Source organism: Fictibacillus sp. FJAT-27399 (genome assembly GCF_001510655.1).
In the GTDB taxonomy this organism is placed as follows: Bacteria; Bacillota; Bacilli; order Bacillales; family Fictibacillaceae; genus Fictibacillus_C; species Fictibacillus_C marinisediminis.
In genome coordinates this window covers 919,392-1,011,761 of the sequence record NZ_LMVC01000001.1, presented here as the reverse complement: position 1 = coordinate 1,011,761, position 92,370 = coordinate 919,392, and the positions used below count along the sequence as shown (strand labels likewise).

70 protein-coding genes and 4 pseudogenes (1 of these 74 cut by a window edge) are annotated in these 92,370 nt (G+C 41.9%); 59 read left to right on the top strand and 15 right to left on the bottom strand.

Annotation, left to right across the window (positions count from 1 at the left end):
- The first annotated feature begins 460 nt into the window (after nucleotides 1–460).
- From AR335_RS05000 to AR335_RS04975, 6 genes are read left to right on the top strand one after another with little or no spacing between them, the layout of a single operon-like run.
- On the top strand, nucleotides 461–1,351 hold the full coding sequence (locus tag AR335_RS05000) for a nitrilase-related carbon-nitrogen hydrolase (protein WP_062232482.1): 891 nt from the start codon (nucleotides 461–463) through the stop codon (nucleotides 1,349–1,351).
- A 27-nt stretch (nucleotides 1,352–1,378) separates the two neighbouring features.
- Nucleotides 1,379–2,752 carry an NAD(P)-dependent oxidoreductase gene (locus AR335_RS04995; protein WP_062232480.1) on the top strand — a complete coding sequence of 458 codons (1,374 nt, stop codon included), beginning with the start codon at nucleotides 1,379–1,381 and terminating at the stop codon, nucleotides 2,750–2,752.
- 40 nt (nucleotides 2,753–2,792) lie between these two features.
- On the top strand, nucleotides 2,793–4,079 hold the full coding sequence (gene preA, locus AR335_RS04990) for an NAD-dependent dihydropyrimidine dehydrogenase subunit PreA (protein ID WP_062232477.1): 1,287 nt from the start codon (nucleotides 2,793–2,795) through the stop codon (nucleotides 4,077–4,079).
- Complete coding sequence (gene hydA / locus AR335_RS04985) at nucleotides 4,076–5,491, top strand: dihydropyrimidinase (RefSeq protein ID WP_062232476.1); 1,416 nt, start codon at nucleotides 4,076–4,078, stop codon at nucleotides 5,489–5,491. Before preA ends, hydA begins: the two co-directional genes overlap by 4 nt.
- A gap of 34 nt (nucleotides 5,492–5,525) precedes the next feature.
- A complete protein-coding gene (locus AR335_RS04980; RefSeq protein ID WP_062232475.1) occupies nucleotides 5,526–5,759 on the top strand; it encodes a hypothetical protein in 234 nt (77 codons plus the stop codon).
- Between the two features lie 58 nt (nucleotides 5,760–5,817).
- The gene (locus AR335_RS04975; protein ID WP_062232474.1) at nucleotides 5,818–7,077 is read left to right on the top strand and encodes a M20 family metallo-hydrolase; all 1,260 of its coding nucleotides are present in this window, start codon (nucleotides 5,818–5,820) and stop codon (nucleotides 7,075–7,077) included.
- A 105-nt stretch (nucleotides 7,078–7,182) separates the two neighbouring features.
- On the opposite strand, the gene AR335_RS04970 is transcribed toward AR335_RS04975, so the two are convergent.
- A complete protein-coding gene (locus tag AR335_RS04970) occupies nucleotides 7,183–7,914 on the bottom strand; it encodes a GntR family transcriptional regulator (RefSeq protein WP_062232473.1) in 732 nt (243 codons plus the stop codon).
- A 296-nt stretch (nucleotides 7,915–8,210) separates the two neighbouring features.
- Between AR335_RS04970 and AR335_RS04965 the strand changes: the two genes are divergently transcribed.
- The 13 genes from AR335_RS04965 (at nucleotide 8,211) to AR335_RS04905 (ending at nucleotide 23,020) form a co-directional block, all read left to right on the top strand.
- On the top strand, nucleotides 8,211–9,122 hold the full coding sequence (locus AR335_RS04965) for a carbohydrate kinase family protein (RefSeq protein WP_062232472.1): 912 nt from the start codon (nucleotides 8,211–8,213) through the stop codon (nucleotides 9,120–9,122).
- Nucleotides 9,123–9,139: 17 nt separating this feature from the next.
- Complete coding sequence (locus tag AR335_RS04960; protein ID WP_062232471.1) at nucleotides 9,140–10,534, top strand: 6-phospho-beta-glucosidase; 1,395 nt, start codon at nucleotides 9,140–9,142, stop codon at nucleotides 10,532–10,534.
- Nucleotides 10,535–10,558: 24 nt separating this feature from the next.
- Nucleotides 10,559–11,545: an SIS domain-containing protein gene (locus AR335_RS04955; protein WP_234293202.1), complete on the top strand. Its 987-nt coding sequence runs from the start codon at nucleotides 10,559–10,561 to the stop codon at nucleotides 11,543–11,545.
- Nucleotides 11,546–11,611: 66 nt separating this feature from the next.
- Nucleotides 11,612–12,904, top strand: coding sequence for an extracellular solute-binding protein (locus AR335_RS04950; RefSeq protein WP_199805050.1), 1,293 nt, complete (start codon nucleotides 11,612–11,614; stop codon nucleotides 12,902–12,904).
- Between the two features lie 53 nt (nucleotides 12,905–12,957).
- Nucleotides 12,958–13,881 (top strand): carbohydrate ABC transporter permease, encoded by a 924-nt coding sequence (locus AR335_RS04945; RefSeq protein ID WP_053358213.1) that lies wholly within the window; start codon nucleotides 12,958–12,960, stop codon nucleotides 13,879–13,881.
- A gap of 14 nt (nucleotides 13,882–13,895) precedes the next feature.
- The gene (locus AR335_RS04940) at nucleotides 13,896–14,861 is read left to right on the top strand and encodes a carbohydrate ABC transporter permease (protein WP_062232466.1); all 966 of its coding nucleotides are present in this window, start codon (nucleotides 13,896–13,898) and stop codon (nucleotides 14,859–14,861) included.
- Nucleotides 14,861–15,856, top strand: a complete 996-nt coding sequence (locus tag AR335_RS04935; protein WP_062232463.1) for an N-acetylglucosamine kinase — start codon at nucleotides 14,861–14,863, stop codon at nucleotides 15,854–15,856. Before AR335_RS04940 ends, AR335_RS04935 begins: the two co-directional genes overlap by 1 nt.
- Nucleotides 15,840–17,168, top strand: a complete 1,329-nt coding sequence (locus tag AR335_RS04930; protein WP_199805049.1) for a 6-phospho-beta-glucosidase — start codon at nucleotides 15,840–15,842, stop codon at nucleotides 17,166–17,168. The genes AR335_RS04935 and AR335_RS04930 overlap by 17 nt, the downstream gene beginning before the upstream one ends.
- A gap of 64 nt (nucleotides 17,169–17,232) precedes the next feature.
- A complete protein-coding gene (iolB, locus tag AR335_RS04925) occupies nucleotides 17,233–18,048 on the top strand; it encodes a 5-deoxy-glucuronate isomerase (protein ID WP_062232459.1) in 816 nt (271 codons plus the stop codon).
- 22 nt (nucleotides 18,049–18,070) lie between these two features.
- On the top strand, nucleotides 18,071–19,081 hold the full coding sequence (iolC, locus tag AR335_RS04920; RefSeq protein ID WP_062232458.1) for a 5-dehydro-2-deoxygluconokinase: 1,011 nt from the start codon (nucleotides 18,071–18,073) through the stop codon (nucleotides 19,079–19,081).
- A 6-nt stretch (nucleotides 19,082–19,087) separates the two neighbouring features.
- Nucleotides 19,088–20,998, top strand: coding sequence for a 3D-(3,5/4)-trihydroxycyclohexane-1,2-dione acylhydrolase (decyclizing) (gene iolD, locus AR335_RS04915; protein ID WP_062232456.1), 1,911 nt, complete (start codon nucleotides 19,088–19,090; stop codon nucleotides 20,996–20,998).
- 15 nt (nucleotides 20,999–21,013) lie between these two features.
- Entirely contained in the window at nucleotides 21,014–21,922 is a 909-nt protein-coding gene (gene iolE, locus AR335_RS04910) for a myo-inosose-2 dehydratase (RefSeq protein WP_062232454.1), read from the top strand.
- A 54-nt stretch (nucleotides 21,923–21,976) separates the two neighbouring features.
- Nucleotides 21,977–23,020 carry a Gfo/Idh/MocA family protein gene (locus tag AR335_RS04905; protein WP_062232452.1) on the top strand — a complete coding sequence of 348 codons (1,044 nt, stop codon included), beginning with the start codon at nucleotides 21,977–21,979 and terminating at the stop codon, nucleotides 23,018–23,020.
- A 97-nt stretch (nucleotides 23,021–23,117) separates the two neighbouring features.
- On the opposite strand, the gene AR335_RS04900 is transcribed toward AR335_RS04905, so the two are convergent.
- The 7 genes from AR335_RS04900 to AR335_RS04870 form a co-directional block, all read right to left on the bottom strand.
- Nucleotides 23,118–24,266: an Ig-like domain-containing protein gene (locus tag AR335_RS04900; RefSeq protein WP_062232450.1), complete on the bottom strand. Its 1,149-nt coding sequence runs from the start codon at nucleotides 24,264–24,266 to the stop codon at nucleotides 23,118–23,120.
- Between the two features lie 238 nt (nucleotides 24,267–24,504).
- Nucleotides 24,505–24,975 (bottom strand): DinB family protein, encoded by a 471-nt coding sequence (locus AR335_RS04895; RefSeq protein ID WP_062232448.1) that lies wholly within the window; start codon nucleotides 24,973–24,975, stop codon nucleotides 24,505–24,507.
- A 171-nt stretch (nucleotides 24,976–25,146) separates the two neighbouring features.
- On the bottom strand, nucleotides 25,147–26,472 hold the full coding sequence (locus AR335_RS04890; RefSeq protein WP_062232446.1) for an alpha-glucosidase/alpha-galactosidase: 1,326 nt from the start codon (nucleotides 26,470–26,472) through the stop codon (nucleotides 25,147–25,149).
- Nucleotides 26,473–26,495: 23 nt separating this feature from the next.
- Complete coding sequence (locus tag AR335_RS04885; RefSeq protein WP_062232444.1) at nucleotides 26,496–27,326, bottom strand: carbohydrate ABC transporter permease; 831 nt, start codon at nucleotides 27,324–27,326, stop codon at nucleotides 26,496–26,498.
- Nucleotides 27,326–28,249 (bottom strand): carbohydrate ABC transporter permease, encoded by a 924-nt coding sequence (locus AR335_RS04880; protein ID WP_369795794.1) that lies wholly within the window; start codon nucleotides 28,247–28,249, stop codon nucleotides 27,326–27,328. The genes AR335_RS04885 and AR335_RS04880 overlap by 1 nt, the downstream gene beginning before the upstream one ends.
- A 59-nt stretch (nucleotides 28,250–28,308) precedes the next feature.
- Entirely contained in the window at nucleotides 28,309–29,571 is a 1,263-nt protein-coding gene (locus AR335_RS04875; RefSeq protein ID WP_062232440.1) for an ABC transporter substrate-binding protein, read from the bottom strand.
- Nucleotides 29,572–29,826: 255 nt separating this feature from the next.
- Nucleotides 29,827–30,855, bottom strand: coding sequence for a LacI family DNA-binding transcriptional regulator (locus tag AR335_RS04870; RefSeq protein ID WP_062232595.1), 1,029 nt, complete (start codon nucleotides 30,853–30,855; stop codon nucleotides 29,827–29,829).
- Nucleotides 30,856–31,209: 354 nt separating this feature from the next.
- On the opposite strand from AR335_RS04870, the pseudogene AR335_RS04865 reads away from it, so the two are divergent.
- Nucleotides 31,210–31,611, top strand: a pseudogene (locus AR335_RS04865) (YybH family protein).
- On the opposite strand, the gene AR335_RS23625 reads toward AR335_RS04865, so the two are convergent.
- Nucleotides 31,526–31,891, bottom strand: a complete 366-nt coding sequence (locus AR335_RS23625; RefSeq protein ID WP_156418846.1) for a hypothetical protein — start codon at nucleotides 31,889–31,891, stop codon at nucleotides 31,526–31,528. The pseudogene AR335_RS04865 and the gene AR335_RS23625 overlap by 86 nt on opposite strands.
- Nucleotides 31,892–32,250: 359 nt before the next feature.
- Here AR335_RS23625 and AR335_RS04860 point away from each other — a divergent pair, with 359 nt between their 5' ends.
- From AR335_RS04860 to AR335_RS24830, 4 genes and pseudogenes are all read left to right on the top strand, one after another.
- Nucleotides 32,251–35,340 carry an efflux RND transporter permease subunit gene (locus AR335_RS04860; RefSeq protein WP_234293189.1) on the top strand — a complete coding sequence of 1,030 codons (3,090 nt, stop codon included), beginning with the start codon at nucleotides 32,251–32,253 and terminating at the stop codon, nucleotides 35,338–35,340.
- A 189-nt stretch (nucleotides 35,341–35,529) separates the two neighbouring features.
- On the top strand, nucleotides 35,530–38,283 hold the full coding sequence (locus tag AR335_RS04855) for an alkaline phosphatase family protein (RefSeq protein WP_062232438.1): 2,754 nt from the start codon (nucleotides 35,530–35,532) through the stop codon (nucleotides 38,281–38,283).
- Nucleotides 38,284–38,564: 281 nt separating this feature from the next.
- Nucleotides 38,565–40,259 (top strand): WG repeat-containing protein, encoded by a 1,695-nt coding sequence (locus tag AR335_RS04850; RefSeq protein ID WP_062232436.1) that lies wholly within the window; start codon nucleotides 38,565–38,567, stop codon nucleotides 40,257–40,259.
- 17 nt (nucleotides 40,260–40,276) lie between these two features.
- A pseudogene (locus tag AR335_RS24830) lies at nucleotides 40,277–40,405 on the top strand (sugar ABC transporter substrate-binding protein); the annotation flags it as partial.
- Between the two features lie 290 nt (nucleotides 40,406–40,695).
- On the opposite strand, the pseudogene AR335_RS25105 reads toward AR335_RS24830, so the two are convergent.
- Nucleotides 40,696–40,878, bottom strand: a pseudogene (locus AR335_RS25105) (GrpB family protein); the annotation flags it as partial.
- 99 nt (nucleotides 40,879–40,977) lie between these two features.
- On the opposite strand from AR335_RS25105, the gene AR335_RS04835 reads away from it, so the two are divergent.
- Nucleotides 40,978–42,303: an esterase-like activity of phytase family protein gene (locus AR335_RS04835; protein WP_062232430.1), complete on the top strand. Its 1,326-nt coding sequence runs from the start codon at nucleotides 40,978–40,980 to the stop codon at nucleotides 42,301–42,303.
- Nucleotides 42,304–43,105: 802 nt separating this feature from the next.
- Here AR335_RS04835 and AR335_RS04830 read toward each other — a convergent pair.
- Entirely contained in the window at nucleotides 43,106–43,708 is a 603-nt protein-coding gene (locus AR335_RS04830; RefSeq protein ID WP_062232428.1) for a hypothetical protein, read from the bottom strand.
- Between the two features lie 288 nt (nucleotides 43,709–43,996).
- Between AR335_RS04830 and AR335_RS04825 the strand changes: the two genes are divergently transcribed.
- The 6 genes from AR335_RS04825 to AR335_RS04800 are packed head-to-tail and all read left to right on the top strand — an operon-like array spanning nucleotide 43,997 to nucleotide 50,130.
- Nucleotides 43,997–45,316: a neutral/alkaline non-lysosomal ceramidase N-terminal domain-containing protein gene (locus AR335_RS04825; protein WP_062232426.1), complete on the top strand. Its 1,320-nt coding sequence runs from the start codon at nucleotides 43,997–43,999 to the stop codon at nucleotides 45,314–45,316.
- The gene (locus tag AR335_RS04820) at nucleotides 45,291–46,061 is read left to right on the top strand and encodes a glucosamine-6-phosphate deaminase (RefSeq protein WP_062232424.1); all 771 of its coding nucleotides are present in this window, start codon (nucleotides 45,291–45,293) and stop codon (nucleotides 46,059–46,061) included. The genes AR335_RS04825 and AR335_RS04820 overlap by 26 nt, the downstream gene beginning before the upstream one ends.
- Nucleotides 46,062–47,246 (top strand): N-acetylglucosamine-6-phosphate deacetylase, encoded by a 1,185-nt coding sequence (locus tag AR335_RS04815; RefSeq protein WP_062232422.1) that lies wholly within the window; start codon nucleotides 46,062–46,064, stop codon nucleotides 47,244–47,246. It abuts the gene before it with no gap.
- The gene (locus tag AR335_RS04810; protein WP_062232420.1) at nucleotides 47,224–47,982 is read left to right on the top strand and encodes a sugar isomerase domain-containing protein; all 759 of its coding nucleotides are present in this window, start codon (nucleotides 47,224–47,226) and stop codon (nucleotides 47,980–47,982) included. The genes AR335_RS04815 and AR335_RS04810 overlap by 23 nt, the downstream gene beginning before the upstream one ends.
- Complete coding sequence (locus AR335_RS04805; protein WP_062232417.1) at nucleotides 47,936–49,135, top strand: ROK family transcriptional regulator; 1,200 nt, start codon at nucleotides 47,936–47,938, stop codon at nucleotides 49,133–49,135. The genes AR335_RS04810 and AR335_RS04805 overlap by 47 nt, the downstream gene beginning before the upstream one ends.
- Nucleotides 49,136–49,179: 44 nt before the next feature.
- Entirely contained in the window at nucleotides 49,180–50,130 is a 951-nt protein-coding gene (locus AR335_RS04800) for an acetylxylan esterase (protein WP_062232414.1), read from the top strand.
- Nucleotides 50,131–50,167: 37 nt separating this feature from the next.
- Here the strand turns inward: AR335_RS04800 and AR335_RS04795 are convergent, their stop codons facing one another.
- Nucleotides 50,168–51,835, bottom strand: coding sequence for a hypothetical protein (locus AR335_RS04795; protein WP_062232412.1), 1,668 nt, complete (start codon nucleotides 51,833–51,835; stop codon nucleotides 50,168–50,170).
- Nucleotides 51,836–51,979: 144 nt separating this feature from the next.
- On the opposite strand from AR335_RS04795, the gene AR335_RS04790 reads away from it, so the two are divergent.
- Entirely contained in the window at nucleotides 51,980–53,101 is a 1,122-nt protein-coding gene (locus AR335_RS04790) for a mandelate racemase/muconate lactonizing enzyme family protein (protein WP_062232588.1), read from the top strand.
- A 3-nt stretch (nucleotides 53,102–53,104) separates the two neighbouring features.
- Here the strand turns inward: AR335_RS04790 and AR335_RS04785 are convergent, their stop codons facing one another.
- The gene (locus AR335_RS04785; RefSeq protein ID WP_062232410.1) at nucleotides 53,105–54,472 is read right to left on the bottom strand and encodes a GTP cyclohydrolase IIa; all 1,368 of its coding nucleotides are present in this window, start codon (nucleotides 54,470–54,472) and stop codon (nucleotides 53,105–53,107) included.
- 159 nt (nucleotides 54,473–54,631) lie between these two features.
- On the opposite strand from AR335_RS04785, the gene AR335_RS04780 reads away from it, so the two are divergent.
- From AR335_RS04780 to AR335_RS04700, 17 genes and pseudogenes are all read left to right on the top strand, one after another.
- Nucleotides 54,632–55,543 carry a Gfo/Idh/MocA family protein gene (locus AR335_RS04780; protein WP_062232408.1) on the top strand — a complete coding sequence of 304 codons (912 nt, stop codon included), beginning with the start codon at nucleotides 54,632–54,634 and terminating at the stop codon, nucleotides 55,541–55,543.
- Nucleotides 55,540–57,240 carry a hypothetical protein gene (locus tag AR335_RS04775; RefSeq protein WP_062232406.1) on the top strand — a complete coding sequence of 567 codons (1,701 nt, stop codon included), beginning with the start codon at nucleotides 55,540–55,542 and terminating at the stop codon, nucleotides 57,238–57,240. Before AR335_RS04780 ends, AR335_RS04775 begins: the two co-directional genes overlap by 4 nt.
- Nucleotides 57,233–58,507 (top strand): DegT/DnrJ/EryC1/StrS family aminotransferase, encoded by a 1,275-nt coding sequence (locus AR335_RS04770; RefSeq protein ID WP_062232404.1) that lies wholly within the window; start codon nucleotides 57,233–57,235, stop codon nucleotides 58,505–58,507. Before AR335_RS04775 ends, AR335_RS04770 begins: the two co-directional genes overlap by 8 nt.
- Entirely contained in the window at nucleotides 58,500–59,732 is a 1,233-nt protein-coding gene (locus AR335_RS04765) for a DegT/DnrJ/EryC1/StrS family aminotransferase (RefSeq protein ID WP_062232402.1), read from the top strand. The genes AR335_RS04770 and AR335_RS04765 overlap by 8 nt, the downstream gene beginning before the upstream one ends.
- 2 nt (nucleotides 59,733–59,734) lie before the next feature.
- Entirely contained in the window at nucleotides 59,735–61,621 is a 1,887-nt protein-coding gene (locus AR335_RS04760; RefSeq protein ID WP_062232400.1) for a beta-N-acetylhexosaminidase, read from the top strand.
- A gap of 149 nt (nucleotides 61,622–61,770) precedes the next feature.
- Nucleotides 61,771–63,066 carry an ABC transporter substrate-binding protein gene (locus AR335_RS04755; protein ID WP_062232397.1) on the top strand — a complete coding sequence of 432 codons (1,296 nt, stop codon included), beginning with the start codon at nucleotides 61,771–61,773 and terminating at the stop codon, nucleotides 63,064–63,066.
- Between the two features lie 72 nt (nucleotides 63,067–63,138).
- Nucleotides 63,139–64,074 (top strand): carbohydrate ABC transporter permease, encoded by a 936-nt coding sequence (locus tag AR335_RS04750; RefSeq protein ID WP_062232395.1) that lies wholly within the window; start codon nucleotides 63,139–63,141, stop codon nucleotides 64,072–64,074.
- Nucleotides 64,071–64,916, top strand: a complete 846-nt coding sequence (locus tag AR335_RS04745) for a carbohydrate ABC transporter permease (protein ID WP_199805048.1) — start codon at nucleotides 64,071–64,073, stop codon at nucleotides 64,914–64,916. The genes AR335_RS04750 and AR335_RS04745 overlap by 4 nt, the downstream gene beginning before the upstream one ends.
- A gap of 16 nt (nucleotides 64,917–64,932) precedes the next feature.
- The gene (locus AR335_RS04740) at nucleotides 64,933–67,038 is read left to right on the top strand and encodes a beta-galactosidase trimerization domain-containing protein (protein ID WP_062232393.1); all 2,106 of its coding nucleotides are present in this window, start codon (nucleotides 64,933–64,935) and stop codon (nucleotides 67,036–67,038) included.
- Nucleotides 67,039–67,104: 66 nt separating this feature from the next.
- Nucleotides 67,105–68,121 carry an NAD-dependent epimerase/dehydratase family protein gene (locus AR335_RS04735; RefSeq protein WP_062232391.1) on the top strand — a complete coding sequence of 339 codons (1,017 nt, stop codon included), beginning with the start codon at nucleotides 67,105–67,107 and terminating at the stop codon, nucleotides 68,119–68,121.
- Nucleotides 68,122–69,222, top strand: a complete 1,101-nt coding sequence (locus AR335_RS04730) for a dihydrodipicolinate synthase family protein (protein ID WP_062232388.1) — start codon at nucleotides 68,122–68,124, stop codon at nucleotides 69,220–69,222.
- The gene (locus AR335_RS04725) at nucleotides 69,209–70,060 is read left to right on the top strand and encodes a class II fructose-bisphosphate aldolase (protein WP_062232387.1); all 852 of its coding nucleotides are present in this window, start codon (nucleotides 69,209–69,211) and stop codon (nucleotides 70,058–70,060) included. Before AR335_RS04730 ends, AR335_RS04725 begins: the two co-directional genes overlap by 14 nt.
- The gene (locus tag AR335_RS04720; RefSeq protein WP_062232386.1) at nucleotides 70,057–71,016 is read left to right on the top strand and encodes a 1-phosphofructokinase family hexose kinase; all 960 of its coding nucleotides are present in this window, start codon (nucleotides 70,057–70,059) and stop codon (nucleotides 71,014–71,016) included. Before AR335_RS04725 ends, AR335_RS04720 begins: the two co-directional genes overlap by 4 nt.
- A complete protein-coding gene (locus AR335_RS04715) occupies nucleotides 71,016–72,050 on the top strand; it encodes an SIS domain-containing protein (protein WP_062232385.1) in 1,035 nt (344 codons plus the stop codon). Before AR335_RS04720 ends, AR335_RS04715 begins: the two co-directional genes overlap by 1 nt.
- An 11-nt stretch (nucleotides 72,051–72,061) precedes the next feature.
- Complete coding sequence (locus tag AR335_RS04710; protein WP_062232383.1) at nucleotides 72,062–72,958, top strand: ROK family protein; 897 nt, start codon at nucleotides 72,062–72,064, stop codon at nucleotides 72,956–72,958.
- Between the two features lie 53 nt (nucleotides 72,959–73,011).
- A pseudogene (locus tag AR335_RS04705) lies at nucleotides 73,012–73,332 on the top strand (mannonate dehydratase); the annotation flags it as partial.
- A gap of 20 nt (nucleotides 73,333–73,352) precedes the next feature.
- On the top strand, nucleotides 73,353–74,189 hold the full coding sequence (locus tag AR335_RS04700) for an SDR family oxidoreductase (RefSeq protein WP_062232379.1): 837 nt from the start codon (nucleotides 73,353–73,355) through the stop codon (nucleotides 74,187–74,189).
- Nucleotides 74,190–74,395: 206 nt separating this feature from the next.
- On the opposite strand, the gene AR335_RS04695 is transcribed toward AR335_RS04700, so the two are convergent.
- Together AR335_RS04695 and AR335_RS04690 are read right to left on the bottom strand one after the other, a co-directional pair.
- Nucleotides 74,396–76,123 (bottom strand): acyl-CoA dehydrogenase family protein, encoded by a 1,728-nt coding sequence (locus tag AR335_RS04695; protein WP_062232377.1) that lies wholly within the window; start codon nucleotides 76,121–76,123, stop codon nucleotides 74,396–74,398.
- A gap of 3 nt (nucleotides 76,124–76,126) precedes the next feature.
- A complete protein-coding gene (locus AR335_RS04690) occupies nucleotides 76,127–77,611 on the bottom strand; it encodes a class I adenylate-forming enzyme family protein (protein ID WP_062232375.1) in 1,485 nt (494 codons plus the stop codon).
- Between the two features lie 243 nt (nucleotides 77,612–77,854).
- Here AR335_RS04690 and AR335_RS04685 point away from each other — a divergent pair, with 243 nt between their 5' ends.
- The 10 genes from AR335_RS04685 to AR335_RS04640 form a co-directional block, all read left to right on the top strand.
- A complete protein-coding gene (locus AR335_RS04685; RefSeq protein WP_062232373.1) occupies nucleotides 77,855–79,783 on the top strand; it encodes an alpha-galactosidase in 1,929 nt (642 codons plus the stop codon).
- Between the two features lie 87 nt (nucleotides 79,784–79,870).
- Nucleotides 79,871–80,884, top strand: a complete 1,014-nt coding sequence (locus AR335_RS04680) for a LacI family DNA-binding transcriptional regulator (RefSeq protein WP_062232371.1) — start codon at nucleotides 79,871–79,873, stop codon at nucleotides 80,882–80,884.
- A 152-nt stretch (nucleotides 80,885–81,036) separates the two neighbouring features.
- Nucleotides 81,037–82,326, top strand: a complete 1,290-nt coding sequence (locus AR335_RS04675) for an ABC transporter substrate-binding protein (protein WP_062232369.1) — start codon at nucleotides 81,037–81,039, stop codon at nucleotides 82,324–82,326.
- A gap of 74 nt (nucleotides 82,327–82,400) precedes the next feature.
- Nucleotides 82,401–83,363 carry a carbohydrate ABC transporter permease gene (locus tag AR335_RS04670; protein ID WP_082683360.1) on the top strand — a complete coding sequence of 321 codons (963 nt, stop codon included), beginning with the start codon at nucleotides 82,401–82,403 and terminating at the stop codon, nucleotides 83,361–83,363.
- A gap of 5 nt (nucleotides 83,364–83,368) precedes the next feature.
- On the top strand, nucleotides 83,369–84,250 hold the full coding sequence (locus AR335_RS04665; RefSeq protein WP_062232366.1) for a carbohydrate ABC transporter permease: 882 nt from the start codon (nucleotides 83,369–83,371) through the stop codon (nucleotides 84,248–84,250).
- A 21-nt stretch (nucleotides 84,251–84,271) separates the two neighbouring features.
- The gene (locus AR335_RS04660; RefSeq protein WP_062232364.1) at nucleotides 84,272–86,584 is read left to right on the top strand and encodes a hypothetical protein; all 2,313 of its coding nucleotides are present in this window, start codon (nucleotides 84,272–84,274) and stop codon (nucleotides 86,582–86,584) included.
- Between the two features lie 35 nt (nucleotides 86,585–86,619).
- Nucleotides 86,620–87,273: a YesL family protein gene (locus AR335_RS04655; RefSeq protein WP_062232362.1), complete on the top strand. Its 654-nt coding sequence runs from the start codon at nucleotides 86,620–86,622 to the stop codon at nucleotides 87,271–87,273.
- Between the two features lie 278 nt (nucleotides 87,274–87,551).
- Complete coding sequence (locus AR335_RS04650; protein ID WP_062232578.1) at nucleotides 87,552–89,309, top strand: ABC transporter ATP-binding protein; 1,758 nt, start codon at nucleotides 87,552–87,554, stop codon at nucleotides 89,307–89,309.
- 2 nt (nucleotides 89,310–89,311) lie between these two features.
- Nucleotides 89,312–91,117, top strand: coding sequence for an ABC transporter ATP-binding protein (locus AR335_RS04645; RefSeq protein ID WP_062232360.1), 1,806 nt, complete (start codon nucleotides 89,312–89,314; stop codon nucleotides 91,115–91,117).
- 282 nt (nucleotides 91,118–91,399) lie between these two features.
- Nucleotides 91,400–92,370 carry the 5' portion of a sigma-54 interaction domain-containing protein gene (locus AR335_RS04640; RefSeq protein WP_082683343.1) on the top strand. The gene runs 865 nt beyond the window's last position, so the window shows 971 of its 1,836 coding nt (coding positions 1–971); it begins with the start codon at nucleotides 91,400–91,402; its stop codon lies off the right edge, out of view.

Sequence of the window (92,370 nt, the reverse complement as noted above, 5' to 3'; positions counted from 1 at the left end):
CGCAGGACAAGGAAGGCTTCGGCAGCGTTATATCGCACGAAGAAAATGTGAAATTCATTTTCGAGGAGTCTCGCACCTTCCACTCCAATCAACTTGTCACTGAAGCTCTTTACAAAAATGTTCCCAAAGCAACAATCTTTTAGAAATGAGCCTTAAATTTTCATCATGGCTCCCAGCTAAAGGAGCCATGGTGTTTCCTTCAAAGGTGAATTTAACATAGTGTAACGAAAAGCAGCTCCAACATTTGACGGAATGTATAATGAAAATTTGTTTGAAAGCATGTATAGTAAAAATATTCAGAATTTTAGAATGATTACATAGTGTTCATGGAGAATGTTATTACGTAAGACCATTGTACCCTTCCGCTAACATGAAAATCTGTTTCATGCCTCATTGTTGTTCAACATCCATCTTATTGTTTTTTAGATACTTTAACCAATTAAATAAAAGGGGAGATATGATGTCAAACATGGTTAAGATTGGTCTCATTCAAGCTTCCAATGAAGCAGATGGCAATGAATCCGTGTCGGTTCACAAGGAACAGGCGATTGAAAAGCATATCAAACTCGTAAGGGAAGCAGCAGAAAAAGGAGCTCAAATCATCTGTTTACAGGAGATTTTTTATGGTCCTTATTTTTGTACGGAACAAAATGCCAAATGGTATGATGCGGCGGAAGAAATTCCGAACGGCCCGACTACCAGCAGATTTCAGGCATTGGCCCGTGAATTGGGCACCGTGATTGTGCTTCCAATCTATGAAAGAGAAGGGATTGCAACCTATTACAATACAGCTGCAGTGATTGATGCAGACGGCTCCTACCTTGGCAAGTACCGAAAACATCATATTCCACAAGTGAACGTTGGCCATGAAGGCAACGGTTTCTGGGAGAAATATTACTTTAAGCCCGGTAATCTGGGATACCCGGTTTTTGACACGGCGTTTGCCAAGGTAGGGGTTTATATATGCTACGACCGCCATTTTCCGGAGGGAGCTAGACTTCTAGGGTTAAACGGTGCTGAAATCGTGTTTAACCCTTCTGCCACGGTCGCTGGCCTTTCGGAATACTTATGGAAGCTCGAACAGCCGGCTCATGCGGTTGCCAACGGATATTATATCGGAGCGATCAACCGTGTAGGAACGGAAGGTCCATGGAACCTTGGGGAGTTTTACGGTCAATCATACCTTTGCGATCCGCGTGGGAATTTTGTAGCCATGGGCAGCCGTGATCAGGATGAAGTGGTCATTGGTGAGATGGACAAGGAATTGATCCGCGAAGTAAGAAATACCTGGCAGTTCTTTAGAGACCGACGTCCTGAAACCTATCAGGAAATGACCACGCTTTTGCCTTAATTCCAAAGAATAGAGGGGGCATACAAAATGAGTAACGGAAGCCAAGCGTTTATTTCACTGCAAGAACTTCAGCGAAACTTTGACGAGGTAAGGTCAGGATTGACTCAAGCGGAAGCCAGGGACGAATCAAACAGGTGCCTGTATTGTTATGATGCTCCATGCATTCAAGCCTGTCCGACCGGGATCAACATCCCGTCATTTATTAAAAAGATCGCATCTGGGAACTTAAAGGGTTCAGCAAGGATCATCATGGAATCGAACCCTGTAGGAGCAAGCTGTGCAAGGGTTTGTCCGACCGAGGAGCTCTGTGAAGGAGCATGTGTACTCAACGACTCCACTAAACCCATCATGATCGGTGATCTTCAGCGCTATGCCACAGATTGGGCGATCAAGAACGAACAGACATTGTTTAAGGCTGGTGAGAAAAACGGCTTAAAAGTTGCTGTGATCGGCGGCGGGCCTGCAGGTTTGTCATCAGCCCGAGAGCTTGCTCTGCTCGGCTATGAAGTCACTATTTTTGAAGCAAAAGAACAGGCTGGAGGGTTAAATACGTATGGCATCGTCTCGTTCCGCCTGCCGCAAAAAGTTTCATTATGGGAAGTACAGCAAGTTGAAAAACTCGGTGTAGAAATAAAAACGAATACGATGATCGGAAGAGATGTTCAGGCAGCAGATGTTCTTACTGAATATGATGCTGTAGTACTTGCTGTGGGAATGTCGAAGGTACCGATGCTCCGAATTGAAGGAGAAAATCTTGACGGTGTCCACGATGCTATTCAGTTTGTGGAAGACACTAAAACAAAAGAACTTTCTGAAGCTTACATCGGCAAAAGGATAGCCGTCATCGGGGCAGGCAACACAGCTATTGATGCGGCAACGTGTTCCATTCGCTTGGGAGCGGAGAATGTAAAAATCCTTTACCGCCGGACTCAGGAGGAAATGACCGCATACGATTTTGAGTTTGAATTCGCAAAACAGGATAATGTGGAATTTCGGTGGCTGACCGCTCCAAAACGAATCATTGGAGATGAAAAAGGCAAGGTGAAGCAGCTGGAATGCATCCGCATGCAGCTTGGCGAGCCAGGAACAGACGGGCGAAGAAGGCCGGTTCCGGTCGAAGGATCTGAATTTATTCTGGAGGTGGACGCAGTCATTAAGGCGATCGGGCAGACAAGGTATACCAATCTGATTGAATCCTTTGGGCTCGAACATCAGTGGGGAACGGTTAAGGTCAACCTTGAAACCTATCAAACTTCCAATGAAAAAGTGTTTGCTGCTGGTGATGTTATTTTTGGTGACGGGCAGGGAGAAGCGATGGTCGTTACAGCCGCACAGCAAGGGAAAAGAGCAGCTTATGCGATTCATCAGACGTTAAAGAATTCCATAATTGAGACCGCGTAACCATTTGTTTTTCAATCAAATCACTTAGGAGGGTCTTTATATGGCAGATTTGCGTATTAACCTTGCAGGAATTGAATCACCAAATCCATTTTGGCTGGCCTCTGCACCGCCAACCAATTCGGGGTATCAGGTTCAGCGTGCTTTTGAAGCTGGCTGGGGAGGAGCAGTATGGAAAACGCTGGGTGAACCAATCATCAATACAACCGCCCGTTTTGCAGCTGTTAGTTTTAACGGGAAAAAAGTAGCAGGATTCAATAATATAGAACTGATCACAGACCGCCCCCTCGAAGTAAACCTTAAGGAAATCTATGAAACGAAGAAAAGGTTTCCGAACCATGCCATTATCGCCTCTTTAATGGTAGAACCGAAAAGGGAAAAATGGCACGAAATCGTCAAGCGGGTAGAGGATGTGGGCGTTGATGGACTGGAACTGAATTTCGGCTGTCCTCATGGTATGGCTGAACGTGGAATGGGTGCAGCTTCAGGACAGCAGCCTGATCTGGTCCAGGCACAGACGATGTGGGCGAAGGAAGCTGCGAGAACGCCTGTCATTGTGAAACTGACACCAAACATCACGGATATTACGGTTACCGCTAAAGCAGCCGTTCAAGGCGGAGCGGACGCAATCAGTATGATCAATACGATCAACAGTTTAGCCGGTGTAGACATCGACACCTGGAATACGATTCCTCATGTTGCAGGCAAGGGAGCACATGGAGGCTATTGCGGACCTGCGGTTAAACCGATCGCCTTGAACATGGTGGCCGAATGTGCAAGAAATCCTTTCATCAATGTGCCGATCTCAGGAATCGGCGGGATATCAACATGGCGGGATGCAGTGGAATTTATGCTGATGGGGGCAGGAGGCGTACAAGTCTGTACAGCAGCCATGCATCACGGCTTCAGCATTGTAGAGGATATGATTGATGGCTTAAGCAACTACTTAGATGACAAAGGAATCTCATCGGTTCAGGAGATTATCGGAAAATCAGTGGAACGTTATTCTGACTGGGGCAACCTGGATCTAAACTACAGGATTGTCGCCCGCATCAACAATGATGTCTGCATCAATTGCAACAAATGCCATATTGCATGTGAAGATACTTCTCATCAATGCATTGATATGCTTACAGATCCTAACGGGCAAAAATATTTGGAAGTCCGAGAAGATGACTGTGTAGGCTGTAACCTCTGTTCGATTGTATGTCCTGAAGAAGGTGCGATCGACATGATTGAACTTCCTCATGAGCAGCCTCCGATGACTTGGAACGAACGCCAGACGGTTTTGGCTGGATACAAAGATAATGAACGGGAGGCAGCAAAATGAAAAAAGTGATAAAAAACGGTACAATCGTAACCGCATCTGATACGTTTGTGGCAGATGTTGTCGTTGAAAACGGGAAGATAGCAATGATCGCAAAGAACCTTCCAAGTGAAGGCATGGAGGTGATCGATGCTGAAGGATGCTATATCTTTCCGGGAGGCATCGATCCCCATACCCATCTGGAGATGCCGTTTGGCGGTACGGTAAGCAGAGATGATTTTGAGACCGGTACGATTGCTGCAGCCTTCGGAGGAACGACGACGGTTATCGATTTCTGCTTAACTGACAAAGGGGTTTCACTGAAGAATTCCATCGAAATGTGGCATAACAAATCAAAGGATAAAGCCGTCATCGATTATTCGTTCCACCTTATGATTGGGGAAATAAACGAAGAGGTAATGAAGGAGATTCCGCAGGTAATAGAGGAAGAAGGCATCACTTCATTTAAAGTATTTATGGCGTATAAGAACGTGCTTCAGGCAGATGATGAAACCTTGTTTAAGACGCTGGTTATGGCAAAAGAACAGGGAGCCCTTGTTATGGTACATGCTGAAAACGGGGATGTCATTGATTTTCTGACTAAAAAAGCGCTCGAAGAAGGGAAGACGGATCCCATCTATCATGGATTGACGAGGCCACCGGAACTGGAAGGGGAAGCAACTGGCCGTGCCTGCATGATGACAGGGCTGGCTGATTCTCAGCTGTACGTGGTTCATGTATCCTGTCAGGAAGCAGCCGAAAAAATTGCAGAAGCAAGAAGCAAAGGCTACCAGGTTTATGGAGAAACATGCCCTCAATACCTAGTGCTTGATCAATCCGAAATGGAAAGGCCTGATTTTGAAGGAGCCAAATATGTCTGGTCCCCGCCGCTTCGGGAAAAGAAACATCAGGAACCGTTATGGAATGCTTTAAAAAGCGGCCAGCTTCAGACGCTGGGTTCGGATCAATGTTCGTTTGATTTTAACGGACAGAAAGATCTTGGCAAGGGAGATTTCACCAAGATACCTAACGGCGGTCCGTTCATCGAAGACCGGTTTTCTGTCCTTTTTTCAGAGGGAGTAAAAAAAGGCCGAATCACACTCAACCAGTTTGTTGACATTGTTTCTACCCGATCAGCAAAACTGTTTGGTTTGTTTCCTGAAAAAGGAACGATCGCTGTTGGCAGTGATGCAGACCTTGTTATCTTTGATCCGGCAAAGGAACGAACTATTTCTGCGCAAACGCATCACATGGCCGTTGACTATAACGCGTTTGAAGGAATGAAGATCACTGGTGAGCCGGTATCTGTTTTATCCAGAGGCGAGTTTGTTATTAAAGATAAAACGTTTGTCGGCGAATTGGGAAAAGGCCGTTATATTAAAAGAAAACGGTTCAATGCCGAAGGGCAGAAACAGCTGGCGGCGCTTTCCAAATAATCGGTAGTCACACTCTTGAAAAGGAGGATGGGGTATGTCAGCATCACAGGAATATTTCGAGGAAAAGGAAAAAATAGATTTTCTCCTGTATCAGGGATATCAGATTACGAGAGTGTCAGAGAATCTTGATGGTGCCGCAGTAGAGTTTGAACGTGTAGGTACTACGAATCAAGAAAGGGAAGTTCTTCTTATTCAAACGGCAGATGCCAGAAAGTATTTTTCGTCTATCATGTTTCATCAGCAAAAAAATCTTACACCGGCAGAATAATAGACAAAGAGGTTGTTGAGTTATTGCAGCAGCCTTTTTGTACGTTGAAAAAGGAGGAATGACTTTGAAAGTTGAACAGATTCAGATCAATAGTGAACGGCTGAATGCCAATTTGCAAGAGTTGGCCGAGATCGGAAAGATCGGGGAAACAGGTGTATGCAGGCCGGCCCTTTCACCTTTGGAAAAGGAAGCCTTTAAACTTGTAAGTACTTGGATGGAAGAAGCAGGGATGTCTGTCAGGATTGATCATTTTGGAAACTTGATCGGCAGAATCGAAGGCAAGGATAGGAAGGCTCCGGTGCTCATGATAGGTTCACATCTGGATTCTCAGCCTTACGGAGGCCGTTTTGACGGGCCTGCTGGGGTTCTTGCCGGCATTGAAGCTGTAGCCACCTTAAAGGAACAGGGGATTACACCAGACCGGCCGATCGAAGTCGTATCGTTTTGTGATGAAGAAGGATGGAGGTTTAACCGAGGCTTGTTTGGGTCCAGGGGTATACTAGGTAAGCTGGATGAAGGAGATTTAATGCGTAAGGACCAGGATGGAGTTACAAGAGAACAGGCTTTGCGTGATTTCGGCTGTGATCCGGCCAAGTTTCATGAATCACAATATCAGCCGGGAAGCATCCATGCTTTCTTGGAGCTTCATATTGAGCAAGGCCCGGTGCTGGATAAGTCTAATCTTCCTATTGGAGTTGTAACTGGCATCTCTGGCCCTTTATGGTGGACGGTCAAGCTGAAGGGATTTGCCGGGCATGCGGGTTCCGTTCCTATGGGGATGCGGCAGGACGCTATGCTGGGAGCTTCAGAAATCGCACTCGCTCTCAACCGGATCGTCCAGCAGGAACCGGGAGCACCAACGGTTGGAACGGTCGGCCATGTACAGGTCTTTCCGAATTCAAGAAACATCATTGCTGAAGAAGTAACGTTTACCGTCGACCTGCGGGACATTGACCAAAACCGCCGTGACCGATATGAGAAACAGCTGCGGCAGGAAATTGAGGAGATCTGTCAAAAGTATCAGCTGAACTACGAGATTCAGGAAGATACGAACAGTGAGCCGCGTTATTGTGCCGACTGGATCAAGGAGATTATGCACGACGAAAGCAAACAGATGGGACTGGAAACACCAGAGCTCATGAGCGGGCCTTTCCATGATGCATTGATGCTCTCTTATGCGTGTGATTACGGAATGATTTTTGTCCGCTGCAAAGACGGCATCAGCCATAATCCTGCGGAATTTTCTGCACCGGAGGATCTTGCGAAGGGGACGGAGCTGCTATATCGGACGATGAGAAGAATGATGTTAGTTAAATAAGAAAAGGCATGCAGGCGTTTAATATCGTCTGCATGCCTTTTGTATCTTTCAGTGTGAGTAAAATTATTAAGAAATCCTTAATCACTATTAAAAATATACTTTTGGTTACTTTTCATAATACCTTTCCATCACAAACTTTGAACGATCTCCACGGACAATGCTAGAGGAGAGTTCGATGGGGGATTGTTTGGTTGAATATGTTATGGACTCCAATAAAAACGAAGGGGATCCTACAGGAATGTTTAGTAATTCACTCATTGTTTGATTGGTTAAGATAGGCTCAATTGATTCCATAGATCGGTAGATATCAACCTCAAATTTGGTTCTCAACAATTGGAATAATGAACCTGAACAATCTTCCTGGATCAGGCTAGGAGCAATCTTCCAAGGGATGAACGATGTGGAATGCTGAAGAGGTTCTGTTCCCCCATATCGCAAGCGTACCAGCTTGATGACAGGGTCATCTTCTTTAATCTCAAGAGCTTGAGCCAGAGAGAAATATGCCGGAATGACATCTAAGGTCAGCACTTTTGAATAAGAAACGAGTCCGGCGTCTTTCATTTGTTCGGAAAAGCTCTTAATGCTCTGGGAGAGAGCCTCATTTATCTTAGGCTTGGATACAAAGGTCCCTTTTCCTTGGACCCGATGAATTTTACCGTCAATCTCAAGCTGCTGCAAAGCCAGCCTGATGGTTGTTCGGCTAACATCAAACATCTGGCATAATTCGGATTCCGTGGGCAGCTGACTGCCTACCGGATAGGTTTCATTTTTAATAAGCTCTAAGAGTTTCTCTTTGATCACGTAATACAAGGCAGTTCCAGGGTTTTTATTTATCATATTCTCACTCCGATTAATCTCATACAAAATAGATGTATACATATGTTACAACAAATTTATTGCCATTTACAAATTTATTTAATAGTTAAAATAATTTACAGGGGTATTTTGGGGCCAAATATGACCACACCAAAGAATACTATATGGCTTAGTTCTTATCAAAAATGAGCAAAACCAGTATATTCAGACACCTTTTTATATAATCTAAAAATTTAGAATATTCAATTGACAAGAATCATGAAATGAAATAGATTTGTAGTAACAACATAACAAATAAAAGGAAGGGGGTTATTTTTATGACCTATGATGTTCTGGTTCAAGGAATTATTTCAACCGATATCATTTTTTCATCCATTCCTAAACTCCCAAAACCAGGAGAGGAAGTATATTGCGGGTCTTTTGAATTTACGTGTGGAGCTGCTTACAACACAGCGGTTGCACTATCAAGATTAGGAATGAAAGTAGCTGTTATCTCTCCTATCGGTAATGATTTTTTAAGCCGTTTTATGAAAGAAAGTTTAGAGGCTGAGGGTGTATCTACTTCACTAATGCTAGAAGTAGATCAGCCGTTGCGTTGTTTATCGGTGGCCATTAATTATGGGGGAGACCGGTCGTTTCTTTCCTATCAGGATAACGTGGAGAAATTGAACCTGGCAGATTACGCGAAGATGGTGATTCAAAAGACTGACTCGAAAGTATTACATACCGGCGCGGTAAGTGAGAATATATCCGTCATTGAGACTGCTAAGAAAAAAGGCATGTATATCTCTTTGGATGTCGGTTGGGATGAGGAATGGCTTACGAACCCTCAATTAGACGAACTAATTAAAATGGCAGATATCTTTACCCCCAATCAAAAAGAGGCAGAAACGATAACGGGTTTATTGAATCCTCTAGAGGCGATTGAGAAATTAAACAAATATGCTGCCCCTGTAGTCATTAAATTGGGGGAAGAGGGGGCAATTGTAAGACATAAAAACGCCACGAAAAAGATTTTAGGATATAAATGCAGTGCAGTTGATACAACAGGCGCAGGCGATGTTTTCTCTGCAGGACTGTTAACTGGAATTCTAAAGGGATGGTCATTAGATGATTCAGTAAAGCTAGGTAATTACTGTGGCAGCTGTTCGGTGCAAAGTCTAGGAGGAACGACCGGTAGCCCGACCTGGCAACAAGTACAGCAGGATTTTTTTGAACCCAGTAAATAATATAGGAGGAATGAATAATGAAACTGACCATTTTAGGCGGTGCCGGTATGAGAACACCTTTATTGATTGAAGGGTTGTTTAACCATACAGACCTTGCGTTTAAAGAAGTGACCCTCTTTGATGTCGATGAAGAGCGGCTTTCGATCATGGGGAACATTTCTCGACATTTGGTAGAGAAACATCAGGGTACTTTTAAATTATCGTTTACAACGGATATCCGTAAAGCGGTACAAGGGGCAGATTTCATCTTTTCTGCCATCCGTGTGGGGCAAGAGGAAGGAAGGGTTCTTGATGAACAAATTGCCCTTAAATATGGTGTTTTAGGGCAGGAAACGACGGGACCTGGCGGATTTGCCATGGGATTACGGACGATCCCGGTAATGCTGGAATATTCCAAGATTATCAGTGAGGAAGCACCAGATGCCTGGCTGCTGAACTTTACCAATCCTGCAGGATTAATGGCACAGGCACTTACTACATATGGAGCTCACAAAAAAGTGATAGGAATTTGCGATGCGCATGCTGGAATTAAAAACTCACTATGTAAATTTTTGAAGGTGCCGCACACCGACCTTCAAGTCAACTACTTTGGATTAAACCATCTCGGATGGGTACCTTCTGTTTATGACAAGGGAGTGGATCGTCTCCCAGAGATCCTTGACAATTATGATCACCTTTCCCGCATTTCACATACCTTCCGCTTTTTCGAACCCGCATTAATTCAAAACATGGGGATGCTTCCGAACGAATACCTGTATTACTTTTACTACTCTGATCAGGCAGTGAACAATATTAAGCAATCCAATCAGACAAGGGGACAGCAAATCGTACAGTTAAATCGTCCTCTCCTCCAGAGAATTTCAGAACTCGTCCATCAAGGACGAATGGAAGAAGCTTGGAGTGATTATCAACAAACTTTAGATGCACGGGGTAGCACCTACATGTCCAGTGAGACAACAGGACAAGTTCACGATGTTCACGAGCAAGAGGAAACCGTTGAACTTTCCTTTGAAGAAGAAGGATATGAAGGTCTGGCATTAAACATTATCCGAAGTATTGCCAATAACAAGCAGCAAGTCTTAACGTTAAATGTCCCCAACAATGGTACCATTGCTCAGCTTCATAAAGATGATGTAGTAGAGGTTCCATGTCTTGTTAATAAAAATGGTTATTTCCCATTAAGTATTGGGGAGGTACCGGACTTTGCTCTTTCCTTGATTCATCCGGTGAAAACGTATGAACGGTTAGCCGTTGAATCAGCCGTGAAGGGGGATTATCAAGCGGGTGTTAATGCTTTAACTGTTCATCCTCTTGTTCCATCGTTCACATCAGCCAAGGCGATGATGGATGACTACCTTGAAGCCCATAAAGAACACCTCCCACAATTTAGGGGCAAAAATATAACGGTTTAATGGCAGGAGGAGAAATCATTGAATGTGTTTATAAAAGAGGTAGCTGAACAGCCTCAATCTTTAAAAGATACCCTAGAAGCCAACAGGGGCAATCATTTGTCCCTGGATCTCAATCGCCCGTTGCTTTTTACGGGCATGGGCAGCTCATTAGCAGCTGGCCAGTTGGCAGCCCTTTATTTGAACGCAAAGGGTTATCCTGCAGCAGCAGTGGACACCTCTGAGCTCCTTCACTATCAAATACCAATGCTGAAACACTATCAACCCATCATTGTTTCACAAAGCGGAGCATCGTATGAGGCCTGCCGGTTAGCCGCTCAACTTTCAGAATATACCGCGATTACGAACACACCACAAAGTACCCTGGCTCAAGGTGCGTCTCAAGTTTTTTATACCGCAGCAGGAAAGGAAGAATCAATCACTGCGACAAAAACATTCACCTCAACAGCTGGTTTATTGCTTCAATTGTGCTCTCAGTGGGTGAATGCACCGTTAGAACAAGCGTTATTCCAAGCGGTTTCTAAATTAGAGACAGCCATTAAAGAAGAGGAGATTAGCAGCCGAATAGGAAATTTTCTATCCGAAGACCGACCACTGTTTTTGCTTGGCCGTGGTCCGAGTGTCATCACCTCTGATCTAGGTGCCCTTTTATTAAAAGAAGCGGCTAGAATGCAAACTGAGTCATTATCGCTAGGACAATTTCGCCACGGACCGTTTGAATTGCTGGCGGATTCTTTTCAATGCATCCTGTTTAATCCAAAAGGAACTACAGAGTCGCTAAATCATAATTTTGCGATTGAAATTGCTGAGTTAGGGGGCAAGGTAGTTTACGTTTCAGATCAGGCATTGACTCATCCAAATGTGCTGTCGATCCAACTGAATTCAATTGATGATTTTGTGAGCCCTTTGATTTATGCCTATGTGGTTCAAATGGCAACCGCAGCCCTAAGCCAGAAGAAAGGTTTGTTTCTCGGCCAAGCCACACTTTTATCAAAAGTGACTACGAAAGAGTAAGGATTAAACATTTACTTAAAGGGAGGGTCTATGTTGAAAAGAGGCAAAGTTCTTTTTCTTTTATCATTGATTTTTATCTTGCTGACCGGATGTAATGCAGCACCACCAACGAGTGGAGAGAAAGGTGGAGCGAAAGATGAAAAGCTGAGCTGGAACAACAAGAAAGACCTAAAGGGGGAAGAGATCACCTTATTATGGGTGAATACTGACGGTGAAAATGGTCCTCGAGGAAAAATATTGAAAGAATTTACAAAAGACACAGGTATCAAAGTTAAAGAGATTGCGGTTGATTATAATTCACTTTATAACAAAATTACAACAGCGGTACTTTCCAACTCTGCAGATATAGATTTAGCTGAGATGGATACCATTTGGGCAGGTCAATTTATGGAAGGTAAGATAGCGTATGATTTAGCCGATTCGGTACCAAAAGATGTTCAAAAGAAATACACTCAATCGTCTTTAAGTTCTGTCATGTATAAAGATCAACTTGCCGCTGTACCGTTTTTTTCAAGTACCAAACACTTCTATTGGAACAAAGAGCTTCTTGCGAAAGCAGGATATAATGCGCCTCCTAAAACATGGGATGAATTTAGAGAAATGTCTAAAAAACTCACAAAGAATGGGGTTTATGGTTCCGCATGGTCTTGGAAACAAGCAGAAGGATTGAATTGTGACTTTGTCAGCTTAGTATATGGCTTTGGCGGTAAGTTCTTTGATGAGAATGGAACCCCCGTTTTTAATAAAAGCGGAGGATTGAAAGCGCTTCAATTTATGGTTGACCTTGTTCAAAAAGATAAAACGGTGGATCCTGCGAGTATGCAGTGGAGTGAAGATGATGTGAAAAACGCGTTTGCTGCTGGAAAAGTTGCTATGATGACGAACTGGGAAGGAATGTATCCGGATTTGAATGATCCATCCAAATCCAAAGTGATGAATAAAACGGATGTAGGGCTAATGCCAGGAAACGGAGACGTAGAGTCAGCCGCAGTAACGGGATCGGAAGGAATCTCATTAATGAGAGATAGTAAACATAAACAAGCAGCGCTTCAATTCTTAAAATGGATGAGTACAAAACAATTCCAACTTCCGATGTTTGAGCAAGATGGGATGTATCCAACATTAGAAGGGTTGTATGACGATCCCGATCTCAAAGCAGCAGACAAAACCAAAACAGTGGATAAGATTATGAAGCAATATCAATATGGGCAAAATCGTCCGAACGCTCCGGGTTACGTGGAATGGGCTGACATTTTATCCGCAGAAATCCATGAAGCTCTCTTAGGCAAAAAATCACCAGAAGATGCTTTAAACACCGCAGCAAAAAATATCGAAAAAGCCATTGAAGATGCAAAATAAAAAACGAGAAGCGGTTAGATACTAACCGCTTCTTCTTTCGCAGGAGGCTGGCGATGGGAAAATCGACTGGAAAGTTAGTGAATCCGAGGTTAATGGGCAGGAAACAGAGAAAAGAAATACTTTTTGCTTTTGTCTTATTGTTTCCAACCTTCTACATACTCTTTAAGACCTTTTTATTCCCCATTTACCAATCGCTTGTCTGGAGTATGTACAAGTATCATATGCTGGATGGTTCTGACGTTGTATTTGTGGGATTTGGTAATTTTATTGCGCTATTTAAAAATCATGATTTTTGGACCGCGACGTATTTTACCGGTTACTTTACGGTGATTTCAACCGTTGCCGAATTAGTATTGGGCTTATTTAGTGCTTTATTGTTAAATCAAATGTTCAGGGGAAGAGTATTTTTTCGAATGATAATTATTATTCCTTGGGCGATGCTGACTTTAGTTAACGGCTTGCTATGGAAATGGATTTTCCAGCCAGGGAACGGGTCGTTTACGATTATTCTTAAAAAAATACATGTGCTGAGTGCGAGTGAAAATCCACTCTGGCTGGCAGATGCTCATAATATTATCAATTCCGTTGTAGTAGCTGACGTTTGGAAAATGACACCCTTTATGACGTTATTATTATTGGCAGGTTTACAAGCAATTCCATCATCTCTGTATGAAGCAGCGATGATGGATGGAGCGGGTTTTTGGAAAAAGCTTTGGTATGTGACCATTCCTCAGTTGTTTCCGATATTGATGATTGCGGTAGTCCTTCGTACGATAGCTGCTTTTCGGGTGTACGATATTTTAACGGTTTTTACAGGCGATCCGACTACGTCGATCTCGTACCTGACGTTCAATAAAGCCTTCCGTTATTTTTACCTTGGAGAAGCTTCCGCCATGGCTTGGGTCTCTACAGCGATCATCTTAGTATTTATTGTTTGGTATATTCGATTGTTAAAGAAAAATTCTCATGAGTTTTAAAAGGAGGGGCTACGATGTTCGAACCAACGATAGAACAAAGCACAGTCAGGAATGAAGTGAAACCAGCCGTCAAAGTTAAGTCTAAGTTATTTAAGACAAAAAGCACCGACCTTATTCCTCCCTTCTATTTGTGGAGTGGCTTAATCTTGCTGGCTATTTTCACATTGGCGCCTTTTATTTATCTTTTTACGTCTTCAATCAGTAAAACCGAAGAGCTCCTTAGCGGACATTTAATTCCTCATTCTCCGACATTAGAAAACTATTACAAACTTTTTACGGGGAATGGGGCGGGCGAATTTATAGCTGCCATGAAAAACAGTGTGATCGTTTCATTAGGTACAACTATGCTAACCTTGTTTTTGGCCATCTTTGCGTCATTTGCTTTTTCCAAGGTCAAGTTTCCGTTTCGGAATTCAGCTTTGTTTACTGTACTTGCTATGCAGCTTTTACCTTCAATCTCTATCATTGCGCCTCTCTATGTCATGATGAGAAACGGTATATCCATTACTATTCCTTTTACTAGTTTTATATTGTTTCAAACGCCACCGCTACTGGATACCGTGTGGGCTTTAATTATTTCCTACACTACCTTTTCCCTTCCGTTTGCCATTTGGATCATGACAGGTTACTTCCAAACCATTCCGAAAGCCTTGGAGGAAGCCGCAATTATTGATGGGTGTTCTCGTATCGGTACTTTGTTTAGAATTATCGTCCCTTTAGCGATGCCAGGAATAGCCGCAACGGCAATCTTTACGTTGTTATTAGCATGGGATGAGTTCATGTTCGCAAGTGCCTTCACACAAACCTTTGCATCGAAGACGCTTCCGATCGCCATCCGAGAATTTATCGGTAAGCACAGCATTGATTGGGGACTAATGACGGCTGGCGGTTTTATTGCCTCCTTACCTCCGGTTTTGGTCTCGGTATTCCTCTACAAATACATTGTTGGAGGCCTTGCTGGTGGGGGTGTGAAAGAATAATGGGTACGATTGTGATGGGTGTTGATGGGGGTGGAAGCAAAACCCAGGCCGTCATCGTGGATCAGCATGGACAAATCATTGGGAATGGGTATTCTGGTTGTTCCAATTATCAAGTCAATGGAATCAAAAAAGCGTTAACTAATGTGCAAGAAGCGATTTCACAAGCGATGGAGGAAGCTGAAATCAGTTATAGTGACATCTCTTTTGTACAGTATGGATTGGCCGGGGCAGACCGTGAAAAAGATATTCAATTGCTTGAATCAGCACTCGCTACATTTCCCTTTGCTAGATGGGACTTGGTGTGCGACACGATGGAAGGATTACGGCTAGGAAGCTCTTCGAATACAGGAGTGGTTCTGGTGTGTGGGAGTGGCACCAACGCATCTGGCCGAAATCAACAAGGAAAAGTTGTCCAAACCGGTGGTTTTGGATATCTCTATGGAGATGGAGCTGGAGCAGGTGGAAACGCGCTCGCAATTGAAGCCTTTCGATCGGCCATCCGTTCCTGGGAACTCCGAGAAATACCGACTATTCTAACACATCGAGTTCCACGTTATTTTGGCTTTAGCAGCATGGAAGAGATGTGGAATCAATTTTTAGATGATGGTGTGACCAAAGTAACCGGCGATTTGGCTATTGTACTTCATGAAGCCGCAATGGACGGAGATCAGCTCTCGAAAAGGATATTAAAACAGATGGGAAAAGAATTAGGATTAGCCGCAAGTTCCGTCATTAAAAGACTGGGCAGTTTACCTGCACCCATTCCCATCATTTTGACCGGCAGTGTGCTGCAAAAGGGGAAAAACCTTTATGTATTGGATTCTTTAAAACAGACCATCGAGAGTGAAGGGCATTCCATTCAGCTCGTTATACCCGAAATGGATCCGGTATTTGGAGCTGTTCTACTCGCAAGGGATCAATTAGGATTACCGACATCAACTGATGTTTTAAACCAATTGGAGAAAGGGTGGAAATATCATGAAGAGCGGGCTTAAAGTAGCAGTAATTGGAGGGGGATCGTCGTATACGCCCGAACTGATTGAAGGATGTATCGAGCGGTATGAGGAGTTTCCAATTCAAGATCTTTATTTAGTGGATATTAAAGAGGGGCAGGGAAAATTAGAGATTGTTGGAAACCTTGCTAGAAGAATGATTGAAAAGGCGGGTGTACCCATCAATCTTGAGTTAACACTCAATCGAGAGGAAGCCATAACCAATGCCGATTTCGTCATTACTCAACTTCGAGTGGGAATGTTAGAAGCGAGATCCAGAGATGAAAGGATTCCTTTGCGATATCAGTGTATCGGCCAAGAAACTACAGGTGCAGGCGGGTTTGCCAAAGCACTTCGCACCATACCGGTTATCCTCGATATCTGTAAAGATATCGAAAAATTCTCTCCAGAAGCGTTTCTCATTAACTTTACAAATCCCGCCGGCATGGTAACGGAAGCGGTCAATAAATATGCCAACGTTAAAACGATTGGGCTTTGCAACCTCCCGATTAACACAAGAAAGCAGTTCGCTGCATTTTTTGATGTCGATGCATCTGAGGTGGAAATTGAGATGGCTGGCATCAATCACTTGAATTGGACCACTAAAATTATGGTAAGAAACAAAGATGTGACACAATCTTTTCTAGAAGAGATACCTGGTAAGCAGGGGTTTACCATGAAAAATATCCCCGACATAGAGTGGGGCCGTGATTTTCTACTATCCTTAGGGTCCTTTCCTTGTGGGTATCACCGTTACTATTATAAAAAAGACGAGATTCTTCAGCAGCAAATTCAGCAATTAAAGGATGAAGGTACTAGAGCGGATGAGGTGAAAAAGGTGGAGGCAGCCTTATTTGAAAGGTATAAAGATCCTAACCTTTCCATCAAGCCGCCTGAACTTGCTCAAAGAGGCGGCGCGTATTACTCAGAGGCTGCGGTAAATATCATGTCTTCCATCTACAACAATAAAAAGGACATTCAAACGGTCAATGTCCAGAACAATGGCATCCTCGCCTGTCTTCCTTCTACGGCCTCCATTGAAGTAAATTGTGTGATTGATCACCAAGGAGCCCATCCTATTCAGCTTTCAACGGAGATTGATGCAAGGATACGCGGCTTGCTTCAGGTGGTAAAAGCCTACGAAGAATTGGCTATTGAGGCTGCTGTTCATGGGGATTACTCTTCGGCACTGATGGCCCTGACCACCCATCCACTGGTTAAGAGTGCTTCGGTTGCTGAAAAGATCCTTCGAGATATTTTGGAAGAAAACAAAGACTACTTACCTCTATTTTTCTCAGAAAGTAAAACGATTTAAGTTATCTATTTAATCCAGCTGCTAAAGAAGTGATAGTGCAAAACAACTAAAGGAGGAGGTACATATGACGCAATTGTTATGCAAACCAGAAAAAAGGGAGATCGCTTCAGGAGTGACCATTGTTCATGAAGTGAAAAATGAGGTTTCTCCTTTGCAGTATGTTGAACTTAAAATTATAGAATTAGCGCCAGGTGCTAAATATACTGAAACCTTAAACGATAAAGAATGCTGCATCGTTGCTTTGAAAGGGACCATTAATGTTAAGGATCAGAAGAATACATTCACTAAACTTGGTACCCGTGAGAGTGTCTTTGACAAGATTCCTACGGACAGTGTGTATATATCCAATCAGCAGCGGTTAGAAGTAGAAGGAGTGAAGCCTGCGCGCGTGGCTTTATGTTATTCGCCTACGGATAAGATTCTACCTGCAAAATTAATTAAAGCTGAGGAAAATGAAGTAGAGAATCGAGGCAGCCGTAATAATCAGCGTTTGGTTCATAATATATTACCTGATTCCAACTCAGCAGCTCATCGTTTGTTGGTAGTCGAGGTTTATACAGAGAGCGGCAATTGGTCAAGTTATCCTCCTCATAAACATGATCAAGATAACCTGCCAGAGGAATCTCTATTAGAAGAAACGTATTATCACGAAATTAATCCACCTCAAGGCTTCGTGTTTCAGCGTGTTTACACTGATGATCGTTCGCTCGATGAAACCATGACCGTTGAAAACGGCGATGTTGTTTTGGTGCCGGAAGGGTATCATCCAGTAGGGGTTCCCGAGGGATATACCTCTTATTATTTAAATGTTATGGCAGGACCAAACCGTATTTGGAAATTTCATAATGATCCGAACCACGAATGGATATTAGAACGCTAGATAGCTAGAAAGGAGTGGGAAAATGAACGTTGAGTTTAGTAAAAACAGAGAATTTGATATTATCGCCATTGGCCGAGCCTGCATTGATCTAAATGCTACGGAGTACAACCGCCCGATGGAAGAAACCATGACCTTTACGAAATATGTAGGGGGATCGCCTGCTAATATTGCCATTGGCAGCTCGAAATTAGGCCTGAACGCTGGTTTTATTGGTAAAATTTCAGATGATCAGCATGGACGCTTCATTCTGCAATACATGAACCGAATGGACGTGGATACATCCAATCTGATCATTGATAAAGAAGGACATAAAACAGGTCTGGCTTTTACAGAGATTAAAAGTCCGGAAGAGTGCAGCATCCTCATGTATCGTGAGGATGTAGCCGATTTATACTTAACACCCTCTGAAATTAGTGAAAGTTACTTAAAACGATCAAGTATTCTTTTGGTCTCAGGAACCGCTCTATCAAAAAGCCCTTCAAGAGAAGCCGTATTAAACGCCATTCAATTAGCAAAAAGAAATCATGTTTTGGTTATTTTTGAATTGGATTATCGGCCATACACTTGGAAATCACGTGAAGAGACATCCGTATATTACTCATTGGTGGCTGAACAGTCCGATGTAATTCTTGGTACAAGAGATGAGTACAACATACTTGAAAACAAGCCAAACGGCAAAAATGAAGACACGATCCACTATCTATTTCAACACTCGCCTAGATTAATTGTGATTAAGCAAGGGGTTGAGGGATCGTTTGCTTATACCAGAGAAGGAGAAACCTATGAGGGGAAAGCTTATCCAACCGAAGTGTTAAAAACATTTGGTGCAGGGGATTCTTATGCTTCCGCTTTCTTATATGCTCTCATCAAAGGCAAAGGAATTGAAAGCGCTTTAAAATATGGAAGTGCCTCTGCTTCCATTGTAGTTAGCAAACACAGTTCTTCAGAGGCCATGCCAACCGTACAAGAAATCGAACAGTTCATTAGAGAAAAGGAAAGTCCCTTAAATGAATCAATCCATGTAAAGGGGTGAATGAAAATGAGAACCATAAGGTTAACAACAGCACAAGCACTAATAAAATTCTTAAATCAACAGTATCTCCATGTGGATGGCAAGGAATTTCATTTTGTTGAAGGAATTTTTAGTGTATTTGGCCATGGAAATGTCCTTGGGATTGGGCAAGCTTTAGAACAAGACGCAGGACACTTAAAAGTGATTCAAGGTAAAAATGAACAAGGAATGGCACATGCAGCAATTGCCTACAGCAAAGAAATGTTAAGACAGAAAATCTATGCTGTTACCACTTCCGTCGGGCCTGGATCCGCCAATTTGGTGGCTGCAGCAGGAACGGCACTATCCAATAATATTCCGGTGCTTTTCCTGCCTGCTGATACGTTTGCCACCCGTCAACCCGATCCTGTTCTTCAGCAGGTTGAACAAGAGTACAGCGCAGCAGTCACTACCAATGATGCCCTCAAGCCGGTCTCAAGATATTGGGATCGAATTACCCGTCCTGAACAATTAATGAGTAGTTTACTCCGAGCATTTGAAGTGATGACAGACCCTGGTAAGGCAGGTCCAGCCACCATTTGTATCTCTCAAGATGTTGAAGGAGAGGCTTATGACTTTCAAGAAGCTTTTTTTGAAAAACGAATCCACTACCTCGACCGCCAGTTACCGACTGAACGTGAGCTGACAGGTGCGGCAGAGTTAATTAAGATGAGCGAAAAACCCCTAATCATTGTAGGTGGAGGGGCTAAATATTCTCAAGCCCGTGATGTCTTAATCGCTCTTTCTGAAAAACATGCCATTCCCCTGGTGGAAACCCAAGCTGGAAAATCGACTGTAGAATCCACCTTTGTCAACAACCTCGGTGGAATGGGCGTTACCGGTACCTTGTCGGCGAATAAAGCGGCACAACAGGCGGATCTCATAATTGGGATAGGGACACGATATACCGATTTTGTGACGTCTTCCAAAACGGCGTTCAGTTTTGATCAAACGAAGTTCCTTAACATTAATGTGAACCGTTTTCAAGCATATAAACTAGATGCATTTCAGGTGGTGGCTGATGCGAAAACAACGTTAGGGCAGTTGATGCCTATGTTAGAAGGTTACCGTAGTAATTTTGGTAAGGACATCCCCTGCCTAAAAGAAGAATGGCTGGCAGAACGTCAACGCTTAAGCCAAGTAAGTTTCAATCGAACAGAATTTGATCCGGAAATTAAAAATCATTTCTCTCAAGAGATACTTAACGAATATGCGGCTGAGCTTGAAACGGAGTTTGCTCAAACGACTGCATTAGTAACCATCAATGACACCATTGATCCTGCCAGTTATGTTATTGGTTCTGCAGGCTCCCTCCCAGGAGATTTGCAACGCCTATGGCGATCGGAGGTCCCCAATACTTATCATCTGGAATATGGTTATTCATGTATGGGATACGAAGTATCTGGTGCGCTCGGCATCAAGTTGGCACATCCCGATCAAGAAGTCTATGCCATGGTTGGGGATGGGAGTTTTTTAATGCTCCACTCTGAATTAATTACAGCTATTCAATACAATCAAAAAATTAATCTGCTTCTCTTTGATAACTCTGGGTTTGGCTGTATTAACAATCTACAGATGGAAAACGGGGGCGGAAGTTACTTTTGCGAATTTAGAACGTCAGACAACCAGATCTTAAACATTAATTACGCGAAAGTCGCGGAAGGATATGGTGCGAAAGCCTATCAGGTGAACAATAAAGAGGATCTAATCCATGCCCTTGAAGATGCTAAGCATCAAACCTGTTCGACGCTGATTGAAATTAAAGTATTGCCGAAAACCATGACTGCTGGATATGGGGCCTGGTGGAATGTAGGAGTTGCTGAGGTATCCAATAAAGAAAGTGTGCAACAAGTCTATGATGCAAAACAGAAGAAGCTGCAGGAGGCAAAACAATACTAAAAAAGGAGACCCAAGATGGAGAATCAAGGTATCTTTTGGGGGATTGCCCCTATAGGCTGGCGGAATGATGATCTGCCGGAAATTGGTGAAGAAAACACCTTGCAGCACCTGCTGAGCGACATTGTTGTAGCAGGATTTGAAGGAACAGAGGTCGGAGGTTTTTTTCCTGAACAGGAAGTATTAAATAAAGAACTTGCACTTCGTAATTTAAAGATAGCAGGGAAGTGGTTTAGTAGTTATATCATTCGTGATGGTTTGAAAAGTGTTATTCCTGCGTTCCATGAACACTGCCAATATCTGCAGGAGGTTCATGCGGATGTGGCGGTTGTATCGGAGCAAACCTACAGCGTTCAAGGAGAAGATACAAATATCTTTTTGAATAAGCCAGCTTTTACGGATCAAGAATGGAACGTATTATGTGAGGGACTTAATATTCTAGGGGAGATAGCGACAACGTATGGATTACGCCTGGCTTACCATCATCACATGGGTACCGGAGTACAAACTTTAGCTGATATTGACCGACTTTTAGAACATACAGATCCACATTTTGTACATTTACTATACGACTCCGGCCATATCTTTGTTTCCGATGGAGATTACCTCACATTGCTTCACAAACATATTGACCGGATAAAACATGTTCATTTTAAAGATGTAAGAAAAGATACTTTACAGGAATGCAAGGAACGAGGGAAGTCATTCCAACAGTCGTTTTTACATGGTCTGTTTACGGTACCTGGCGATGGATGCATTGATTTTATAGAACCCTATCAGACGCTAGTAGAACATGGTTATCAAGGGTGGATTGTCATTGAGGCTGAACAAGACCCTTCCATTGCTCATCCATTGGAGTATGCCTTAATAAGTCGTAAGTACATTGATGAAAAGCTTCTATTCAAAAAGGAAGAAAAGATGGTATGAACCTAAAAGGTATAACAAGATTCTAAATGAACTTGGATTCAAGGAGGGTTAATCATGACGTTGAAATTTGGCGTAATTGGGACCGGTGCAATTGGCAGGGAACATATCAATCGAATCACCAATACATTATCTGGCGGTAAGATTGTGGCAGTAACTGATGTGAATTCGGAAGCCGTAAAAAGTGTTATAGACGAGTTTCAATTGGATGCCGCCATCTTTCCAGATGATCATTCATTGATCAATGATCCTAATGTAGATGCAGTGCTTGTAACAAGCTGGGGACCGGCTCATGAGCAAAGTGTATTGGCGGCTATTGAGGCAGGAAAGTACGTCTTTTGTGAAAAGCCATTAGCTACGACAGCCGAAGGGTGTCGTAGAATTATAGAAGCAGAAATGAAACAAGGGAAACGATTGGTTCAAGTAGGCTTTATGCGCCGTTATGATTCAGGGTACGTACAATTAAAGCGTGTACTGGACAGCCATGATATTGGGGAGCCATTAATGATTCGCTGTGTGCATCGTAATGCAAGTTCAAATGAAAATTACACCTCAGATATGGCAGTATCAGACACTCTCATCCATGAAATAGATGTTCTTCACTGGCTGGTCAATGATGAATATCAATCGGTTCAAGTGTTCTTTCCCAAAAAGACCAAACATGCTTTAGGGCATTTAATTGACCCACAGATTTTTATACTGGAAACTAAAGCTGGAATTGTCATTCAGGCAGAGGTTTTTGTAAATTGCAATTATGGTTACGATATTCAGTGTGAAGTAATTGGGGAAGACGGAGTCGCATATCTTCCGGACGTATCGAGTGTTGTTACACGAAAAGAAGGTAAAAGAAGCACAGAAATATTAGTAGATTGGAAACTTCGTTTTCAAGATGCGTATGATAAAGAGCTTCAAGACTTTATGGATTCTATCAGAAAAACAGGAAAACCCAACGGTCCTTCATCATGGGATGGTTACATTGCTGCTATAACCTCGGACGCCTGTTTAAAAGCTCAGCAAACTGGTGAGAAGGAACTGATTCAACCTGTTGAAAAACCTGTTTTTTACCTAAATACACCACGATTCTCTTTTAAACAATACTAAATCCTAAGGTTGAAAGATGAGAAGAATGATGAATAAATAAAATGAAATCAAAAGGAACTGACAAAATTTATTGCCAGTCCCTTTACAGATTTATAGACTAATGCTTAACTACTTTTTTGACCGCATTGGAACTTTTGTTGCCTGCTTTATCTGTAGCGTAAACATAAACATTTGTACCCGCTTTTTGCGGTTTAATGATGACACTGTAATTACCTTTACTGTCCGCTTTTTTGGACCCCAGTGTTTTGCTGTTTGCGCGTACTGTTACGGTAGAGTTGGCTTCAGCTTTTCCTTTTACCACTTTATCATTGTCATCAATCTTATTAATGGTAGGCTTAGTCGGCGGGATGACATCAGCTACGATAACGGTGGCTGGTGAACTGATATTCCCGCTTTTATCTTTTGCTGTGACTGTTAATTTGGTATTCGCTTTTTGAACACTTATTTTGACTGAGAAAGTCCCTTTTGACGTTGTTTTTCCGGTACCCAACGTTTTTGAACCATTTTTGATCGAAATCGTAGAATTGGCTTCTGCCTTTCCTGTTACTGCCTTATCATTGTTATCTACTTTATTAATGACAGGTTTTGATGGAGCTACATCATCAACAAATACAGGGATTACCGCGTAAAGGTCATCTTCTGTATTGTTATCAATGTCGTCTTGATTGTCATAGTCAATGGCATTTATGTAATAAGTGCCGGGTTTGTTCACTCGAAATGCCTCTACAAAAACCTCCGGATCAGAATCATCGTACCCTAAATAAACCAGGTTGTTGTTTTCTGCATAATCCTTCTGAAACAGCCCGAACAACAGCTGTATGGCAGTAGAGTTGGTTGTGCCGCCGATTAAAACGACACCTTTTTCGGGAACTGTCAGTTTAAACATATCAACATCATATAGAGGCAGCAATTGGCCGACCATGGCTTTTTCAAATTTTGCTGTATTGGCTGCATCAAAATCATCATTGTATTCCATCTCATATAAAGGATCTTCATCATTAGTAGTCTTTAGATTGCCGAAACTCTCCGGGTGAAGGGGTATATCCTTTAGTCTTTGCTCCAATGGGCTTCTTTGAATGGAATATTTGTTAAAGTTTTTATCATACAACGAGTTAAGATTGTACTCCTGTTTAATCACCTTGGTCGCCTTTTCAAACTGAATGGGTGCAGCATAGGCCGTTTGTGCAGCACAAGTTGAGGCAATGATACTTGCACAAAGCAATGAATACAAACCCTTCCTTTTCACCAGCATCTCCCCTTAAAATAAGACTTTCCTACTGAACCTATTTTAATGGTCCAATCCATTTAATTCCATGAAAAGTGTTCACCAAATATGTCTAAAATCAGCTATTAATTGCAACAAAAAGTGATAATTTGCTGATGAAGGGAAGGAAGAGTAAATAGGGAATAAACTGCCTGAGAGGGGACAATTGGGAAGAATGGAGGGGCTTATATAAGGAAGATCATTTACTATTGGTCCTCACCTAATTTTCTATTAAGCATTCATACACTTTTTTTATATCCAAGATGGTTTGCAGATGCATGCCCTCGTGAAAAGTCGTCCAAAGAAGGACTTGCTCAAGGGTATCCATCCCCTGCGTTGGTTCAAATACTTCTTCTAATCGATCACCATATGTTCCCTTAATATTAGCAATTTGTTCTTTAAGTAACTGCTTCAATTCTTCGAGTGAAGGAGTTTCAGCGGTAAAGTCATCTGGAGATGTGCCCCAACCAAACCATTCGTTGAAATGTTTAGGGAAATCAACTTCTTCCTTGGTTAAATTCTCAATCCATGCACATTGTTCCACGAAAACATGGCCGAGGTTCCACCGGATATTATTTTTAAAACCTTTAGGTACAATCTGCGCTTCCTCCTCAGTGACATTTGCCACTTTCAGCAGGTAGTTTCTCATGCCTTCTAATTGTTTGAAAAAAACCTCGTGACGCTGTTTCATTCACATTTCCTCTTTAATTGATATAGCGTATTAGTAGAATTCTTTGAGTATAGTACAAATTACAAATGGCCAGCCTTGTTCCAACGAGTTTACTACTTATCAATTATCCGGCAAATTAAGTAATATGATTTAATAAAAAAGCTAAGGACGAGGATCCTTAGCTTTTTACATTTATAAGGTTACTGCTTTGCCCTGATAGGTTAAGTGCCTCCCTTTAGTAAATGCAGGCAAGTAATCTGCATGAGCATCCAATAGTTCCTTCGTCATGTTCCACATTTGGTCCAGTGATAGAACAGAAGACGTGTGGGGGTCGAGCATGACTGCCTGATACACATAATCCACATTGCTTGTAAGTACAGCTTCAACGACAAGTTGCTGAACATTGATATTGGTCATGTTCATCGCAGCCAAATGAGGTGGGAGATCGCCTACATGAATAGGCTGAATCCCTCGTTTATTGACCAAGCAAGGAACTTCCACGCAGGAATTATTCGGCAGATTCGTAATAAGTTGTGTATTTAACACATTTCCCCAAATCTCTCGGTTGATCCCCGTTTCTAGAGAATGAATGATAGGGGCTCCAAATTCATGGCTTTTTTCCATTGGAAAGGCCTTCCCTTGGTCTATCATCTTTTGTGTTTCGGCAAATTGCTTTAAATTGTCTTCGCTTCTTCTCACATATTCATCAATTGGAATATCAAAGTCCTGAATTAACTGATCCCGTTTAATAAAATACGGTGTGTATTCGGACATATGTTCACTGGATTCTGTGATAAAGAAATTCAATCTTTTCATCATTTCAAACCGTACTTTATCTTTGGCATAAATGTCTGGGTCTTTCATAGCTTCAAAGAGAGAAGGATAAAGATCCTGACCATTTCTTTTTAACTCCAAGAACCAGGCCATATGATTGATCCCCGCAACTTTGTACTCCAGTTCTTCCACGGGAATGTTTAAGTAAGAGGACAATTCATCCGCAGTGTTTTGAACACTATGGCACAATCCGACTGATTTTATAGAAGATGCTTTCTGAATGGCCAGCATGAGCATGGCCATCGGATTTGTATAATTAAGCAAATACGCCTCTGGACAAACTTCTTCCATATCTCTGCAGATGTCGAGGAGAACCGGTATGGTCCGTAATGCACGGAATACGCCTCCAACACCTAGTGTGTCGGCAATGGTTTGTTTTAACCCATACCGTTTTGGAATTTCAAAATCAACTAAAGTTGCTTCATGCATTCCCACTTGGATTAAGTTAAGTACATAATCAGCATTGGCCAAAGCCTGCTTTCGATCGATGTGCGCTTCTACCTGAGCATTGTTTCCGAACTGAGCGATGATAGATTTTGTCATTTTTTCTGCGGTTTGCAGCCGTTCCGCATGAATATCGGTTAAAGAAAAGGTAGTATCCCGCAACTCTGGAAAACTTAAAATGTCTGTAATTAAACGCTTGGCAAAAACTACACTTCCTGCTCCAATAATTGTAACCTTCATCGTTAACCCTCCACTTGTTTTTTTTATCCTTTTACAGAACCTGAAGCCAGACCTTCTATAAAGTGCTTTTGCAAGAACAAGAATAAGATGATCATAGGAGCTACTGCCATGATGGCCGCTGCCGCTACGAGGTTCAAATTGTTCGTATTTTGTCCAAAGAAGCTGGACAGTGCAACAGTAATGGTTTTTACTTCTTCAGCTTGCAGGAAGAAGATCGCAAATTGATAATCATTCCAAATATACACACAAGAAATGATAAGGATAGATGCGGTAACCGGTTTTAAAAGCGGAAACACGACTTTAAAAAAGATTGAAAGTGTGCTGGCTCCATCCATTTTAGCTGCTTCTTCCAATTCCTTTGGGATGGTGGAACGGATAAATCCTGCATACAAAAAGATAGTAAGCGGCATATAAGCTGCTACGTTATTTAAAACGGCAATGGTACGGGTATTCATCATTCCGATATCCACGACCAACTGATATAAAGGCACCAGAGCGGTCAATGGGGGAATGACCATAATCGCAATAAAAAAGACATACACAAACTTGTTCAATCTGGTATCTCTTCTTGCCAGTGGGTAAGCGGCCAGCGAACCAAAAAAGATGAGAAGCAGAGCTGAAAAGAACGTGATAATCACCGTATTCAATAAGGATTGTCCTAAGTTCGCCATTTCCCAGGCTTCTCTAAAATTATCCAATGAAAATTGATGGGGGAAGATCCATTTCGAACTGAAGTCGCCCTTCGCTTTGAAAGCAGTGGTAAGCAAGATATAAAAGGGAACCAGATGATAGAGCGCTATCAACAAAGCAACAATCGTCAGCAGCGTTTTATGTTTTCGATTCAAGATTCCCATCACGCTTCTACCTCCTTGCGTTTAAAGAAAAGCAGGGCAGAGAGACTGATTATGAGTATAATGACGGCCATTAACACACCTTCCGTGGCGGCATATCCGGCATCTTGCCGATTAAAATATAAGTCATACATGAAAGTGGACATGGATTGAGAAGCATTTCCAGGTCCGCCTCCTGTTAATGAGACAATCACATCAAACAGTTTTAGGCCGCCGATGACATTCAGGACAATGTTGATGGTAATGGAGGGCATCAAAAGAGGCAGCGTTATATTTTTAAACTGATTAAAAGGGGAGGCTCCATCGAGCTGAGCAGCCTCATAATAATCTTTTGAGATGCTTTGAAGTCCGGCGAGATAAATGATCATGGCAATTCCAACGAACTGATAGGTGTTTACAAAAACAATAATCCAGGTATTCATACTTGGGTTGGCCAATGCATTGATCTTATCAAATCCCATAAGAATCAATACATCATTCAGTGCACCGCCTTGGTAAGCAAAGAAAAAATACCAAATGTAACCCATGATGAGGGGACTGATGATGACAGGCAAGTAGATGATCGTCCGTGTAAGGCCCCGAACTTTAATACTTTGATTCAGCAGCAGAGCATACAGTAAGCCGATAATATTTTGAAACAACGTACTTCCCAGTCCGTAAAGCAACGTATTTTTAACAACAAGCCATGTGTCAGGATCTTTTAGTAAGCGGCTATATTGATGAAAGCCAATATAATCATAGATTTGAGAAAAACCATTCCAGTTCGTAAGTGAGATTTTCAAGCCGTTGAGAAACGGGTATAAAATGAAAAAGCAGACAGCGGCTAGTGCGGGTAAATACATCCACCATAGTGAGGACTGAGTGGAATGTTTCGGAGGTTTTCTTTCTTTAGCAAGCACCGCTTTTTCATTTTTAACACCAATCATGGTATTCATGAATTTCAACTCCTTTGCGGTTATGGATTCATGGATTAAACAAGCGTGCTTTATTTTTTAGGTTTATAAAGGCGTTTATATTCTGCTCCCATTTTCTTGGACACTCGTTCTGGTGTCATGGATTTGGACAGTAGTTCCTGGCCAGAGGCACCGAGAACATCCCACATTCCGCTAGGGAGGTAGACACGATCAAAGTAAGGTTCGACCTTCACATCTTTGTATTTTTCATAGTCTTTAGCGAAGTAGTTATCAGCTTCAGTGTTGGTTAGACCAGCAGGCAAAGAAGTTGCTTCTGCAATCTTTTTAACCATTTCGGGCTGTGAAATAAAATCAATAAACTTTTTCGCTTCTTTTTTATGTTCTGAATCCTTCCAGACGGCAAGCGTGTGACGTTCTCCGCCAATCCAGCTTGGCTGGTCGCCTTTATGGATGACAGGCATCGGAATAACGCCTAATTGGACCTTGGGATTTAGTTCCTTTACAGCTGGGCCAAGCAACCCTCCGCCAATAATGAACCCTATTTTGTTTTGTGCCATCAAGTCCGTCATTTGCTGGTTTTGTGCTGTTAATACGTCTTTGTTCAAGTATCCTTTCTTCTGCATTTCTTGCAGTTTTTCAGGAAGGAAGGTAAATTTCGACCAGTCAAACGTTCCTGATAAGAGCTCTTTTTTAAAGTCATGTTTGGTATCGGTTACAAGTAAAGGAGTGGCGAACTGATCAAAATATTGTCCAAACGAGCTTTTATCTGATCCTGCAAACCAAAGAGGAGTGACCTCACCTTTGCTCTTCTTTTTAATGGTTTCCATGGCGCTCATCCATTCATCAAACGTAGCAGGCGGTTGGATTCCGTATTTTTTTAATAGGGTAGCGTTATATGTAATACCGTCTTTCGCCTGATTTAAAGGGTAAGCATAAACTTTGCCTGCTTTGTCTTTAAGAATGTCATTCATCGCCGGATCCAAGTCTTTTACCCAATTCATTTTTTGTAAATTTTCCACATATTCACCGTATCGGTCTTTTGACCAACCGTGGGTGTCAAACAAGTCGGGCATATCATTAGCTGCCATTTTTACCCGAAGCATTCCTTCATATTTATCAGCGGGAAAGTTTTCTTTAATATCAATCTTTGGATTTTTCTTTTCAAATTCTTTAATGGCATCAGCTAAAGCAGCCTTGTCCGATTCGTTGGTTACGGTAGAGAATAAGGTTAATTGTACGGTGCCTCCGCTTCCAGAGCTGGACTGTTTATTACAGCCCGTCAAAGCTAAAGCAATGGCTGATGTTATTAGTAATGTTTTACCTAGCTTTTTCAACGTAATTCCCCCTAGTAATTAATGGTTTTAAAACCAAAACAAACGATCCTAAGAATGTTTGCACAATGACCGGGGCTCCTATATAATTTATAGTTGCTCCTTGGTAAATGGGAGTTCTGGGTTATTCGCTAGAAACTAGTGATTGGCAGTCACTCATACCAATGGGCTAGATTGGTAGGTTTCTGGGCGAATAAGCCTTTTTTATTTTAAATCTCCTCTTAATCTATTGAATCACCTCCTTGAAAGGTTGCTTTGTTATAGATGATATCCGCAGCTTTGGCGAATGACCAAAGAGGTTGGAATCGTAACCTTAACAGGGAGCTTCCTTCCATTCATTCGATCCATTAATAGCTTGACCCCGGTTTGTCCCATCTCCTTGGTATAAACTTTCACCGTCGAAAGGGGGGGACTGCTAAATCTTGCAGCTTCAATGTCGTCAAACGCGATAAGGGCAACATCTGAGGGAACGGACAGTCCAGCTTCCTGTAAAGCACGTAAAGCCCCTATTGCCATGGGATCACTCGCAACAAAAAATGCTTTTGGAACATTCTTCTTCTTGATAGCTTTCTTCATTAGTTCATAGCCATGAGACATCGTATATTCACCAATGTATATATCCTCTGAACCTTCAAACTCTCCATTTTTTATCATGTTTTCAAATGTTGTAAGCCGTTTATCTTCTGAAATCACTTTCTGTTGCTTAAGATGTTCTCGTTCAACCCCTCCGATGTAACCGATTCGTTTATAACCCAAACCAATGAAATGCTGTAGGGCTTTTTTTGTGGATTTTTCAAAATCAATCGTCACTGAATCGTAAAGCTCCTCATCAGGAACATAATTGATATAGACGATATTCATAATGTGTTTGGTTACTTGTTTTAAAACGTCTTCACCCAAACGGCCAATGATCAGAAGACCGTCCATTTTGAGGAGGTCATGGGGGACCGTCAGCATGTCATTCAAGCGGTAGCTCCCAACCTTATTAATCCCTTGTTTATTAAGTTCTTCTTCAATTCCTTGACGTATTGATATGAAGTAGGGATCATTTAATTCTTCCTCCACCGTCTGACATGAAATAATACCAATGCCAGGATTATTTTTTTGGGATTCTGATTGCTGCTTTCGTCTCTGGTGGATGGTTTGATAACCTAGCTCTTTTGCAGCTAGAAGTATGCGCTGGCGTGTTTCTTCTAAGACGGTTATGGAGTCGTCGTTATTGAGCACTCGTGATACAGTTGCTGTTGAGACATTAGATTTTTTTGCTATATCCTTAATGGTTGCCATCATGAAAAACCTCTCAACTTTTAGTTATATTATTTTATAAAATTTACTATAAATTACTAAATATTTTACTGGTTGATTGAATAATACCATCAAGTGGAAAGGCTTTCAATAGTTAATTTTTAATTATTCTGATTATTTTTGTTGATTCATTTGAACAGGTTAAAAAATTACTAAATATTTCTTTCGAAGTGCCTCTTATGCATAAAAAAGCATACAGTCGAAAGGTTTGCCTGCATGCTCTTTTATCTTGTGAAGTATATTGTATTTATTGGAAATTGAAATAAAATATATAACGGGTTTATTTAATGGAATTAAGAATTTATTGTGTTTGTTAAAATTCTGGAGTGAAATGGGATGGAACACGAATTAAATGAAGTAATCAAAAAGTGTGACCTGGCAATCAAACAGGAGGATTTTGATACGCTGCTGAACTGTTATACAGATGATGCCATTCTGATTGTAAAGCCAGGAATGATTGCGAGGGGGAAAGAGGAGATAAAAAAAGCCTTCATTAAAATCGCAGCATACTTCAACAACAGTATCGTACCAACTCAAGGGGAAATGGTGATATGAGAAGCTGGAGATACGGCGCTAGTTATTTCACAAACGAAGATTTCGGCGGATAAAAAAGATTCTCAATATTCTATGGAACGAAGGGCAACCTATGTGTTCAAGAAAAATTCCAAGGTCGAATGGCTTTGTTCCATCGATAACTCCTACGGTACGGACTTGAATCCTGCTGTTGTTGCAGACTAAAAAGGGGCTGTCCTGAAAGTCGAAAATTGACCTTCAGGCAGCTCCTTTGACGTGAAAAATCTTCAATGAAAAGTTGATTGGAGTGCAAGGTGCGAGACTCCTCGAAAATGAACTTCACATTTTCTTCGTGCGATAAAAAGCTGCCGGAGCCTTCCTTGTCCTGCGGGACTAGCGTGACAGGTGAGACTCCCGCAGGCGTTTGCGCCAAAAAGTAGGCGTTCACGCCGGTAAGGCTCACCGCACGCCCCGCGGAAAGCGAGCAGCCTGGAGCGGAGATCAACAGCTACCAGACTTCTTGGACAGCCCCTTTTTTATTATTTCCTCCCTGTGAAAATGTAAACTAATAAAGAAGAGAGTACAAAGCTTGACTCAGAAAAGGTGTCCGGTATTCACAATTTCACGTACCGTATTTATTAATTAAACCAATTTTCCAAAAGAGTACTGTCCTTAGGATACCTGAAAAATAGCGAAACCAGTACTAAATTAAAAGGGGTACTTTAAAACCCCTGATGTAAATTATCTACAATTCTATAATTCTTTTACGCTTCATTAATCGAATTTTTACAACTGTCCATTATATTAAAATAATCATCTTGTTTGATGAACAGAATGTATAAAGTTTGGAGGCGTAAAAGAAAAATGATGAAATCACTCATTGACGCATCGATGAAACGGGCCGTTCTTATTATCACTCTGATAATACTGATTATTGCTTGGGGGGCGATGGCTGCCCGGCAAATTCAACGAGATTATTTGCCTGAAATCAATAATTCAACTCTTACTGTGTCTGCACAGTCTGAAAATTATCAAGCAGATCAAATGAAACTGAACGTTACAAAACCGATTGAACAAGCTGTTCGGGTAGTGGATGGCCTTCAGGATATCGAAACCAACTCCTCAAATGGCAACACTCTTTTACGTCTCAACTTTCCTATGAGCTACGATATGGAAAAAGCTGAGGCGGAGGTCAACCATGCCATTGATACGATTTCCCTGCCAGCTAGTGTGAAAAAACCTGTTGTGACACGCCTTAGTACAAATTCGTTTCCGATTATGAGCATCAATTTAACCAGTGCCTCTCCAAATGTAACCGAGAACACCTTACGAACGATGGTCCAAGAAGATATCGTAAGTGGGTTGAAAACTGTTCCAGGGGTAAAGGAAATCAATGTAACGGGTGGTGGAACGGCTGGATATGCTTTGACCATTGATAAGGAAAAACTAAAAAAGGCTGGATTAACCGTAAACGATCTTCAAAATTCAATGGAGAAAAAATATACAACAGAACTGCAGGGCAATGTCTCAAGTAATCAAGCTTCTATTCCTGTCCAGGTCTCCGGTTGGTCATTAAATAAGCAGGAGTTATTAAACTTGCCTGTTCAAAGGCAGGATGGCCGATCAATTCCTCTCTCTAAGGTAGCTGACATTTCAAATTCAGTGGTCAATCTTCAAACGATCTCCCGGACCGATGGGCTGCCGAGTGTTCGGCTTGATGTGTTAAAAACATCCACTTCAAATATTACAGATGTAGGAGAAAAAATAAGAAGCAAGCTGAAAACCATACCTGCGCTAAAAAATAATGATGTGAAATCGTCCATTCTGTTTGATCAAAGTGAACAAGTGAATTCATCTTTAAAAGGACTAGTTAAAGAAGGGTTGTTAGGGTGTCTTTTCGCCATGATCTGTACGTTCTTGTTTTTCCGTCAAGTTCGTTCCACCTTATTGATTGTTCTGTCGCTTCCCATATGTCTTTTAGCAACCATCGGTGTACTTAAAACGTTGGGAATCAGCTTGAACATACTGACGGTTTCAGGTTTGATTGTGGCCATGGGACGAGTGGTCGATGACTCCATTGTTATTTTGGATAATTTAAACCGGAAAGTGCAGGAAAGGGAGGGGAAAATAACACTTCATCAGTTATCACACTCGGTCTCAGAAATGATCCCTGCCATTGTTTCTTCAACAGCAACGACGATTGTGGTGTATGTTCCCATTGCCCTGATCGGCGGCATCGTAAGTTCTGCTTTCTCAGGGTTTGCCTGGTCGGTAGTTATTGCGCTTTTCGTTTCCTTATTGGTTGCCATGCTGGTGGTGCCGACTCTCTACAACCTGTTTTCGAAGGGAAAACCCCTAAGTATTCATGATCCGTTAGAACCTCTCATGCATAAAGCTTTTAAGCGGATGTTGCACAAGGAGAAAAAAATCATCGCCTTTACGCTTCTATTGTTTCTTATTACGGGTATTGGAGCAGCATTTTTACCAGTGAACTTTTTACCCATAAGTTATAAAAAAGGACAAGCCGGTGTTCGGATCGAACTTCCTCAGTCTGCATCGTTAAGAGAAATGGATGCAGAAGTTAAAAGAGTAGAAGGGCTTATTAAAAAGGATCAACATGTGGGTACATATTCTTCAGTCCTTGGGTCGTCTTTTACTGCTCAATCGGATGATGTTTTTGATGCAGGCGGCGGTTGGATTCAAAAACCGAATGTTGCCAACTTATTTGTTGCGGTTAACCCAGATACAAACCTTGCTTCTTTTATAGAAAATTTTCAAAAACAGCTTGATTCCATAAAGGGACAAGCCGTATACACGGTTACGGATCAGCGGATTGCGGGAGATGACTCCCAATTAAAGATTAACTTCACTGGATCGGATCATGAAACGCTGGAATCCATGGCACATACAATTGGGCAAAAGCTTACGAGAGTTCCCGGGCTGGCAGTAGAGGATATAGCTGACGATGAGGCCGGTACGAAAAAGTATCATATCCATCTTGATCAAAAAGCCATTGAAAGAAATGGTATTAAAGTGGAGGACCTTTTAAATCGGATTCAATTTTATACAGCGGAAGGTACAAAGGGGCAAATATCCATTAATCAACATGCTTTTCCGGTCGTGTTGAAAAGCAAAGACAATCCTCCAGATGTTTTTTCTGCCCTGGGGTCAGAAACATTTAAGAATGACCAGGGACAGAATGTAAGATTAGATGAGCTTGCCACACTGGAAGCCGATGCCGATTCATCAGAAATTCAGGAAAAGGACGGACAGCCATTCGCCGAGGTTACGGCCAATATCACTTCATCAGATATTGGCGGGGTGACTAAACAAGTAAAATCGATTTTAGAGAAACTTCCGTTGCCGCAGAATATCAGCTACTCCTTTGCTGGAATACCAGAACAAGTAAATGAAATGATTTATGAGATGGCAATTGCTTTTTCTTTCTCTTTATTGCTCGTTCTCTTCATCATAGGTACAGTCTTTAGAGGTTGGAAAGCACCATTATCCGTATTCATCTGTATCCCTTTAGCGTTTATTGGATCAGTGGCGGCTATGTTTATCTTTCGATTGGAATGGAATCTAGCAGCCCTGGTCGGTCTATTAATGCTCACAGGCATTGTAGTTACAAATGGCATTGTTCTTGTTGATAAGATCGAGAGAAAACGAGCCGAGGGTCTTATGTTAAATGAAGCGATTGTTCTTGGAACGTCCACTCGAGTGCGTCCGATATTAACGACAGCTTTAACGACTGTTTTAACCGTACTTCCGTTAGCTCTATCCTCCCGCACCGATTCTGTAATCTCACAAACTCTTGGCATTGTCGTAATAGGCGGTTTGATCAGTTCAACGTTTATCAGTTTAATTGTCATTCCCATTGTCTATAAATGGTTGCATAAAGGTTCACCAAACATTTCTCAAAAAAATATCCCTGAAGAAAAAATATATGCATAATACCCAAACCATCGTGAGCAGCCTGGGCAAAGGCTGCTTTTTCTTTTTATTAAGATACTAATTGTGAAGAGAAGAGATTGAATATTTTACATAGTTAAACAATTAACTTTACCTTGATGTAAACAAACGTTAAAAATATAGCAGTATCCTAATCTAGTAAAACATACCAATTAGAATGGAGAGAGGAAAGTGAAAAAGATCATTCACAAGAAGAAACTGATTGCTGGTATTGCAATAAGTACAGCGCTTCTTGGTTCGGCAAGTGTATACGCATCCATTAATGATCCCTTTGGCACCAAGTTTGTGGGCCGCCAGCAAGACGGTTCGGTGTTAACGCCTGTAAATCAGCTCGTCACTCCAGCCGGTAAACAAATTGAGTTTGGGGGCAATCCTATTTCCATTGCGGTTCACCCAAATGGTAAAACAGCGGCCGTGTTGAATGGAAGAACAGATTATGGCGGAAACGGTCTAAACATCGTCGATCTCAAAACCGGAAAATTAATGGCAACAAGCTTTAAATTAAAACTCTCACATATGTGGGGCGTTGCTTATTCACAGGACGGCAAAGAATTGTATGCTACAGGATCAGCAGGTAAAACTGGAAAAGTAGTTGTAATGACGATTGCCAACGACGGCACGCCAACCCTCAAAACGACATATGACCTCCCAGAAGCGAGTGTTGGAGGAAACATCAACCCGCTGGATATTAAAGTCGGGCCTCAAGGGCAGTTGCTCGTCGCACTGAACAGGGATAACAGCCTTGCCGTCATCGATCCGAAGACGGGTACTGTATCGAGCAAGGTTCCAGTTGAAAATGCCCCAACCAGTATGTTAGTGGATGGAGATAAAGCATATGTCACCAACCAAGGCGGCAGAAAACCACAGTCTGGTGACACAACCGTTGATTCTTCCGGTACGCAGGTGGTTGTTAATCCGAAGACTGGTGCCACTTCGACTGGAACGGTCTCTGTGGTTGACCTTAAAACCAATAAGGTTACAAAAACGATTCCAGTTGGTGTCCAGCCAGAACGCATGACTCAATCCGGCCAGTATATTTTTGTTGCGAACACAAACAGTGATACGGTTTCTGTTATTGATTCTAAAACAGATAAAGTAGTCCAAACCATCGACATTAAACCATATTCTAAGTCTAAAAAAGGTGCTGCACCCAATGCGGTCAGGATGCTGGACAATAACCGATTGCTAGTCAGTTTAGGACGAGTTAACGCAGTAGCTGTATATGACTGGAAAGGTCCGAAGAAGACACCAGAACTTTTAGGGCTTATGCCTACAGCATGGTTCCCTGTAGACATGGCTATGGATGCTGAAAATAAACGCTTGCTTGTGGCAAACGCTGATGGTGTAGGCTCACTTGGACCTGCACGTACATCAACCATTCAAGGAGTGACTGTTTCAGGACATTCCTCTTATGCGCAAGTTGGCTCTTTGTCCATGATTCCTTTCCCAACTGCAGATGATTTAATGGAAGGAACAAAAAAGGTTTACGCCAATAATAACTGGTTTGGTCTAAAGAACCAGAATGCGGAACCTCGCCGCGACATAAAGCCGGTTGCCATGCCAGAGCGGGTTGGCGAGCCATCAACCATCAAACATGTTTTCTATATCATTAAAGAGAACAGAACCTATGACCAAGTTCTTGGCGATTTAGGCAAAGGAAATGGCGAACCGGCTATCACACAATTTGGTAAAGAGGTAACACCAAACTTCCATAAGCTTGCCAATACCTACCCGCTGTTGGATAATTTCTATGTTTCAGGGATCCAATCTGCAAGCGGCCACCAATGGGTCATGCAAGGGACCAATACAGATTATGAAGATAAAGAAACCGACACAGCCAACGTCCGAAGCTATCCAGGAGGAGCCGGAGATCCGATGGCTTATGCCCCAACGGGACATCTTTGGGACCAAGCCCTCAAATACGATGTTTCTGTGGAAAACTTCGGAGAAGATACGACTGGATTTACAGGTCCTGAGAAATTCGGCACTTGGACAGACTGGTACAATGATTACTTGAAACTGTCCGGAAAACAAAAAGGTGATCTTCACGTTCCGGTGGGTCATTATCAGGCAACCTATGACATTCCGTCTCTTGGGCCGATTACTCACAAACCGTATCCTACCTTCGATATGAACATTCCAGATCAATACCGATTTGAGATTTTCAAAAGGCAGTTTGAAAAGCATGTAAAAAATAAGGACTTGCCGCAATTAAATACACTGTGGGTAACCAATGACCATACGGCAGGAACCGCTTCAGGTAATCCAACTCCTCAGGCCATGGTTGCGGACAATGACCTTGCTGTAGGTAAAATTGTGGATTTAATCTCCCATAGTCCTTACTGGAAAGACTCTGTCATTTTTATTACCGAAGATGATGCTCAAAATGGGTTGGACCATGTGGACGGGCACCGTGAGCCAGCCTATGTGATCAGTCCTTGGGTGAAAAAAGAAGTAACCAATAGCCGCTACTGGACAGTGATCAATATGGTTCGCAGTATTGAACAAATCCTCGGTCTGACTGCCATGAACCAAAATGATGCAGCCGCACAGCCGATGAGCGAAATCTTTACGAATAAGCCGGATTTCACACCATATGAGGCTGAAGCGAACCGAATCCCGCTTGACACATTAAACGGCCAGCCAAAGGCGAATACAGCTGCACTTGCGAATACACAAGAGAATACCTCAGAGTCCAAGGCTTTGGCACAGCAATGGACGGAATGGTCCAACAAAAACAAGCCATTCATCTCGGGTAAAAATGCATCACCTGACGAAGTTAATGCAAACATGCTGAATCACGCGGTCTGGTACGCGACAAAAGGTTTTGATACACCGTATCCTGGTGACAAAAAACCGCTTACTCCAAATGCTGTGGCCCAACAGCCGGAAAGCAAGGCTCCATCGCCGGCAGACAATGATTAATAGTTTAGAGTGAAGCTTGTAGAAGACCGTTCAGTATGAAACTGAACGGTCTTTTTTATTTATTTATTTCGGATACATCAATCATTGCAGCCAGTGGACCTGCTGACCGACAAGATGAAAATATGGATCCCCTAAGACATAAGTTTGTAACTTCCTAATATACATTTCGTCTAAATTATAAAGGAGGAATGGTGTAGGAAATAATGAAAAAGTAAAGAAGTTCAAGCGATAATTCAGATTGTGAAAAAATGTCATCATTCAAGAACAAGGAGGGAGATTTTATGAAGAATCATTTGAAGATTTGGGTATTCGTGTTTTTATTAATGAGCTTGTTACTAGGTACAACTCAGTCCACAACACATGCAGCAACAAGTAAAAAAGTTCTAGGTACTCAATTTACAAATGGGCTCGTTTCATTCGTGCAAAATGGGAAATATGGAATGATGGACAAAAAAGGAAGAGTTGTCATTAAGCCGCTGTATGAAGAGATTACCCAATCAAAGCGAACTAACTTATTGAGAGTCAAACAGAATAATAAATATGGGTTCATCAACCAAAAGGGCATAGTAATTGTGTCACCTAAATACCAGTATGCAGCGGATGGTTATAAGAGCCCAATTCTAGTAGAAAAGGACAACAAATACGGACTCATCAATACATGCGGAAAAACAATTGTTTCACCCAAGTATGAAAAAATCGGTGATTTTCACAACGGAGTCGCTTTTTACAAGAGTAAGGGAAAGTACGGGCTTATCAATACAAGTGGAAAAACAATCGTGTCACCCAAGTATGAAAAAATCGATGATTTTCACAACGGAGTTGCATTTTACAAGAGTAAGGGAGAATACGGACTTATAAACACAAGCGGAAAAATCGTTTTAGTCCCCACATATGATGAAATTACAATGAACACAAATGGTGTATTCACTGCCATTCTTAACAAAAAGTTCGGCCTTATCGATAAGCAAGGAAACGTCATCGTTGCCCCAACTTTTGATAGCATCGGTTCAATTCAAAATGGCTTGGCAAAGATTCGAAACGCAGGAAAATATGGACTGATGAGCTTAAGTGGGAAAATCATGGTTGAACCTAAATATGATCAGATTTGGCCATTTAACAAGGGATTTGCTCAAACAAAATTGGGTGGAAAGTACGGTTTCGTTAGTTCAAAAGGAAAAGTAATTGTTGAGCCAATTTCTGACGAAACGAGTCATTTCTCAGAAGGCCTGGCTTCCGTTGTTATTGATGGAAAGATTGGATTCATCGATACAACTGGATCGATGGTGATTAAACCACAGTTTGAGAAAGCAGAAGACGGTGATGAAACCGCACTTTATGTATTTCGCAAAGATGCAGCGGTGGCCTCAAAGGACGGCAAGTATGGGGTCATTAATCGAAAAGGCGAAGTCGTTCTCGATTTCAGCTATGATTCAATTAGTTACTTTAACCAGATTGGGTTAGCTATTATCCGGCAGAATAATAAATACGGTTTTATTAACGAAACAGGCAAAGTGATAGTTGAGCCAACCTATGACTATTTAAGGATGGCAACCTATGGCGAAGGCTTAATAAATCGTGATTATTTGATTTTTAAGCAAAAAAACAAAGAAGGTGCTATAAACAGCAAAGGAAAAGTGATCATCACACCTAAATATGACCGGATTGATCCAATGGAAGGTAAAGGGTTAATAAGAGTGAGGATGGGTTCAAAATACGGAATCGTAACCGAAACAGGGAAAATGCTAGTCGAACCCAAATATAGTGAAATTAACTCCTTTTCCAATCAATATGATTATTTCTATATCGACTACAAAGGGAAATATGGATTCATCGATAAAACTGGAAAGGTCGTGATTTCTCCTCAATACGACGAATTAGGTGACTTCCATGAAGGCCTGCTCTATGTAAAAAAGAACGGAAAAGCAGGGTTCATCGACAAAAATGGGAAAGTCATCATCAAATTAATATATTATTAAACTAGTAGGTGATCACTAATAAATTGGTTACAGAAAATAAGGACGATCAGTCAAATGAAGTGGTGATAGCCTTTGGTAGTCTATCGAATGAAATAGCAGCTTCTTTCGAAAAAACTCAAGTATTTGGTTTGGTAGATGGGAAAAACCATCTACATATGATGCAAGGCAAAATTGGGTTACGGTTGAAAAGTTTCATGACTTTATTGAGGATCTTGTTCAAAAGTTGGAAGAAAAAGAAAAAGAAAAACAAAAATAAGACTGGCATACGCCGGTCTTTTTTATTTTGCAAAAAGGAGAGTTCTACTTAAATAAAAAAGGCTAAAAGGAGATTATCACTATATTTGTGTCCCAATTGGCCAGTTCTATTGGGGGTTGCCTTTTTTATGTTTCTTGAAGCGGATTTACAAAGTTGTCGTTCAATGGATATCATTGCTTAATTATATTGATCAACCCCATCGATATCTTGAACTCCGGTTAAGATATCGATTATGGGTTTTGCTACTAGACCTGGAATCGATGTACTTCCAATATGATGAATAGAATTTGAATAATCTCTGATTGAAATATTTCGTACAGCAGCTTCTTTTCTTCTGTTTATTTGGCGCAAACTCTTCTTCATATTTATTTTACGTTCCTTTTTTAATTTCTTCATATTTGAATGATATACTTCCGTTGTGTGATTAAACTTTTTTACAATTACGGGGGGATCATAGACGACATGAACAAAAAAATAGTTTTAACAGGTATTTTGACTTTTAGCTTTCTTTCAGCCGCATTCGCATATACTCACGATGCAGTGACCGAGGCAGCGACTTCTTCCACTCAGGTAAGCAATTCAAATCCCGTTGTCAAAGAACGGTTTTTAGTAAAAAATCCTCCTGATGTAGGAAATGGGATAAAAGCAGGCATGGGTTCTTCACTCACTCATCTTCCAGGGGATCCCGATACTATTTTTTATACGACAGCTGACCGGGGGCCAAATGGTGAAGTGGTCGTAAATGGTGAAAAAAGACGCACCTTCCCCGTGCCGACGTATACACCCAGGATTTATAAAATCAAAGTATCCAACGGTGAAGTGGAAATCCTTAAAACGATCAAGCTAAAATTGCCAAAAGGCACAGACGAGATTACCGGTAATAACTACATTTCCGGTGTATCCAATCTGCCGGGACTTGATGAAACGCCCTATGATGAAAAAGGAGAAAAACAATTGCCTTATGACCCTTATGGCCTGGACACAGAAGGACTCGCATACAGTCCGAAAGATGATACATTTTGGCTCAGCGACGAATATCGTCCGAGTCTTGTACAAGTAAAGCGGGACGGTACGATTTTACAGCGACTTCTTCCATCAGGCATGTCCGAGCAATATGAAAATGCTCCGAACATTCCAGTAAAGGATAGTTTACCTGCTGTATTTTCTAAACGAATTTCTAATAAAGGGTTTGAGGGAGTTACCATTTCCCCTGATGGAAAATGGATGTTCGCTCTTACGCAAAGACCGCTTGGAAATCCTGATGAAGATACCAGTAACCGTTCGCGGGCACTCAGGATTCTTAAAATCAACCTGGAAACATTAAAAGTGGCTGGAGAATATGTTTATTTAACAGATGACGAAAAACAATATAATGATTTGAAACAATCGAACATTTATGTTTCTGATCTATATGCGAAGGATGACCATACTCTCCTTGTCGATAAAAGGGACAGCTTTGGAGGAAGTGAATCTCAAGTAAAAAAAATTTATCAAATCGATCTTTCGGAAGCTACAAATATACAAGGTAAATATAATAGCCCGACCGGAACAACAAAAAGCTTAGAACAAATGACGGTGGATGAAATGGAGAAAGCCGGTATCGCTTTTCCAAAACAAAGTTTAGTGGTTGATATGCTAAAACTAGGCTATCCGTTTGAAAAACTTGAAGGTTTAACCATGACCAACGACCATTCCTTAGCTGTGATGAATGATAATGACTTTAGCATCACCAATACTTCCCAAAACGGAACTCCAACTGAACTATGGAAGATTGGAATCAGTAATTAAACCAACTGCTTTGCTTCTTAAGACAGATGTATCATGTACCAATAACAATAAAAAACTCGTAACTCATATAATGTTTGATTTTTATTGAAATTCTAATATTAAAAAGCCCAATTTCAACATTAAGATTGAGAACTTGGGCTTTTTTCGTTACTCCATAAACTGGACCTATTCAAAAGGACCCTTTTTATTTGTAAAGAAGACGCTTTCTTACTTAAGAAGCGCACCATTTAGCGAAGAAGGGATATGAACAGAACGCAGGGTTTAATATATCCTGGTCATTTCAACTTTACAATACTTAGGGAAAGGCGGGGAACTTCGGAATGTCGTTAAATAAATTAAGAATACTAAATGAACAAATTGATGGGAGCACCGTCCTTTGTGTAGCTGAATGAAGTGTAGTTTCATATTTGTTAAGATGTTTAATATTTTGGCGTGTATCGTATTCAAAATGAACATTAGAAACAATAAAATCAAGAACTTCGTCTACATATCTTAAATAACGGACTTCACTTTCTTGATACTGGTTTAAGGAATTGTTATGCTTGCAATTAGGACAAATTCTACCTTCATAAGTGAGGTTTACCACAAAAAACACATTCGAAATCTGTCATAGCACAATTATTAAGTTTACGGGCAGGATAATTGGGCTCATTAATGTAAATGGAGAATGTTATTTGAATGAAAGAAAAAAAGCTTGAAAACGAAAAACAGAAGGGTTCGTAAGAACGCCTTCTGTTGACCTTGACAAAGGGATAACTTTTTATATTGGTTATCAATATATAAAGAATTGCAAAAGTGGGTATTATACAATGAAGTATTTATCGACTTTCTTCCGGTAACTTTGTATCCATTTATGTTGTCTTTTAACTACTTCATTTACTTTGACTTCATTGATGAACTTTTCAAACTGGGGCCTATCGTATCTATCTGTGTATCGTTCTTTTAGATATTCCACGGTTCCAGCATTAAATTTTATAGTATCAAACACGCCCTCGAAGTCTTCATCCTCTTTTGGAACACCTACTATCTTTTTATGGATAGAGAACAATGGTGCCGTTGACTCTACCACTACCAAAATCGCATTTTCAAAATCAATTTTGGCCGTTTTCTTTTGACCCTTTCCATCTTGGAATTCTGGTTTTAATACATTTAATCCGTTTAGGTCAAATTCATGATGTAGGGGCACCTTTAAACAGAAGTCATATTTTATGTCTGATAGTTCTGTTCCTTTTACATGAGCAGACCTTTTAATGTCGAAAATTAGAAAGTGCTGCTTGTTAAACTCAACAATGTTCACCCAACGATTTTTTAAAACGCTAAGAATATTAATAAGTTCTAATTTCGTTAGTTCTAAATTGAGACTTGTAGAGTCTTTCTTTATTTCTTCCTTTTTTTGAAATAACATATCCCACACCTCCGTGTGCACATTGTATCATTCCTAACCCCTATTTAAAGGAGTAATATATATCTATATTCCCAGTTACCGGTTATTCTTCAAGATGAAGGTTTAGAGAAAAATTTGTTTTGAAATTTATTATCGCAAATTAAAGTGTCATATACTTAAAGACTACAAGCAACTTATAATTAAAATTTTCAAAATATTAATTGACTTTCATTGATTAAGGTGGTATTTTTTAGATGAATATTTAGTCATAGACTATGATTAATTATGAACAAAAAGGGCGGAAAATAAATGAGTATATGGTTAGGAACGTCCAAACAGGATATTACTCCTTTTCAGCCAGTTCATTTGGCTGGTTTTGCACATCGTAAAGACCCTTTCACAGGAATTAAATCGAAGCTGTATGTCCGTGTTTTTTGTTTCTTTGAAGAAACAAATAAGAACCCTTCGTTGTTAATTATTGCTGATTTAATTTGGTGGGGGTCAGATCTAGTTTCTAAACTTGAAAAGAAAATCGCTGAACAATTTTCTATCCCCGCAGAGTCCATTATTTTTCACGCGACACACAATCATTCCGGTCCGCAAACAAGCAGATTGTTTACTTCCTATCTGGGGATTTACAGTAACTCCTATATTGATTTTTTGGAGAAACAACTTCTTCTTGCGATTGAGTCTGCAAAACAAAATGCGGAAGAAGTGACGGTAAAAAAAGGAGCTACTTCCTCTGATATAGGGATTAACCGCAGAAAGGCAGTAAACGGTGAGATCATCATGGCCCCTAATCCTGATGGTTTAGTGGACAATGAAGTCATACTCGTTCGCTTTGAAACCCACTGCCAAAAGACGAAAGCTTTGTTGATTCATTATGCATGCCATCCGACTACAACCGGAAATAACCATGTATCTTCCGAATTTCCTGGAACTGCGCTTGAGATTGTAGAAATGAAAATAGGCAATGGATGTATAGCTGGTTATTTACAGGGGTGCTGCGGTGACATCCGGCCGGCCCTTATTAAAGGTGATGCCTTTTACAGGGGAGAAGAAGAGGATGTAAAACGACTTGGTTCACGATTAGCAAGCTCAGTATTGGATTGCTTTAATGAAAGGCATTGGAAGGACGTAATATCTGCAAAAGTACATACTTCAACCACCGTTTTGTCCTTGGACTTTGAGCAATTACTTTCTGACGAGCATTATGAACCAGCAGCTTATCCTAAAGACCTTTTGATGATGGAATGGTGCACCATTATGAAAGAGCGTGTTTCGGACTTTGAGGCGGGGGTACCTTTAAAGCTCCGTTTGATGACGTTTTGTGAAGATCTGTCCTTTCTATCCATGAACGCCGAAATGGTTACAGAATATGGTCTGAAGTTGAAAGAAAAGTATGGAGGACGAATCATACCCCTTCCGTACAGCAATGGAATGATTGGTTATGTTTCAACAGCAGCCCAACTGAGTGAAGGAGGCTATGAAGCCAAGGACTCTATTTATTATTTTGCGCTTCCATCCCCGTTTTCACGAACGGTTGAAAACAGAATATTAGAAGCAATTGATAACCTTATCCAGAAGAAAGAGAGGGAGGAATATGACGGTTTATCCATTAACGAGTAGATCAGATCGTTTAAATGTAAAGGTATTTGAAACGAGAAAAGAGATGGGACAGCAAGCAGCAAGTGATGTTAGCAGCAAGATTAAGGAACTTCTCTCGATTCAGGAAAATCTACGGATGGTTTTTGCATCGGCTCCTTCTCAAAACGAATTGCTGGATAATCTTGCAGCAGATAACAGCATTGACTGGAGCCGGATTACAGTTTTCCATATGGATGAATATATGGACTTGCCATCCGGATCTTCTAAAAGCTTTGGTTCCTTTTTAAAAGATAAGTTATATGATCGAGTTCATCCAAGAGAAGTCCATCTTATTCAAACGACGAATGGAGCAGAAGAAGAATGTGATCGTTACACAAAACTAATCAAAGAAAAACCTGTTGATATTGTTTGTTTGGGTATCGGTGAGAACGGCCATATTGCCTTCAACGATCCTCCAGTTGCAGATTTTCATGATCCAAAAACAATGAAAGTGGTGACATTAGACGAGGCATCCCGGCGACAGCAAGTGAATGATGCCTGTTTCTCTTCTCTCGATGAGGTGCCAAAAGAGGCGCTTACATTAACGATACCTGCATTGGTTTCAGCTGAATTCCTGTACTGTGTGGTGCCAGGCAAGACAAAAGCACATGCTGTACAATCGGTGCTTCATGGAACAATTACACAAGATTGTCCTGCTTCCGTTCTTCGAAAACACAAAAATTGTACATTATATCTAGATCAAGATTCATTTGGCGGTGGCTGTTAAGTGAAACAAGTTTCTGCGATTCACTATAAAACTGGCAAAGCAGTAAAAGTGAGTTTTGAAGATGGAGTGTTTCTTTCTATTGAAGAGGATGAACAGCGAAAAGAACTACCGATCATAGCACCGGGTTTTGTTGATCTACAAGTCAATGGGTATAGAGGAATTGATTATAATGACGCAACGCTCACACCTGCTTCTATCGAATCTACCGTTCGACATTTATGGAGCCAGGGAGTAACTACATTTTATCCTACGATCATCACCAATCACCCGGAAAACATAATAAACTCGTTGTCCGTATTCCAAAAAGCAGCAGGAACAAACAAAACGGTCAATCAAGCCATTCCGGGCATTCATTTAGAGGGGCCTTACTTATCTCCCCAGGATGGACCTCGGGGAGCTCATGCTGAACAATTCGTTAAAGCTCCTGACTGGACTGAATTTCAGATGTGGCAAGAAGCTTCTGGGGGACGGATTTCCATCCTCACCGTATCACCCGAATGGCCTGGGTCCGCATCGTTTATAAAAAAATGTACAAATCATGGTGTTCTCGTTTCCATAGGCCATACATCTGCCACCCCTGAAAACATCCAAAACGCGATTGAGGCGGGAGCGAAGATGTCTACCCATTTAGGAAATGGTGCTCATGTCATGTTAAAGAGGCATCCTAACTACCTTTGGGAACAGCTGGCAAGCGATGAGCTTGCCGCCTGCATGATTGCTGATGGATTTCATCTCCCCGATTCAGTCATAAAGGTCATCCTGAGGATGAAAGGGAAGCTGGCCATTCTGGTCAGTGATTGTGTCTCATTAGCCGGAATGCCTGAAGGTTCTTATCATCTTCATATTGGCGGTGATGTTGTACTGGATAAGAGCGGAAGGCTATATATGAATGATAATGCCGATCTTTTGGCAGGGTCAGCTCAAACGCAGTCATGGGGGATTAACCATTTGATCAGGCGGGGACTGTGCAGCTTATCTCTTGCTGTGGACCTGGCCTCAATCCATCCTTCCACGGTGATGAATTTGCCGCAACAGAAAGGCATCTGTGAAGGTGCACCAGCAGATTTTCTATTGCTTCACCAATCAGAAAAGAATGAATTAACCATAACCGAAACGTACAAAAATGGAGTTTCTGTATATATGAATAGGGAGGCTTATTTTCATGAAAACACCGTTAATGACTGAATATTTGCAGGGGATTATCCGTCACTTGGAAAAAATACACAAAGAAGAGCAGCATGCTATTACAGAGGCTGCGAAGTTGGTGGCACAACAAGTGAAGCAGGATAAACTTGTTTTCGCTTATGGTCCTGGCGGCCACTCCAATTTAGGTTCACAGGAGCTGTTTTTTCGTGCCGGTGGTCTTATGCACATCAGTGCTATGCTGGATGAAGGAACGCTTCTAAGTGGAGGAGCTCTTCGTTCGATGGCGATCGAGCGGACACCGGGTTATGGGAAAATTGTGATCGAAGACTATGGACTTGTGAAAGACGATCTTCTGATCATTGTTAATGCTTATGGCATTAATGCAGCGACCATCGATGCGGCCTTGGAAGCCAAACGGCGAGGTGTAAAAACAATTGGTGTAACCTCTGTGGAGCATGCATCAAGTACTCCTGCTGACCACCCTGCCCGTCACCCTTCCAAGCAAAACTTGCATGAATTGGTGGATGTCGTTTTGGACAGCAAGGTTGGAGTAGGCGATGCGATATTGCAAATCAGCGGATTGGAGCAAAAAGTAGCCGCTATTTCTACATTTGCGAATGCCTATCTGTTGAATGCCATGACAGCTGAAGCGATCGCTTTGCTTGTGGCTGAAGGCATTCAGCCGCCCATTTGGATGAGTGGAAACGCCTCAGGAGGGGATGAATGGAATGCCCAATTTATCGATCGGTTTAAAGGAAAGATTAAAAAGCTATAAAGAAGTACGGAAAAGGACAGGAGAATATAGAATGCCGGTAAAAGGTACTGCTCTGTTACGGGAAATCAATCAAAAAAATATTTTGGACTATATTCGGACACATGAACCATGTTCAAGAAAGGAGATCGCCCAAGCGTTAAAGGTAAGCAAAAATACAGTGTCTCTTATCGTTGAACAATTGCTGAAACAAAACATGATTGCTGAGTCGGGAATAAAAGAACCGATTGGAGCAGGAAGACCAAAAGTTTTGCTGCGCTTAAGGCCAGATGCGTTTCAAACCATTGGGTTAATGGTTCAGCAAGACAACATCTCATATATCGTATTGGATTTTCAATTAAATGAACTAGAGGAGGGGTCAGTATCCATAAAAAGCCAATCCGTCTTGGATGAAGTGATCAACCTCTCAAAAAACTTAGCAAGCAGATTTCATAAGGCAAAAGGGATTGGGATTGCCATACCTGGCATTGTTGACCCGACAAGAGGGTATGTATACCAATCGGCAAATTTGAATTGGAAGGATGTGGATTTAAAAAAAATTCTTAGCACCGAGGTTAATGTGCCTGTCGAGGTTTTTAACAATGTGAAAATTGCAGCGGAAAGAGGTAAAGAAACGGTCAAACCAAAATTGCGATCTAGTTTCTTTTATATAAGGATTGGCGAGGGGATCGGAGGAGCCTATGTGGCAGACAATCAAGTAATGAATGGCAACAGCTGGACAGCCGGTGAAATTGGCCATCTATCTGTGGCTTCACATGGTCCAATATGCAAGTGCGGCCAGAAGGGTTGTCTTGAAAAAATAATCAGTATGGAAGCTTTTCGGGAATTTCTTCAAAGCCTCTCTTATACTCCTTCAGATAAAAATGACATGGATCTTACAAAGTTAGCTAAGCAAGACCACAGGGTACACCAAGAGATAGAAGAATACGGAAATTATTTGGGCCGTGCTCTGGTGCAGGTGATTCATTTGCTAAATCCTCAAGAAATCGTTATAGAAGCACCTTATAACCAAATTTATGAATTTCAGGAGAAGACGATTTCTTCCGCAAAGCAACGTACTCTTTCCGACGCTTTTGCTCAGACGAAGATTGTTTTTTCAAAAGAGTTCTATTCTCCAGCGAAGGGAGCAGCGGTTTCTATTCTTCTGAATAGCTAAAATCTATTAATTTTGTTCCATCTACCGAAGAAGGGAATGATGATATGAGGCAAGTTCGTGAAGCAATTGAAGAATACAGTGCCTACAAACCACTTCTATCGGCAAGACATGATTTTCATTCATTTTGGTCACAGGCACTGAAAGAGCTGGAATGTATTGAGTTAAATGAACAGGCAGAAATGATGGAATATCCCATTAAACAAATCCAATGTGAAAAGGTTGCTTATCGCGGAGCATACGGATCTCTGATAAAGGGGATTTTTCTAAAACCAAAAAGACTGGAACGGAATCTTAAATGCCTTATCTTTTTTCACGGATACAACAGCAGCAAAGGATCCATTTCCCAGTATATGCAGTGGCTGATTCAGGACTATGCTGTATTGGCAGTGGATTGCAGGGGAATGGGAGAGACGGGGGATGATTCCTGTTATAGTTCGGGAACACTAGGCAGCTGGGCAACACAGGGGCTTATGAACAAGAAAGAATACTACTATTATAAAGTCTATCTGGACTCTAAACGGGCCATTGATTATTGTTTAACGCGTCCAGAGGTAAATCCACAAAAAATCTGTTTAATAGGGTCAAGTTTGGGAGGGGGGATTGCTTTAGCTGTGGCTGCTCTGGATCCTCGGCCGCAATTGGTAGTGGCAGACGTTCCGAATATGTGTGATTTGGAGCTGGCGATTCAATTAAAAACAGAAGGCTCTCTCGTATTTATCGAGAATTTTTTAGCAAGGTATCCCCAATACACGGAAAAGGTTTTTGAAAACCTAACTTATTTTGACAATCTTAATTTCGCTTCAAATATTAAAAGCAAAGTCAGATTATCTGTCGCGTTAAAGGATGCGGTGTGCCCTCCAAAAACGATTTTTGGCGTGTATAATCACATAACTTCCGAAAAATCAATAGAGGTTTATCCTTTCTCGACACACAATGCTCCAGGAAGCCAAGAACATATTGATAAAACCCTTGAGTTCGTCAATAAGCATTTATAAGAAATAAACCCTCTGGAAAATTCCAGAGGGACATTCTTCACATCTCGCTTTCATAGTAGGTTAGCAGTTCGTCACATATTGATTCCCATTTCTCTGCCATTTCCAGGGAAATCTCCCGTCCGCTTTTAATCCGTATTTTGTTTTTCAGCTGACGAAGCTTAATGATCGCTTTTTGATTATTTTCGGAAAAGTATTCATCCATTACCATCTCAGCTTTTTCTGCTAAATCGGTCTTTGTTTCTGGCTTAAGATCTGCAGTATAAATAGAGTGATACAACTCATAGGTTAAATAGGATCTTTTTGTTTGTTCATAGGCTCTTCCGGCTCGATTTTCGTCGTAATGCATAATCTCACCAATAATGGCGGCAGAGATAGAGGAAAATGCCCAGGAGCTATTATCTGCAAAATCACCATTCTCTACAGAAAATCCTTCTGGCTGCAGACCATCAAAACCAGCATAAGTCCAGAAATTGTTGACAGGGCGGGCTTCATAAAAACGAAAGGAGAGACGGGCATTCTTCTTTCCGCTTAAATACGGAGTAAGATCAACGTGAATGGTATTCCACTGCAAATCCGTCAGAATTTCGGCTGTGTCCTGTTCCCACACCACCTGGCTATCGATCAGCAATTGTTTTTTATGGTAACCCATCGCATTGGGGCCATGATCCATTGTCTGGAATGTTAACGAGTATTGATCAGATTTTCGGTCCACACGGATGTTCTGTGAAGCTTCCTCATAATCTCCGGCTGTGGTAGGTGCACCTGCTCCAACAAAAATGTTAAGATACCCAGTATCATTAAAGGCCTTGTCGTCTATTGGTTCAGGTTCAAAGTTCTTTTTAAGAACATACGTAGTGACCCCTTTAATTTTGCCTGTTTTCATGTTATCCAAGGCAATTTGCACGACTTCTCTTACGTAGTTTGCTGAAGGGTTTGCCGGGGTAAGGGAAAGCTGTGAAGCATACAGCATCCAATAAAGCGGAAGGTCATAGGAACTTAATAGGTTGTAAGCGGTATCAATTTGCTGTTGAGCAGATTCATAGACTTGCGTATTTCGATAGATTCCATCTCTGAAAGCCAATATGACGCCATCAATATAAGCACCTCTTGTTTGTAAAAAGCTTTCGTTCAAGGAGTCGGTATACATTTGCGGAGTAAACATGAGTTTTGGGTTAATGGCCTCAGAAGTTTGTTTCATTTGTGCCATATATTGAGGTGTGTAAGTAGACAGGTTGTGGTTGAAATCATCAATGGCCCATCCAATAAGATTAGGGAAGTCAAGGGAGAGTTGGGCAATAGCTTTTGACCATGCAATGTAATCGGTGGTGTAAGGATAAGATTTTCGAACGCCGGTAGATTCAGAGGGAGGTACGAGATAGACAACAATATTGATATTGGCATCACGGGCTGCAGGCAAAAACTCATTCTTTAAATCGTCCCAATCCGTTTTCTCATGCCAAACGAGGTAGTAGTACGTATTGATATGAAGTTCTTTCAGTTTTTGAATGGATCTCGGGGTATCAATGTGGTAAATCCCATCAGAGCGAGGGGATGTTTCCCTGACAACACCAGCATAATCAGCTAAAATCTCACCGGGTTGTCCGTCGGTCTGAGCCGCCGCTCTTGGAAGAGGAGCCCAACCTGTCAGCAGGCTGTACATCAAGATGGAAGACAAGAGTACGATCACACTCATTTTTCTTTTCATAGTAATCCTCCTTTTTCAGGCAATTTTCTTTGTAGCTTTCTCTGTAGCTTAACGTTATCAAAAAAAGACACGTCTATAAAATGTCTATTAATAGTTTAGGAAAAAATTAGGAAGTTAGTCATGCTTCAAGAAAGGAGCTTTAAGATGTTTATTTCTAAAATAGAAGTTTTTCCTTTAACATTACCCATGCTTCAGGACTTTAGGATTTCAGGTGGTTCAGTAGGTAATAAGCAAGCAGGTGCTCCACATGTTTATGTAAAAATAACGGATAAGGATGGAATAAGCGGGTGGGGGGAGGCACGGCCCAGTCATCGATGGAGCTATGAAACAATCGAATCAGTTACCACCACCATCAACAACTATTTCATTCCGGCTCTCATAGGGAAAAGGATTGACGACATTTCTTATGTGCACCAAGTGATGAACCAGGAAATTAAGAGTGGATTGACTGTTGGCCAACCGATTGCCAAAGCTGCGATCGATACAGCGCTGCATGATTTAATCGGACAAAGGAATAAAAAAACCATTGGAGAATTATGGATGGGTTCAACGAATTCAACGATCAGCCTGTCTTATCTTATTAGTACAAGAGACGTGAATGAAGCGGTTCAAAAAGCCACAGAAGCTAACAGAAAAGGGTACAAGGGGCTGGATGTTAAGATCGGATTTGATCCTGATCACGATATCCATTTGGCAGAAGCGGTAAGGGAAGCTGCTCCCGGCCTATTTTTCCGGGTTGATGCGAACCAGGGCTATACTGTGGCACAAGCCATCTATGTTGCAAGGAAACTTGAGAAATTAGGAGTGGATGTATTCGAACAGCCGCTTAGTGCAAATAATCTCTTAGGACACGCGGAAATTCGAAGGAAAGTGCACATTCCTATTGCACTTGATGAAAGCATTTGGAGTTCAGGTGATCTACTACAGGCGATTCGGATGGAAGCATGTGATACGGCTGTCATTAAGCTGACTAAAATGGCTGGTTTGTACCGTGCAAAAATTTGCGGGGAAATTGCAAAGGAAGCGGGGCTGGCTTTACTCGGAGGGGGCTTGACCGAATCTACACTTGGTCTGGCAGCGAGTGCCCATCTTTTTAATTACTTGCAAATATCAGCACCAGTAGATTTAAATGGACCTTTTTTTCTTGCAGATGATCCTGTTTCGGAGGGGCCTGTACGGGAAGAAGGAACCGTATACCTTGGTGATCGGTACGGGATAGGCTGTAAGGTTAGTAGTGAAAAGCTTCAAAACTATACAGTGGAATAGAGTCTATTCCACTGCTTCTCTTATTTTTTTTAAATGGTCGGCAACAAAAGACAGCCGGTAAATTTGGCGGGGACGGCCTTTTGATGAAATTTTTTCTTCTCCCACCACGTCTACCAAACCTGCATCTATCCATTGTCCAAGGATTCGGTGGGAACTTCGGATGGTAATACCGAGGATGGAAGCGAGTTCCTGAGCAGTGTAGTTAGCTTTTTTGTACCGGGCGACTTGTGCCATCAATTTGCTCATATAAGCAGCCGACATTCCAGCCTTTTCTGCTTCCTCAAGAAGTTTGTCATCCGTTATGGAAAGGTCATAGATCATCGGATGGGTAATTTCTACTGGCCCGATCACACTGAGATCCTCCCTGACGATATAGCAGGCTTTTCCGCCAAATTCCTTGCACTGTCGGAGTGCCACTCTCGCATGGTTTCCCGCATCGGTGGCTGTTCGGCCAAAGCCGATTCCAACACTTAAGGAAATGCCCAACAGTTTATCAGCCTCATCCAGGACAGGCAAATATTTATAACCTCTTGTTTCTCTTTCAAAGATGCCTCTTGTAGTGAAAAATAAATATTCTCCTCCGCCGAGGCTTGTTAAGTGGCCGTCGAGAAGTTTCACGTAATCGAGCAGCAGCCGGTGTAAATCAAGTTTCAGCTTTTGAACCTCATGTTCTGATGGATAGCTGTCCACCATCTTGCGAAACTGATCAATGTTTACTAAACCAACGACAATTTGAGATTCTTTGTTTCTCCTTGTACGGGTGGCTAATAACGCCCGCTCCAACGATACGATTAAATCCTGATGGGTAGGGGTGACCCATTCATTTGGTATTCCGAGAGCGGTAAGTTTTTCGGAAACAGCTTCAATACCTGTCAACACGGAAGAGCCTGGCCTGTTGTCAAAATGTGATAAATGAAAATTCACCATTTCTTCCGTCGTAGCCAACGGACTTCCTTCAAAAATATGCAGGACTGTGTTCTTTTCGTTAAGCTCAGTTAAAATTTGATTCACATACTGGTTAGGAACCGAATCGATGGTCAGCATCCTTAAACCATAAAGGCTTTTACTTCGAAACAAAGAACGATACAAACCTGTTCCCATAAGGGGTACGTAATGGACGGGAATATGAAAATGAAGCTGTTCTTTTACCTTCCTGAACAAGTGATATTCGAGGAAAAGCAATACCTCTACGTTCGCTAGTAAGTCTTTTGTAAGATCCATCACTTCACTTTCTTCTTCATAACTGCGCAAAAGTGGTATGAAAGATGGAAAAGAGTGCAGCGCTTCACGGGCTTTTTCAATTAAAGCTGAAGGGCCGATCACACCAATAGCAACACCGTTTTCCGTTTCCTCCGGAGAATGAGACGCCATACGATTTACTTACCTCCAAAAATCAGACATGTTGAATTTATTATAGCTGAAGGAAATTAAGAAAAAAAGACTTTTTATAGACTTGTCTTTAAATAAACTTTGCCCTTATAATGAGATTGATTATTCAGAAAATTTCAGGAGGAGGTCTACATCATCAAAATGCTGAAAATTGGAATGATTGGTCTTGATACCACTCACTGTCCAGCTTTTACCGATCTTTTAAATAATGAGAAAAATCCTCATTATATCAAGGGGGGTAAGATTGTGGCTGCTTATCCGGGGGGCTCGCCGGATTTTGAACTAAGCATTTCGCGGGTAGGATCGATTACACGGCAGCTGGAAGAAAACTACAATGTGAAAATGACCGGGAGTCCAGAAGAAGTAGCGGAACAAACAGATGCAATTTTATTAACTTCGGTAGACGGAAGAGTCCACCTTGAACAATTTAAAAGAATTGTTCCTTATGGAAAACCAATTTATATTGATAAACCATTAGCCTGTTCGTCAGCTGATGCCCGTCAGATTTTTGAGCTGGCACAGCAGTACCACGTGCCAGTCAGCAGCAGCTCATCCTTGAGATTTTCTGAAGAACTTCAGCAAGCCGCCATGGAAAAAGGCTCGATCATCGGGGCAGATACATACGGTCCCATGAAAATTGAACCTCCGTTGCCCGGCCTTTTTTGGTATGGGATTCATTCGGTAGAGATGCTGTTTACCGTCATGGGAGCCGGGTGCGAACAGGTAAGCTGCACCGTAAATCATGATCACGATGTCATCGTTGGCAAGTGGGCGGATGGAAGAATAGGAACGGTTAGAGGAAATCGTACAGGAAATAATCAATTTGGCGCTTTGGTCCACCGAGGTTCAGGTACAGCATTTGTGGATTGCCAAAAAGGTACAAAGCCGCATTACGCGAGCTTGCTTGAAGAAGTAATGAAAATGTTTTTAACCGGAGCACCTCCGGTTGGCATGGAAGAATCCATGGAATTAATCCGCTTTATCGAAGCGGCGAATGAAAGCCGGCAGACTGGTAAAACTGTTCAGCTCGGGGAAAGGATGGCCCGCCATTGAGGATGGCAAGGGTAGGTGTGTATCTGGATAAAGAACGCGCCATCCATAATTGGGGAAGAGGCGAAAACGTTTTTGAATGTTATTGTAGTTCTTTATTTCAGTATGCGGGAATCCCATTCACACCAATAGAAGAAACAAAACAACTACATCACTTTGACATTGTTGTGCTGGCATTGCCGCCACTAAAGCTTGAGGAGACAGAGGATCTATGGGATTACATCCACTCGGGAGGCTCTGTTATTTCCTTTGGCACATTAGGGGAGTTTGCCCGACGCATGGGCTTGAAAGAGTACCTAATAGATGGTGGTTATGGCGTTTACAATCAGCAATTTTTACGTTTTTTTCACGCATTTCCTTGGACTGCATCACCCTCTCTGTTTCATTGCCAAAAGTCCGGAGAAATCAAATCAGGTTCTAGGGAAGGACGAAGTACTGGCGCCTTGCTTGAGAAATGGGACATAGGAAAAGGCATCCTTCATCGCTGGACGGTGGATATCATTGGAGCCATTGTCGGGATGCAGCAGGGAAGAGAACCTGTAACAAAAGATGGGCCGCCAGCTCCGGATGGCACGGCTAATTTAGATGATGGGCTGTTAAAGGCAGACGATGGGTTTGCAATGGATTGGGAGATGGATCGTTTGCGAACCTCTACTGGCCAGCCATATTTTTCTGTTCCTTATGCTGATTTATGGAAAGAAGCTATGATTTCTCATTTGATGAAAACCGTCCTTGATCAGGGATTGACACTGCCTTTTCTTGATTATTGGCCAGATGGCATAGAGCAGTTAGCCATGGTCTCTCATGATAGTGATGTAAATGACGATGAATCTGCGTATACCACTCTAGCTATTTTAGAAGAATGTGATATTCATAGCACCTGGTGCATGATGGAGCCGGGATACAGCCCTGCTATATATCCTGTTATCCGTCAGAAAGGCCATGAAATTGCACTTCACTACAATGCCAGGAAAGAGGACGGTGGTTCTTGGAGTAACTTGGAAATGGAAAGACAGTTACACTGGCTCCATATAGTGAGTAGTGTAGAGCCAATTATCTCCAATAAGAACCATTACACGATTTTTCAAAACTGGGGAGAACTATTTGAATGGTGTGAAAGTATCGGCATCCAGTCGGATCAAACGAGAGGACCTAGTAAAAAAGGGAATGTTGGCTTTTTGTTTGGCACATGCCACCCCTATTTTCCTATTGCATGGGCAGATAAACAAAACCGTATCTATGATGTATTAGAAATAGGATTTTTAACACAGGATGTGGATTTATCAAGATTAGCAGATACGTCCATCATTAAGCCGTTTTTAACAAAGGCGAAGGAGGTGCGAGGAGTTGCCCACTTTTTATTTCATCAGATCCATCTTCACAGGGAACCAACGGTGAAGGAGGCACTGAAACAAGTGGTGCGTCAGGCAAAAGAGATGGGTTACCATTTTTGGACCGGAGACCAGATCAACGAGTGGGTAAGGCGCCGTACCAGGATGAAGATTCAAGGAATAATGCCAGAAGGAGAAGTGGAATATACGGACGGATGCTTAGGTGCAGTCATTTGCATTCCGGTAAAACAAAAAGAAAACAGTGGTACTTATATCGAACGATTCGGAGTTTACTGCAAAAAGCAGAAAGTGGAAGCAGGAACTGAAGAAATGGTGCTTCCTGGGAAGGAGACGAAGTTCCATGAGTGAAAAACTGGCTGTTCATGGCGGCAGGAAAGTCAAGGATACTCCGTTTGGAACAGGCAAACGGTTTGGAATAGAAGAGGCTAAGGAATTACTGGAGGCTCTTGAACAAAATACGCTCTTTTATCATACAGGAGAAAAAGTAAAAACGTTTCTCAAGACGTTTAATGAAATGTACGGGATTTCCTACAGTGTGGCAGTTTCATCTGGTACTGCAGCTATCCATACAGCACTGGGTGCAGCTGGGATTACTGTAGGCGATGAAGTCATTACGAGCCCCATCACCGATCAAGGGACTTTAATTGGAATTCTTTATCAAAATGCCATCCCTGTTTTTGCTGATCTTAATCCTCACACGTATAATATGGACCCAAAATCCATTGAAGCGTGCATAACACCCAGGACGAAAGCGATTTTAGTCGTTCATTTAGCAGGCAATCCTGCAGATATGAATGAGATCATGGCTCTTGCAAAAAAGTACCGGTTAAAAGTGATTGAAGACTGTGCACAGAGCTATCTTGCTTCGTACAAAGGAAGGCTGGCAGGTACCATTGGTGATTATGGCTGTTTCAGCACAAATGATTTTAAGCATATCAGCACAGGTGATGGCGGTATGGTAACCGTAAATTCTGCTGATGAGCAGGATTATAAATTGACTCATGCTTTTGCTGACAAGAATTATTTAAGACTGGGTGGCATTGTAAATAGAGATCTTTCTTACCTTGCTCCCAACTACAGAATGACGGAACTTCAAGGAGCCGTTGGAATCGCACAGCTGAAAAAGCTTTCTGGGATTTGTTCCATCCGAACAGCATATGGAAACAAGATTACAGCAGGAATTCAAGAGCTAGATGGTATTCATCCACATAAAGTAGATGCTGGCAATGTTTGCACCTATTGGTTCTATATGTTCCGTATTGAACCTTCCAAATTTCATTGCACTAGGGATGAATTTGCGGCTGCCTTGAAAGAAGAAGGAATTCCTGCATCAGCAGGCTATATTCCTGAAGTGGTCTACAAAAGCGGATTATTCCAAAAGCGTTCAGCTTATCAAAACAGTACCTTTCCTTTTGACGTGACTGGTGCTGCCTATGAAGGGGTATTGTGCCCTGAAGCTGAAAACATACTGAAAACCGCCTTACGGCTTCCTGTCAATGAGTTTTATACAAAGACAGATATCGAAGCAATGATTGCGGCCATTCAGAAAGTAGCGCGTTTTTACCTAAAACAAAAAGTTGCCGGTACGTTACAGAAAGGAGGATCACATGGATAAGCTCGCCATACATGGAGGCGTTCCCGTCAGGAACAAACCCTATCCCATCTGGCCCATTAGTGAAGAGGAAGAAAAACGGCTGCTGTACGAAGTGATAGACTCAGGAAAATGGGGAGGTTCAGGTGGAGCAAATCTAGCAGGTTATGAAGCAAAACTTCCTATTTTCGAGAACAAGTTTGCAAGTTTTCAAGATGCTGGTTACGGCGTTAGTGTTGTAAATGGAACCGTTGCTATCACCGTTGCTTTGCAGGCAGCGGGAGTAAAGCCATACGATGAAGTAATCATGCCCCCTTATACTTTTATAGCTACAGCAACGGCCCCGTTAATGTTTGGAGCGATACCTGTGTTCGTGGATGTAGAAGAAGATACTATGCTTCTCGACCCAGAGAAGGTGGAGGAAGCCATCACCCCAAGGACAAAAGCCATTATTGCTGTTCATATCGGAGGGACGGTAGCAGATTTGGACCGGTTAAGCGCTGTCGCGAGGAAACATGGGATTGCATTGATTGAGGATGCAGCCCAGGCGGTAGGATCTCAATGGAAAGGAAAAGGAGTAGGAGCCATTGGCGATATTGGCACGTTCAGTTTTCAATCAAGCAAAAATTTAACAGCTGGTGAAGGAGGAATGATCGTTTCAAACGACCGTACTCTAGCTGACAAGGCATGGTCTTTGTGCAACGTAGGAAGGAGCCGTGACGGTGCTTGGTACCAGCACGACACGATAGGATGGAATCTGCGTCTTACTGAATTTCAGGCAGCAGTATTGCTCGGACAGATGCAGCGGCTTGAAGAACAGGTGGAACGGCGCAATCGCAATGCGATTCTTTTGGATCAGTTGCTCAAAGACATTGACGGGATACAATTGTTTAGAGACGATTTACGGGTGACCCGTAACGGTTATCACCTCTATATGTTTTATCTGGAAGAAGAGTTCGCCAGGTCTTTTCATAAAGCTGAGTTCATGAAACGGCTTTCTGCAGAAGGAATTCCCTGTGCAAGCGGATATACGTCTCTTACGAAATACGACGCCATACAGAATTCAATTGAGGAATGGACAGGAGAAAGAAGGATACAGACTTGTCCCGTTGCTGAACGAATGGGTGACCAGCAGGTTTTGTGGATCACCCAAACCGTGCTGCTGGAAGATGAAGAAGGGATTTATGATGCGGCAAAGGCCGTTAAAAAAGTCGCTCAGTCGCATCTTCCCGTCATGGGAGGAGGATGACAATGAAAGTGTCATTTCTGGGTGAGTTGGAGACATTGCAAGAAGGAATTGAAAAAATTGCTCAACTGCTTGGCATTGAGATATGTGAAGATGGACTTCCCATTCATGTAGTAAAATCTTCAAACTCGCATCTAGACGTTCAGCTGGAAAATGGCCAAGGTTTGATTGGTTACCACGATAAAATACATTTTTTCCGGGCGCTGGGATTATTTGTGGAAGCAACGCGTGAAAAAGAAACGTTCCACATAACAGAACAGCCCTATTTTGATATGAATGGGGCAATGTTTGACTGTTCCCGAAACGCTGTCATGAAAACCGAAACGGCCAAAACTTTTCTTCGTTATATGGCCATTATGGGCTTAAATGTCATGATGCTGTATACAGAAGACACTTATACGATTGATGGTGATCCGTATTTTGGCTATATGCGCGGACGATATAGTAATGAGGAGCTTCAAGAAATCGATGATTACGCCTACTCTTTAGGAATCGAAGTGATTCCCTGCATACAGACGTTAGCCCATTTATCAACGTATTTAAAATGGTCCCACACTTCAGCGATCAGAGACACGGAAGACGTCTTGCTGGTCGGGAATCAAAACACATATGAGTTCATAGAAAAAATGATTGTATCAGCTTCATCTCCTTTTAGAAGTAAGCGAATCCATATTGGAATGGACGAAGCACATGGACTAGGCAGGGGAAACTACCTTGACCAGCAAGGGAAAAAAAACCGTTATTCCTTAATGACTCAACATTTAAAGCTGGTCGAAGATATCCTGAAAAAGTATAAATTGCGTCCCATGATTTGGAGTGATATGTACTTTCGAGTATGGTCTGAAACAGATGCCTATTATGATTTAAATATTGAAATCCCTGAAGAAGAGACAAAACAAGTCTCTAAACAAGTACAAATGGTGTATTGGGATTATTACAATGAGGAAGAAGGCTTTTATGAGCAGTATATTGACAAACATGCTGCTTTCGGAAGTCTCCCGATTTTTGCAGGAGGAATCTGGACCTGGCATGGTCCTACGATTCATTATGAAAAGACGTTTCATACAAGCAATCCTGCCTTGGCTGTATGCAAAAGAAAAGGCGTGAGAGAGGTTTTTGCGACATTGTGGGGTGATAATGGCGCGGAAAGCAATTTCTTTTTTGCCCTTTTAGGTTTGCAGTTATTTGCGGAACATGGGTATAACAGCATTGTTGACGAACACAAGCTGAAAAAGCGGTTTGAATTCTGCACGGGTGGAAATTATGAGGCATTTTTAACGATGGGAAAGTTAGATGTGCATCCTCAAGCTAACATACATGCCCTGATTCCCGACAGTCCCGCAAAGTACCTGCTGTGGCAGGATATTTTACTCGGATTGTTCGATAAAAATATAGATGGCCTCGGATTTTCACAGCATTTTCAAGACATTAAAGACGAACTGCAAAGATATTTGGGGACATCTTCTCCTTGGAAATCTCTTTACTCGTTCATGATGAAGCTGTGTACGGTACTAAGCATTAAGAGTGAATTAGGATTAAAAATAAGTGAATTTTACCATGGAAACAGGAAGGAAGAACTAAAGGAAATAGCTATAAAAGAATTGAACCTTTTAGAAGAAGCCGTTAAGGAGCTTCGTATGATCCATCGAAGACAATGGTTTACAAATAACAAACCATTTGGATGGGAAATCCTTGATATTCGTTATGGCGGACTGCTGGCAAGGATAGAGACAGTACGGGATCGGCTTATGTCTTTTATTGATGGACGAATTGACACACTGGATGAAATGGAGGAGGAAAAGCTATTTTATGATTCATTTTCCCGTTACTCAAAGAAAGGGGTAGGGAAGGAAATTAAATATCAGCGGATTGTTTCTGCCAATCCTTTGTAAATGTTGAAAAATCATATATTTAAAGACAGTTAAAAGACTTGTCTATAAATAAAGTGGTCATTATAATGAAGTCAAGTTTATGAAAACCTTTACAAAAATGCTTTCATAAACCTGGTTAAATCAAATTTGATGGTTGGGGAGGGGCTTACGTGAAAAGGAAAAAACTGGCGTTTCTATTTTTGGTCTTTCTACTTGCATTTATTCCCTTGTTAGCTTGTTCAAACGAGGAAAAAGCATCAAGTGACAGCAAAAACGGAGAAAAGGTGGAACTTGAATTTTGGACGATTAATTTAAAGAAGAATTTTAATGATTATATTCAGGGTATGATCAATGATTACGAGAAGGCCAATCCGAATATCAAGATTAAATGGGTAGATGTTCCGGGTGCCGATGCATCCAAAAAGTTTTTGACATCCTTACAAAGCAGGAAAGTGCCGGATGTGGTCAATCTGGCCAGCAGTGATATCTCCATGATTCAGCAGTACAATGTTCTGTCCCCGCTTAATAAACTTATCTCCAAAGATGAATTGAATGCGTATATTCCTGGATTGATTGACAGCTTAACATTCCAGGATGAACTTCAAGGGCTTCCGTGGTACTATGGCGGACCTCCAATTGGCACCATTAATACAGAAGTGTATAAAATGGCAGGATTAGATCCCAACAATCCACCAAAAACATGGGAAGAAAGCTTGGAAAACGGAAAAATGATTCATAAGAAACTCCCAAAAGTATTTGGTTCCAATGACTTGCCAGGTATTGAAGTTTTTGTGAGCCAAGGGCTTCCCATCCTTAATGATGATCATACAAAAGCGGTATTTAATTCAGACGAACACGTGAAATTTGTACAAATGTTTGTAGACGGCTACAAGAATGGAGCAATTGCTCCCGGGGCGGTAACGAAGGATGACCGTCAGCTTCAGCAAACCTATGAAAATAAGCAGCAGGCACAGGCTGGGCAGTCCGTAGCAGCCACCTTACTCAATCTGGAAAAAAATGCTCCTAATGAAATTAAGAAGATTAAAGTGACAAAACCTGTAACCGGAGGAGATGGAACCGTAGCTGTTAAAGCCATTCAAACCTTTGTCGTACCAAAGAAATCAGAGCATCCAAAAGAAGCCGCTAAGTTTGCTCTTTTTGTTACTAACGCAAAGAATCAATTGGATTTTGCCAAACTTGTTCCTATATTCCCATCGACTACTGAAACATTGGAAGACCCGTTTTTTAAAGAATCAAAGGGGAAGACCATTCATGATGAAGCAAGGAAAATTATGGTGGAAACAGCTCCGCATTTAAAGGTTAATATTTTAGGGATCAAAGATGAGGAAAAGTTAAGAGACTATTTTACTGAACAAATCCGTGCTGCCTTGATGGGTGAACAATCGGCAAAAGAAGCACTGGATAAATCGGTAGACTATTGGAATCAAGCACTAAAGAACCAATAACGTTTAGTACTTAAAAAGAGCAGCGGAGGGTTTCCCGTCCGCTGCTACTGTTTGATTGAAAGGAGTGGTAAAATGGCCGTCCACCAAGTAGAAACAAATATCCACCAAACGGTCAAAGCTTCCGTTAAACAAAAGAAAAAGAAAAAATTCAACTATGTTCCTTATGTATTCCTGCTGCCGGCAATTGTGCTCCTCCTCGTTTTTGAATATGTTCCGACTCTGAACGCTTTCTATTATTCTTTTACCGAATATCATATTTTATCTCCTGCTGAATGGACGGGGCTTAAAAACTACCAAATGATGATGGAGGACGAAAAATTTTGGATTGCACTGGGCAACTCCATGAAATACTTTGTTATAACCGTCCCTATGCTGGTCATCCTCCCTTTATTTTTGGCCATACTTGTAAACCGTTCGATTAAAGGAATCACTCTCTTCCGTGTTATTTATTATCTCCCTGTTGTAACAGCGATGGTGGCTGTAGCCATCGTGTGGAAATATTTATATCATCCAACCGGTTTAATTAATGCAGCCCTTCATGGAATAGGATGGGATCATGCAGACATAAATTGGCTGTTGAATAAAAATACAGCACTTCCGGCGGTTTCTATGCTGGAAGCTTGGAAGGCGGCGGGCTTTTATATGCTGATTTATTTAGCTGGCTTGCAGACGGTTTCCAAGGAGTTGATCGAAGCGGCAAAAATTGACGGGGCTTCAAAAATCCGAATTCTTTGGCATGTATACTTGCCCCAGCTGCGGCCTGTTTTTGCTGTCACAGTTGTTATGGCCACACTCGGAACGGTTCAAATGTTTACGAGCATCTACGTAATGACAGGTGGAGGCCCGCTGGACAGTACAATGTCTCTACCGCTTTATATCTATCAAAAAGCGTTTGTTGAATTTGATATGGGCTACGCTACTGCTATGGGAATGGTATTGTGGCTGATCCTTATGGTCCTGACCATCATCAATTACAAGCTTTCAAGAGGGGGTCAATCCATACAATGATGAATAGACAAAAAACAAATTGGAAGAAAGTTAGTAAACTTGCTCTCTTGTATTTGCTGTTAATTGGGGTAGCCTGCATCTTCATAGGACCATTTTTATGGCTTTTATCTACTGCATTCAAGTCGAACAGCCAGGATGTTTTCAGTTTTCCGCCAAGTTTTATTCCAAAACCCGCTGTTTTTGACCATTTTATTGAAGCGTGGACGGCTATTCCTTTTCCGCGTTATCTGTTAAATTCATTTCTATTAATCATCATCATGGTTCCTGCCCACATTTTTTTAACGGCGTTAACAGCCTATCCTTTGGCCCGAATGAATTTTCCGGGAAGAAATTTTATCTTTTATGCCATTATTGCAACGATGTTTCTCCCTGAAGAAGGGAAATTGGTACCCTTGTATATCATTGTGGAAAAGCTGGGATTGGTAGATTCATGGTGGGGACTTATTTTACCAGGTCTAGTAGGAGGTTTTTCTATCTTTTTAATGAGGCAGGCCTATTTGGCCATTCCCAAAGAAATTGAGGAAGCAGCGATTATTGATGGCTGTGGTCCTTTTCGTGTGTGGTGGAGTATCATACTGCCATTAACAAGGCCAACGCTTGCCGCTTTAAGTGTTTTTGCATTTATTTCTGTTTGGAATTCATTCATGTGGCCGCTCATCATATTAAAAGATGACAGTTTGTTCCCGATTTCTTTAGGGCTTGCTTACTTATCCGGAACGTTTGGTACGGATGTAAAAACAATGGCTGCTGGAGTTGTTATTTCCCTTGTTCCCGTTATTATTTTTTACATTGCCATGCAGCGTCATTTTGTAAGCGGGCTGCAAGGATCGATTAAAGGCTAAGGAGCATTGGTAACCTATGAAAACATTAACATGGAAACAAAAGCCGCTGAGGATTGTGGATTTTATTCCACCCGGGCCTGAAGTTTATGAAAGGCTTGACCTTCAAGAGCAGTTTCTCATTCGAAAAAGCCTGGGCTTTAATTGTGAACACGTAGAAGTACATGATATTGCCGAAGGAGAGTCCGGAATAACGTTCTATCCATCTGATTGCGCTGTAGAAGTAAGAAAAAATATTTTAGAACAAATAGAGGCCGAGTATGACAAGCTGGAAATTAACCCTATTGTATACTTCAATGTTCATTGGCTTTCATCCTCGCTTGCTGTGCAGCATCCTGACTATCAGCAGGTTTATTCGGATGGCCAGCCCATACCAAGTGCTTACGGATCTGGGGCATATTCTTGCATAAATTCCCCTTTTCGCGAGTACGCCTTTCAAGTCATAAGAAATCTGGCAGCTTATAAAATAAAAGGGATTTTCCTGGATGGTCCCTTTTTTCGTATTGAAGGATGCTATTGTAGAAGCTGTAAACATGATTTCCAAAAGGCTTTTCATTATGAACTTCCTGTGTGGGAAAAAGCAACGCCTCAAGAAAGAAAGGATTTATTTCGTTTTAAAAGGGAGTCCATTGCCCTTTTTATGAAGACAGCAAGCCGGCTATTAAAAAGCAAAAAACCGGATGCCATGATTTACATGAACAGTCCTCAACTGGTCCCAACCATTTATTGCAGCCGGGATAACCGGCTTACCGTTGAACATCAAGATATGCTCTTAGCCGAAGGAGGATTTTTAAGTGATGATCTGAGACAGGTCCCGATCTGGAAACCTGCCGCCACAGCTCAACTGCTTGAAACCCAGTCTGCTGGCAAACCTTATTGTGTAGCGATTGCAGGCCGGCTTGCCCCCTGGTCCCGTTATTTATTATCGGCAGCTGAAACATGGCTGACACATGCAATGGCTGTATCTCACGGTGCCAACACTTGGTATGGAGTTTACAATGACAATAATCTTGACCAAAGAATGCAAACGGTGAGGGAAATCAATACCTTTCTTGAAGAGAATGAAGGGTGTTATACCGATACAAAATCAATGGCATCTGTTGCTTTAATGTGGTCTTATGATACCGCCAATTTTTATCAATCTTCCGCAGAAGAAACCGATTTTACAGCTGGCCAGGACAAATTGAAAGATCCTGACAAGAGCGATGCCCGAGGATCCTTTATGGGGTGGTATGATGTTTTATCAAGAAGCAGGATACCGTTTGATATTGTAGACAATGCATCAATAACAGATGGTTCATTTGCAAAGTATGAACTTTTAATTTTGCCCAATGTGAGTGTCATGAACGAGGAAGAGGCCAACCGTATCAAAGCTTATGTTAATAGAGGAGGGAAGATCATAGGATCATTTGATACTTCTCTTTATCAGGAAGATGGGCAGAAAAGGAATCAGCCTTTGTTAGCGGAAGTGTTTGGCATAACGTTACGTGCTATTCGCCACTGCCAATACGATCATATTGAATGTGATTCACGTCATGATTTGCTTACATCCATTGACCAGCAGTTAATTCCAGCTGCACGGTTAGGAACTGAAGTTGCTAGCAATCATGGTGCAGAAAGCGTGATGTTCTACCGGGAAAAACAGATCTCGAGATATTGTGAGCTTCCCCGAAAGACATCGCACCCCTATATCGTTAAAAATGGCTATGGATTGGGAGAAAGTATTTACTTTGCCGGAAATGTAGGCAAATTTTATGAAGCGTTTGCTCTTCCGGAATACAGGAAGCTAATGGAGAATGCGGTGAAGTCACTTGTGGAAATTCCAATCTACGTCGGTACTGTACAAAATACAGAATCCATTCATGTATCCTTGAGAAATCAAGGGGAGAACCGCATTCTTATTCATGTAATCAATTACACTGCTTCGATGACGAGACCGATTACTGAAGTACTGCCTTTATCAGATTTGACGATAAACATCCGATTACCAAAAGAGATTGATTCTATTACATTTTTACGAAGCAAAAAAAGCCCAGACTTTGTCCAGCACGGAGGATGGGCAACGATCCAACTGCCCACAATTAAAGAATATGAAGTCGTTGACATTTGTTTATTGTCAACGTAAGGAACGGGTTATAAAAATTAGAGACACTAAAAAGACTTGTCTTAAAAAGGAGAGTTGATAGAGACTATGAATACAATAGCGGAATTAGAAAACAAGCTTTCGGAACCATCACCAAGATTAATTGAAGATATAAGAAGCATTTCCGGTAACATTATCATTCTTGGGGCAGGCGGGAAAATGGGGCCAACTTTGGCAAAGATGGCAAGAAGGGCTGCAGATAAAGCGGGGCTCTCAAAAAGAATCATTGCTGTATCCCGCTTCAGCAACCACCCAGCCCGAATAGAATTAGAGCAAGAAGGAGTAGAAACTATCGCTGCGGATTTATTGGATCCTCATCAGCTGAATCAACTCCCAGAAGCTGAAAATGTTATCCATATGGCTGGATTTAAATTTGGAACGGTCGGCAATGAGGCCTATACATGGGCTATGAATACTTACTTGCCAGCATGTGTGGCCCAAAAATTTAAAGGAGCAAATATTGTCAATTTCTCGTCTGGAAATGTATATCCCTTGACACCTGTATCAAAAGGTGGAGCCACAGAAACCCATCCAACTGGCCCAATAGGGGAATACGCTCAATCCTGCTTGGGGAGAGAACGTATTTTTGAATATTTTGCTCACCTGCATCAAATCAAAATCGTCCATTTCCGATTAAATTATGCCATTGATTTACGGTATGGTGTGCTGCTGGATGTGGCAAGGCAAGTAAAAGAAAGAAAACCCATTGATTTAAATATGGGGCATGTAAATGTCATATGGCAGGGAGACGCCAACGAAATGGCCATCCGAAGTTTAAGATTGGCAGACTCTTCGCCATTGATTATAAATGTAACAGGTCCAGAAACCATCTCTATCCGCGGGCTTGCCAGACAGTTTGGAAATCTGCTGCAAAAGGAACCCGTTTTTCTAAATGAAGAAAAAGAAACAGCGTTATTAAGCAATGCATCAAAAGCTCATCAATTATTGGGTTATCCCAATGTGCCGCTTCAGCAGATGATTGAATGGGTTGCCCGGTGGGTCGAAAAAGACGGAATAATGATTAACAAGCCGACTCATTTTCAGCAACGGGAAGGAGCTTTTTAAATGAATGCACAGCTTTGCCCAGAAAAGCATAAAGCTCTTTTATCGGGTATGGTAATACCCGCCCACCCTTTAGCCCTTACTTCTTCACGGCAACTGGATAGAGAACGCCAAAAAAGTTTAACAAGGTATTACATTGCATCAGGTGCCGGTGGTCTTGCAGTAGGAGTGCATACCACCCAGTTTGAAATTCGCGATCAGCCAAAAATGTTTGAAGAGGTCTTGAGATTAGCGATAGAGGAAGCAGCTGGCGCAAGCCTTAACAGGCCGTTTGTTATGGTTGCAGGAATTTGCGGACCAACAGATCAAGCGTTAAAAGAGGCAAGGCTGGCAAGAGAGCTTGGCTACGATTTAGGTTTGGTCAGCATGGGTGGGCTGTCTGAATGGACAGAACAACAGCTTTTTGAACGAATGGAAGCCATCTCTTCCATTATTCCGGTCTTTGGTTTTTATTTGCAGCCTTCTGTTGGCGGGAGAATCCTAAGTTATGAGTTCTGGAAAAGAATAGCGAACCTATCAAATGTGATGGCAATCAAGATTGCTCCGTTCAATCGTTATCAAACAATAGACGTTGTAAGAGCAGTCTGTGAATCAGGAAGAACAGAGGAAATAGCACTTTACACGGGGAATGACGACAATATTGTAGCTGATTTACTCACACCTTACCGTTTTGTTATCGATGGCCGATTGGTTGAGAAAAGAATTGTCGGAGGACTGCTTGGCCATTGGGCAGTCTGGACCAAGAAAGCAGTGGAACTATTGGAGGACATAAAAAAAAGGCTGCAGAATGCTCCGAACGCAGTAAGTTATGATGACTTATTGCAACGGAATATAGAAATAACGGATGCTAATGCTGTAATTTTTGATGCTGCCCATCAGTTTTCTGGATGTATTCCTGGCATCCATGAAATACTTCGAAGGCAAGGAATGCTGGAAGGAAGATGGTGTTTAAATCAAAAGGAAGATCTATCACCGGGACAAATGGAGGAAATTAATCGGCTCTATCATCAATATCCCCACTTAAATGACGATGATTTTGTGAAAAAGAACCGCTTTAAAAGGAAAATCAATGATGTAAAGGAGGATACCAATGCCGTTAGTTAGCTCAAAGGAAATGGTGAATGATGCCTATCGAAACCATTATGCGATCGGAGCATTTCCCGCTCATAACTTGGAAATGATTCGAGCCATTACTGAAGCTGCTGATGATTTGAACGTACCGATAATTTTACAATCCACACCTGCAACCATTTATTATATGGGAATGGATCATATGGTAAGCATGGTTAAAACCGCAGCTGACGGTGTCAGTGTTCCAGTATCCCTCCACCTGGATCATGGAGAAAGCATAAGAACCGTACATCAATGTGTGCGTGGAGGCTATAATTCCATAATGATTGATGGTTCTCTCCTCCCATTTGAAGAGAACATCGATTTGGTTAAACAAGTAGTTAGTGTTTGCCACGATGTAGATGTACCAGTAGAAGCAGAATTGGGAGCTATCGGAAAGGCAGACGATGAATCACAAGACATGGAATATTATACAGACCCTTCCATGGCAGAGGAGTTTGTGTATAGAACGAAGATTGACTTTTTAGCTGCAGCATTTGGTACAGCTCATGGTCAGTATAAAAAGGCGCCAAGGCTCGATTTTGACCGTGTAAAAAAAATCTCGGAACAAACCGGAGTTCCTATCGTTATGCATGGAGCGTCCGGAGTTCCGGATGAAGACCTAAAACGGGCGATAGGCTGTGGCGTAAGTAAAGTGAATTTCTCAACAGAGTTAAAGCAGGCTTTTTTTAAAGAGCTGTCCCATTTTTTACATGAAAATCCTCTTCAGAATGATCCGCGTAAGGTTTTCGTGACATCAAGAGAAGCTGTAAAATCCATCGTGAAAGAAAAACTATTGCTGCTGAAGCCCATTCCAAAAGCCGTACAATGACAAATCAGAAATTTGTTACGACAGTTACCCTAAATGCTGCTATTGATATTACTTATAAACTTTCCAGCCTCAGAACCGGCCACATACACCGGGTAGGAACATGTCACAAAGAACCGGGAGGCAAGGGTATCAATGTGGCAAAAGTATTAAAAGCTTTCCATATTCCTGTCATTGCCACTGGGTTTGCTGGGGGCTTTAACGGAAAGAGCATATGTAACATGCTGGATCTCTCTGCAGTGAAACATGATTTTGAACCTGCAGCAGGTGAATCCCGACTGTGTATGACGATACTGGAGGAAGAGGCAGGGAGCCAAACAGAACTATTGGAGAAAGGACCTGTCATTTCAGAGGAAGAATATGGCGGGTTTCGCCGCCGCCTGCAGAAGCTTGCAAAGATAAGTGAATTTGTTGTTTTTTCGGGCAGTCTTCCTTCTGGTTTGCCTTCATACACCTACAAGGATTTGGTAGGTATAGTTCAACTTTTAGGCGTAAAGGCGGTCGTGGATACAAGCGGTGAGTCCTTAAAGGAAGCAATTAAAGCTAAGCCATTTATGATCAAGCCGAATTTTCAGGAGCTTATAGAGATGACAAACCGAACAACTTGGTCAGAGGATGATATTTATGATTGGATCATACACTGCCAAAATCTAGGTATCTCTTATCCTTTTGTATCGATGGGGGAAAACGGATTGTTTGCCGTCATCCATGGTGAGAGATGGAAAGTGGTGCCTCCTAAATTACAAGCAGTAAATACGGTTGGCTGCGGAGATACACTCATTGCCGCTCTCATTGCAAAAATGATAGAAGGTAAAAAAACAGCCGAAGTATTGCGAGCTGCAGCAGCTGCAGCAGCTGCTAATGCCATGGAAGAAAGAGCTGGAGTTATATCGCTGGAAAAATGGAACGAATTGAAAAAAAGTGTAGCCATCTTACGTAATGGAAAGGAGTACTATTAATGAGTAGCTCATATACGTTTCAAGAAATCCATTCACAGGCAGCAACATTGGAAACAACCCAAAAACTTATGTTGGATCTTTCAATAAAGAAACCTGAAAATAAATGTGTTCACTTGTTTATTGGATGCGGAACCTCTTATTATCTTGCCATTTCTGCTTCTCGTTTTTTTCAAGAAACAACAGGAATGGCTGCTCAAGCGGTTCCAGCTTCGGAAGTTTTTTTACATCCTCAACAGACATTTGCACAAGATTGCCATTATAAACTAATCGCTATTTCCCGGTCTGGAACAACATCTGAAGTTCTGCACGCATTAAAATCGGTAAAAGGAAATAAGAAAATTGCAACCCTTGCTGTGACTTGCCATGCCGATTCCGAAATTACTCAATTAAGTGGAGAATCTATCATATTGAATCACGTACAAGAAAAAAGTGTTGTCATGACTCAATCGTTCACGAACATGCTGTACGCACTACAGCTATATTCTGCCAGACTGGCTCAGCTTGAGCTGCATGATTTACTGCTTGTTCCCCAAATAGTAAAAGAGACGTTGAAGGATACAGAAATGATGCGTGAGATTGCTGAGACTGAGCAGAATCAACGGTTTATTTTTCTTGGAACGGGAAGCTCTTTTGGATTAGCGGAAGAAGGCTGCCTCAAATTAAAAGAGATGACACAAACCGAATGTGAGGCTTATTCTGCCCTTGAATTTAGGCATGGCCCCATCTCAATGGTAGATGAAAAGACCGTTGTATTATTGTTATCAACAGGTGAGCTGCCAAGAAAAATAGAAGAATCGCTGCTTCTCGATGTTCAGTCATTCGGCGGGCGGACAGTCCTGATTGGAAACCAGCATGAACGATTAGGAGCAGACCTTGTTATTACCGTTCCATGCAGTTCCAAGTGTAAAGCAGCTTTACTGTGTCTAATGCCTTATTTACAAATACTAGCCTATTATCGGGCAACTGCGCTAGGATTAAACCCCGACCATCCTAGAAATCTTAATCAGGTGGTTAAGATTAGCTTTTCTTCATAGGAGGTCAACCGATGTATTCTATTGGTGTAGATATCGGCGGTACCAAAATTGCGGCTTGTCTGGTCGATGAACAAGGAAGTTGCCAGGAAGTAAAAACCATTCAAAGCAAGCCTCATCACCCTGAAGAAATGTTCGATCAAGTTGTGAATTGCATTAAAAGAGTGGTGTCAGATGCTTGTGTTTCATGGAAAGATATTCATGGTATTGGTGCAGGTGTTCCTGGAAAAGTGGATGTGGAAAAAGGAATGGCTGTCTATCAAAACAATCTTTCCTGGTCGTCCTTTCCCATTGCAGAAAGGTTAAGAAATACATTTCAAACGGAAGTCTGGATTGATAATGATGTCGTTATGGCTGCATATGGCGAGTGGCTGCATGCTAACAGTAAATCAAACGAAATTTTTGTGTATATCACATGGAGTACCGGTATTGCTTGCTGCACCTTGTATAAGGGATCAGTCCTCAATGGACGTGGTTTTGCCGGAGAACTTGGATTATCTTTTGTTACATCAAGCAATCAGAGAATCGAGGAGCTTGCAAGTGGCCCAGCTATTTCCAGAAGAGGAAGGGTTCAAACCGGTCAGCATTTTTCCACAAAGGAATGGGTCAAGAACTATTATAAAGGTGATTCGTGTTCCATTGTATTGATGGATGATGTGATCAAAACGTTTAGTAAGGGAATTTACACCATTATTAATTTGTTAGATCCTCATAAAATAATCATCGGAGGTAGTGTAATAACCCAAAACCCCTTTTTGTTACGATCAATCAAGGATTCTTTAAAGGACTTAGTCTTGCCGGAACAGCAAGGAACAGTAGACAGATTGTTCATTAGCCATCTTGACGGAAAGGCAGCACTTATTGGAGCGGCTTTAAAAAGAAATCCTGACTTTAGGTCCCAAAAGAAGTAGAGTGTACTCTCTTAATCTATTTACTTAACCACTGAACGATACGGAGGTGTAAGATGAATATCACATTTCGATGGTACGGCCGCGGGAACGATACGGTCACACTGGATTATGTTAAACAAATTCCAGGAGTGAAGGGAATCGTTTGGGCGCTGCACCAAAAGCCTGTCGGGGAAGTATGGGATAAGGAAGAAATAAAGGCTGAAGTGGAGTACATTCAATCAAAGGGATTTCATGCAGAGGTTGTAGAAAGTGTGAATATCCATGAAGCGATCAAACTCGGCAATGAAGAACGCAATCGTTATATTGAAAATTATAAGCAAACGATCCGCAACCTTTCTGAATTTGGAGTAAAGGTCATCTGCTACAACTTCATGCGTAAAAAAGGAGTTAGCGTATGATTTCCGTGCATGAAACCTTAAACCATAAAACAGCGGTCATCACCGGCGGCAGCGGGGTCCTTTGTTCCGAGATGGCCCGTGAGCTCGCCCGGCACGGCATGAAAGTGGCAGTTCTGAACCGTACCGCTGAAAAAGGGCAAAAGGTTGCCGACGAGATCCGGCAGTCTGGCGGCACCGCTCTTTCTGTCTCCGCTGACGTTTTGAACCGGGAATCATTAGAAAAGGCGAAAGAGGAGATTTTAGAATCGTTTGGTTCCATCGATCTACTGATCAATGGGGCTGGAGGCAACCATCCTGGTGCGATCACTGACTTTGAGACATACGACGAAGAAGCTTCAGGAAAATCATTTTTTGATATGGATGAGAACGGATTTTCCAACGTGTTCTCAACTAACTTTACCGGCACTTTTCTTGCATCTCAAGTATTCGGCAAGGCATTGCTGCAGGCAGAATCACCGGCTGTTATCAATATTTCATCCATGAGTGCTTACTCACCCATGACAAAAGTGCCTGCTTATAGTGCGGCAAAAGCATCGATCAATAATTTTACGATGTGGATGGCCGTCCATTTTGCGGAAACAGGCCTGCGTGTGAATGCGATTGCACCGGGGTTCTTTTTAACGACACAAAATCGCGGACTGCTTTTGAAGGAAAATGGAAGCTATACAGACCGGTCAAGTAAAATTATAGGAAGCACTCCGATGAAGAGGTTTGGGAAACCAAAGGACTTACTAGGAACGATGCTTTGGTTAGCGGATGAATCATACTCCGGATTTGTGACGGGTATTACTGTTCCAGTAGATGGTGGATTTATGGCTTTTTCAGGTGTGTAAAAAATAATTTTATTAATTTAATGCATAAAAGCGTTTACTTATTAAAGCGTTGTGGTATGATATGGAGTATAATCGTTGGGATTAAACAATCTCTTGACACACCCCCTAATGAAATACCCTCTTTGAGCAGCCGGATCCTTTTGATTCGGTTCTTTTTTTGCAAAAAAAAAAAGCGGAGTTTTCCCCGCTCCTTCATCCTTCAATTTTCAATGAAAGCAGACGATTTTCTCAAACTTCTCATCGGTAATGGTATCACCCAGGATCCCGCGATCAGGAGAACGATCAAATCTTATTCTGTACCAGTGTTCTGCGACGATCATTCTCCTGTTATCTCCCGTATGTTGAAGATCATATTGCGCTTCTTCCAGTAGATGGACGGCTGTATACACATCATACATAAAATCCGCCATTTTCTTCGCGAGGGCACTTTGCTGCTGACCATCTTGTTTTAATACATGTTCAAACAGTTCTTCCATTCGTTGAACTTCCATCTTTATTTGGGTTCGGAGCTGAAGAAGTTCGGAATTTTCGATTTGGTTCAGGGTTTGATTCAAATCTTCTAAAAACGGTACTGTTCCGCCCTTCTGTAGCGTTTTTAGCACTTCGAGCGATTGGATGCTTGCGGTTCCTTCCCAAACCGGATTAACGACAGCATCCCGAAGAAGGCGAGGGGTAACATACTCTTCAATGTATCCATTGCCTCCATGCAGTTCAAGCGCCTCCTTGGCAGCAGATACGCCTAGCTCGCTGCACCGGTATTTGGCTAGTGAGAGCAGGATCCTGAGGAGGGCTGTACTTCCAGGGGTGGATTCATTAAAGGTATGCACCCGGTCGAATAAAGAAATCATTTGAGTGGAGATCGACCATGCTGCCTCAATTTCAGTCATCATGTTCGTCAATGATTCCTGTACCATGGGATAAGAGATAACCGCTGCCCCGAATGCATTACGATGGCTTGTGTAGACGGCCGCTTCGAGAAGTGCTCTTCTTGCAACTGCAAGCCCTGCGAGTGAGGTGCCAAGCCTTGAAACATTGAGAGCTTCTGCCATGTATTTAAAGCCGTTCTCTTCTTCACCAATGAGATATCCGACTGCCTCCTTTAAGATGAGTTCCCCACTGGCGACTGCACGGACACCCAGTTTATCCTTAAGCCTTCTTATCGTTACCTTGTTTTTTGTCCCATCTGACAGTGTCCTTGGCACGATAAAAAGTCCGAGTCCCTTTGTAGATGGTTTTTCGCTGACTCTTGCGAGGGCAATGGCAATTTCGGCATCACAATTGCTCGCGAACCATTTTTCCCCTGTCAGGAGATAGTGGTCGCCGTGTTTAACTGCAATGGTTTGGGTTGCTCCCACATCTGACCCGCCTTGTATCTCGGTTAAAAATGTCGCTCCTTGAGCGTGTACTTTAGGATCGGTAGAGGACAGGCGGGAAAGGTAATCGTTCTTTTGCTGAGTCGAACCAAATTTCTCGAGAACGAAGGCAACAGACTGGGAAAGTCCTACCGGGCAAGTGAAACCGTTTTCGGCCTGACACAGCAAATAAAGCAAAATGGAGTTTACCATAAAAGGAACTTTTTCAGGGGCGTTCTCATCATAGCGATAGGATACGACACCTGTTCCATAACCGTCCTTTACCGTTTGCAAATATCCCTCGTTATACCAGACTTTATTGATTTCTTCCCCTTTGCGGTTATAACGGATCAGTTTCGGAGCTCCATCGCGATCGGTATGTACAGCCCGCTGATCAATTGGGCCAGAGGCAAGCTCTCCTGTTTTTTGAAAGGCGGATTCAACATATGTAAACATCGGAACTGATAAATAACGTTTCGCATAGCGGACAAGGATCGGATCGTCATTATACCAATTGGCTTCATTTCCTTCCTTCCATTTTGTATAGTCGATACAGCCGCTGTTCTTTAAACTGTTTTTCACGTGTCACATCTCCTTTACGAGCTGTTTTAAGATTTTACCGTTGGCATTGTACGGCAGTTCAGTAACAAAACTGTATGTACGTGGGCACTTATACGCAGCAAGATGGCCAGACAAAAAGCTTCTAAGTTCACCCTCTGAGACCTCTGAATCTTCTTTTCTTACAATAACAGCCTTGATGGTTTCGCCCCACTCCTGATCTTGAACCCCAACAACGCAAGCCTGAAGAACATCTGGATGTTTCGTCAGTGTTTCTTCGATTTCCCGGGGATACACATTGACTCCGCCCGGAATGATCATGTCTTTTTTACGGTCAACAATGAATAGATAGCCATCTTCGTCTCGGTAAGCAATGTCACCGGTATAAATCCACCCTTCACGAAGAATTTCCTCGGTGGCGTCTTTGTTGTTGAAATAGCCGGACATGACACTGTCGCCCGCTAAAATAATTTCACCGTATTCGCCAGGAGCAGTTTCTGTTCCATCATCATTGATGACTTTCATCTCCATATTTACTACCGGGGTTTTACCAATGCTTCCTGGTTTATGTTCATGTTCCTCCGGGCGCAAAAGGGACCCGTTCGGCCCGGCTTCCGTCAACCCGTATACCTGATAAAAGTTTTTGTTATGAAAGGCTTTCGTTACGAAATGATAGGAAGCAAGCGGCATGGCTCCACCGCCATAGGCGAATACCCGCATGCTGGATAGATCATAATTCGATAGGGAAGGTTCTTTGGCTGCAAGCAAATATGCGATAGGAGAGGCAAAGGTGAATGTCGTTTTTTCTTGATGGATCCTTTGGAGAAAGTTCTGAGGTGTGAAATCTCCAAGAACATGAGAAGCACCGCAATAAAGCCCGCCCATGAAAAAACAATTCAGGGGAGCAGAATGGGAAAGAGGCATCTGAGAGAGTATACGGTCCTGGTGAGTTAAATGGAATTCTACTGCGATCGCCATGGCAACAGAGGAAACCTGAGCATGAGTAAGCATTACTCCTTTAGGGAGACCTGTCGTTCCTGAAGTGAGCATGATCTCACAAATCTCGTTCGTATCAATCGAGAAGTTCAGATTATCGGATGAGAAGGGGTGGGATTGGTTAACGGCATGTTCCAAGGAAACCGCCAGAAGTGGTAATACTATAGCCTCCTGTGAAACGCATGACTGAAAAGATTGCTCATAAAGGATTCCTCTGCAATCCATTCTTTCTAAAATAGAATGGACCTCGGTCGACTTGAGCCGTGTGTTGAGAGGAACAGGAATGGCTCCCGCTTTTAATAATGCAAAATACGCATAGAAGAAATGCTCATTGTTTCGCGACATGATCGCCATTCGTTCGTTCTTCCTGACGCCGTTTTCAATCAGTAGTCGGGCAAGCTGATTGGCTTTGCCGTTCATATCCGCGTACGTCAATCGTGCTGTGCCAGAAATAAAAGCTTCTTTCGTTTCGAACTTCCGGGCGTTTCGTTCCAAGACACCGTGAATGGTATTCATAATCCAAACTGCCACCTTTACTAGTAATTTAACGTCATCGTCTTTTCCAAGGTGTTAACTAACTGTTTGACATCTTCTTATCCAATTCCTCTATTTTCTTAAAGGCTGATCGGTATAAATTAGGAGTAAGAGTCAGGCCATTTATTTGTATTTTTCACAAGGGAATCCTTAATAAGTGGTGAATTAATAGTTTTGTAGAAAAATGTCACAGGTTTCTGCAAATGAACAGAAAGGAATGAAGAGATGGGGTTTTCTGTAACGTGTGATGGACAGCAGTATCATTTAGAAGATTTAAAGTTTGTAGAAGAAAAAGAACGTCATGAAAAAACATTCATTTTACGTTGTTTTACGTATGAATCTCAGAACTTCAGAGTGGAGTACTTCAAGAAATTATACACCGGCTCTGGGGTACAGGAACTTTGGAATACCGTTAAGAATATCTCAAAGGAGATATTAAGAATTGATAGGATAGACAGTATTAATGAATGGATCCCAACAGCTTCTGAACTAACCTGCTTCAAGAGTGGTTGGGGAAATGAATATCAGCCTTTTAAAACAATAATAAATGAAGAAGTAATTCTGGAGAATCGGTTGGGCCGGTCTTCAGCGTCCGTTCATCCCTTTGTTTTTTTGAACACTGAAAGCAGTGTTCGTATGGTTACGGTCGCCTGGTCCGGAAACTGGGTGCTGCGTTTTCAGCCCAGCATGAAAGGTGTCCATCTCAGTGGAGGACTTTCAGATTGGGAGTTTTACAAAGAGTTGTTTCCTGAGGAAGATATGGAAAGTGTTCGTATCCTTACTATTGAATCAGACTGCCACGACATGAATGAGATGGCTGTTCGATTTAACCGCTGGGCAAGGGAGTTTTGGATTCCTGCCAACAAAGAATTAGATAATCCTCTAGTGGAATGGAATCATTGGTGGACCTATGAAGACAGTGAAATCAATGAGATCATCTTTAAAGAGAATGCTGCTATTGCACAATCTCTTGGAATCGATGTCTGCACATTGGATGCCGGATGGTTTGGTCCGCCGGATGGCCACTCAGAATGGTTTGATTGGCGGGGTGATTGGGATAAGGTAAACACATATCGTTTTTCTTCAGGGATAAGAGCGTTAAGTGATGAAGTCCATGAAAGAAACATGAAGTTTGGTTTCTGGTGTGAAATTGAAGGACTGGGGAAAAAGGCAGAAATCGGCTCCAGACGTGAAGATTTTATTGCTAAACGAAACGGAGAGCATCTTGGTTACATTTGTTTCGGAAATGTGGAAGCACAAGATTGGGCCATTTCAGTCCTGGACCGTTTAATTATCGACTATCAGTGTGATTGGCTGAAATTAGACTTTAATCTTGATCCTCACGCTGGATGCAGCCGTACAGATCATGGACATGGCGCTGGAGATGGACTGTTTGAGCATTACCTTGGCTACTACAGAGTATTGGATATGATTCGAAAAAAGCATCCTCATGTTATTTTAGAAAATTGTTCATCCGGGGGCTTGCGGACAGATTTGGGAATCATGAAGCATAATCATGTAAATTTTTTAAGTGACCCTGACTATTTGCTCCACCAGCTTCAGGTATTTTGGGCCTCAAGCCTTTTATTGCCCCCTTCTGCTTGTTTGCATTTTGCCTGGTCTCAATCCAAACCGAATGTGAACGGTGATTATGCTTTTCCGCCACTGAGGCTGAATGAGTGTACGGAAAAAGAGATAGCATTTCATATGAGGACAGCTATGATTCATCGTTTTGGTCTCTCTCATCCATTGCCAGAATGGAAAGAACGAGTAAGGCAGGAAGTGAAAAAAAACATCAAGTTTTATAAGGAAAAGGTATTTCCCTTTGTGCAGAACGGGGACCTATATCGTTTAAATGAACAATGCAACCGTGATGAAAATGATAATAAGATAAGTTATGGTGGCTTTCAATATGTATTGTCGGATGAGGATAGCAGTCTCGTCTTCTATTTTTCAATCTATGAGCAACAGGAAGAAATAAAGTTAAAATGCAAAGGGCTTAACTCAATGTCAGATTACATCGTTACGGATATGGATAGTGGACATTCGATCATACGGAGCGGGGAACAGCTTCTTCAAGAGGGAATGACTGTATCGAAACACGGTAAGAGTGAATCATCTGTCTTCATTATTGAAGCGATTAAAAATATCTGAAAATTATAAAAATAAATATTGATAACGCTTTCGATATTGCGTTATAATTTTTGTAGCATTACCAAAACGTTTTGGAGGAAATGGAACTTGACCACGATAAAAGACATTGCCAAAAGGGTCGGACTTTCCATTACAACGGTTTCCCGCGCGCTTAATGATTATTACGATGTCAGTGAAAAAACAAAACAAAGAGTTAAGCAAGCGGCCAGAGATTTGAACTACAGTCCGAACTCCATTGCCCGCAGCCTAGTAATGAAGAAAACAAGAACAATCGGACTTCTCGTTTCTGAAATGTTCAGGGAAGGGGTAAAAGATAACTTTACTTATGAAGTCCTTTGTGGAATCAATGATTGTACAGGACAGCATGACTATGATTTGGTGCTGTTCAGTACCAGTTCCGCCAAACAGAAAGTTAAAACGTATGCTCAAGTTTGCAGGGAAAGAAGAGTAGACGGGGTGATTATTTCCGGTATAAAAACCAATGACCTCTATCTTAAAGAAATTGTAACAAGCGATATCCCATGTGTACTCATTGATATTCCCATCCGTTCGAACAAAGTCGGCTTTATTACAACAGATAGTGTTCTTGGAGCAAAGACCGCTGTTGAATATTTGATCGAGTTAGGCCATAAGAACATTGGGTTTATGAACGGACACGATTTTGCTTTTGTCAGCAAGAATCGATTAGAAGGATACTCGAAGGCTCTGCTTGAGAATGAAATCATCGTTCGCAGGGAATGGATTGCCAATGGTGCTTTTTCAGAAGTTATAGCCGAAGAAAAGGCGTTGCAGATGCTTCAGAACCATCCGGAGATCACAGCAATATTTTGTGCAAGTGATTTAATGGCTTTGGGAGTCATAAGGGCGGCAAAAAAATTAAATATTCAGATGCCGGATGAACTATCCATTATCGGCTATGACGATATTGTTTTGGCATCCTATGTTACTCCTGCTCTAACTACAATCTCTCAAGATAAATACCAGATGGGCTATCAAGCAGCTGAAATGCTAATCAGTATACTGGAGAACCAAGTGGAGCCTCATCAAAGAGTTCTAAACAGCAAATTAGTTATAAGAGAATCAACTGCATCCATCCTTTAAATGAGGGGCAGTCTCTTCTAAAAATCCGAAACCGTTTTCGAGACAACTATACATATTATACTAACGCATAAACCCGAAACGTTTTGGGTTTTCCGGTTGTCCGTGGTTTAACCACTAACAATATAAAAATGGATTGAAGGGGGAACAACGAAATGAAAAAAGCCGGAAAGATGCTTTTAACCATGTCTCTAGCGGCAGGACTAATGTTAACTGGGTGCAGCAAGGACACCAGTACTGATGCCAAAGGCGACCAGATCACCCTGAGAGTTGGAACATGGGAAGGCGGAGAAGGCCAGGCCTTGCAGCAAAAAGTCGCCGATTCCTATATGAAGAAACATCCGAATGTGAAAATTGAAATTGAATCGGTCCCTGATCAGTACGGTACGAAGCTTCTGACGCAGATTGCAGGCGGAGACGCTCCTGATATCTTTCAAGTTGGTGATGGCGACATCAGGCTTTATATGGAAAAAGGCGCTTTTGAAAATCTCTCCGACTATGCCAAAGGAAAAAACGGGATTAATTATGACGATTATTACCAAAACGTTTTAGATGTAGGAAAGATTGACGGTAAACTGTATACGCTTCCAAAGGATTACAGCACGCTTGCCGTTTACTACAACAAGAAAATGTTTGATGAAGCAAAGATTCCTTATCCCAAAAAAGGATGGACGTGGGATGATTTTTACGCCACAGCTAAGAAATTAACCAAAAAGGAAAATGGCAACATTGTTCATTGGGGAACGGAGATGGGCGGAGCTGAACAGCGCTTCCTAATTCCGCTTCTATACGGATATGGTGGCAGCTTTATCAGCAATGACGGGAAGAAGTTTGAAGGATATTTAAACAGCGACGGTTCAAAAGACGCGCTGAACTTCTACCATGATATGTACTTTAAAGACAAGATCGTACCTACGACCTCTGATTCGGAAGCATTTAAAGGTGTAGATCTTTTTGGAGCTCAAAAAACCGCGATGGCCCTAGGTGGACGATGGCCGATCATGGACTATCGAAAAAATCCAGATTTGAAATTCGGAACTGTGGATGTACCTAAAGGACCTAAGGGTGAAGTAAACAGTATCTTTTATGCAGGCTATGGATTGTATTCTAAGTCTGAACACAAAAAAGCAGCATGGGATTACTTAAAGTACCTTACAGGTGCTGAAGGCGGTAAAGTATTTGCCGACCATGCTTTTACAGCTGTTAAGAAAGTAGCTGAAGAAAAAGGTCAAACAACAGACAAGGACTTTAAACCGTTTGTAGATGGGATTCAAAATGTTCAAATGTTCCCTGAAAGAATCAGTCCTTACTATCAAGCGACTGGCAGCAAGGAAGTAGCTAACTTGATGGAACGATTCATGCTTGGCAAAAAAATGAACATTGATAAAGAGTTGGATCAGGCGGCTAAAAATTCTGATGAAGAGTTAGGTAAAGCACAAAAATAAGAGGATTATGGAATCAATAGATTGAGGTGGGTCAATGACAGACTCACCTTAATCAGTAGATGAGAGGTGAAATCATGCATAGAGAATCTAATTTGAATACTGTTACTGAACGTCCGCTGATCTATCAGGCAAAAACGAAAAAAAGATGGCTGAATTCAGAGAGAAGAGAAGGACTCACCTTTTATTTACTCATTTCTCCTTGGCTGCTCGGTTTTCTTTTTTTTATTTTGGGTCCGATGATTGCTTCTCTATATATCAGCTTTACAGACTGGGATCTATTGACGCCTGTCAAATGGACAGGCCTCGATAATTATGTAAAAGCCTTTACAGGCGATCCTTTATTCTGGCAGGCACTCAAAGTAACCATGATTTATTCATTGTTCTCCGTTCCTATTGGACTGATTGTTTCACTTGGGGTGGCAATGTTGCTGAATCAGGCTGTACGGGGAATGAGCATCTTTAGAACGATCTATTACCTCCCTGCGGTCGTAAGTGGAGTATCAGTTATGGTTCTTTGGATGTACATTTTTAATCCCCAGATTGGACTTTTAAATACCGTCCTTGGTTATTTTGGAATCAAGGGGCCTGGCTGGATCTTTGACCCTAAGTGGGCGTTGTTGTCTATTGTCATCATGAGTTTATGGGGTGTAGGCGGCGGCATCATAATCTGGCTCGCTGGTCTCAATGGCATACCAGATTATTTATATGAAGCTGCTGACCTTGATGGAGCAAGCAAGTTTCAAAAGTTCATGCATATTACGGTTCCGATGCTCACTCCGACCATCTTTTTCAACTTAATTACCGGTATTATTGGTGCGCTGCAAACCTTTGGCGAGGCATATGTGATGACTAAGGGAGGACCTTTAAACTCCACCTTGTTCTTTAACTATTATTTATTCCGAAAAGCATTTGAAGAATTTGATATGGGCTATGCTTCTGCCCTTGCTTGGATTTTATTTATCATCATCTTCATTTTTACCCTGCTCGTTTTTCGATCTTCCGCCTTATGGGTGCATTATGAAGGAGAAAAGAGGTAACGGCGATGTCAACTTCAGTAATTCATAAAGCAAAGAACCATGATAAGAAAAAATTGAAAGCATCAAAGATCATCGGACAGCTCATTGTTTATTCGTTACTCATATTAGGAGCCATCGTGATGCTCATTCCGTTTTTCTGGATGGTTTCTGCCTCCTTAAAGGAATCTTGGCAGGTCTTTTCGTTTCCTCCGAAATGGCTTCCGGATCCAATCCGGTGGGATAACTATGTGACGACGTTTCAGTCTCTTCCATTTGGAAAATGGCTCGGAAATACAGTGATCATTACAGTGAGCACGATCATTGGCACGCTGCTTTCCTGTACGGTTGTCGCTTATGGTTTTGCGCGGTTCCGTGCAAAAGGCAAGAATGTCCTTTTCTTGGTCATGCTCGCTACAATGATGCTGCCGACCGCTGTGACGATGATTCCCGTCTTTTACTTATTTAAGAGTTTAGGTTGGATTAATACATTTCTGCCGCTAATTGTTCCCGCTTTCTTTGGAAATGCCTTTTTTATCTTTCTTTTGCGGCAATTCTATATGTCTATCCCAACAGAGCTGGAAGACGCAGCAAAAATTGATGGCCTTGGAACGCTCGGTATCCTATGGAAAATTATTGTGCCTTTAACCATGCCAGCGCTGATAACGGTAGCTATTTTTCAGTTTAATGGGGCATGGAATGATTTTATGGGCCCGCTGCTTTATTTAAGCAAGCCCGACCTTTATACACTAGCTTTGGGAATCAATTTCTTTAAAAGCCAGAATGATGTTCAATGGAACTATTTAATGGCCGCATCCGTTGTTACAATGCTGCCATCACTTATTCTTTTCTTTGTAGGACAGAAATATTTTATTGAAGGCATCTCGCTGTCTGGCGGAGTAAAGGGCTAACTACGGCAAGGGGGAAGCAATATGACTATTAAGGAACAGCAATTGAATGATCCTGCAGTAAATGATTTTATCGAAAGAAAAAAAGAAATGTTGTCGGATCTGTACATTTGTGCCGGCGACCGAAGCTATATAGTGGGAGCACAAAGTGGGTTGTTTCCCGATTTTGGGCATCACGTTAAGGATGAAATGGGAGGTGTGTGGACGCATCCGATCAAACTATTGGACGGATACTGGCTGCATCTCCAAGAAACGGACTCAACTCATGGGTTCTGGCTCGAGGAAGCAGACGTCTTTCATAACTATCCTTTTTACAATGAGCATGAATATATGATTAAGGAACGTGAACTGACAGTCATCAGAAGGCAGTTTTGTCCGGATCAAACAGAAGGTGCGGTCGTCACCTATGAAGTTACGAATCAATCAGACAAAAGGCGGGTATTTCAAGCTTCTTTCTTAGGTAGAACGGACTTAAGCCCTGTCTGGTATTCCGATCAAATCGGAATACAGGATGGAGAAGATGCCGGTGAATTGGATGAAGAGAACGATGTCTTCATAGGATCCGATACGTTGAACCCATGGTATGTTGTGTTCGGCTCCGACAGGCCACTCGTTAAAAGTAAAATAGACCGCTCTCTTTTTGGTCCTGAGCATACGGCTGGGCAAGGGATTTCGGGTCAGCTAACCTATGAGTCTTTCGAAATCAGCCAAGGTGAAACAATTAGCTTAACGTTTTTTGTAGCAGGATCCAACCAATCGGCAGAAGCGGCACTAAAAACGTTCAGTAACATGAAAGAACATTCAAAAGAGTTGTTTGAAACAAAGAAAACACGATATAACGAGATGCTCAGCAAAACAGCTATCTCCATTCCTGATAAGCAGCTGGAAAAGGTGTTCAATTGGAACAAGTTTAATATGGATTGGCTGACAATGGAAGTCGAGGGATTAGGCCGAGGGCTGGCAGCCGGCCATCCAGAGTACTCGTGGTGGTTCGGTTGTGACAGCAGCTATGCTCTGCTGGGTAACCTTCCACTTGGCAACCTGGAATTAGCGCAACAAACCTTATCACTCCTTCAAAAAGTATCAGAAACAGAAAACGGGAACGGCCGCATTGTTCATGAGATCCTGACGAGCGGAGCCGTAGCAAATAAAGGTAATACCCAAGAAACACCGCATTTTATTAAATGTGTATGGGAAACATTTCTTTGGACGGGTGATAGGGATTTCATAAAGATGATGTATCCGTCAGTAAAAAAAGGCATTAAGTGGCTGTTTGAAGAGATGGATCCTGATCATGATCTGCTTCCGGAAGGATATGGAATCATTGAAATCGAAGGATTAAACGTTGAATTAATCGATACAGCAGTCTATACGTATGAAGCGTTGCGTACAGGAGCATTGATGGCCGAGCTGATGGGTGAAAAGGATACAGCTCTTCATTATCAACAAATAGGTAAACAGCTTGGCGAGATTATTAACCGTGACTTTTGGCTGGAAGATGAAGGCCTCTACGCTGATGCGATGGCAACACCAGATCTGGTTCTTGAAAAAATAGATTTGTACATCAGCAATGCGAGAGAAGGCGGTGCCGATCAAGCTGCAGCAGAATTACAAGAAATGAAAGAAAAGATGTCAAAACTAGATGGAAATGTGCAGCAGCCTTGGCTTTTTAAAAACTGGGTGATCAATACGCCGATGGAAACAGGGCTTGCTCCAAGAGAACAGGCGATCAAAGCCTTGGACCGGATGGGAACCAATGAATTCACCGGACCGTGGGGTACATATCTATCAGGCATGTACCGTACGCATATGATGACGATTTCTACAAGCGTCCAGGCGGTGGCGGAATGCCGGTATGACCGAATAGATGAAGCGTTAAAGTTTGTTAATCTCATAGCAAGCACATTCAATAAAAAACTGCCTGGATCGATTCATGAAATGTCTCCAGATTACGGATGCTTCGTACAGGCATGGACGTCCTATGGCATAGTATGGCCGCTGCTGACTCATATCTTTGGCATTCAGCCGAGAGCGTATTGGAAAGAAGTGACCATAAGGCCCCGTCTTCCACAAGGCTGGGATACGTTATCGGTGAGGAATGTACAAATTGGGCTCGGAGAGAAACAGAATGAATGCGATATTTCCATTACACAAAATGAGAAAGAAACGGTTTATGAGATTGCAATGAAAAATAAAGGATGGAAAATTCTTTTAGATCTTCCGATGGATTCTAATCAATCCATATACTTGGATGACAAAGAAGTCATTGTTGATCCTCAGGAGCGGATTGAAATTCAGCAGGCAGAGAAGCATGTGGTACGTGTCATGAGACTATGATGGACACTGACGATATAAAGTAAGGAGTGGCAGTTGTGGAAAAAGGATACATTGGGAAACTTTATCATATGTGTGAATGGGTCATGAGGATTGCTTATTTGAACATACTTTGGCTGGCATTTACGTTGGCGGGGTTTGTTCTTTTTGGATTGTTTCCTTCAACCATCGCCATGTACACCGTGACAAGAAAATGGGTACAAGGCAACACGGATATCAAACTGTTCCATTTGTTTTGGCACACATATCGCAAAGAACTCTTCAAGTCTCAAAAAATCGGTCTTGTGCTTATGGCCGCTTTGCTGCTGTTTGTCCTAGATTACAAGTTTTACATGAACCAGACTTCTACAGCCTTGGTTTATGCAAAGATCATTTGGTTCGCGTGTGTCGTATTGTTCGGTACGTTCAACCTTTATTTTTTCCCTGTGTATGTTCATTACCAATGCAAACCATTGCAGTATATAAAGAACGTCTTCCTGATTGCCGTCATGTTCCCGCTCCATAGCTTTCTGCTATGGTGCGGAGCACTTTTCATCCTGCTGTTTATCTACAATTTCCAAGGCCTCTCTTTATTCTTCAGTGGCAGTGTCCTCGCGTTTTGGATTACACTCGTCACTCACAATGTTTTTTCAAAAATCAATGTTAAAGGTGCTGTTCAAGAAGGCCGATCACTGACAATAGGTACCCAATAATTTAAAACCCTCTTCCATTACACTCAATCGGTGTTTAGGAAGAGGGTTTTTTCATTTAAAGTAAAAATGCTTCATAAGTCACGCGTTTAAATTATTAAAGTATCCATGAAATGACCTAGGAAAATCCCTTGCAGCAGAAAGCGAAATAGAAACTGAGAGGAAGGAGAAGCTAGGAATTTCGGATTAAATCCCAAATATTAGTTATTTATTTGGACCCGCATTATAATATCTATATTGTGGCTCTTTTCAAAATATATAAAAAAGTGGCGGGTGAGATTGTGGAAACATTCCGGAAATTGAAAGCATTTTATTGGCCCTACAAAAGGTACTTCATCTGGTCAGTCCTAACACTCATTATCTTAACGGGCATGACAGTCATCTATCCGATGGTGCTTCAATATACGATAGATGATGTTATTTTGAAAGGAAAGTACGAAAATGTGCCTAAGCTTGCCTTGGCCTTCGTTGTCCTGATGGCAGCCAAAGGCGGATTCACCTTTATTAATCAGTATCTTGGCGATCTATTCGGTGTCAGTGCGGTCTACCGGCTGAGGAAAGCATTGTATGAAAAACTGCAGTTCTTGCCTTTTGGTTATTACGATAATGCCAAAACCGGTGATCTTATGTCCCGGCTCACTGCAGATGTTGAAGGTTTTCGTTTCTTCCTCTCTTTCGGCTTTGCACAGTTGATCAATTTTGTCTTTCTCATTGGTTTCAGCTTGATGGTGATGTTCTATTACTCCGTCCCGCTTGCTTTTGTTACCTTAGGCGTACTCCCATTTTTGGGAGTTGTGGTCTATCGGTTTGATAAAGCGGTTCATCCTGCGTTTCAAGCCATACGTAAGTCAATGGGAAACTTGAACACCAAGGTCCAGGAAAATGTCAGCGGGATGCAGACGGTAAAGTCACTATCCCGAGAAGATTTCGAGATTAGTAAGTTTATGGCTACCAACAACAATTATAAAGATAAACAAATCTTTACCGCTGGCATCTGGGCAAAATACTTTCCTCTCATGGAATTGATCGGCAATCTTTGTGTCGTCTTTCTTTTATCGTATGGCGGCTATCTTGTCATTCAAGGGAAGCTTATGCCTGGAGAGCTTGTCGCCTTTTTCAGTTTAGTCTGGTACATTATCGGACCTATTATGGGGCTTGGATTTATTATTAATACCTTCTCACAATCAAAAGCTTCCGGTGAACGGTTAGTAGAGCTCCTGGATGAACCTGGCGAGCTCAACCATCAATCGGAAGCTATCGAAAACATTGAAGGGGATATCGAATTTAAAGGGGTTACGCACCGATACGGAGCAGAAGAAAATCCTCCTCTTGAAGACATTTCATTTCATGCGAAGAAGGGCCAGATTATTGGATTGATGGGAGCGACCGGTTCCGGTAAGACGACACTCACCCAGCTCATCTCCAAATTTTACGACCCTCAGCATGGCGAGATTCTGATTGACGGTAAATCAATATCAACATATGATCCCAATAAACTCCGGCAGCATATTGGCGTTGTGTTTCAAGAATCGTTTTTATTCTCCTCGACCATCAAAGATAACATAGCCTATGGTAACCCGGATGCGGACATGGACAACATTATCGCAGCAGCAATAATGGCACAGGCACATGATTTTATTATGGAGCTTCCTCAGCAGTATGAAACTCAGCTTGGAGAAAGAGGACTTGGTCTTTCCGGTGGCCAAAAGCAGCGGATTTCCATCGCGCGAGCGCTTCTCATCAATCCGGGCATCCTCCTTTTAGATGATGCGACGAGCGCTGTGGATATGGAAACGGAATTTAAGATTCAACAGGCCTTCCAGGAAGTCATGAAAGGCCGAACGACTTTTATTATCGCCCATCGCATTTCTTCCCTGAAACATGCGGATGAGATTTTAGTGCTTGAGAACGGCAGGATTGCCGCAAGAGGAACTCATGAACAGTTAATCCAGCAAGAAGGGCTATATAAACGTACGTACGAATTTCAATATAAGGATAGAGAAGCACTCGAAGCCAAACGAGTGTCAGCGGGGTATTGAACATGGTGAAACGAAAAAAAGAACGGTTCTTTTATTCCAGCGAACCGCCCATTGACAAGCCGTTTAACTGGGGGCTCATGCTCCGGCTCTTCGAGTATATGAGGCCATACAAAAAATCGCTGCTGCCAAAAGCGGTGATGGCCATGCTGCTTACGACAGGGATCCGGCTCGTCGTGCCTATTTTTATCGGAGTTCTGACTTTTGACCATGCGATCAAAAATAAAAACACACCATTGCTGATTGAGCTGATCGCGGCCATTGGCACCATGTATATCGTTTCATGGGTCGCCAACACGTATCGAATCAGGTGGATGAATGAACTAGGGCAGCTCGTTATCTGTGACATCCGACAGCATTTGTTTAAGCATATCCAGCGGCTGTCCCACCGTTTCTTTGATCAGCGTTCGGCAGGCTCTATACTTGTGCGGGTGATTAATGATGTTAACTCGCTTCAGGACCTGTTTACGAACGGGGTCATCAATGTCCTAATGGATTTAATTTTGCTAATTGGAATCATTGTACTTATGTTTGTCTACAGTCCGCCGCTTGCATTGGCTATCATGGTGGTTGTCCCGCTCATGTTTATCATCTCAACGAGTATCCGCCGCCGAATCCGCCGTTCCTGGCAGGTGGTTCGTGCCCGGCAAGCCAAGATTAACTCTCATCTGAACGAAAGCATTCAAGGCATCAGGGTGACTCAGTCGTACACTCAAGAACAGGAGAATATGAACTTCTTTGAAGGGATAAACAACGACAACCTTTTGAGCTGGAAACAGGCGACAAGGCTAAACGCCATGTTCCGTCCCTTTGTTGATGTATCGAACGCCATTGGGACCGTCATTCTGATTTGGTATGGGTCGCATTTAATTCAGCAAGGCTCTCTTGAGATGGGGGTGTTCGTATCTTTTGCCTTTTATCTCGGTATGTTCTGGGAGCCAATCTCAAGGATTGGCCAAGTGTACAATCAGCTCCTTGTCGGTATGGCGTCCTCAGAACGGATTTTTGAATTCTTAGATGAAAGGCCAAATGTTGCGGAGATTACGAATCCTGTGGAACTGGAAGATGTAAGAGGAAAGGTCACGTTTAAGGAGGTGGAGTTTTCTTACGATGGAAAACGAAAAGCGCTAAACGGCATCGATTTGATCATTAAAGCGGGAGAAACCGTTGCTTTAGTCGGGCATACCGGTTCAGGAAAATCTACCATTGCCAATCTAATCTGCCGCTTTTATGATGCGACCGCGGGCACCATTGAAATTGACGATATTAATATTAAAGACATGAAGCTTGATAGTCTTCGCCAAAAAGTGAGTATTGTTCTACAAGATACTTTCATCTTCTCAGGAACCATTATGGAAAATATTCGGTTTGGCCGGCCTGACGCAACGGATGAGGAAGTAGAAAAAACAGCTGAAGCGGTAGGAGCTCACTTATTTATCAACAAGCTGAAGAATGGCTACCAGACGGAAGTAGAAGAGCGGGGAAATGTCCTGTCTGTAGGTGAGCGGCAGCTCTTGTCTTTTGCACGAGCCCTGCTTGCGGATCCACGCATCCTTATTCTAGATGAGGCGACCGCGAGTATTGATACTGAAACCGAAGTCAACATTCAAAAAGCACTGAAGACCCTTCTTGCAGGGAGGACGGCCATCATCGTTGCGCACCGCCTTTCCACCATACGAGAGGCCGATAACATCATCGTGCTCGATCACGGAAACATTATTGAACAAGGAAGCCACGAGGAGCTGATGGAGCTCGAGAAGGAATATTACCGGCTGGTCCTCTCACAGTTTAAAAGGCTTGAAGTTGGGTAAGTATATGAAAGGCCTTTCTCTATAACGATTAGAGAAAGGCTTTTCATTTTTGAGAAATGTGGATAGGCTTTTTTGAAGTTGGATAATTTTTATTTGAAGAGTGCAGGTTATTCTCTTTTTTTATAGTGTTAGTCTTTTTTACGCTACTGAGTAAAACACTAGAAAACCTTACTATTAAATAGATAAGTTGAAAAATAACTATGTTACACTAGATTTGAAATTAATTAGCAAAAGGATATGCGCCCCTTTTTTATTCTAACTTATAAGAAAAGAGGTTGATCAATGATTGCATTATACAAAGTGGATAAGGGGCTAGAGGAATTCATTACTCACATATTAATAAAGAGTGGCATTCAAACATCCTCATTTCATTCAAGAAAAACAGTCATAGATCATATTATGAATCCATTTGTCCTTATTACCCCTTCCATCTATTTAAACGAGGTTGAATCATTTTCGATTCCCATTGTCCCCTTGTCCTTGCACTTAAGTGATTTTAAAAAAACGATAGACGAGTACGATCTTCTTGGAAAAAAACCACTCATTATCGTATCAAATGATGAAAAAAAATGGCTGGATAATGAGAATCAAATGATTTACAATAAAACATTTGAAATTTGCAGCAAAGACAACATCGATTTTGGAAATGCAAAGATAAACACATCTTTCCTAATTCCTTCTTGGGAAAGTCATCTGCCCATTGCCCAACAAACAAAAGAGAACCTATATTATGTTCAACCATCAATGGATACCGTATTTTCCTCTATAAGACAGGCGATAAACCTCTTGGGTGTCACCAGAGAGATGTCCAAAGAAAAATACCAGGTACAAGCCATCGTCGATTCTGCTCATGATGGATTAATAGCGGTAGACCGCCAAGGGAAAATAACTCTAACCAATGAAAATGCAAAAAAGTATTTAGGACTTGAAGGTGAAGTCGTTGGAAAGTACATAACGGAATTTATTCCGCACTCGGATATGCTTAGAGTGCTTCAGACTGGAAGGAAAGAAATAGGGGATGTTGCTAAGATCCTCGATCGGCAAATTATTATTAATCGTTTTCCAGTCATTCTTAACCATACTGTGGTAGGAGCGGTATCTAATTTTAAGGAAATCACTGACCTGCAAAGGCTGGAAATGAAACTAAGGAAAAAGTTGCATGAGCACGGATTAGAAGCAAAATACAGACTCGAAGATATTATTGGAGAGGAAAAAGAGATCCGAGAAGCCAAAGAACAGGCAAAGATCTTTTC

Excerpts from the sequence above, each read along its gene's own strand:
- AR335_RS04825 (WP_062232426.1), top strand. The coding sequence starts at position 43,997 with ATGAGTATATGGTTAGGAACGTCCAAACAGGATATTACTCCTTTTCAG.
- AR335_RS04700 (WP_062232379.1), top strand. The coding sequence starts at position 73,353 with ATGATTTCCGTGCATGAAACCTTAAACCATAAAACAGCGGTCATCACC.
- AR335_RS04795 (WP_062232412.1), bottom strand. The coding sequence starts at position 51,835 with ATGAAAAGAAAAATGAGTGTGATCGTACTCTTGTCTTCCATCTTGATG.
- iolC (WP_062232458.1), top strand. The coding sequence starts at position 18,071 with ATGAACGTTGAGTTTAGTAAAAACAGAGAATTTGATATTATCGCCATT.
- AR335_RS04720 (WP_062232386.1), top strand. The coding sequence starts at position 70,057 with ATGACAAATCAGAAATTTGTTACGACAGTTACCCTAAATGCTGCTATT.
- AR335_RS04690 (WP_062232375.1), bottom strand. The coding sequence starts at position 77,611 with ATGAATACCATTCACGGTGTCTTGGAACGAAACGCCCGGAAGTTCGAA.
- AR335_RS04715 (WP_062232385.1), top strand. The coding sequence starts at position 71,016 with ATGAGTAGCTCATATACGTTTCAAGAAATCCATTCACAGGCAGCAACA.
- AR335_RS04760 (WP_062232400.1), top strand. The coding sequence starts at position 59,735 with ATGAAAGTGTCATTTCTGGGTGAGTTGGAGACATTGCAAGAAGGAATT.
- AR335_RS04905 (WP_062232452.1), top strand. The coding sequence starts at position 21,977 with ATGACGTTGAAATTTGGCGTAATTGGGACCGGTGCAATTGGCAGGGAA.
- AR335_RS04830 (WP_062232428.1), bottom strand. The coding sequence starts at position 43,708 with ATGTTATTTCAAAAAAAGGAAGAAATAAAGAAAGACTCTACAAGTCTC.
- AR335_RS04860 (WP_234293189.1), top strand. The coding sequence starts at position 32,251 with ATGATGAAATCACTCATTGACGCATCGATGAAACGGGCCGTTCTTATT.
- AR335_RS04850 (WP_062232436.1), top strand. The coding sequence starts at position 38,565 with ATGAAGAATCATTTGAAGATTTGGGTATTCGTGTTTTTATTAATGAGC.
- AR335_RS04995 (WP_062232480.1), top strand. The coding sequence starts at position 1,379 with ATGAGTAACGGAAGCCAAGCGTTTATTTCACTGCAAGAACTTCAGCGA.
- AR335_RS04965 (WP_062232472.1), top strand. The coding sequence starts at position 8,211 with ATGACCTATGATGTTCTGGTTCAAGGAATTATTTCAACCGATATCATT.
- AR335_RS04730 (WP_062232388.1), top strand. The coding sequence starts at position 68,122 with ATGAATGCACAGCTTTGCCCAGAAAAGCATAAAGCTCTTTTATCGGGT.
- AR335_RS04810 (WP_062232420.1), top strand. The coding sequence starts at position 47,224 with ATGAAAACACCGTTAATGACTGAATATTTGCAGGGGATTATCCGTCAC.
- hydA (WP_062232476.1), top strand. The coding sequence starts at position 4,076 with ATGAAAAAAGTGATAAAAAACGGTACAATCGTAACCGCATCTGATACG.
- AR335_RS04675 (WP_062232369.1), top strand. The coding sequence starts at position 81,037 with ATGAAAAAAGCCGGAAAGATGCTTTTAACCATGTCTCTAGCGGCAGGA.
- AR335_RS04765 (WP_062232402.1), top strand. The coding sequence starts at position 58,500 with ATGGATAAGCTCGCCATACATGGAGGCGTTCCCGTCAGGAACAAACCC.
- AR335_RS04935 (WP_062232463.1), top strand. The coding sequence starts at position 14,861 with ATGGGTACGATTGTGATGGGTGTTGATGGGGGTGGAAGCAAAACCCAG.
- AR335_RS04725 (WP_062232387.1), top strand. The coding sequence starts at position 69,209 with ATGCCGTTAGTTAGCTCAAAGGAAATGGTGAATGATGCCTATCGAAAC.
- AR335_RS04895 (WP_062232448.1), bottom strand. The coding sequence starts at position 24,975 with ATGAAACAGCGTCACGAGGTTTTTTTCAAACAATTAGAAGGCATGAGA.
- AR335_RS04880 (WP_369795794.1), bottom strand. The coding sequence starts at position 28,249 with ATGATTGGTGTTAAAAATGAAAAAGCGGTGCTTGCTAAAGAAAGAAAA.
- AR335_RS04945 (WP_053358213.1), top strand. The coding sequence starts at position 12,958 with ATGGGAAAATCGACTGGAAAGTTAGTGAATCCGAGGTTAATGGGCAGG.
- AR335_RS04790 (WP_062232588.1), top strand. The coding sequence starts at position 51,980 with ATGTTTATTTCTAAAATAGAAGTTTTTCCTTTAACATTACCCATGCTT.
- AR335_RS04805 (WP_062232417.1), top strand. The coding sequence starts at position 47,936 with ATGCCCAATTTATCGATCGGTTTAAAGGAAAGATTAAAAAGCTATAAA.
- AR335_RS05000 (WP_062232482.1), top strand. The coding sequence starts at position 461 with ATGTCAAACATGGTTAAGATTGGTCTCATTCAAGCTTCCAATGAAGCA.
- AR335_RS04745 (WP_199805048.1), top strand. The coding sequence starts at position 64,071 with ATGATGAATAGACAAAAAACAAATTGGAAGAAAGTTAGTAAACTTGCT.
- AR335_RS04670 (WP_082683360.1), top strand. The coding sequence starts at position 82,401 with ATGCATAGAGAATCTAATTTGAATACTGTTACTGAACGTCCGCTGATC.
- AR335_RS04770 (WP_062232404.1), top strand. The coding sequence starts at position 57,233 with ATGAGTGAAAAACTGGCTGTTCATGGCGGCAGGAAAGTCAAGGATACT.
- AR335_RS04740 (WP_062232393.1), top strand. The coding sequence starts at position 64,933 with ATGAAAACATTAACATGGAAACAAAAGCCGCTGAGGATTGTGGATTTT.
- AR335_RS04975 (WP_062232474.1), top strand. The coding sequence starts at position 5,818 with ATGACTTTGAAAGTTGAACAGATTCAGATCAATAGTGAACGGCTGAAT.
- AR335_RS04665 (WP_062232366.1), top strand. The coding sequence starts at position 83,369 with ATGTCAACTTCAGTAATTCATAAAGCAAAGAACCATGATAAGAAAAAA.
- iolE (WP_062232454.1), top strand. The coding sequence starts at position 21,014 with ATGGAGAATCAAGGTATCTTTTGGGGGATTGCCCCTATAGGCTGGCGG.
- AR335_RS04685 (WP_062232373.1), top strand. The coding sequence starts at position 77,855 with ATGGGGTTTTCTGTAACGTGTGATGGACAGCAGTATCATTTAGAAGAT.
- AR335_RS04940 (WP_062232466.1), top strand. The coding sequence starts at position 13,896 with ATGTTCGAACCAACGATAGAACAAAGCACAGTCAGGAATGAAGTGAAA.
- AR335_RS04710 (WP_062232383.1), top strand. The coding sequence starts at position 72,062 with ATGTATTCTATTGGTGTAGATATCGGCGGTACCAAAATTGCGGCTTGT.
- AR335_RS04890 (WP_062232446.1), bottom strand. The coding sequence starts at position 26,472 with ATGAAGGTTACAATTATTGGAGCAGGAAGTGTAGTTTTTGCCAAGCGT.
- AR335_RS04660 (WP_062232364.1), top strand. The coding sequence starts at position 84,272 with ATGACTATTAAGGAACAGCAATTGAATGATCCTGCAGTAAATGATTTT.
- AR335_RS04835 (WP_062232430.1), top strand. The coding sequence starts at position 40,978 with ATGAACAAAAAAATAGTTTTAACAGGTATTTTGACTTTTAGCTTTCTT.
- AR335_RS04885 (WP_062232444.1), bottom strand. The coding sequence starts at position 27,326 with ATGGGAATCTTGAATCGAAAACATAAAACGCTGCTGACGATTGTTGCT.
- AR335_RS04800 (WP_062232414.1), top strand. The coding sequence starts at position 49,180 with ATGAGGCAAGTTCGTGAAGCAATTGAAGAATACAGTGCCTACAAACCA.
- AR335_RS04735 (WP_062232391.1), top strand. The coding sequence starts at position 67,105 with ATGAATACAATAGCGGAATTAGAAAACAAGCTTTCGGAACCATCACCA.
- AR335_RS04785 (WP_062232410.1), bottom strand. The coding sequence starts at position 54,472 with ATGGCGTCTCATTCTCCGGAGGAAACGGAAAACGGTGTTGCTATTGGT.
- AR335_RS04750 (WP_062232395.1), top strand. The coding sequence starts at position 63,139 with ATGGCCGTCCACCAAGTAGAAACAAATATCCACCAAACGGTCAAAGCT.
- AR335_RS04820 (WP_062232424.1), top strand. The coding sequence starts at position 45,291 with ATGACGGTTTATCCATTAACGAGTAGATCAGATCGTTTAAATGTAAAG.
- AR335_RS04980 (WP_062232475.1), top strand. The coding sequence starts at position 5,526 with ATGTCAGCATCACAGGAATATTTCGAGGAAAAGGAAAAAATAGATTTT.
- AR335_RS04870 (WP_062232595.1), bottom strand. The coding sequence starts at position 30,855 with ATGGCAACCATTAAGGATATAGCAAAAAAATCTAATGTCTCAACAGCA.
- iolB (WP_062232459.1), top strand. The coding sequence starts at position 17,233 with ATGACGCAATTGTTATGCAAACCAGAAAAAAGGGAGATCGCTTCAGGA.
- preA (WP_062232477.1), top strand. The coding sequence starts at position 2,793 with ATGGCAGATTTGCGTATTAACCTTGCAGGAATTGAATCACCAAATCCA.
- AR335_RS04970 (WP_062232473.1), bottom strand. The coding sequence starts at position 7,914 with ATGATAAATAAAAACCCTGGAACTGCCTTGTATTACGTGATCAAAGAG.
- AR335_RS04930 (WP_199805049.1), top strand. The coding sequence starts at position 15,840 with ATGAAGAGCGGGCTTAAAGTAGCAGTAATTGGAGGGGGATCGTCGTAT.
- AR335_RS04960 (WP_062232471.1), top strand. The coding sequence starts at position 9,140 with ATGAAACTGACCATTTTAGGCGGTGCCGGTATGAGAACACCTTTATTG.
- iolD (WP_062232456.1), top strand. The coding sequence starts at position 19,088 with ATGAGAACCATAAGGTTAACAACAGCACAAGCACTAATAAAATTCTTA.
- AR335_RS04645 (WP_062232360.1), top strand. The coding sequence starts at position 89,312 with ATGGTGAAACGAAAAAAAGAACGGTTCTTTTATTCCAGCGAACCGCCC.
- AR335_RS04780 (WP_062232408.1), top strand. The coding sequence starts at position 54,632 with ATGCTGAAAATTGGAATGATTGGTCTTGATACCACTCACTGTCCAGCT.